The 115,343-nt window shown below is 37.8% G+C and carries 92 protein-coding genes and 2 pseudogenes (2 of these 94 cut by a window edge); 50 read left to right on the top strand and 44 right to left on the bottom strand.

The features are described 5' to 3' along the window. Together GQR56_RS03755 and GQR56_RS03760 are read right to left on the bottom strand one after the other, a co-directional pair. Positions 1-1,687 carry the 5' portion of a bifunctional TVP38/TMEM64 family protein/FAD-dependent oxidoreductase gene (locus GQR56_RS03755; protein ID WP_166109201.1) on the bottom strand. 467 nt of this gene lie to the left of the window's left edge, so the window shows 1,687 of its 2,154 coding nt (coding positions 1-1,687); the start codon lies at positions 1,685-1,687; the stop codon falls past the left edge of the window. A gap of 10 nt (positions 1,688-1,697) precedes the next feature. Beyond that, positions 1,698-4,055, bottom strand: a complete 2,358-nt coding sequence (locus tag GQR56_RS03760; protein ID WP_166109202.1) for a TonB-dependent receptor — start codon at positions 4,053-4,055, stop codon at positions 1,698-1,700. Between the two features lie 413 nt (positions 4,056-4,468). On the opposite strand from GQR56_RS03760, the gene GQR56_RS03765 reads away from it, so the two are divergent. Together GQR56_RS03765 and GQR56_RS03770 are read left to right on the top strand one after the other, a co-directional pair. Further along, positions 4,469-4,882: a hypothetical protein gene (locus tag GQR56_RS03765; protein ID WP_024610890.1), complete on the top strand. Its 414-nt coding sequence runs from the start codon at positions 4,469-4,471 to the stop codon at positions 4,880-4,882. A 287-nt stretch (positions 4,883-5,169) separates the two neighbouring features. Further along, positions 5,170-7,686, top strand: a complete 2,517-nt coding sequence (locus tag GQR56_RS03770) for a plasma-membrane proton-efflux P-type ATPase (RefSeq protein ID WP_166109203.1) — start codon at positions 5,170-5,172, stop codon at positions 7,684-7,686. 116 nt (positions 7,687-7,802) lie between these two features. On the opposite strand, the gene GQR56_RS03775 is transcribed toward GQR56_RS03770, so the two are convergent. Beyond that, a complete protein-coding gene (locus GQR56_RS03775; RefSeq protein WP_166109204.1) occupies positions 7,803-8,228 on the bottom strand; it encodes a hemerythrin domain-containing protein in 426 nt (141 codons plus the stop codon). A gap of 298 nt (positions 8,229-8,526) precedes the next feature. Between GQR56_RS03775 and GQR56_RS03780 the strand changes: the two genes are divergently transcribed. From GQR56_RS03780 to GQR56_RS03790, 3 genes are read left to right on the top strand one after another with little or no spacing between them, the layout of a single operon-like run. Continuing rightward, entirely contained in the window at positions 8,527-8,784 is a 258-nt protein-coding gene (locus GQR56_RS03780) for a hypothetical protein (RefSeq protein ID WP_206018080.1), read from the top strand. A 24-nt stretch (positions 8,785-8,808) separates the two neighbouring features. Continuing rightward, complete coding sequence (locus GQR56_RS03785; RefSeq protein WP_024610894.1) at positions 8,809-9,066, top strand: hypothetical protein; 258 nt, start codon at positions 8,809-8,811, stop codon at positions 9,064-9,066. 27 nt (positions 9,067-9,093) lie between these two features. Then, positions 9,094-9,312, top strand: coding sequence for a DUF6500 family protein (locus tag GQR56_RS03790; protein WP_166109205.1), 219 nt, complete (start codon positions 9,094-9,096; stop codon positions 9,310-9,312). 43 nt (positions 9,313-9,355) lie between these two features. Here the strand turns inward: GQR56_RS03790 and GQR56_RS03795 are convergent, their stop codons facing one another. Then, positions 9,356-11,011: an RluA family pseudouridine synthase gene (locus GQR56_RS03795; protein WP_166109206.1), complete on the bottom strand. Its 1,656-nt coding sequence runs from the start codon at positions 11,009-11,011 to the stop codon at positions 9,356-9,358. Between the two features lie 320 nt (positions 11,012-11,331). Here GQR56_RS03795 and poxB point away from each other — a divergent pair, with 320 nt between their 5' ends. The 3 genes from poxB (at position 11,332) to GQR56_RS03810 (ending at position 14,170) form a co-directional block, all read left to right on the top strand. After that, positions 11,332-13,056, top strand: a complete 1,725-nt coding sequence (poxB, locus tag GQR56_RS03800) for a ubiquinone-dependent pyruvate dehydrogenase (protein WP_166109207.1) — start codon at positions 11,332-11,334, stop codon at positions 13,054-13,056. A 213-nt stretch (positions 13,057-13,269) separates the two neighbouring features. Beyond that, positions 13,270-13,743 (top strand): hypothetical protein, encoded by a 474-nt coding sequence (locus GQR56_RS03805; protein ID WP_024610898.1) that lies wholly within the window; start codon positions 13,270-13,272, stop codon positions 13,741-13,743. A gap of 13 nt (positions 13,744-13,756) precedes the next feature. Beyond that, a complete protein-coding gene (locus GQR56_RS03810; RefSeq protein WP_253948849.1) occupies positions 13,757-14,170 on the top strand; it encodes a hypothetical protein in 414 nt (137 codons plus the stop codon). A 107-nt stretch (positions 14,171-14,277) separates the two neighbouring features. Here GQR56_RS03810 and GQR56_RS03815 read toward each other — a convergent pair whose 3' ends face one another. Further along, positions 14,278-15,504, bottom strand: a complete 1,227-nt coding sequence (locus tag GQR56_RS03815; protein WP_024610900.1) for a threonine/serine exporter family protein — start codon at positions 15,502-15,504, stop codon at positions 14,278-14,280. A 116-nt stretch (positions 15,505-15,620) separates the two neighbouring features. Further along, complete coding sequence (locus GQR56_RS03820) at positions 15,621-16,850, bottom strand: glycosyltransferase (RefSeq protein ID WP_166109208.1); 1,230 nt, start codon at positions 16,848-16,850, stop codon at positions 15,621-15,623. 201 nt (positions 16,851-17,051) lie between these two features. Between GQR56_RS03820 and GQR56_RS03825 the strand changes: the two genes are divergently transcribed. From GQR56_RS03825 to GQR56_RS03840, 4 genes are all read left to right on the top strand, one after another. Next, a complete protein-coding gene (locus GQR56_RS03825) occupies positions 17,052-19,508 on the top strand; it encodes a prolyl oligopeptidase family serine peptidase (protein ID WP_166109209.1) in 2,457 nt (818 codons plus the stop codon). Positions 19,509-19,571: 63 nt separating this feature from the next. Further along, entirely contained in the window at positions 19,572-19,790 is a 219-nt protein-coding gene (locus GQR56_RS03830; RefSeq protein WP_166109210.1) for a hypothetical protein, read from the top strand. A gap of 76 nt (positions 19,791-19,866) precedes the next feature. Then, the gene (locus GQR56_RS03835) at positions 19,867-20,484 is read left to right on the top strand and encodes a LysE family translocator (RefSeq protein ID WP_166109211.1); all 618 of its coding nucleotides are present in this window, start codon (positions 19,867-19,869) and stop codon (positions 20,482-20,484) included. 120 nt (positions 20,485-20,604) lie between these two features. Further along, positions 20,605-21,762 carry a hypothetical protein gene (locus tag GQR56_RS03840; RefSeq protein WP_166109212.1) on the top strand — a complete coding sequence of 386 codons (1,158 nt, stop codon included), beginning with the start codon at positions 20,605-20,607 and terminating at the stop codon, positions 21,760-21,762. 169 nt (positions 21,763-21,931) lie between these two features. Here GQR56_RS03840 and GQR56_RS03845 read toward each other — a convergent pair whose 3' ends face one another. The 6 genes from GQR56_RS03845 to GQR56_RS03870 form a co-directional block, all read right to left on the bottom strand. Further along, positions 21,932-23,155, bottom strand: a complete 1,224-nt coding sequence (locus GQR56_RS03845) for a VWA domain-containing protein (RefSeq protein WP_206018081.1) — start codon at positions 23,153-23,155, stop codon at positions 21,932-21,934. Beyond that, on the bottom strand, positions 23,152-25,485 hold the full coding sequence (locus GQR56_RS03850) for a DUF5682 family protein (protein WP_166109213.1): 2,334 nt from the start codon (positions 25,483-25,485) through the stop codon (positions 23,152-23,154). Before GQR56_RS03850 ends, GQR56_RS03845 begins: the two co-directional genes overlap by 4 nt. 9 nt (positions 25,486-25,494) lie before the next feature. After that, entirely contained in the window at positions 25,495-26,574 is a 1,080-nt protein-coding gene (locus GQR56_RS03855) for an AAA family ATPase (RefSeq protein WP_024610242.1), read from the bottom strand. A gap of 57 nt (positions 26,575-26,631) precedes the next feature. Continuing rightward, complete coding sequence (locus GQR56_RS03860) at positions 26,632-28,173, bottom strand: DUF5691 domain-containing protein (protein ID WP_166109214.1); 1,542 nt, start codon at positions 28,171-28,173, stop codon at positions 26,632-26,634. Beyond that, a complete protein-coding gene (locus tag GQR56_RS03865; RefSeq protein WP_166109215.1) occupies positions 28,164-29,597 on the bottom strand; it encodes an SWIM zinc finger family protein in 1,434 nt (477 codons plus the stop codon). Before GQR56_RS03865 ends, GQR56_RS03860 begins: the two co-directional genes overlap by 10 nt. Before the next feature lie 101 nt (positions 29,598-29,698). Further along, on the bottom strand, positions 29,699-30,211 hold the full coding sequence (locus GQR56_RS03870; protein ID WP_166109216.1) for a MarR family transcriptional regulator: 513 nt from the start codon (positions 30,209-30,211) through the stop codon (positions 29,699-29,701). Between the two features lie 165 nt (positions 30,212-30,376). On the opposite strand from GQR56_RS03870, the gene GQR56_RS03875 reads away from it, so the two are divergent. Next, positions 30,377-31,270: a haloalkane dehalogenase gene (locus GQR56_RS03875; RefSeq protein WP_166109217.1), complete on the top strand. Its 894-nt coding sequence runs from the start codon at positions 30,377-30,379 to the stop codon at positions 31,268-31,270. A 52-nt stretch (positions 31,271-31,322) separates the two neighbouring features. Here GQR56_RS03875 and GQR56_RS03880 read toward each other — a convergent pair whose 3' ends face one another. After that, on the bottom strand, positions 31,323-32,483 hold the full coding sequence (locus GQR56_RS03880; RefSeq protein ID WP_166109218.1) for a crosslink repair DNA glycosylase YcaQ family protein: 1,161 nt from the start codon (positions 32,481-32,483) through the stop codon (positions 31,323-31,325). 215 nt (positions 32,484-32,698) lie between these two features. Between GQR56_RS03880 and GQR56_RS03885 the strand changes: the two genes are divergently transcribed. After that, the gene (locus GQR56_RS03885; RefSeq protein ID WP_166109219.1) at positions 32,699-33,289 is read left to right on the top strand and encodes a 3'-5' exonuclease; all 591 of its coding nucleotides are present in this window, start codon (positions 32,699-32,701) and stop codon (positions 33,287-33,289) included. An 87-nt stretch (positions 33,290-33,376) separates the two neighbouring features. On the opposite strand, the gene GQR56_RS03890 is transcribed toward GQR56_RS03885, so the two are convergent. Then, positions 33,377-33,868 (bottom strand): hypothetical protein, encoded by a 492-nt coding sequence (locus GQR56_RS03890; protein WP_166109220.1) that lies wholly within the window; start codon positions 33,866-33,868, stop codon positions 33,377-33,379. 170 nt (positions 33,869-34,038) lie between these two features. Beyond that, positions 34,039-36,573: an excinuclease ABC subunit UvrA gene (gene uvrA / locus GQR56_RS03895; RefSeq protein ID WP_166109221.1), complete on the bottom strand. Its 2,535-nt coding sequence runs from the start codon at positions 36,571-36,573 to the stop codon at positions 34,039-34,041. A 365-nt stretch (positions 36,574-36,938) separates the two neighbouring features. Between uvrA and GQR56_RS03900 the strand changes: the two genes are divergently transcribed. The 4 genes from GQR56_RS03900 to GQR56_RS03915 all read left to right on the top strand — a co-directional run bounded on the left by GQR56_RS03900 (position 36,939) and on the right by GQR56_RS03915 (position 44,287). After that, on the top strand, positions 36,939-39,623 hold the full coding sequence (locus tag GQR56_RS03900) for a TonB-dependent receptor (RefSeq protein ID WP_166109222.1): 2,685 nt from the start codon (positions 36,939-36,941) through the stop codon (positions 39,621-39,623). Positions 39,624-39,736: 113 nt separating this feature from the next. Next, a complete protein-coding gene (locus GQR56_RS03905; RefSeq protein WP_166109223.1) occupies positions 39,737-42,301 on the top strand; it encodes a glycoside hydrolase family 3 N-terminal domain-containing protein in 2,565 nt (854 codons plus the stop codon). A 122-nt stretch (positions 42,302-42,423) separates the two neighbouring features. Then, on the top strand, positions 42,424-43,506 hold the full coding sequence (locus GQR56_RS03910; protein WP_166109224.1) for a histidine kinase: 1,083 nt from the start codon (positions 42,424-42,426) through the stop codon (positions 43,504-43,506). Beyond that, positions 43,481-44,287: a LytTR family DNA-binding domain-containing protein gene (locus GQR56_RS03915; protein ID WP_166109225.1), complete on the top strand. Its 807-nt coding sequence runs from the start codon at positions 43,481-43,483 to the stop codon at positions 44,285-44,287. The genes GQR56_RS03910 and GQR56_RS03915 overlap by 26 nt, the downstream gene beginning before the upstream one ends. 270 nt (positions 44,288-44,557) lie before the next feature. Here the strand turns inward: GQR56_RS03915 and GQR56_RS03920 are convergent, their stop codons facing one another. Next, a complete protein-coding gene (locus GQR56_RS03920) occupies positions 44,558-45,124 on the bottom strand; it encodes a hypothetical protein (RefSeq protein ID WP_166109226.1) in 567 nt (188 codons plus the stop codon). 346 nt (positions 45,125-45,470) lie between these two features. Continuing rightward, a complete protein-coding gene (locus GQR56_RS03925; protein ID WP_166109227.1) occupies positions 45,471-45,680 on the bottom strand; it encodes a hypothetical protein in 210 nt (69 codons plus the stop codon). A 299-nt stretch (positions 45,681-45,979) separates the two neighbouring features. Between GQR56_RS03925 and GQR56_RS21460 the strand changes: the two are divergent. From GQR56_RS21460 to GQR56_RS03960, 7 genes and pseudogenes are all read left to right on the top strand, one after another. Then, positions 45,980-46,111, top strand: a pseudogene (locus GQR56_RS21460) (transposase); the annotation flags it as partial. Between the two features lie 349 nt (positions 46,112-46,460). Further along, the gene (locus tag GQR56_RS03935) at positions 46,461-47,216 is read left to right on the top strand and encodes a hypothetical protein (protein ID WP_166109228.1); all 756 of its coding nucleotides are present in this window, start codon (positions 46,461-46,463) and stop codon (positions 47,214-47,216) included. 489 nt (positions 47,217-47,705) lie between these two features. Continuing rightward, positions 47,706-48,206 carry a hypothetical protein gene (locus GQR56_RS03940; protein WP_166109229.1) on the top strand — a complete coding sequence of 167 codons (501 nt, stop codon included), beginning with the start codon at positions 47,706-47,708 and terminating at the stop codon, positions 48,204-48,206. Between the two features lie 71 nt (positions 48,207-48,277). Continuing rightward, entirely contained in the window at positions 48,278-49,132 is an 855-nt protein-coding gene (locus GQR56_RS03945) for an immunity 49 family protein (RefSeq protein WP_166109230.1), read from the top strand. A gap of 251 nt (positions 49,133-49,383) precedes the next feature. Then, a complete protein-coding gene (locus tag GQR56_RS03950; RefSeq protein ID WP_166109231.1) occupies positions 49,384-50,235 on the top strand; it encodes an immunity 49 family protein in 852 nt (283 codons plus the stop codon). A gap of 324 nt (positions 50,236-50,559) precedes the next feature. After that, positions 50,560-51,036 (top strand): SMI1/KNR4 family protein, encoded by a 477-nt coding sequence (locus GQR56_RS21635; protein WP_166109232.1) that lies wholly within the window; start codon positions 50,560-50,562, stop codon positions 51,034-51,036. Positions 51,037-51,186: 150 nt separating this feature from the next. Further along, entirely contained in the window at positions 51,187-51,477 is a 291-nt protein-coding gene (locus GQR56_RS03960; protein ID WP_166109233.1) for a DUF2442 domain-containing protein, read from the top strand. Between the two features lie 63 nt (positions 51,478-51,540). Here GQR56_RS03960 and GQR56_RS03965 read toward each other — a convergent pair whose 3' ends face one another. Together GQR56_RS03965 and GQR56_RS03970 are read right to left on the bottom strand one after the other, a co-directional pair. Next, positions 51,541-53,118, bottom strand: a complete 1,578-nt coding sequence (locus tag GQR56_RS03965; RefSeq protein WP_166109234.1) for a sulfotransferase — start codon at positions 53,116-53,118, stop codon at positions 51,541-51,543. 95 nt (positions 53,119-53,213) lie between these two features. Next, complete coding sequence (locus GQR56_RS03970; protein ID WP_166109235.1) at positions 53,214-55,631, bottom strand: TonB-dependent receptor; 2,418 nt, start codon at positions 55,629-55,631, stop codon at positions 53,214-53,216. 479 nt (positions 55,632-56,110) lie between these two features. Between GQR56_RS03970 and GQR56_RS03975 the strand changes: the two genes are divergently transcribed. After that, a complete protein-coding gene (locus tag GQR56_RS03975; RefSeq protein ID WP_024610250.1) occupies positions 56,111-57,205 on the top strand; it encodes an NADH:flavin oxidoreductase/NADH oxidase in 1,095 nt (364 codons plus the stop codon). A 74-nt stretch (positions 57,206-57,279) separates the two neighbouring features. Then, complete coding sequence (locus GQR56_RS03980; RefSeq protein ID WP_166109236.1) at positions 57,280-58,476, top strand: MFS transporter; 1,197 nt, start codon at positions 57,280-57,282, stop codon at positions 58,474-58,476. A gap of 69 nt (positions 58,477-58,545) precedes the next feature. Here GQR56_RS03980 and GQR56_RS03985 read toward each other — a convergent pair whose 3' ends face one another. Continuing rightward, positions 58,546-59,412: a DMT family transporter gene (locus tag GQR56_RS03985; RefSeq protein WP_166109237.1), complete on the bottom strand. Its 867-nt coding sequence runs from the start codon at positions 59,410-59,412 to the stop codon at positions 58,546-58,548. Between the two features lie 424 nt (positions 59,413-59,836). Between GQR56_RS03985 and GQR56_RS03990 the strand changes: the two genes are divergently transcribed. Beyond that, positions 59,837-61,024 (top strand): iron-containing alcohol dehydrogenase, encoded by a 1,188-nt coding sequence (locus GQR56_RS03990; RefSeq protein WP_166109238.1) that lies wholly within the window; start codon positions 59,837-59,839, stop codon positions 61,022-61,024. A gap of 605 nt (positions 61,025-61,629) precedes the next feature. Here the strand turns inward: GQR56_RS03990 and GQR56_RS03995 are convergent. Further along, positions 61,630-62,370 (bottom strand): FadR/GntR family transcriptional regulator, encoded by a 741-nt coding sequence (locus tag GQR56_RS03995; protein ID WP_024612115.1) that lies wholly within the window; start codon positions 62,368-62,370, stop codon positions 61,630-61,632. Positions 62,371-63,060: 690 nt separating this feature from the next. On the opposite strand from GQR56_RS03995, the gene eda reads away from it, so the two are divergent. Continuing rightward, positions 63,061-63,678, top strand: a complete 618-nt coding sequence (gene eda / locus GQR56_RS04000; protein WP_024612114.1) for a bifunctional 4-hydroxy-2-oxoglutarate aldolase/2-dehydro-3-deoxy-phosphogluconate aldolase — start codon at positions 63,061-63,063, stop codon at positions 63,676-63,678. A gap of 81 nt (positions 63,679-63,759) precedes the next feature. Here the strand turns inward: eda and GQR56_RS04005 are convergent, their stop codons facing one another. Further along, complete coding sequence (locus GQR56_RS04005; protein WP_166109239.1) at positions 63,760-64,755, bottom strand: Gfo/Idh/MocA family oxidoreductase; 996 nt, start codon at positions 64,753-64,755, stop codon at positions 63,760-63,762. A gap of 28 nt (positions 64,756-64,783) precedes the next feature. Next, positions 64,784-65,791, bottom strand: coding sequence for an AraC family transcriptional regulator (locus tag GQR56_RS04010; RefSeq protein WP_024612112.1), 1,008 nt, complete (start codon positions 65,789-65,791; stop codon positions 64,784-64,786). Between the two features lie 215 nt (positions 65,792-66,006). Between GQR56_RS04010 and GQR56_RS04015 the strand changes: the two genes are divergently transcribed. Then, positions 66,007-67,611 carry a GMC family oxidoreductase N-terminal domain-containing protein gene (locus GQR56_RS04015; RefSeq protein ID WP_166109240.1) on the top strand — a complete coding sequence of 535 codons (1,605 nt, stop codon included), beginning with the start codon at positions 66,007-66,009 and terminating at the stop codon, positions 67,609-67,611. A 27-nt stretch (positions 67,612-67,638) separates the two neighbouring features. Here the strand turns inward: GQR56_RS04015 and GQR56_RS04020 are convergent, their stop codons facing one another. The 3 genes from GQR56_RS04020 to GQR56_RS04030 form a co-directional block, all read right to left on the bottom strand. Continuing rightward, positions 67,639-68,454: a class I SAM-dependent methyltransferase gene (locus GQR56_RS04020; RefSeq protein ID WP_024612110.1), complete on the bottom strand. Its 816-nt coding sequence runs from the start codon at positions 68,452-68,454 to the stop codon at positions 67,639-67,641. A 3-nt stretch (positions 68,455-68,457) separates the two neighbouring features. Next, complete coding sequence (locus GQR56_RS04025; RefSeq protein ID WP_024612109.1) at positions 68,458-68,859, bottom strand: hypothetical protein; 402 nt, start codon at positions 68,857-68,859, stop codon at positions 68,458-68,460. A 67-nt stretch (positions 68,860-68,926) separates the two neighbouring features. Continuing rightward, complete coding sequence (locus GQR56_RS04030; protein WP_166109241.1) at positions 68,927-69,346, bottom strand: DUF3429 domain-containing protein; 420 nt, start codon at positions 69,344-69,346, stop codon at positions 68,927-68,929. A gap of 281 nt (positions 69,347-69,627) precedes the next feature. Here GQR56_RS04030 and ahpC point away from each other — a divergent pair, with 281 nt between their 5' ends. Both ahpC and ahpF read left to right on the top strand, forming a co-directional pair. Further along, a complete protein-coding gene (gene ahpC / locus GQR56_RS04035; RefSeq protein WP_007581822.1) occupies positions 69,628-70,197 on the top strand; it encodes an alkyl hydroperoxide reductase subunit C in 570 nt (189 codons plus the stop codon). Positions 70,198-70,335: 138 nt separating this feature from the next. Continuing rightward, positions 70,336-71,919: an alkyl hydroperoxide reductase subunit F gene (gene ahpF, locus GQR56_RS04040; RefSeq protein WP_166109242.1), complete on the top strand. Its 1,584-nt coding sequence runs from the start codon at positions 70,336-70,338 to the stop codon at positions 71,917-71,919. Between the two features lie 145 nt (positions 71,920-72,064). On the opposite strand, the gene GQR56_RS04045 is transcribed toward ahpF, so the two are convergent. From GQR56_RS04045 to GQR56_RS04060, 4 genes are all read right to left on the bottom strand, one after another. Next, positions 72,065-72,307: a hypothetical protein gene (locus tag GQR56_RS04045; protein ID WP_024609593.1), complete on the bottom strand. Its 243-nt coding sequence runs from the start codon at positions 72,305-72,307 to the stop codon at positions 72,065-72,067. 47 nt (positions 72,308-72,354) lie between these two features. After that, the gene (locus tag GQR56_RS04050; RefSeq protein ID WP_166109243.1) at positions 72,355-74,382 is read right to left on the bottom strand and encodes an ATP-binding protein; all 2,028 of its coding nucleotides are present in this window, start codon (positions 74,380-74,382) and stop codon (positions 72,355-72,357) included. Between the two features lie 202 nt (positions 74,383-74,584). Beyond that, positions 74,585-74,806 carry a hypothetical protein gene (locus GQR56_RS04055; RefSeq protein WP_024609595.1) on the bottom strand — a complete coding sequence of 74 codons (222 nt, stop codon included), beginning with the start codon at positions 74,804-74,806 and terminating at the stop codon, positions 74,585-74,587. A gap of 9 nt (positions 74,807-74,815) precedes the next feature. Next, positions 74,816-75,586, bottom strand: coding sequence for an undecaprenyl-diphosphate phosphatase (locus GQR56_RS04060; RefSeq protein WP_166109244.1), 771 nt, complete (start codon positions 75,584-75,586; stop codon positions 74,816-74,818). 216 nt (positions 75,587-75,802) lie between these two features. Here GQR56_RS04060 and GQR56_RS04065 point away from each other — a divergent pair, with 216 nt between their 5' ends. The 3 genes from GQR56_RS04065 to GQR56_RS04075 are packed head-to-tail and all read left to right on the top strand — an operon-like array spanning position 75,803 to position 77,924. Further along, a complete protein-coding gene (locus GQR56_RS04065) occupies positions 75,803-76,090 on the top strand; it encodes a hypothetical protein (RefSeq protein WP_024609597.1) in 288 nt (95 codons plus the stop codon). Beyond that, a complete protein-coding gene (locus tag GQR56_RS04070; RefSeq protein ID WP_206018085.1) occupies positions 76,087-77,682 on the top strand; it encodes a PepSY-associated TM helix domain-containing protein in 1,596 nt (531 codons plus the stop codon). Before GQR56_RS04065 ends, GQR56_RS04070 begins: the two co-directional genes overlap by 4 nt. Next, positions 77,679-77,924 carry a hypothetical protein gene (locus GQR56_RS04075; protein ID WP_166109246.1) on the top strand — a complete coding sequence of 82 codons (246 nt, stop codon included), beginning with the start codon at positions 77,679-77,681 and terminating at the stop codon, positions 77,922-77,924. The genes GQR56_RS04070 and GQR56_RS04075 overlap by 4 nt, the downstream gene beginning before the upstream one ends. Positions 77,925-77,944: 20 nt before the next feature. Here the strand turns inward: GQR56_RS04075 and GQR56_RS04080 are convergent, their stop codons facing one another. After that, positions 77,945-78,778, bottom strand: a complete 834-nt coding sequence (locus GQR56_RS04080; RefSeq protein WP_166109247.1) for a patatin family protein — start codon at positions 78,776-78,778, stop codon at positions 77,945-77,947. A 298-nt stretch (positions 78,779-79,076) separates the two neighbouring features. Here GQR56_RS04080 and GQR56_RS04085 point away from each other — a divergent pair, with 298 nt between their 5' ends. Continuing rightward, positions 79,077-80,009, top strand: coding sequence for an SMP-30/gluconolactonase/LRE family protein (locus GQR56_RS04085; RefSeq protein WP_166109248.1), 933 nt, complete (start codon positions 79,077-79,079; stop codon positions 80,007-80,009). Positions 80,010-80,064: 55 nt separating this feature from the next. Here the strand turns inward: GQR56_RS04085 and GQR56_RS04090 are convergent, their stop codons facing one another. After that, entirely contained in the window at positions 80,065-81,519 is a 1,455-nt protein-coding gene (locus GQR56_RS04090) for a diguanylate cyclase (RefSeq protein ID WP_346775742.1), read from the bottom strand. A 226-nt stretch (positions 81,520-81,745) separates the two neighbouring features. Here GQR56_RS04090 and GQR56_RS04095 point away from each other — a divergent pair, with 226 nt between their 5' ends. Continuing rightward, complete coding sequence (locus tag GQR56_RS04095; RefSeq protein WP_024609603.1) at positions 81,746-82,642, top strand: cation diffusion facilitator family transporter; 897 nt, start codon at positions 81,746-81,748, stop codon at positions 82,640-82,642. Positions 82,643-82,707: 65 nt separating this feature from the next. Here the strand turns inward: GQR56_RS04095 and GQR56_RS04100 are convergent, their stop codons facing one another. Next, positions 82,708-87,228, bottom strand: coding sequence for an EAL domain-containing protein (locus tag GQR56_RS04100; protein WP_166109249.1), 4,521 nt, complete (start codon positions 87,226-87,228; stop codon positions 82,708-82,710). A 348-nt stretch (positions 87,229-87,576) separates the two neighbouring features. Between GQR56_RS04100 and GQR56_RS04105 the strand changes: the two genes are divergently transcribed. From GQR56_RS04105 to GQR56_RS04115, 3 genes are all read left to right on the top strand, one after another. Further along, positions 87,577-88,131 carry a hydrolase gene (locus GQR56_RS04105; protein WP_166109250.1) on the top strand — a complete coding sequence of 185 codons (555 nt, stop codon included), beginning with the start codon at positions 87,577-87,579 and terminating at the stop codon, positions 88,129-88,131. A 139-nt stretch (positions 88,132-88,270) separates the two neighbouring features. Continuing rightward, positions 88,271-89,737: a methyl-accepting chemotaxis protein gene (locus GQR56_RS04110; protein ID WP_166109251.1), complete on the top strand. Its 1,467-nt coding sequence runs from the start codon at positions 88,271-88,273 to the stop codon at positions 89,735-89,737. Then, positions 89,721-90,242: a DUF6436 domain-containing protein gene (locus GQR56_RS04115; protein ID WP_024609607.1), complete on the top strand. Its 522-nt coding sequence runs from the start codon at positions 89,721-89,723 to the stop codon at positions 90,240-90,242. The genes GQR56_RS04110 and GQR56_RS04115 overlap by 17 nt, the downstream gene beginning before the upstream one ends. Positions 90,243-90,895: 653 nt before the next feature. Here GQR56_RS04115 and GQR56_RS04120 read toward each other — a convergent pair. Together GQR56_RS04120 and GQR56_RS04125 are read right to left on the bottom strand one after the other, a co-directional pair. Next, the gene (locus GQR56_RS04120) at positions 90,896-92,023 is read right to left on the bottom strand and encodes a zinc-binding dehydrogenase (protein WP_166109252.1); all 1,128 of its coding nucleotides are present in this window, start codon (positions 92,021-92,023) and stop codon (positions 90,896-90,898) included. 83 nt (positions 92,024-92,106) lie between these two features. Beyond that, a complete protein-coding gene (locus GQR56_RS04125) occupies positions 92,107-92,784 on the bottom strand; it encodes a glutathione S-transferase family protein (RefSeq protein WP_166109253.1) in 678 nt (225 codons plus the stop codon). Between the two features lie 224 nt (positions 92,785-93,008). Between GQR56_RS04125 and GQR56_RS04130 the strand changes: the two genes are divergently transcribed. After that, positions 93,009-93,932 (top strand): LysR family transcriptional regulator, encoded by a 924-nt coding sequence (locus GQR56_RS04130; protein ID WP_166109254.1) that lies wholly within the window; start codon positions 93,009-93,011, stop codon positions 93,930-93,932. A 233-nt stretch (positions 93,933-94,165) separates the two neighbouring features. After that, positions 94,166-94,360 carry a (2Fe-2S)-binding protein gene (locus GQR56_RS04135; protein ID WP_002960627.1) on the top strand — a complete coding sequence of 65 codons (195 nt, stop codon included), beginning with the start codon at positions 94,166-94,168 and terminating at the stop codon, positions 94,358-94,360. A 63-nt stretch (positions 94,361-94,423) separates the two neighbouring features. Here the strand turns inward: GQR56_RS04135 and bfr (GQR56_RS04140) are convergent, their stop codons facing one another. The 5 genes from bfr (GQR56_RS04140) to GQR56_RS04160 all read right to left on the bottom strand — a co-directional run bounded on the left by bfr (GQR56_RS04140) (position 94,424) and on the right by GQR56_RS04160 (position 99,873). After that, on the bottom strand, positions 94,424-94,888 hold the full coding sequence (gene bfr, locus GQR56_RS04140) for a bacterioferritin (RefSeq protein WP_024609513.1): 465 nt from the start codon (positions 94,886-94,888) through the stop codon (positions 94,424-94,426). 14 nt (positions 94,889-94,902) lie between these two features. Further along, the gene (bfr, locus tag GQR56_RS04145; RefSeq protein ID WP_024609514.1) at positions 94,903-95,373 is read right to left on the bottom strand and encodes a bacterioferritin; all 471 of its coding nucleotides are present in this window, start codon (positions 95,371-95,373) and stop codon (positions 94,903-94,905) included. Positions 95,374-95,635: 262 nt separating this feature from the next. Beyond that, positions 95,636-97,771 (bottom strand): TonB-dependent receptor, encoded by a 2,136-nt coding sequence (locus tag GQR56_RS04150; RefSeq protein WP_166109255.1) that lies wholly within the window; start codon positions 97,769-97,771, stop codon positions 95,636-95,638. 72 nt (positions 97,772-97,843) lie between these two features. After that, the gene (locus GQR56_RS04155) at positions 97,844-98,914 is read right to left on the bottom strand and encodes a PepSY-associated TM helix domain-containing protein (RefSeq protein WP_166109256.1); all 1,071 of its coding nucleotides are present in this window, start codon (positions 98,912-98,914) and stop codon (positions 97,844-97,846) included. 98 nt (positions 98,915-99,012) lie between these two features. Then, positions 99,013-99,873: a cation diffusion facilitator family transporter gene (locus GQR56_RS04160; protein ID WP_166109257.1), complete on the bottom strand. Its 861-nt coding sequence runs from the start codon at positions 99,871-99,873 to the stop codon at positions 99,013-99,015. Between the two features lie 261 nt (positions 99,874-100,134). Between GQR56_RS04160 and GQR56_RS04165 the strand changes: the two genes are divergently transcribed. The 7 genes and pseudogenes from GQR56_RS04165 (at position 100,135) to GQR56_RS04195 (ending at position 109,438) form a co-directional block, all read left to right on the top strand. Continuing rightward, on the top strand, positions 100,135-104,898 hold the full coding sequence (locus GQR56_RS04165) for a PAS domain-containing protein (RefSeq protein ID WP_166109258.1): 4,764 nt from the start codon (positions 100,135-100,137) through the stop codon (positions 104,896-104,898). 10 nt (positions 104,899-104,908) lie between these two features. Next, positions 104,909-105,391: a GNAT family N-acetyltransferase gene (locus tag GQR56_RS04170; RefSeq protein WP_166109259.1), complete on the top strand. Its 483-nt coding sequence runs from the start codon at positions 104,909-104,911 to the stop codon at positions 105,389-105,391. Positions 105,392-105,467: 76 nt separating this feature from the next. Then, the gene (locus tag GQR56_RS04175) at positions 105,468-105,974 is read left to right on the top strand and encodes a hypothetical protein (protein WP_024610387.1); all 507 of its coding nucleotides are present in this window, start codon (positions 105,468-105,470) and stop codon (positions 105,972-105,974) included. Between the two features lie 12 nt (positions 105,975-105,986). Continuing rightward, entirely contained in the window at positions 105,987-106,598 is a 612-nt protein-coding gene (locus GQR56_RS04180; RefSeq protein ID WP_166109260.1) for a superoxide dismutase, read from the top strand. Positions 106,599-106,672: 74 nt separating this feature from the next. Beyond that, positions 106,673-108,024 (top strand): annotated as a pseudogene (locus GQR56_RS04185) (AlkA N-terminal domain-containing protein). Further along, positions 108,024-108,494 (top strand): methylated-DNA--[protein]-cysteine S-methyltransferase, encoded by a 471-nt coding sequence (locus tag GQR56_RS04190; RefSeq protein WP_024610384.1) that lies wholly within the window; start codon positions 108,024-108,026, stop codon positions 108,492-108,494. Before GQR56_RS04185 ends, GQR56_RS04190 begins: the two are co-directional and overlap by 1 nt. 359 nt (positions 108,495-108,853) lie before the next feature. Then, positions 108,854-109,438 carry a thymidine kinase gene (locus GQR56_RS04195; RefSeq protein ID WP_024610383.1) on the top strand — a complete coding sequence of 195 codons (585 nt, stop codon included), beginning with the start codon at positions 108,854-108,856 and terminating at the stop codon, positions 109,436-109,438. Here GQR56_RS04195 and ltaE read toward each other — a convergent pair. Continuing rightward, positions 109,421-110,425, bottom strand: coding sequence for a low-specificity L-threonine aldolase (ltaE, locus tag GQR56_RS04200; RefSeq protein ID WP_166109261.1), 1,005 nt, complete (start codon positions 110,423-110,425; stop codon positions 109,421-109,423). The two genes, GQR56_RS04195 and ltaE, sit on opposite strands and share 18 nt — an antisense overlap. 23 nt (positions 110,426-110,448) lie before the next feature. Further along, positions 110,449-111,381, bottom strand: coding sequence for a 23S rRNA (adenine(1618)-N(6))-methyltransferase RlmF (gene rlmF / locus GQR56_RS04205; protein ID WP_166109262.1), 933 nt, complete (start codon positions 111,379-111,381; stop codon positions 110,449-110,451). 128 nt (positions 111,382-111,509) lie between these two features. Between rlmF and GQR56_RS04210 the strand changes: the two genes are divergently transcribed. Beyond that, positions 111,510-112,418, top strand: coding sequence for an alpha/beta fold hydrolase (locus tag GQR56_RS04210; protein WP_166109263.1), 909 nt, complete (start codon positions 111,510-111,512; stop codon positions 112,416-112,418). Here GQR56_RS04210 and GQR56_RS04215 read toward each other — a convergent pair. Then, positions 112,415-113,848, bottom strand: a complete 1,434-nt coding sequence (locus GQR56_RS04215) for a sulfotransferase (protein ID WP_166109264.1) — start codon at positions 113,846-113,848, stop codon at positions 112,415-112,417. The two genes, GQR56_RS04210 and GQR56_RS04215, sit on opposite strands and share 4 nt — an antisense overlap. A 250-nt stretch (positions 113,849-114,098) precedes the next feature. Continuing rightward, positions 114,099-115,343: the final stretch of a TonB-dependent receptor gene (locus GQR56_RS04220; protein ID WP_166109265.1), read on the bottom strand. Its footprint extends 1,335 nt past the window's final position; 1,245 of the gene's 2,580 nt are visible here — the last part of the coding sequence; its start codon lies beyond the right edge, outside the window — the gene reads right to left on this strand; it ends in the stop codon at positions 114,099-114,101.

A 115,343-nucleotide genomic window follows, 5' to 3' on the forward strand; every position in this document is an offset into this window, starting at 1 on the left:
ACCAACCCTGATGAGCGGCCACATGTGTAAACTGGTATGGACCTACAATATCACCCGCTGCAAAAATATTTGGGTACAGTGTTTCTAGGTATTCGTTAGTTACTACAGTGCGGTTTGTTTCTATGCCTAGCTCTTCAAGACCGTAACCTTTAAGACGCGCACTTCGACCAACGGCACATAGTAGCTCATCGTATTCAATATCTATTTCTTTGTCGTTATGTTTAACAATAATGAATTTTTTACCATCGCGAGCTTCGCAACGTAATGCCTGATGCGATGTTAAAATATTAACGCCACTTTCGGTTAACGCTTCATGAGCAAAAGTAGACACTTCAAGATCTTCTTTGATCATGATGCGCTCCGCCATTTCAATTTGCGTAACACTTGAACCTAAACGTGCAAAGCTTTGTGCTAATTCGCTACCAATTGGACCGCCACCTAGTACTACAAGTTTTTTAGGTGCTTCATCAAGCTCTGCAAATTTATTCCACAATGTATCGCTTGTTACATAGCCTGTTTCTTCAATACCGGGTAGTGGCGGTACAAATGGGCGTGCGCCAGTTGCAATAACAATGGTGCGAGCGGTGAGTGTTTGCGTGCCGCCATCGTTAAGTTTAATTTCTACAGTCCACGGGTCTATTAATTTACCGTAACCTTTTACTACATCTACGCCTAAGTCTGTGTAACGCTCAACACTGTCGTGTGGTGCTACATCGGCAATAACTTTATGTACACGTGCCATTACTTTTTTGAACGAAAACTGTGGTGTTGCGTTTTCTAGACCGTAGTTTTCACCGTGGCGAATTTGCTCTGCAATTTTAGCGCTTTTAATAACTGCTTTACTTGGAACACAACCGTAGTTTAAACAGTCGCCGCCCATTTCGCCGGCTTCAATAAGGGTTACTTTTGCTTTAACCGCAGCGGCAATATAACTTGTTACCAAACCACCAGCGCCCGCGCCAATAACAATCATGTTACGGTCGAATTTTTTAGGCTTAGTATAATTTTTGTATACACGACGTTTTTTAAACACGTTTAAGATTCCTTTAGCAATAAATGGGAAGATTCCTAACAAAGCGAACGATAAAATTAAGTTGAACGATAAAATGCCCGATAAGCTATCAATTTGTGCCAGTTGCGTACCTGCATTAACAAATACAAATGTACCGGCTAGCATGCCTGCTTGGCTTACCCAGTAATAAGTCCATGACTTTATTGAGGTAACACCCATTAGTAGGTTTATTAAAAAGAACGGAAACACCGGCACTAAGCGAAGAGTAAATAAATAAAATCCACCTTCTTTTTCAACACCAGCGTCAATGGCGGCTAGGCGCTCAGGAAAGCGTTGCTTAATTGTATCGCGCAGTAAATAACGAGACACTAAAAAGGCGAGTGTTGCACCAATAGTCGATGCAAACGATGCAACTAATAAACCCTCTACCAAGCCAAATAATGCGCCTGCTGCAAGTGTTAAAATAGCCGCGCCTGGTAAAGATAAGGCAGTAACTATTACATAAAGTAAAAAGAACCCACCAATAACCAACAACGGAGATTGCTCTTTGTAATCGCTAAACTGATCCATTGATCCTTTTAAGCCATCAAGCGTTAGTAGTTGGTGCAAATTAAAGTGAAAGAACAAGCCTACGGCGCCTGCTGCAATCAATAATAGAAATATTTTTTTAATCATGTTCTCTCTCTTAAAAATTATGAGTAAGCGTAAGCTTGGCGTTAATTGGCAACTCAGGAAAAGCCAAAGTTGCACCAAAGTAACCGCCTTCAAATACTGGGCGCCAGTTTTTTTGATTCGTAACGTTGTTTACGTCTAATCGTAACTTGGTGCTAGGCGTAAAAGCATAGCTAGTATTTACGTTTAACGTGTATTGATCACGAATCTTTACTGTCGCCAAAAAGTCTAATGGGTAACTCTTTGTATATAGACCTGAAAAACCCGTTTGCCATTTCGAATTAATTGAATAATTTCCGTTAAAACTAAAAGATTGTTCCGGAATACCCTGAACACGCCTATCAGATGGCGCAAACGCCGTAAAACTAGGCGCACCAACACTGGTACCTTCAATAATATCTGGACGAGAATTATCAAATGCATCTGCTACTTGTGCTGAATCTTGACTGCTTGCAGAGTTATCGTAGCGAGCATCGATATAGCTGTAACCCGCGCTTAACCAATATGGGTAGGCGTCGTAAAATACTTGGCTTTCAAAACCGGAAGTACGAATGCCTGTGTTGCTACCATCGCGATTACGTAAACTACGACGTTGACTAAATAAAGCAGCATCTGCGTACCAATCACTGTCGGTTGGTGCGTATTTTAAACCAAACTCAACAAGGGTATTTTCAGTAGAAAAATTTTGTGCACTTATTGTATTGTCACTACTAAGCGCTGTACCACCGGCCATACTGTTTGATGTAGCTTCGTTATAGCTTGCAGTGCCGTAAGTAGTGTAGTCACCATTTAGTCGGTAGTTAAAACTGATTTGCCCAGAATGTAGTTTATCGTTAATGCTATCGCTGGCTGCAATTTGCCCTTGTGGTGCTATTGGGTCGTGTGCGTCTACGTCATAAAAGTCAATACGATAGCCAACGCTTGTGTGAAATTTGCTTGTCCAATCTGAATCTTGTTGAATGGCAAAGCCTGTTTGCCATGAGCGCGAATCGGTAGTGTCTGATAAATTAAAGTCGCCACTGCCGTCGTTATTAATATCGTATTGACCACCGGGTGATACAAACACACCTGGGCTAATTTCAATTAAACGCGCTTGTTGTGTGTCGGTTAAAGGAATGCGGCGGTTTGAAAGTGGGCCTGTCAAATCAATAGGTAAGTCGGCTTCTGTTGTAAATTGGCTATAGCCTAATACGCGGTTATAACGTACATCAAATGCAAAAATAGTTTGCTGATTACTATTCCAAAGATAAGTAAGCTCAGTACGGTTTTGTGCTGTATCGGCACCATCTATAATTTCAACAAAGCTATTTTGCGCAATTTCTTCACGTTGTAAGTGCTGAAAATACGTGATGTTTTTAATTGATGCGTTGTTGGAAAGCTCACGCTTATAAATACTGTGTATTAAATAAGTCGTCGCTTCGTTTTGATTATCAGGATCGGTAAGTACCGTGCTTCGGTCTATTTTTACTTGCCCAGTTGGCGAAATAATTGAACCAGCGGCTGGTACTGTGCTGCCATTTGCTTGTACGCCTTGCCCTGTAATATAAAGCCCGTCATCTATTAGTGCTTGAGTAGGGCGGTTAATACCGGCGTTATCGGTAAACTCAACTTGATACAACTCAAAGTTAATATCCCAGCTGCTTTTGTCATCAGGTAATACACGTAACGATGCAAATAAGCTGTCGCTCTTTGTGCCTGAAAAGTCGTAGTAACTGCCGTTATCAATGTGCTCAGCACTGACTCTAAAGCCTACTTTGTCTTTTACAATAGGTGCGCTGTAATCTACTAAAACACTGTATTGGTCCCATCGACCCGCAGATACTGTTGCTTTGCCTTTACTTTCATCAGTAGACGCTTTTTTAGAATGTAAGTTTACAAAACCACCATTTCGCTGGCTTGAGCCAAATAATACCGGTGGTGCGCCTTTTACCACATCTATTTGTTCTATAGAGTTGAACGATAACGGCACCCCAAAGCCATTATTACCTGCTTGACGACGTGTACCATCTTGAAAAAGCTCACCTAATTGCCCACGAATAGTTGGTAAGCTTGGTGCACCAAAACCACTCGCTGAGTAAGTATTAGGGCTTACTGCTAATACATCTTGTAATGTCGTAATGTTAAGTTGTTCTATTAATTCGCTTGAGATTGGTGTTACCGAACGCGCTATATCTTGCAGTGCTAAGTTGTCGCCAAAAGGTCCATCAACTGTAGCGTCTTTAACAGAAAGTCCTTGAGATCTAATAACTTGACCAGCCACCTCAATGCGCTCTATTGAATCATTTGTCTTTGTTGATTCTTCTGCTGCAAAAGCACTAAGTGGGGTATTTAATATGGTGGCTAAAGCTAAAGCCAAGTATGCGTGTTTCAAGCGTTTTCTCTCTATAATTATATGTTGATGGCGATAAAGACCGAAAGGCGTAAAAATAACTTTCAGTCAAACCTCAATTCTTTTTGTTTTTTAGAACATAACAAAATTAGTGTTTTTTAAGGTTAGTAACTTAGTATTATAGTTTTACTGGTTAGCTAAAAAAATCGATAAATTGTATTACATTGAACATAAACATTTGCTTTTAATGAGTTTTTTAATTGTAGACTACTTTTTAGTTCTTACCATTTTATATAGAGCAGCCTGCTTACTGAATTTATAAAACTAAAGTGTGCGGCGTTATAATTATTAGAATTTAACTTTTATTAAAAAAATTAATTTTTTTTGAAATAAAAACGAATTTATACGGTCTTCGTCTATTCAGGTTTATTTATATATTTTTTAAAGGAAGTTTTATGACAAATTCAATGAGTTCAGATGTACAAAATCGTTTGCAGTGGTCTCTTTTATCGCTTCGCTTAGGTGTTTTTATCGTAATGGCTATGTGGACGTTCGATAAATTCGTAAACCCAGGTCATAGTGCGCGTATTTTTGAACATTTTTACGGTATTAGTGGCTCATCTGATATTGTTGCTTATGTTATTGGTGCTCTTCAACTTGTTTTAGTATTGGCATTTTTAGCGGGTATTAAAAAACGTATTACTTACGGTATCATTTTTGTAATGCATGGTTTATCTACGCTTTCGTCTTACAACCAATACATTGATGGTTTTAATAACTTATTATTCTTCACTGCATGGCCAATGTGGGCTGCGTGTTTTGCACTTTACTTGTTACGTGACCAAGACGTAAAATTTACTGTAAAGTAATAAAAAAATAGCTATATCCATAAGGTTATAGCTAAAAGTACATTGGGCTGAGTTACTTACTACTTCAGCCCAATGTATAGCCTTTAAGTACTTCTTTTAATAATCCACCCTCTTTATCATCTTCTAAAAATAATCCTTTTTATATTATTTCACCCTTAATATTGCGTTAGATCAAAGTTAATACATTTGTAAGAACAATATCGACAGCTTTAGTTTATGTTAGCTATACGGTTAGTAGGTTTTAATTACCTCAAGTTATTCAACTCAATGTTGTATAGAAGGCTCGTATGGAAAAGGTCAAAATTTCGTCAGCGCATCAGTCATCAAATCGTTCAGTAAACAAGTCTTCACATAATCAAAATTGCGATGAATGGAGCAAGCTCGATTTAGCACAATTACAAGCAAAGCTAAAAACATCATCCGACGGGTTAAGCCAAACTGATGCCACACAAAGATTGGCACAATATGGACCTAACGAACTAGTTGAAGAAAAAACAAACCTACTACTCAAATTTTTATCTTACTTTTGGGGGCCAATACCGTGGATGATCGAGGCTGCTATTATTTTATCGGCGCTTGCTAAGCACTGGGCTGATTTTTTTATTATTCTTGTATTATTGCTGTCCAACGTATTGGTTGGCTTTTGGGAAGAGCATCAAGCGGGTAATGCAATTGCTGCATTAAAAGCAAAATTAGCTAACAAAGCACGCGTTCGCCGTGATACTCAATGGCAAAATTTAAATGCCAGCGAACTTGTACCAGGTGATGTTATTAGAATGCGGATGGGCGATATAGTGCCTGCAGATGCGCGTTTGCTAAATGGTGATCCAGTAGAAGTCGATCAATCATCACTTACGGGTGAGTCGTTACCGGTTGTAAAGTCGGCGGGTGAAACTGTTTATTCGGGCTCTATTATTCGCCAAGGTGAAATAGAAGCAATAGTTTACGCAACCGGCGCTAATACCTTTTTTGGTAAAACAGCACAGTTAGTGCAAGGGGAGCGAACCGCAAGTCATTTTCAGCGTGCAGTGCTTAAAATTGGTAATTATTTAATAATGCTTGCTGCGGCTTTAGTGCTGCTTATAGTTATTGTTGCTTTGTTTCGCGATGATCCAATGATTACCACATTGCAGTTTGCACTCGTATTAACCGTTGCGGCAATACCAGTCGCCATGCCAACAGTGCTATCAGTTACTATGGCTGTAGGCGCTCGTTTATTGGCTAAAAAGCAAGTGGTTGTAACACGTTTAGCTGCAATTGAAGAGCTAGCGGGTGTTGATATTCTTTGTTCCGATAAAACCGGCACATTGACACAAAACCTATTAACATTAGGTGACCCGTTTTATATCGAAAACTCAATAAATAAAGGCTCTGCTGAGCAAGTTATATTGTACGCGGCATTAGCATCTCGCTCAGAAAATAACGATCCGATTGACTTAGCAGTATTACAAAGTGTAAAAGCTGAGCAGCATCTAGATTCTTATCATATAGAGCATTTTCAGCCATTTGATCCTGTGAGCAAACGTACTGAAGCATTAATTAAAAATGCTGATGGCAAAACGTTTAAAGTGACCAAAGGTGCACCGCAGGTTATTTTAGCTTTGTCGGCTAATATTGAGACAGTTAAAACTGCAGTTGAGGTATCGATAGATGAATTTGCAGCACGTGGGTTTCGCTCGTTAGCGGTTGCTAAAACAGACGAGCAAGGTAAATGGCAATTTATAGGCGTATTGCCGCTTTTTGATCCACCCCGTGAAGAAGCAATACAAACCATTGCCGATGCAAAAGAAATGGGTATGAGCGTTAAAATGGTCACGGGCGATCAAGTGGCCATTGCGCGCGAAACTGCAAGTAAACTGGGTTTAGGGACAAACATTCTTGATGCTAGTGGATTTGGTGCAACTGAGCATCACCAAACAACGCAGTTAGATGACTCTATTGAGAGTGCTGACGGATTCGCACAAGTATTTCCTGAGCATAAATACCATATTATTGATGTGCTTCAGCATAGAGGGCACATTGTTGGTATGACAGGAGATGGCGTAAATGACGCGCCAGCACTTAAAAAAGCTGACTGTGGTATTGCTGTATCGGGTGCTACAGATGCAGCGCGTTCAGCAGCATCAATTGTGTTAATGACCGATGGCTTATCGGTCATTATTGATGCAGTTAAAGAAAGCCGAAAAATATTTCAACGCATGAACAGTTACGCTATTTACAGGGTTGCTGAAACACTGCGCGTACTACTTTTTATGACAATGGCGATATTAATTTTTAACTTTTATCCGTTAACCGCAGTCATGATTGTAATGCTTGCTTTACTTAACGATGCCGCCATTTTGTCTATTGCATACGACAATGTGCATTATCAAAATAAGCCCGAAACATGGAATATGCGGCTCGTTTTGGGTATTGCATCTGTGCTGGGAATTGTAGGGCCAATTGCAGCCTTTGGTTTATTTTACTTGGGCGATAAAGTATTTGAACTCGACCGCCCTCATCTTCAAACATTAATGTACTTATTACTTTCTGTAGCAGGGCATTTGACTATATTTTTAGCGCGTACCCGAGGTCCATTTTGGTCTATTAAACCGTCTGCTATATTAATGGTCGCCGTATTTGGCACGCAAGTTATAGCAACACTTATTGCTGTTTATGGTGTGTTTATGACCCCACTAGGATGGGGATGGGCACTTGCTGTGTGGGCATATGCTTTGGTGTGGTTTTTTATTAACGATGGTTTAAAGCTAGTGGCGTATCGAATTTTTGATCCGACAGAAGCACCATTGCTAGAGAAGAGTTAACGCATAGGCTTAAAAATGGTTATAAGCCAAGTGGCTTATAACCAATAGTACACAAGGGAGTGTATATAAGGTGGTTCAATTATTTGTGAATAGGGGTACTCACAAATACAAAATATTTAGTGCATTGCATCGTTATATTGCTTTGCTAAACTTTGTTTTTGCCCCTCGGTTAGTGCTTTTCCTGCCAATTGAAATACTTCGTGTTCTTCTTCACTTAAATGATGATGTACCAAGTGATGTAATTTTTTAGCGGTTACTAACCAAGCCGATGAGCTCATTTTTGTGTCTTCAAGTTGCTCAATTAATTCATCAATTTCGTGATGTTCAGCAACGCTGTGGCGTGCTTTTACGTGAGTTAAATCATCAAACATAAGTGGGTTGTAAAAGTAACGTTCTTCAAACTTTGCGTGTTGTTCTAATTCAGTTTTTAGCTCATCCATTATAGTATGGCGTTTGTCTGTTTCACCGTGGGTTTGAATAAGTGCATCAACTAATTCTCGTTGCTTATCATGATCGTGACGTAGCGCTTCAAAAATGTTCATAATTAATCCTTTTACTTACTATTGATTGCTTATTGAATTGTAAGCAAGTGCAATGCCACAGGTTAATCTTTTGAAATTATTAGGTTTATATTTATATTTTTGTTTTTTTATAGCACTAATCTGTAAATTTTACAGAGAGGTTAATGCAATTATTTCAAAGAGTAAAACAGCACAAAAGTATAAATATTGAGTAAGTTTACTTCTACAGATACTTACAAAATTTGGATAGGAAAGCCTATTATTACGGTGCTAAAATAAAATTTAAAGATAGGAAAATATTTTAAGTTTAAGGATAAACATGAAAAACTTTATTACTGTTTTTTCACTATGTTTTGTATTAAGTGCTTGTAGTTCGCCAACACATACTGATTCGGATGAGTGCATAGAAGAAGCTAATTCGACCGATAACAATGGTGCTCAAACAAGTACCGAAGTTTATAATCAATGTATGAGCGCTAAAATCGAAACAAATCATAAAAATGACATTTTTACAGATGCAGTTGGTTTATTCTTTTTTGAAGTTTTTGTTATTGCGATTGAAATGGCAACAAACTAACATTTACGTTTAGGTAGGGTAAATATGAAACAGCTTTTTACTACGTTTTTATTATGCTTGCTACTAAGTGCTTGTGCATCGCCTGACTATGCAGGGTCTTCAAAATGTATGCAGCAAGCTGATACTGCATATGAGGTTGAAGCACACACGGTAGAACAATTAAAAAATGAGTGCAAAGCTATGCAAGTAAATGCTAAAAACAAAAAAATAGAAAACCATGGCATAGTAGACAGAAGTATTTTAGAGTTTCTGACTAGTTTTTTAAATGGCGTGTTTAATTAGTGAAGAATAAAACTAAACAAGGTATTTATGCGTGAATCGTTAAGAACAAAAATAATCACAGTGTGCGATAAAAAAATAGCAAGCAAAGGCGAAAATGTTGGACTTTCTTTTTATGCTTTTTTTGCTAATAAAAATGACGACTCTGAGCTACTTATGGAAGCGGCTACATGGTGGATACAAACTCATAAGTTAGATCACTTTGAAAAAGCGCATAAAATTAAACAGATGATTTTAGATGGGCTTTAACTAACTACCTTGCAGCCACCAAAGATTAATACGCTCCTAGTATCTAAAAATCAGCAGCTACTTCAAACTCTAATCGTTTTTGCGTTATTGGGTGAGTAAACGCTAAATACTCAGCGTGTAAATGTAATCGGTCGGCTTTTTTTCCGTAATGAGTATCGCCAACAATAGGCATATTTAAACCTAAACTGTGGGCGCAATGTACTCTTAATTGGTGGGTTCGACCTGTTTTAGGGTACAACTGCAATCGGGTTGTATTGTTTTTACGCGCTAAAACATGCCATGTTGTAAGCGATGGCTTACCATTTTTGTAACACACCATTTGACGTGGTTTATCATCAAAGTCGAGCACTAATGGTAAGTCTACCGTTCCGCTATTTTCAATTACATTTCCTGCGACCAATGCAACATAACGTTTTTCAATAACGCGCTCTATAAACTGCTTTTGCAGGGCTTTATGCGCTCGTTTATTAAGTGCGATCATCAATAATCCAGATGTCGACATATCTAATCTATGCACAATTAAGGGACCAGAGGCTTCTGGAAATTGCGTTTTAATACGCATATAAACAGAGTCTTCAATATTAACGCCAGGCACAGATAAAAACTCGGCTGGTTTATTTACCACAAGTAAATCGTCATCTTTATAAACAATACTTAGATCTTTACCCTGAGCTGGGTTGATAAGTAGCGGGTTATCTTCAACATCTAAACCCTTTAGCATGTGCCCAAGTATTGGTTGGCATTTACTATAACAAGAAGGGTAGTAGTTTTTATGCTGCCTAATTGCTGATTTTGGCGCAGCTCCCCACCAAAATTCAGCCATAGCAAGTGGCTTTAAGTCATGTTTATAGGCGTATTGTAATAATTTAGGCGCTGCACAATCGCCAGCCCCCGAAGGAGGAGTGTGCTCAGGTAATGCTGCAAATATGGCATTTAAGTCTGTAGTTTCACCATTTGCATTTAAAAATTTGTACTGCGCAAACAACTTTTTTTGTAAGCTTTTAGAAAGCGTTTTACGGCGCTTTTTTAAATGAGCAATTTCATCAGAAATATTGATGTGTGTTTGCTGCAGTGACTCGATTATATTTTGCCAATAGGCTTTAAGTGCCAGCAGTTGCTTTTTTTCTACGATACTTTGCCCTGCAAGCTTATTTTTTAACTGCTCAAAATCACTTTCGCTAAGCTCTAATTCGCCTTCGGTACGTTGTATTTTTCGTTGCTGGCGACCGGCTTGCATTACTGCCTGTTGGGCTAATAGTGCTTGCTGGTAACTCTGTGTTGCATCATCAAGTTTGCTATTAACTTCATGCAGTTGTTCACTATTTTCTAACTGCTCAATTTGAGCATTAATATCGTTAATTATTTTACTTTGAGCCAAATAGCTATCGTCTTGCAGCTGCATGCTAGAAACAGGCGGCACAAAGCTAATATTACCTTTATCACCTTCAATTTGCCCCGAATAAGCACTTAAAAAGCCTAATTGTTGCTTAGCATTTTGCACCACTAAAACCCCAAACATTTTACCTGCATTTTCTGCTTTTAAATGCGTTAACGTTTCAAGTTGTTGCTGTAATTGTTTTGTGGCTGCTACAGCTAAAGGTTGCGGCTCGTAATAAAAAGGGAAAGTAAACTTTTCAGGAAGCGCGAGAGAATCAATATTTTGAGAAAATAATGTAAAGCACAAAGCAGAATTTGACATAGAAGTAAGAGAAAAGCATTCAGTAAAATAATTGAGCGCATAATAACATATTCATAGTTAAGCCACTAAAAATCTCGCACCCGCATATTCATAAACACTTTAAAGCGGACATTCATGTTTTATGTATCAGTATGGGGGGCAGCAAACCTAGGAGTATTGTTTGTTAGTAAAGTCTCAGTAGTAATATATCTATCATTATTAAAATATCTAAGCTTGTCGATTCTCAATAATTGAGCGCATTTCGAAACGATGACTTATCTGATAGATCAGAGGCAAAAAATCAATTTACAGAATAACTTAATATTTAGGAGTTCTATATTATGAGTCAAAGTATCGCAAGTTTTATTACTAAAACCCTTGAACAAGCGGGCGTAAAGCGCATTTGGGGAGTAACTGGCGATTCACTTAACGGCATTAGTGAAAGCCTGCGAAAAATGGGAACAATTGAATGGCTAGGCACACGTCATGAAGAAGTGGCAGCATTTGCAGCTGGTGGCGAAGCACATTTATCAGGCGAGCTTGCGGTGTGTGCGGGTTCTTGCGGCCCAGGTAATCTTCATTTAATTAACGGTCTATTTGATTGTCAGCGCAATAACGTACCGGTATTAGCTATTGCCGCACATATTCCTTCATCTGAAATTGGCAGCAGCTATTTTCAAGAAACCCATCCGCAAGAATTATTTAAAGAATGCAGTGTGTATTGTGAAATGGTTTCGAGCCCTGAGCAAATGCCGTACCTGCTAGAAACCGCAATGCGACAAGCAATATTAAACAAAGGCGTGAGTGTACTAGTGCTACCTGGCGACATTGCATTAAAAGATATGCCTAAAGCTATCAAACCAAAATGGAACGTGCCAAAACCAGCAACTTATACACCTGCTTTATCTGATATTGAAGCAATGGCGACTCATCTTAATAAAAGCAAAAAAGTAACCTTATTGTGTGGTGCTGGTTGTAAGGATGCCCACGATGAAATTGTTGCGCTAGCCGAAAAATTACAAGCACCGATAGTGCATGCTATGCGTGGTAAAGAATTTATTGAGTACGATAATCCTTACGATGTTGGTATGACCGGATTTATTGGTTTTGCGTCGGGCTATCATGCAATGCAAGAAGCCGATACGTTACTTATGATTGGTACTAGTTTTCCTTATCGTGCTTTTTATCCTGAAAATACCACCATATTGCAAATTGATAATCAGCCAGCGTCACTCGGGCGACACGTGCAAATTGATTGTGGCGTACTAGGAGACACAAAAAACTCAGTGACCACACTGCTTGAGCATATTAAAGGTGAGCGGACAAGTTCGCACTTACAAAAATGTGTTAAAAACTACAAAGAGTCTCGAAAAGATCTTGATGAACTTGCCAGCGGCAAAACCTCGCAAAATTTAATTCACCCGCAATACCTAACGCGTTTACTAAACGAGCAAGCGGCTGACGATGCTGTTTTTACTTGCGATGTCGGTACGCCAACAGTGTGGGCTGCGCGTTATTTATCAATGAATGGTAAGCGCCGGTTAATTGGATCGTTTAACCATGGCTCTATGGCAAATGCCATGTCGCAGGCAATGGGGGTTCAATCTGTAGATAGAGATCGTCAAGTCATTGCAATGTGTGGCGATGGTGGTTTTTCGATGTTAATGGGCGATTTAATCTCGCTTAAACAGCTTAATTTACCAATAAAGATTGTTGTTTATAATAATCGCTCACTCAGTTTTGTGGCTATGGAAATGAAAGCCAGTGGGTTTTTATCAAGCGATACCGATTTAGAAAACCCAAGTTTTGCTAAAATTGCAGAAGCCTGTGGCTTAAAAGGGATTCATGTGGACGACCCTGAAAAACTGCCATCGGCAATGAACGAGATGATGAACCACTCAGGACCTGTTGTTTTAGAAGTCGATACCGCAAAACAAGAGCTTTCAATGCCACCGCAAATCAAATTAGAGCAAGCAAAAGGCTTTAGCGTTTACATGATGAAAGCGCTGATAAATGGCAAAGGAAACGAAATTGTAGAGCTTGCCAAAACTAACTGGTCACGCTAGTTAAGTTACTTCCCTATTGAGTATTTTGGCTCAATAGGGAAGTGCCATAGTAATAATCCTCACAGTCATCCTCGACCATTAATAAGCGATGGTTGCTTGTAAGTAATTGAACCAAAATAGAAAATCATATATGGTTTATCGTTAACTAAATCAACATGCACACAACAGTGTTTTAAGGGCTTCTTCTACAAAGAGGAGGTGGAGTAATAAATAATGAAATGGAAATCGGTTTTACTGTCACTGGTTGTTTTGTGGCTTGTTCAGGCTCAGCAAAGCAGTTTACGAACCAGTGAATACGCAAATATAGTTTCTGATTTGGATGAGGTTAGTGTGCTTGGCGAATGTGAAATTTCTACCGAAATCACAAGAGAGTGGCCATTGTCTTGGGCCGTCAGCAGCGCTGAAATTACCGTTAAAAACAAAAAGCATTTACTGGCAACAACAACGAGTAAATTTAATAAACCAGATCGTAAACTTCTTAGCACAGGCAAAACCCAATATCACTTTACGTGGACTGAAACCAAAAATAACTCTGTATTTGCATCATACATGGACGTAGAGATAGAACCGACAGGTAAAGTTGCAGACCTTATAATAGGCAATTGCTCTGATTATCCCGAAGGCCCAGAATTAATAGGGTATTTAGAACGTTGTAATAGTATTGTAGAGTCCACTACGTGTTTGTAAAAGTAGGTATAGAGTGTTGATTAAAATTGAAGACTTTTCTTTAGCATGGCGCTGGATTAGCGCATCCCATGGCGATTTTTCTAAAGATACACTAAATAAACTCAATCCATTGAGCGAAGATCAAGCAAGAGCATTAATTGCTACTACACCTATTAACTTTCCGGTTGGAGCAAAAAGGTTTGACTCCACACAAGGGAATGAATTAACACGCCAATGGTTAAAGGGCTTAGTAAATGATTCGCAAACAGTAACAATTTGCTGGGATCAAGAAACAGCGCTTACATTACCTTGGCTAGTTTTTTGTAGTCACTGGGATGATTTTTGCTATTCATCAAGTGATGACATAAATCTGTATTTTGAAAGCGGTGAACTTTTTTTACGTTGGAATCACTATGAGGTTTTTGAGTTTGACTCAAGTGCAATGTAATGAGCTAAAACACTTAGCATTGGCATCAATTGCTACGTGGTAGTTGTTGTTAGTTTAACGCTTCACTCGCTTTACTCAATCAAAGTAAAGCGAGTGCTCAGTATAATTTACAAACTCTTTTTAGGCGGTAGGGCTACGTTTGCAAATATTAGCCCTGCAACAAGCGACATAAATATTAAAAACGTTTGTTGACCTATATGCTCTGCATATACAAAGTCTTGACCTTCAATAAGTGAATTTAAGCCAATATACGTTTTGCTTCCTGGTACTAATACAATCAAGCCTTGCATGGCAACAATAGAGGCCGGCGCATTAGCAACACGGTTAAACAAGTTACTAAATATACCCACCGATAAAGCACCTACAAACGTACCTAACGTGTAATCAAGGTACATAGCCGAGCCAATACTGGTGCCATACGCTATAAAGCCTGATGCGATAGACCAAACAGCATGCTTAAGTTTGGTTCTAAAAATAACGATTAAGCTGCTACAAAGTAAAAATATAGCCAGCCATGCGGTCCACTTTGGTAATGGCTCCGGTTGTACAAAATCGGCTTGCCCAAAGAGTGCAAAGCCAATACCTATACCAATAAAACCACCAAAATACAGTTTAAATAGCAGCATGAACGAGTCCATTACTCGCGCAGTACCCGACACTAAATGCCGCGCTGCCAGCTCTGCTAAACCAAGCGCAAGTGCTAAACCAGGTATAAACACAATAATGGCCGAAAGTACCACTAAGCGTATATTTATCTCAGGTGTTATATACACACTTACTGCACACGCAAGTATTGCTGATATTATTGCCACTAATGGCTCAAGCATATGAGCTACGCGTTTTGAGCGCCCAGACCAAAGTACAAATAAATAAACAACGAGAGTAAGCATTGATGACCAAATTACGTCAATCCAGCTTGTGCCCATTAACATGGCAAACGCACCACCAGAGGTTGCAAATGCAACACCCGTTGTTAGTTTGTTATACGGGTTTGGCATTACAAAAATAGCGTCTAGCTGGGCGTCGACCTCTTGTAAGGTTAATTTGTCGTCGAGCATTTGATTTACAAGGTCGTCGGTATCGGCAAGCGAGCCTAAATCGTGATCGCCAGGGTCTACACGTGCTACGTGGGTGTACTCGTCTTCGTGACCATCGGTCCAAATAACAAACGTTACAGAGGTTGGCGACATAACAAACGACGATTTAAGTCCTAAGTAAGTAGCCACTTCCATTAGATGAGCTTCCAGGCGGTAAGCGGGCGTACCATACTTGTGAAGCATTTTGCCTAATTTAACGATAAATTTGCGTTTTTCTGTAAAAGTTGCAGTTTTCAAATCTTTTTGGACCAAATATTGCGATAACTAAGCTAAAAATATAAGCAATACAGCTAAAATTGCCCACGTTTGATGGGCGCGATTTTAAACACTAATTGGTGTGTGTCTAGTCATTTTTAATCTAATTTTTTATTTTTTTCGGCTATCCATTGCGACATGTATTGAGTGCTGCGCATTGTATGATGTTTAAGCATTTGGCCGGTGAAGTTTTTTTCGCGATGAGCGTTTAAATCGTTACTTATTGAATCGACTTTTTTAATTAACGCAGCGCTTAATTGCGCTTTATCGTACAGCGTATTAAGTAGTGTGTTGCCATTATGCTGCGCTTGTTCAAATTCACTTTGGCTGTTGTACATTTCAATGGCTGCATTGGCAAAGTCGTCAGCGGTGTTAGCTATTTTACCCGACCATGGTAAATCGTTATGCATGCCCTCTGCACCAATATTAGTAGTAACGCTGGGTGTTTGCATAATCATGGCTTCTAGTAATTTGCCTTTTATACCCGCACCAAAACGCAGTGGTGCTAAACATACTCGAGCGCTTTGCATTACATCAAACGCGTTATCGGCCCAGCCTTTTATTAAAAAACCGGTTTTAGGGTTATTAAGTGCCGTGGCCTTTGGTGGTGGGTAAGAGCCGTAAATATGTAGCTCTGCTTTTGGTAGTTGCTTGCGAATAAGTGGCCATATTTTTTGTAAGTAAAGTACAGCATCCCAATTTGGCGCATGCCTAAAGTTACCTATGGTCATAAAGTGCTGGCGCTGCTCAAACGTTTTTATGCTTGCAGGTAATGTACTTAAATCAACCATAAAGGGTAGGTGGTGCAATAAGCTTGGCTCTATTTTAAATACGCTATTTAGTAGGCTCATTTCATAACTTGAAATAATTAAGCTTAGGTCGCAGCGTAAAATAGCGGCAATTTCGCGTTTTGCTATATCTGAGTGTAAATCGCTGGTTGTAAATTCGCGCTCAGCTTTTAGTGCCGTGTGTCGAGCGTTACGCAAGCATTGTAAATCTTCAGTGTCTAAAATTTTAATCGCATTTGGGCAATGCTTATCAACACGCCAGCCAAATTGTTCTTCCATCATAAAACGGTCAAACATTACTATATCTGGATTATAGCTTTTAACGTATTCGTCAAAACTGTCACAGTTTAGCGCAATGCTTTGGCTGGTTATGCCGTAGTCGTCAAGGTTTACCATGTGGTCGGTGCGCTGCGCGGGCGTTGCAAATTCAACGTCCCAGTTTTGCGCTTTAAATGCATTTAATAACGACATCATGTGCGTACCCGCAGCAGACGAATTTGGTTCTGGCCATACGTAGCCAATTACCAGCACTTTTTTCATTGGCTAGAATCTCTAATTTTTGATAAATACTAACTCGTATTGTAACGAGTCAAACAACAAGTAAACAGCTGTGTAGTGTAATTTAAATTAGATTACTAAGTCATCTTTTACTCCACTTAAAGCAAGCTTAATACTTTATGAATAAAGCAAAACGTGTTTATATACAGCTATAATAGTAAAAAATAACAAAAGGATAAAAACATGAGCGCTTTTAGGCTGTTAGTTGCCCTTATTTGTTGTGTTGCATTAGTACCAACAAGTTATGCCGAGCAGGGGTACCAAACTCCATCACCCGAACTTGCCGCTTTGGTTGACGCAAAGTTAGCACCCACTAGCTACTTATCAAGCGATGGTCAATGGCTTGCGTTATTTGAACGCAAACGGGTAGTAACCCTTGATGAACTTGCAAAAGAAGAACTTAAACTAGCTGGGATTAAGCTTAATCCTGCTAATTTTTCGCGCTCCCGTGTAAATGCAAAATACAGTGCAGTAGAATTAAAGCATGTTCAAAGCGGGACAGTTATTCATATAAATAACGTACCAAAAGGGATTATTCGCTCACCTCAATGGTCATCTAATAGTAAGTATTTAGCCTTTGTAGTTGAACAGGCAGACCAAGCAAATTTATGGTTGTACAGCGTTGAAACAAAGCAAGCAAAAGCACTTTCTAGTTCTGCGTTAAATTCGGTATTAACCGCAACGCCTTACGAATGGCTGCCAGATAGCAGTGCAATAGTTGCAAATTTAGCGGTTAATATTGGTAAGCCAAGGCTTACAAATGATAGTCAAAATATTGTGCCTGTTATTCAACAAAGTACTGGCGAAAAAGCCCCAGCACGTACTTACCAAAACTTATTAACCAGCCCGTTTGATGAAGCGCAATTTAAGTTTTACGGGCAGGGTCAACTTGCTTACATAACGCTCGATGGTAATACACAAGCAATTGGCAGTTCAGCTTTATTTAAATCGTTTTCGGTTTCTCCTGATTCTACCAATATTTTAGTGGCAGGCATTAACGAGCCATTTTCGTATCAAGTACCTTACAGCCGTTTTGCAAGCACATGGCAAATATGGGGCATGCGCGGCTATGCATTAGCAGAGCTGGCAAAACAGCCACTTGCCGATAACATCCCACAAGGTTACGACAGTGTTCGCACTGGCCGCCGCAATTTTGAATGGCGAGCAGATCAAGGTGCAGAAGTTATTTGGGCGCAGGCACAAGATGGCGGCGACATGAAAACCGACGTTGAGCATCATGATTATATTTACAGCCTACGAGCTCCGTTTAAACGTGAGCCTAAATTATTTGCCAAAGTAGAACGCCGATACTCTGGTATTGAATGGGGCAACGAAAATGTTGCAATGCTTACAGACTGGCGTTTTAGCGATCGTCAAGTTCGTACCTATATAGTACAACCTCGTAATGCCGACAAAAACCGCGTTTTGTTCTCAGAGCGTAGTTATAACGATGCTTATAAAAATCCAGGTAATGCAATTTACGAACGCAACGATTTAGGCGCGAACGTAATTAAAATTGTAGGCGGGCGTTATATTTACCTGCGCGGCAATGGCGCTTCAGAGCAAGGTAATGTGCCTTTTTTAGATAGGTACGATGTTAAAACAAATAGCAGTAAACGTTTATGGCAATCAAAAGCCCCTTATTATGAGCGAGTACGCGCTCTGCTTGACGACGAAGGTGAGCGATTTATTACTATTCGTGAATCTAAAACTGAGCAACCTAACTTTTTTATACGTAATTTAGATAACGACATGCTAACGCAGTTAACGACATTTGAGCACCCGTATCCTGCATTTAAAGGTGTTACTAAAGAACAACTACGTTATAAGCGCGACGACGGTGTTGAGCTATCGGGCACGCTTTATTTACCACCAGGGTACGATAAAACACAAGGTCCGTTACCTGTGCTTATGTGGGCTTACCCACTTGAATACAAAGATAAAGCCGTAGCATCGCAAGTACGCGAATCGCCTTATGCATTCACTTATATTGGATACTGGGGGCCAATGCCTTACCTTGCCAAAGGCATTGCCGTATTTGACGATCCTAAAATGCCAATAGTGGGTATTGATGGTAGCGAGCCTAACGATAACTTTAGAAAGCAGTTAGTATCAAGCGCGCAAGCCGCAGTTGATGTTTTAGTTAAAAAAGGCATTGCTGATAAAGATAAAATAGCGATAGCAGGGCACTCATACGGTGCATTTATGGTTGCTAATTTACTGGCTCACACTGATTTGTTTAAAACGGGTATTGCCCGTAGCGGCGCGTATAACCGCACATTAACGCCGTTTGGTTTTCAAGGAGAAGAGCGTGATTTTTGGCAAGCACAAAGTGTGTACGCTAATATGTCGCCGTTTTTCCACGCTGAAAAAATTAACGAGCCAATGCTAATGATTCACGGTCAAGAGGATCCTAACTCTGGAACATTCCCAATGCAAAGTGAGCGCATGTACGCAGCGCTTAAAGGTTTAGGTAAAGATGCTCGCTTAGTCATGCTTCCTTATGAGGCACATGGTTACCGTGCGCGTAAAAGCTTATTGCATGTATTGTGGGAACAAGAGCAGTGGCTTGATAAATACTTGCTAAATGACTCAACTAAAGAGCCAGAGCAAGTGCCAGAGTCAATACCGAGTGAATAGTAAAGTACGTGTTTATGTTGTGAGGGCAAGAAGACCCACCCTTAATCTCACGGAACATTCCCAATGCAAAGTGAGCGTATGTACACAGCCCTAAAGGGGTTAGGTAAAGACGCTCGCTTAGTCATGCTTCCTTATGAAGCACATGGTTACCGTGCGCGTAAAAGCTTATTGCATGTGTTGTGGGAACAAGCGCAGTGGTTAGATAAATACTTGCTAAATGACTCAACTAAAGTATCAGAGCCAGAGCCAATGCCAGTGCCTGAGCTCACCAAAGGCCAGTAGTAAAATAGGTATTTAAAAACGTGGCTATTTAGCCGCGTTTTTTTATTTTTAGTTAATTTAACATAAGAGCATATTAATGATTGATGCAGCAGCACTTGCGGTTTTTATTCCCACCTTCTTTTTTGTGTCGATAACACCAGGTATGTGCATGACTCTCGCCATGACACTCGGTATGAGCATCGGCGTACGCCGCACATTATGGATGATGATAGGTGAATTGTTAGGTGTAGCTGCAGTAGCCGTTGCAGCGGTGCTTGGGGTTGCAAGCATCATGCTAAATTACCCAGATGCGTTCGCTATTCTAAAGTGGGTAGGCGGTGCGTACTTAATTTATATTGGTTTTAATATGTGGCGAGCCAAAGGTAAAATGTCGATTGATACCTCAAAACCAAATGACGTGAGTAGGCAGTCATTATTTACGCAAGGTTTTGTAACCGCAATTGCAAACCCTAAAGGCTGGGCGTTTATGATCTCATTACTGCCGCCGTTTATAAGTGTTGAGTACGCTCTAGCACCGCAGCTTTTAGTATTGCTTGGTGTAATAATGGTCAGCGAATTTGTATGCATGTTAGCTTACGCAACAGGTGGTAAAAGCCTACGTTTATTTTTAGCCCGTGGCGATAATATTAAATGGATGAACCGTATAGCAGGAAGCTTAATGGCCGCTGTAGGCGTATGGTTAGCACTTGGGTGATATGGTTTGTATTGCAATAACCCATTCTTTGCATAACAAATATCAAAACTGAAAAGTAATTCTATCTATATATTAATATAGAATAATATTTATTAAAATACGTACGGAAGCAGTAATAATATGAACAGCTTGATTTATAAAGTAATTACTATCTTCTTCTTATTGATGTTTACAACGCTCTCTTTTGCATCGGAGGAGCCTGTTGATAATACAAAACAAGAAACAGTATTAAGCACAATAAATACGCTTTATGATCTTGGCTACATAACAGCAGACAACGCAAAAAAAGCAAAAATAGAATTGTTAGCTGAACCTAACACGGCTTTTGAAGATGAGAAAGCGATAGATGAAAAAGCTACCAATCAGGAGGGTTACTTTACTGCTATAAACATTCTTAAATCACTTGCGGTTATTGCATTGTTGATTGTTTTTCATAGGGTGATTTATGAAATTGTTTGTTTAATAATCGCTATTCCGGCAATAATTCTTCAATCTATTTTACTCTTTTCAGGGTACTTGTTGATAAGCCAAGCTGAATCTATATGGGCATTACAGGCATATTATGTAAGTATTATTGGCGTAGTTATTCACATTGGTACGTTTTATTGGTTTATATTTATCTACGAAGATGCGCTAGAAGCAATTGCTCGAAAGCTAACCTTTAATAGAATTTCAGACATTGATATTATTTTTTATGCTGGTGTATTTTGCTACACCGCTTATTTTACTATTGTTCTGCAAAGCCCTGTTTTAGGAATATTTGCAGTGAGTACATTTATTTTAATTTTTGGCGAAAATTTTTGTAGGCTTATTGGCGTTGAAGAAGAAAACAGAAACAATGTCCTGCTTATTACAACGGGGGGGGTTGTATTAAGCTATTCAGTGCTAAAAGTAATGCAAGTAGATATACCTTGGTTAAGCTATTTTTCAATGGGAATTGAATATGCTGCAACGGGGGTTTTAGCTTTTGGCTTATTTGTTTATAGTCGGTTTAATATTAAAATTATTGATAACGATAATAAGGTGCGTCAAAGATGCGCCGTAGTTGCTTTTGTTATTATAGAAATACTGAGTTTAATTGCTTTACTCACTTTTAATCTGCCAGTGATACCTGCCATTATAAACACTGTATTTTTTCTCTATGTGATTATGACGGTTGTAGATTTAGTTGGTAATAAACACGGTATGTTAGCAATTGTGTTAGTTGCTATTATTTTGTATGCGGTTGCGGTTTTAATTGAGTCGTCTCCTCAATTATTTATACAAAATATTTTTTAAATATTTATTATTTAGCTACTATTAAATTCAAATTATTATCATCATTGTATATCGAGCAAAATTACATTTAAATAAATAATGAATGATTTTGCTCGATAGCTCGCTTTATTACTTTTTAGATTAAGCCCCTGAACTCTGGTTAAGAGATCAGGGGCTTAATTTAGAAGGCTTACTCTAACGGGCGAATTGCTTTTATGTCTTGATCTGCTGCCCATAACATAATGTCTTCTCGCTTTAAGGCTGTTGCCATTAAGTCTGGAAACTGTTCTGGGGTGCATGCAAATACGGGGCTGCCAAGCGTTGCAAATTCAGCTGCCATTTGCGCGTCGTAAGCGGGTCTGCCATCGTCACTTAAGGCGAGTAGAGTAATGACGTTTACACCTTGTTTTACTAGCTGAGCAACACGTTGTTTTAACTGAACTTCATCGCCACCTTCATATAAATCAGAAATAAGTAACAGGTGCGTTTTAGTTGGCTGTTCTATTTGTTTTTCGCAATAAGCAATCGCTTGGTTAATATCGGTGCCACCACCTAATTGAATCCCAAATAAAACGCTAACAGGGTCAGTTAAATCTTCTGTTAAATCAACAACGCTGGTATCAAAGCATATCAGCTTGGTTTTTACTGCGGGAATAGACGCCATTACGGCTGCAAAAATTGAGCTATACACGACCGAAGTTGCCATAGAGCCAGATTGATCAACACACAGTACTACTTCATCAAGATCGGCTAAACGGCGTTGCTGACGCATAAAACCAATTAACTTTTCAGGCACTATGGTTTTATATTCAGGTTGATAATGGCGCAGATTTGCATGAATGGTTCTAGGCCAATCAATATCATTAAAGCGAGGTTTAAAGCTTCGTTTAGATTTATTTAAAGCCCCTCTAATTGCTTCAGATGTTTTTTGCTCTAGTTTGTCCATTAACTCTTTGACGACTTTTTCTATAACTTGTCGTGCGGTTTCGATTGTTTTTTCAGGCATAATTGAGCGTAAACTGATTAAGTCAGCTATTAAATGTACGTCAGCCTCAATAGCACTTAAAAACTCAGGCTCCATTAGCATTTCTTTTAAGCCGAGCCTTTCAAAGGCATCTTTTTGAACGACTTGCACGACTGGGGTCGGAAAAAACTCACGAATATCGCCTAACCACTTCGATACTTTAGGTGCTGAACGGCTGAGACTTCCTCGCCCTTGTTTGTTTGAGTTGTCAGAGCCATAAAGCGCTGAAAGTGCACCCGATAAACGTTCATCGCGATTAGATAACGGCGGTTGTTGTTCGTCGTTTACACCTAAAGCAAGCTGCCAACGGCGTGACTTTTCGCTTAATGTTGTCGCCATTGGTTCGTTATTTTCGTTCAGCTCTTGGGTTAAAGTCGTTTTATCATTCATATTAACCAATCCTTATCACGCTGTGCGAGTTTCGCTAATTGTGATAACTGTTGTTGCCATAACGCATAATGGGTTGTATCGGTATTGTGTGTTATTTCAGAGGTTGATTTACTGCTAAACAGGGTATCAAATAAACGTTTTCGCTCCATTGAATCAAGGTTTGAAAATACGCGTCTAAATAGCGGTAAAAATTCAATAAAGGTGGTTTCTTCCAGATGTAACAACCAGTTATTAATGGCATCAAGCAGCACCGAATCATATAAAAGCTGGTCTACTGCATCAGTAAAAAAACCATCAAAAAAGAGCGCAGCTTGAGCTGGCGGTAAAGCGGGCGACAGCATTTTATTAAGCATTAAGCTGAGCTGCTCACTGTTTAATCTTTCTGCTTGATAAAGTAGCCTTGCACATAAACCGATAAGTAAAAAATTTGATTGGCTTGAATGCGTTATCTCTTCAATACTTTGCCACCATTTTGCTAAGGTGTCGGTGTTATTTAAATGCAATACCAAGGCTCTATGAGCTGCATGAATGTTTTGACGATACTGTTGTGTTTCTTCGTCATTTAAATTTCTACATGCGTAGGGAAGTGCAAGTGCTGCTTGAATCGTTAGGCGTTCAATTAATTCATCAATTTTACCCAAAGCAAGTGTACGAGCTGTGCCATAACGGCTTATATCAATAAGAGGTGAAATACTGGTCAGTAAATCATGGCAGTCACTTACTTGACCCGCTCGCGCGGTAAGTTGCGTTAAGCCAAAGTCTGTTGCATTGTTTAAATTGGCACTTAAGCAGCTGTTTACTAATGTTGCGAGCTTGCCGAGGTGTTGCTCTTTAGCTAATGCTGCAATTACTTTGTTGTTTGCGGCTTGCTCTATGGTGCTTCCGTAAACTAAGTGTTCAACGAGTTTAATAGCGTATTCGGGTTGCCATATTAAACGCCATTTTTCTCTAAATGTTCCTCGACTACTTCCTGCGTCTAATTGCTCGCCCCACGGTACATCTAGTAATTGTAATCGGTGAAGTAAAACCGATTTGTTTTGTCCTATGTCACTGCGTAAATCGAGCGAATGCTCTTTTTCGAGTGCTTCGGGTTTTAGCCTGTATTTTTTTTGTAGTTTTTGAAGATCTTCTAATAATGGCACAAGGTCGATGTCGTCGGGTATTTCACCTACTTGTTGACCCAATAATACGGTTTTATTTATTTGTTGCCACAATGCGTACTCGCCAAAGCACATACAGCTAATAACCGCGTCGGTTATTTCTTCAAAGCTTGGCTGTGGTCTGTCTCGTACTGCGGCTAAACTTAGGCTAAGACGCTGTGCTTCGATAATAGATGCGGTTGAAATAATAGCGCCTTGCTCGCGTAAAGTATTGGCAATAAACACAAGCCAAGGAGCAATATGATCGTCTTGATTACGGTGTTGCCATAAATGTTGATACCACATAGGCGCCGACACGCCTGCGCCATAACCCGCTTGGGTAGCTAAACGCGACGATGTCCAAGGGATCCAAGTTGATTTATATTTACTTGCGGCTAGTTTTTTTGGAAGTGTTTTAATTAAAGCACGATCATCTTTTGTGGTGTGTTTACCTTTTAGTGCAGGGACATGCCATGCACCGCATATTACGGCGATTGGTCCATCACACTCTTTTGCTACTTTTGCTATTTCTAAACGCATAAAAGCTTCACGCAGGCGGTCTTGCTCTAATGCCGGAGAGTCATCTGCAATAGGTTGGCGAAGGGCGGTCATTGCGTGTTCTACTTGCTCAAAAATGGCTAAGCTGTCATCACGGCTTTGTTCTATAAGATCGTTCCACCAGCCCTCTGCGTCTTCATAACCGGCAATATTTGCTAGTGCGCCAATAGGGTCGTGTAACAACGCTGCTAACTGAGGGTCTGAGGTTTCTAGTTCATTAGATGATGTATTTTGCTCATTTTCATTTGTAATTTCATCATCACAATTACTGTCGTTGTCATTATTAGCATCTTGCTCTATTTGCATTTGCGCTAAACGCACTGAAATAGGTAAGTCAATAAACTCAACCGGTTTTTGTTGATTAGCTGCCCACAAACAAGCTTGGTATTCAGGTGAATACTCAGCAAAAGGATAAAAAATACTGTTGCTTGCGTGCTCAACTGCATAGTTTAATAATGCAATGGGGGGCTTCATTTGCGGGTGGGCTAATAAAGGCAGTAGTTCATTGCAATCAGCTGGTCCTTCAATTAATACGTGCTGTGGTTGTAGCTGCTCAAGCGCGGCTAATAAGCGCTTACTCGAGCCAGGACCATGATGTCGTATACCAAAGTAGTGAATATCAGAGTGTGCCATTAGTTAACCTTATAACACCTGATTTAAATGATGGTAGTAGTCTTCAAACCCTTTGCGTTTTTTAAGCACCGTTTCAAGGTATTCTTCTAATACAGCACGGTCTTGAACAGGGTCTTTAACAATAGCGCCAAGCAGGTTTTGACTTATTTCAGCTGCACCTAGGTCGCCTTTATTAAACCAATTTGCTTGGCTCAACCCACCAACCATAACCGATATAGCCTCTGCTGTTGAAAGGTTGCCCGTGGTTGTTTTAAGTGTAAGCTTACCGTCTAGGGTTTCTCCGCCGCGTAGTTCTCTAAAAATAGCGACTACTTTTTCTATTTCATCAGCTGTGTTTTTAGGCACTGGTAAATCTAACGATTTACCCATTTCTATTACGCGTTTATTAATTATTTCAACTTCTTGTTCTGCAGAATCAGGCAGAGGTAATACAACCACGTTAAAGCGACGTTTAAGAGCTGATGAAAGCTCGTTTACGCCTTTATCACGGTTATTGGCTGTGGCAATAATATTAAAGCCTCTTTGTGCAAAAATAGAATCGTTTAGCTCTGGAATAGGCAGCATTTTTTCAGACAATACGGTAATTAAAGTGTCTTGTACGTCAGAACCCATACGCGTTAGCTCTTCAAAGCGACATAAATTACCGCTTTGCATTGCACGAAACAACGGCGTTGCAACTAATGCTTCTTTACTTGGTCCGTGTGCGAGTAGTTGTGCGTAATTCCAACCGTAACGAATTTGGTTCTCGTCTGTGCCGGCGGTACATTGTATTACTTGTGTACTGCATCCGCATATTGCAGCGCTTAAATGCTCAGATACCCACGACTTAGCTGTACCTGGTACACCTAATAATAATAAAGCACGGTCTGTAGCAAGTGTCGCAACGGCTGTTTCTATAATGCGACGGTTACCAATATATTTAGCCGAAATTTCAACACCAGAAGGTGTTTTACCACCCATTAAATAGGTTACCACTGCTTGAGGAGATAAAGCCCAGTTGTAAGGTTTGCTACCAGTGTCTTCTGCTTTTAAAGCATCTAACTCTACTTGGTACGTTTGCTCAACGGGTAAACGAAGTATATCGCTCATTATAATGTCCTTGAATTTTATGTGTACGAGCCCAGCATTTCCTTAGGCGACTAATTTTTATAATATAAAAGTTATATTTGTGTAGGTGTTTTCTAGCGCTATATTGAGATTAAGAGAATCCAGCGCTGGGTCGTTGGGTAATACACCTAGAGTAATAAAGTAATCATACGCTTGCTGCGCTAAAGACGGCGGTAAAAACAGACCTAGTTTAAGTAGCTCAGGGCGGATGTGATATTGTTCAATATAATGACCTTTACTTATATCTTGTTTAATATCATCTGTTAGCTCTTTCCACGCGATAGATTGGCTTAATTGCAGCCAAGTTAAGTGAGTTAAAGGTTGATCTGCTAATAATGACCAATAAGTAAACCCTAAATTTAACACTTCTTTTTCTAAAATGTAGTTTAGTACTTCCGATGCACCTTGTACCGAAAAACGAGATTCTATACCGTGTAATACAGCACTGAAAAAACGGTCATAACGAAGTTCTTTGCAGCACTTTTCAAAAAAGCGTTCCAATATATATTGAGGTAAAGAGTCAAAAGCATTACGAATAAAGCTAATGTTGTCTTGTTCTCTGTGCTCGGTAAAACGCCAGTTTTTACACAGTTCTATTAATGAAATCCCCAGCGCTTCTGCTAAGTCAGGTAAAGCAACGTCGTTAATTAATTCGGTGCGCATAGCTTGTTGTTTTATGCTGTTAAGTGTTGCAGGCAAAATAACCGTCATTTTTTTGGGTAAAAGCTGCGTTTTTACAACAAGCCATTGGGCTAGCTCTTGCGCTAGTTGCTCATTTTTTTCATCTTTAATGAAGATGTCTAACCGAGATAAAAATCGCGTAGCGAGTTGTACTACTTTTTTAGACTTATTTTTAAGGCAAATTTCTAAAATAGGTATGTCTTGCGACGTTAAATTAACTTTTAAAATTTTATAGAGCTTGTAACGTGCCTCAGAAGGAGCAGCTTGAGCTAATTGATGAATATATTGCCCCGCAACTTGGGGTTTAATGTCGCGCAGCCGTGTAAGTGAAGACTCAATTTGCGCTGCAGAAAGCTCAGCAAAGTTAACTTTATCAAACTGTAAATCTCGTATTAAATGCCATTGGGTTAGTTGATTATTAGCCCAGTACTGCCAAGTAAAATAACAACCAGGAATGTTTTTAGTGTTTTCTGTCGGCATCCAATCACTTGGATGAGCGCAAACTTCGTAGTTAGCTAACAGGTTTAACAATTGTAAAATACTGTGTGAGTTATTTTTACACTCAGCCATAACCCGATTAAATAAAGGGCGAAGTGATTGTCCAATGCTTGCAAAAGCAAGCTCAGGAATATCTTGTGTGGGCTCTAAATCATCACTGGGTGACAAATAATGAGTCACTAACTGTTGCTGTTGCGTTAAAATTAACGCATATAAATTTAGTTTAGTAGGGTCGTGTTCTAATGGCGTTAATACTGAATGCCACTGCTTGGGTAAGTCTGCTACGTTAATTTGGTTATTACCAATAAGCCATTTTTTTTCTAGATTTTGAGCCGTATTTAAAGCGTTGTTAAGCTCTATAGCTACTTCGTTTTTGTTATCGGTTGTTGATATTACAGACATGTAATGACTCCCCAATGCTCGGTTTTTGCACTAATTAGCTCAGCAAATTGCCCATTGAGCAATACAAACACACTGCTAAGTTGGCTACCTAAAATAATGGGGTTTATTGCGTTATTAATTAACGGTAAACACTGCGTTTTATCTTTATTGTGCCACCAGTATTGCCCTGTATTATCTTCACTAATACGACCGGCTTGCGCTATGTAAGGCACGTCATCAATCCAAGGCATTTTGGCATGTATTGCAAGAAAGTGTTCTCGCCAATGGGTATTATTAGTTGGTTGACTCACGGGCGTGTCGGTAATGTATTTATGTTCGCCTAAAATTGCGCGTAAAGGAGATCGGCTAGGGTAAAAAATAACACTTCCTTCAATCTGCATACCAATAACACTTGTTGTTTTATTTTTGCCACTTTTAACCGTGGAGTAATCAAGCAATAAAGCAAATGTAGGAGCAGCGCTTAACGATGACGAACTATCAGCGACTAAAAGCAGCCAGCGCATTGATACTTGAAGCCCATTACGAAGCATTTCTGACTTTTCGCCAATAATTTGCCAAGTACCATTTTTCACAATTGGTTTAGGCATATCAGAGGTGGGTGCTAGTAATTGCTCACGATTTTCGCTGCTTGCAACACTTCTAAATGTATCTATATCGTCAGGGTTTGCTAGCCACGCTTCGCTAAGCAGTATCAATTTCGCAAATTCTTGCAATACAAAATTTGGCTGTTGTTGAATAGGAAACACGCTTATTTTAGCCGGAAGCTCGTCAATGCGGGCAGCTAAGTTAACCGCTTTTGCATCAACTAAACGCGCCGCAATTTTTCGGCACTTTGTGGTATCTTCTTTTAAAAAGTGAACAATACCGTGGCTTAATTGATCGTTTACCCATTGCTGAAATTCTATTAAACCTTGTTTAATAGAATCTTGCGTTTTAGCCCTATTTTGAGATGCACGCTTTGCTTTATCAGCTTCTCGTTTTGCTATTTCTTCAGGCGTGAGTGTTTGTTCTGTAGGTGTGCTTTGAGTATTAAGCTTATTGGCCGGTTTATTACTATCGTCAGTCGATGTTGTTTTTTCGCCTGTATTAGTACGTTTACGTCTGCCAAGCCAATCGTTTACCCATTCGGGTGGATCTGTTTTAGTAAAGTTACTAGGCACATCAGAAAACAACCAAAATAAAGCCAATACATGTTTACAAGGAAACTTACGCGAAGGGCAAGTACATTTATAGCCGTTATCAGCAACATCAGCCATTGTATAATAAGGTTTAGAGCCCGAACCTTGGCACTCACCCCAAATAGTATTAACGTTTTCGGATTGACTCAATACCGGCCATTTTGCAGGATTAAGTAACTTTTTTGCTGCGTTGATTGAAGGCTGATCTGGAGCAAGAGCTTGCACAAGCGATTCGGATACTTCCATGTTATAACGCCTACTTATTTTACGTTGTAAAAATAAATTTTATCGTGTCATTTTATCTGTAATTATCATAAATACAATAAGATAATTGTTATCGTATGTAGTCATTTAATCGCTTTTTCTACTGGGCAGCCTTGTTTTCTGCATACACCTTCATTGCATAATTTACATATTTTTCGCGCTTCTATTTGCTCGCTTGTTAAAGTGCCGAGCGCTATTTCTATTAAACTTAAAAAGCTTTGTTTTTGCTCAGTATTAAAGTTGCTAAGTATTTTAGACGTCGCTGTTTCTCGGTTGCTTAGTATTAGCTCAACCCGTTTACTTCCTTTATCGGTTGTACGTAAAACAACAGATCGGGCGTCTTTTAATGACTTTTGTCTTTTTACAAGTTCTTCTTTTTCAAGCGTATTTATTAGCCTAACTGCACCCGAGTGGGTTAAACCTAACACCTTGCTTAGCACATCAATGGTTTCGTTTGGGTGGTTATAAATAGTAACTAATGCTGCTTCGTGGCTCAGGCTTCGCCCGCCTAGCTCGGCAATCTGCTTTTCAATGTCATTTGAAACCGAAGTAGCAAAAGTGCCAATTAGGTTTGATAAGTATTTTTCATTTTTCATAAATCAATTATATGTGATTCGATCATATAAACATAGTGACAAGTTTAACGCTCTCGCTTATTGTGTGACTCAGTCATGTATATGATTCAAATTAGTTGTCTTGTGCTTAACGTATATTGAATAAGTTACCGCACACAATCCAATAAAATAAAGCGAAGAGATTAAATGAAAAATGATTTAGAAACATTACGTTACACCAAAAAATTTAAAACGGTATTAGATAAAAAAATGGCGTACGTAGACGAGGGGCAAGGTGATCCTATTGTATTTTTACACGGCAATCCTACATCTAGTTACCTTTGGCGAAACGTTATGCCTTATCTAGAAAGTAAAGGACGCTTAATTGCAATAGATATGATTGGGATGGGGGATTCGCAAAAGTTAGATAATACGACAGACAGTAGTTACTCTTTAGCTGAAAACAGTAAGTACACATTCGCACTTTTAGAGGCGTTGGGTGTAAATAAAAACGTAACTTTAGTGCTACACGATTGGGGTTCTGGTGTTGGTTTTAATTGGGCTAATACACATCGTGATGCTGTAAAAGCCATTGCGTTTATGGAAGCAATTGTTACTGACTTCCCTACATGGGATGACTTTCCTAAAGATTTGCACGGCCCCATTGGCACTATGCGCTCAGCTGAGGGCGATAAAATGGTGCTTAATGATAACTTTTTTATTGAAACAATATTACCGGCGACTATTTCGCGCAAATTAACGCAAGCAGAGCATGATGAATACCGCAGACCGTATTTAAATGCAGGGGAAGACCGCCGTGCAATTTTAGCAGGACCTCGCCAATTACCAATAGCAGGGGAGCCTGCCGATACCGTGGCTTTAGTTAAAAGCTATGCGAATTTTTTAGCTAATTCACATGACATACCAAAGTTATTTATTAATGCTGAACCGGGTGCTTTTTTAGTTGGTTACGCAAGAGACTTTGTGCGCACATGGCCAAATTTAACTGAGGTAACCGTGAGCGGTATTCACTATGTACAAGAAGATTCGCCACACGAAATAGGTAAAGCTATTTCAGATTGGCTACCCGTAACAAATTAAAAAAGATTACACATAAACAAGTGCTTAAAAGTAAGGTGTTAGCAACGGCTAATTAGTGTGTGTTATCCGACACTTTATGTATAACGTAACTTGTACATTTGTTGAATATTGAAAAAGCATGAAGCTCTTTATCAAGGGCTTCAAAAAAGGCGTCTTTATTTTTTAATTTAGGCTCTAAATGTAAGTGGTTTACGTTTAGTGTTTTACTCAATTTATCAACTTTACAATCGGCGCGAGCAACCAAGTTGCCATCCCATAAAATAGGTAAGCAAAAATAGCCGTGTATGCGTTTAGCTTCTGGTACATAACACTCTAATAAGTAATCAAACTCGAAAATTGCGCTAGCTCTTTGTCGTTGTATGAGTAAATTATCGAACGGGGAAATAATTTTAGCCTGCTTTTTATTAAGCCGATCATTAAGTAAGTTTAAAGCGCTACTGCTGGTAAAGTAAGGCATGTTGTTAATGAGTATGGGCTCTATTATTTTCGATTCTAATAATTCATTAAGCGTTTGTTTTATTAGTGCTTTACTATTTTTTAGTAAATAGGTTATTTGATTTAACGTGCCAAATCCATGCGCTTTTAAATAATTTAATATCAAAAATTGTCCGTATTCGCTATCAGTTGGGATTGCAGTGTTTATATTGCTTGGTAATACGTGCGATGTTAGGTCGTACACTTTATGAAAGTTTTTACGCTCAGTAATCATTAAATCACCCTGCATAAACAAAACTTCTAACGCTTGCTTCGTAGGTTTTGCTCCCCAGCCATTACTTTTAATATTTTGCGATGCAAAGTCTTTAGCCATTAATGGGCCTTCGCTCTTTATTCGGGTAATAACATGGTTCATCATTTTTTCATCTTTTTTAAACCAATGTGTTTGCTCGCCATTTTTTAATGCCGCTTTGCGTGGGAGGGTAAATCGGTAGTTTTGCATGGGTAAATAGGCCGCCGCATGCGACCAGTATTCAAACACCTGCTTATTTGCTACAAGATGGTCTAAATGATCGATGTTGTAATCTGCGTGTCGACTAAAAAGAGTATGATGATGAGCACGCTGTACAACAGAAATAGTATCTATTTGCACATAGCCAACGTTATTAAACACCGCTAATGTTTTAGCTAATGCAGTACCAGCTTTGGGGGTTTTTGAAAGCAAGCCTTGGGAAAGTAACGCAAGCTTTTTAGCGTGGGATAAGGAGAGTGATTTCATCGGTATTTTATTAATAACATAAGCAAAAAAACAAAATACCATATAAACAAGGTGAATATGATAACCTTTTTATCAAAGGCTGACTTTTAAATAAACGAGCTAAAAACAGTAATGTAAACATGAAAATGGTGTTATGGGCTTAAATTTGAGTGTTGGCTGCTAACTAATTAATGGCAAATTAAAACGAGGCTCCAGCTGTTTTAAAAGGACGAAAAATGGAAAGGTTAACAAAAGAGCAGATTCAATTTTTACCGATGTACGACGGTTTAAGCCTCGATAACATAATTGTAGTAACGCAAGCATCAGATGCGATAAGCGCGATAGAAGAGCTAAAAAAGCATGCAGTTTTAGGGTTTGATACAGAAAGTAAGCCTTGTTTTAAAAAGGGTGAAGTAAGTGACGGGCCTCACCTAATTCAATTGTCTACAAAAACAAAAACGTATTTATTTCCGACTAAATTTTTTGAAAACTTTACCGAAATTGAAAATATATTGTCTGATCTAACAATCAAAAAAGTGGGCTTTGGACTAAAAGAAGACAAAAAACTTATTTTTAGAAAATTTGGAATTAGCTTAGAAAATACAGTCGAATTATCCTCTAAGGTTATGCACTTTGCGCAGGTAACACAGCGCGTTGGTGCACGAGCGGCTGTGGCAATGTTTTTTAATCAGCGTTTATCTAAAGGTGCACAGCGTTCAAACTGGTCTGTTTTTCCTTTAAAAGATCACCAAAAAATGTACGCCGCAAATGACGCTCACTCAGCATTACTAATCGAACTTGAAATAGAAAAACACAACAATAATTAGGTAGCGGCTTTAGTATAAGGCATGTGCCATATGACCTTTAAAGTAATCAAAGGCTATATGGCACGAACTATATTTATAGCTTTAATTTTATAGGTCTGGGTTATATTTGCTTTTAATTTCATCCACGGTCATTCTTTTAGCTACGTTTTTAAAGCTCAGTGGTGAATTATTACAGTTAAATTCTAATGTAAAATCAGCTTCCATTTCATAAAGGCTATCTAGCGCAATTAATGGCTCACTAATAAACCATTTTTGTGACTCTATAGTAACCACGTCGGAGAATGATTTTTGAAATTTACGAACTCCCAGTTTTTTTGTTTCAATAGTCATTGGTTCATTAGACGCATTGATAAAATAAACCTCTGACACCCAATCACCAATACCACTCTCATAAAGCGTTTGTAAATCATCAGAAAATGGTCCGTCGTGCTTAAAACCCTTAGGTACTCTTTCAGGACCTAACGTAATAACAAGTCTGGTTATTAATCCAAATTCAGGATTAAAATCTTCAAATTCATAATACGTACTATATTGTACATCTTCAGGTTCGTTAGATTTAGAGTCGAGATTTTTATTCATTAGGTTACCAACTTTATAAAAAGTATTTTTAAATATAAATAGCGTGTGCTACATAATTGGGTAAAACATATCAAAATCAAAGGCTCTCAACAACATTAGTTTAATGCAATAAAATGCGGTGCAGAGAAGCGATTTTCATAATTTTTATTAAGCTTATACCCACGCCCTAGTTATAAATAAGGCGCGGTTTGGCTTATTTTTGATTGAGCTACGTGTTCGGGTTTGCCTTGCGCTACTATTAACCCGCCTTCATTGCCCGCACCAGGTCCTATGTCAATAATCCAATCACTATTACTGGCTACTTGCATATCGTGCTCAACCATAATAACCGTGTTGCCGGCATCAACGAGTCCATTTAATTGCACCATTAACATAGCCACATCTTTAGGGTGCAGGCCGGTCGTTGGCTCATCTAAAATATAGAGGGTATCGCCGCGTTGTGTGCGCTGTAACTCAGTGGCAAGTTTAATGCGCTGCGCTTCACCGCCCGAGAGTTCTGTAGCTGGTTGCCCCAAACGTAAGTAACCAAGGCCCACTTGAAGCAGCGCATTTAGCGCGCGTAAAATAGCGGGTTCATCGGCAAAAAATGTATGCGCCGACTCAACTGTTAAATTAAGTACATCGGCAATGGTTTTATCTTTGTAAGTAACTTCGAGTGTTTTTTCGTTATAGCGCTTGGCGCTACACACTGGGCAAGGCGAATACACACTGGGTAAAAATAAAAGCTCTACGCTTACAAAACCAACGCCTTCGCAGTTTTCGCAACGACCTTTTTTTACGTTAAACGAAAAACGACCTGCATCATACTTACGTGCTTTTGCCTCGCTTGTGTTGGCAAACAGTTTTCGTACATGATCGAATAACCCCGTGTAAGTTGCTAGGTTAGAGCGGGGAGTACGACCAATGGCTTTTTGATCAACCGTAATAAGGCGCTTTATATGCTCAATGCCTTGAGTAATTTGCCCCTCGGTTGTTATATCGAGCTCTTGGTCGAGCAGTTCGGCTTCATCTGTTGGTACTTGTGGCTGCGATTTTTGCCCAAGTGCATCGTATACCAGCTCAACTAAAGCTTGGCTTACTAAACTCGATTTACCAGAGCCAGACACGCCCGTAACGCTTGTAATAACGCCTAGCGGAAATTCTACATCGAGTTTTTGTAAATTATTTCGCTCAATACCGGTAAGCTTTAACCATGCTTTTGCGCTGCGTTGTTGTTTGTTACTTTGGCTTAAAAGCTTTTCATCATTTTTAAAAAGGTATTGACTAGTGTGCGAACTGGTCACTTTTTGCAAACCTTCAACAGGGCCGCTATAAACAATATTACCGCCATGCGTACCAGCATTTGGACCTACATCAACCACCCAATCGGCGTGGCGAATAACACTTACGTCGTGCTCAACCACAAATACCGAGTTACCCGCTGCTATTAACTCATCTAAAGCGGCTAACAACGCTTGTGTATCTGCTGGGTGTAAACCCGCCGAAGGTTCATCTAAAACATAAACCACCCCAAACAGCTTAGAGCGAATTTGCGTAGCCAGTCTAAGACGCTGTAATTCACCAGGCGATAAAGAAGGAGTGGTTCGCTCAAGCGATAAATACCCTAAGCCAAGTTTGGTAAGCGCTTCAACCCGTTTAAGAATGTCGCTGGCTATACGCTTTGCAACAATGGTTTTTTCTGGGTTAGCAGCGTTACTTTTAGGCTTTTTATTAGCAGCAATACTAAGTGTTTGAGCCAGATCACTTAACGTTAGCTGCGAGATTTCGCCAATATCAAGCCCAGCAAATTTAACCGACAGCGACTCTTTTTTCAGCTTTTTACCATTGCACTGTGGGCATGGTGATATTTGCATATACTGCGACACACGCTTTTTAGTACGCGGGCTTTGAGTGCTTGCAAACGATTGTAAAACAAAACGTTTAGCGCTCGAAAACGTACCCATGTAACTTGGGCTTTCTTCATTTTTAATAGCCGCTTGTGTTTGCTTAAGCGTGTACTCGGGAAATACCGGTACCGTAGGCGTATCGTCGGTAAATAAAATCCAATCGCGTGTTTTTTTAGGCAGAGTATTCCAAGGTTTATCAATATCATAACCTAACGAGGTAAGTATACGGCTCAGGTTTTTACCTTGCCATGCTGGTGGCCACGCAGCGATTGCGCGTTCTCTAATTGATTTAGTGGGATCGGGCACTAACAGTTTTTCGGTCACGTTAAATACACGGCCAATTCCATGGCATTCTGGGCATGCACCTTGTGGCGTATTAGGCGAAAATGCATCAGCATAGAGTATACCTTGGCCTTTTGGGTATTCACCCGCGCGCGAGTACAACATACGCAGCGCGTTAGAAATAGTCGTTACGCTGCCCACAGATGAGCGTACCGACGGCACACCGCGTTGTTGCTGCAGTGCAACCGCAGGTGGTAACCCTTCAATTGAGTCTACATCGGGCTCGCCTACTTGGTCTATTAATCTGCGCGCATAAGGCGATACTGAATCGAGATAACGATGTTGCGATTCGGCAAATAATGTACCAAAAGCTAGCGATGATTTACCCGAACCCGATATGCCGGTAAAAACAACGAGTGAATTACGGGGGAGATCTACATCCACATCTTTTAAGTTATGAACACGCGCGCCTCTTACTTGAATGCTGTTATTAGGATTTGATAAATCCATTGTTGAGTTTTTATGTGTGGTTGCCATACGTTTTAACTCCTATTTAATCGCGCTTTCACTTTAAATTTGCTTTGAACTACTTACTTACTCTTATCAGTCTTTATTGCTTCTAAAGTAACGCAGACACACTGAATGAGCGCTTATTCGGAGCACTGATTAAAACAGCTTAATTGTGTGTTTACATAATGGTATTAAATTCGAATATAATTTAACTAAATTTTGTTTAAAAAGAGGGAACTGACAGCGAATTTACTCGGGTTGTATTATAAGCGCATCGCTTCACCGCATTAGGGTAGTCAACAGGTGTAACAGATTTGTAAACTGTTAACAGGTGATAAACTAAGTTGTTTTACTCACTGCTGACAACCCACACAAATTGAAAGGTGATACACGTGCAAAAAATAAATACAATAACTCTGGCAATAGCGCTCGCTTGCTCGTTGCCCAGTATTGCTCAAGAGTCTTTAACAGATCAAAGTGATAACACAGCACTTAAAAATAACGACACCGCGCTGGAAGTAATTTCGGTAACGGCCACTAAACGTAAAACAAGACTAATGGAAACGCCCGTCGCTATTACTGCGTTAACGTCAGCGCAGTTAAAACAAAGTGGTGTTAACAATATAAAAGATATAGCTAACTTAGTACCAGGGCTTGATATATCTACCGCAACAGACCAGTCAGCACCGGTTATATCTATGCGAGGTGTGCGCTCTACTAATATTACGGAGCTGGGCGATCCTGCTGTTGGTGTACATTTAGATGGTGTTTATTCGCCAAGAATGCAAGGCGCGTTAGCGTTAATGTATGATATTGACCGTGTAGAAGCACTGCGTGGTCCGCAAGGAACGTTGTTTGGTCGAAACTCAACCGTAGGTAGTATCAATGTTATTTCGGCAAAGCCTGACTTTACTGATGATTATGGCAGTGTAACGCTTGAGGCTGGTAAATATAATTCACGTAGTGTGGAAGGTTTTTATAATTTTTCGGTCAGTGATGATTTTGCTGTGCGTGTTTCTGCTAAAAGCTTAAAACGTGATTCTTACTTAGAGGGCTATTACGATCCTAATCAGTATGACACCCGCCGATTAAGCGATGATGTACTTAATGCTGACGTTATATCGCAAGATTCATATCAAAATATAGGTAGCACACTTACTCAACGAGAAAACTGGTGGATAGATGTAGCAGGTACCGACCCAGAATCGCAGCAAGTGCGCGCATTAACAAAAGCAGATGAATCAGATTTTTATAATAGTGCTAACGAGTATTCTTTTAGAGTTAGTACGTTATGGTCGCCTTTAGATGGTAATTTTTCTAACCATACGGTATTTCAAAAATACGTTAACGACAGCGGCAATAATGTAGATTTAGTTAACTGCGATAAGTTACGAGGTCGTTCTGCTGAGCTGGGTGGCGACTGTTCAAACTTTTTACCGTCAGACAACACTTACCAAGCTGTAGTAAATGTACCTGGTGAGCTTAAGTTAGATATAACGTATATACGTAATACACTTAACTACGCCCTAACCGACGACCTTGATTTAGTGTGGCTGGTGGGCTTTGAAGATATGGAACGTTCTTCTGCGCAAGATAGCGAAGCAGGTTTAGATGTGTGGGATGGCGCTACTTACTTTTTAGATGGTACTGGCGCTAAATCTTATTCTACCGAACTGCAATTGCAATCATCGGATATGTCTGATCTTACGTGGATTGTAGGCGTTAACTATTTTCACGAAAAAACAACAACGCTCGGTTATTACGATAACCCAATGGACGATAAAGTATTTTGGGATCAGCCAGATAGATCGACCGATGCATTCGCATTTTTTGCTCAAGCCACGTATAAAATAACCCCAAAACTGCACGCTACATTAGGCTACCGTTTTAGTGACGAAACAAAAGAAGATAAAGGTGGTCGCTCTTATCGTTGTTCAAATGCAGATGGCTGCGCGCCAGGCTGGTTTAACCGTACAGATTTAAATAACTTGCCGGCAGATTACTTTGAAGATCCTGCTATTTATGCATCATTTTTTGAAAATGACAACAAAGGCAGTTGGACCCATCACGATTTTAGAGTGGGTTTAGATTACGACCTAAGCGTTGACACAATGCTTTATACCTATTTAGCAAGTGGCTTTAAAGCTGGCGGTATTGGCGATGTGTTTGAAGTAGTAAACGACAGAACCTCTGAGGTTAACCGATTTGAAACCCAGTTTGATCCAGAAGAAGTATTAACATGGGAAATTGGCGCTAAGTCGAGCTTTTTAGATAACTCATTAAACTTGCAAGCTGCGTTTTTCTATACTGATTATACCGACATGCAATATGCATCTGTTGGTTCTATTGGTAATGTTGAGCGCCTTTCGGCAATTGAAGGTGACGATGGCAGACCTGTTTTAGATGGCTCGGGTAATCCGGTATTAGATTATATAAATCAGCCTGTTATTGCGTACTACACGCAAAATGTACCTGGTTCAACAATTAAAGGTATTGAACTTGAGTTTGATTGGAAGCCATACCCAAGCGGTCGTATTACGGGTTATGTAACCTGGACCGAGGCTAAAGTAACAGACGACTGGTTTACTAAATGGGATTACGACTCTGAGTATTTATTTGATATTTCTTATGAAGACTCGCTAGACCCTGAAAACCCATTACTACAAACTAATTTAAAAGGTAATAACTTGGCGATGACGCCTAAATTTACCGCCAATTTAAGCTACACCCATAGTGTTAATTTAGGTGAATACGGGTTTGTACATGGCTGGTTTAATGTAAGTTGGAAAGACAAATCATACTCAACAGTGTGGAATGTTGATAAGCACTTAGATGATATGGAATTTGCTGTATCTGACGAAGCAACCCGTTACATAGATGACTCGCGCGATAGCTTTGCAATGTTTAATGCTTCTTTAAAATATGAGCCGCAAAGCCAAAAATGGTTTGCAGAAGCATTTATAAATAATGCCAGCGACGAAACAGTACAACACTGGAATAATACCTCTAAAGGGTTTGCTAAAGGCAGTTTTGGTATGCCTAGGTATTATGGTGCAAGAGTTGGCTTTAACTTTTAAAAAGCATTAATAAAAACACACCGTGTTTATGGTAAATAATTTTAGCGTGAGCTTTATAAGTAATATAAATCAAGTTATTAAAGATTAAGTAATAAAAATTTAAGGATTCTTACATGCTTACTATTAAGCGTCGTTTTTTGCAGCATACACCTGCGGCTTTGCTAAGTGCTTTTACTTTAAGCTTTAGCGTAATGGCAACCGAGCCAGTAGATTGGCCAATGGTTAATACAAAATTAAAATCTGATCCAGCGGTTGAGCGCCAAATTGATAAATTAATGGCTACTATGAGTATTGAGCAAAAAGTAGCGCAGTTAATTCAGCCCGAAATTGCCTACTTTGACGCAGAAAAAATGCGTAAGTATGGCTTTGGGTCGTACTTAAATGGCGGTAATACGGCACCATATGGTAATAAAACTGCCGATCCTAAAACATGGTTACGTTTTGCTGATGAAATGTATTTAGCCTCAATTGATAGCTCGCAAGACCAAAGCACAATTCCTACTATTTGGGGTACCGATGCAATGCACGGTCACAGCAATGTGTATGGTGCTACGTTGTTTCCTCATAATATTGGTTTAGGCGCCGCTAACGACGCTCAACTAATAAAAAAAATAGGTAAAGCAACAGCAAGAGAAGTGTCGGTAACGGGTATTGAATGGAGTTTTGCGCCCACCGTTGCTGTAGTAAGAGACGACAGATGGGGACGTACTTACGAAAGCTACTCAGAAGACCCAGATATAGTACAACGCTACGCTGGTGCAATGGTATCGGGATTACAAGGTGATATAAATGACGACTTTTTAAAGGGTTATCATCGTATTGCTACCGCTAAACACTTTGTTGGTGATGGCGGGACCGAAAACGGCATAGATCGCGGTAATACTGTAATCGACGAAGAGACACTGAGAGATATTCATGCGGCGGGTTATTTTTCGGCGATTGAATCGGGTGTGCAATCAGTTATGGCTTCGTTTAATAGCTGGAACTCAGAGCGAGTTCATGGCAGTAAATACTTATTAACCACCGTGCTTAAGCAAAAAATGGGGTTTGATGGATTTGTAGTAAGTGATTGGAACGCACATAAGTTTGTAAAAGGGTGCGACCTTGAACAATGCGCCGGTGCATTTAATGCCGGTGTAGATGTCATGATGGTACCTGAGCATTATGAGGCGTTTTATCACAATACAGTTAAACAAGTTAAGCAAGGCGATATTAAAATTGCAAGAATAGATGACGCCGTTAGACGTTTTTTACGTGCAAAAGTACGTTGGGGATTATTTGCAAAGGGTAAGCCATCGAGCCGTGAAGAGTCTAAAAATGCAAGCTGGTTAAATGCACCAGAGCATAAAGCGTTAGCGCGCGAGGCTGTACGAAAGTCGTTAGTGTTACTGAAAAATAATAAACTAAAAAACAACCAATCAAAAAACAGTCAAAATGTGTTACCAATATCACCGCGTAGCAAAATATTAGTGACAGGTAATGGCGCGCATAATATTGCCAAACAAGCGGGTGGTTGGAGCGTATCGTGGCAAGGAACCGACAACACCAATGCCGACTTTCCAAATGCAGTATCTATTTATGATGGCTTAAAAGAGCAAGTACTTGGTGCTGGTGGCGAGATTGAATTATCGAAAAATGCACAATTTAAGGAAAAGCCTGATGTAGCAATAGTCGTGTTTGGCGAAGAACCTTACGCCGAGTGGTTTGGCGATATACAAGGGCTTGAATATCAGCGCGATGATAAAAAAGATCTCGCTTTATTAAAGTCGCTACAAGCGCAAAATATTCCGGTAGTGAGTGTATTTATAAGTGGTCGTCCGCTTTGGGTAAACAAAGAGCTAAATGCGTCGGATGCATTTGTAGCCGCATGGTTGCCAGGCTCTGAAGGGCAAGGTGTTGCTGACGTTTTACTTTTAGATAAAAACGACGCGGTTCAATACGACTTTACAGGTAAATTAAGCTTTTCTTGGCCCAAATTTGACGACCAATTTATTCTTAATAAAGGCGATAAAAACTACGACTCTTTATTTGCTTATGGTTATGGACTTAGTTATAAAGCGCCTAAAAATGTAAAGATACTATCAGAAAAAACCAGCCCAAAAATGAATGTAAATGACAGCCAAGGCACCCCATTTTTTGTTAGAAACCTAGCGTCTAACGTTCGCTGGGCGCTATCAGACAAAACTCAAACCAACATGATGACTAAAAGCTCATCAGCCATGAGCGCCGACGGCAAAAGTATTTCTATGCAATCAGTTAACTTAGCTTATCAAGAAGATGGCAGGCAGTTTGTTTGGAATAATAAAGAGGGAGCTGGCAAGGTCAGTTTGCGTTTTGAACAAGCAACGGGTGAGTTTGAAAACCTAGATAAGCAATTCATACAATTTGATATACGTGTTGACGATACACCAATTGAGGGAGGAGTTTTGAGCGTAATGTGTGATAAACAAACATGCTCTACTCAAACAAATATAGCCACACAACTTACTCAATTAAAAAGTATAGGTTGGAAAACAGTTGCAGTACAATTAGGTTGTAATAAAGCGCAATCAACGTTGAGTGAAATTACTGATATACTTAGCATTAGTGCTCAGCAGCCGCTTAATTTGGCAATTGCTAATGTTGCGCTAGTTAAAGCAACAAAAAGCAATAGCATTATTTTAAATTGCAGTAATTAATATGTATTGATTGCCGTTTATACTCATTTATTGTTAAACGTAGGGCTGTTAGTGTTTGCTAAACAGCCCTTATATTTAGGTTGATTGGTATAATATGCGACTTTTATTTAGTTAGGATAAATGTGAAATTAGAATCTCGGCGTCATTTGTTTTGGGTTTTTCAGCTAAGCGGCTGGGGTATTTATGCACTTTTAACCGAAATAATGATAAAGCTCCCTAGTAACGAACCATGGCAAATTCATATCCCACATTTATTACTCGATACCTTATGCGGGTTTTTAATAACGATAGGGCTGCGGAAATGTTACTTACTTGCTAAAACAAAATCGGCAAATATAAGTATTACACTTCATGTATCAGCGCTGTTAATAGCAAGTATAGTGTGGACCGTCTTTAAATGGACAGCTTTACAGTGGTTTTATGGCAATTGGTGGTCTGCTATGAGCTGGTTTGACTTTGGCACATGGAGCACAGCATCTTTAACTATGTTGGCGACTTGGACTGGCGCCTATTTTGGTATTAAATCTTACCTAGATAACCAAGCGCAAAAGCAAAAAGCTGCTGCGGCGCTTAATTTAGCAAACGAAGCCCAGCTTAAAATGCTGCGGTATCAGCTAAATCCCCATTTTATGTTTAACAGCATTAATGCCATTTGTACGTTAATCCTGAAAAAAGATAATATGCATGCAGTTGATATGCTTGAGAAACTCTGCGATTTACTGCGCTATAGTTTATATACCGATCCACTAGCTAAAATAACAGTGCACGAAGAAGTGCAAATATTAAATACCTATCTAGATATTGAGCAATGTCGTTTTGGCAATAAGCTCAATGTAAATATTATAACTGAGCCGCAATGCAGTGACTTTTTAATTCCATCAATGCTTGTACAACCACTGGTTGAAAATGCGTTAAAGCATGGAATGGATCAAGCGCAAAATATAACTATAACGGTTAAAATAGAACAGCAAAATAATAACTTAGTTATTTTGGTTTCAGATACAGGTAAAGGCTTTAATAAACATAGCCACTCTCAAAGAGGCATAGGCTTAAAAAATTGTGAGCAACGGTTAAGCTTAATTTACCCTCAAAATAATCAATTTAAAACGGGTAATAGCGAGCAAGGCGGTGCATGGGTATATATGACAATACCGCTACAGCGTACACAGGAGCAAAAGTATGCAGTTAACAACACTGATAGTTGATGACGAGTTTAGTGCCATTGAAGGGTTGATGATAAGGCTTGAAAAATTTCCTCAAATTAACGTTATTGGTCACGCATGCAGTGTAGACGAGGCTGTGGGTATTATTGATAAAACTCAGCCAAATCTTATTTTTTTAGATATAGAAATGCCCAGTAAATCGGGGTTTGAACTTGTTAAATATTTTACAGGCGATTATTGCCCAGCCATTATTTTTGTTACTGCATTTCATCAACATGCAGTACAAGCTTTTGAAGTAAAAGCGGTAGATTACTTACTCAAGCCGGTTAAATTACAACGGCTAGGGGAGGCAATCGAACGTGCCTTAGAGCGTATAAACAGTGTATTTAACAAACAACAACTGCTTGAAATGCGTGAAAGCTACTTAAACGCGCAGCAGCCACAACTACCCACGGCTACAAAAGTAGAAAAATTAGCAGAGGCTAACAATTTAATTATTCAAGATGGGCGTAACCCGATACAGCTTGTACCCTACGATGATATTTTATGTATTGACGCTGCCGGCGATTATATGTGCGTACACACCGAGCAAGAAACATTTGTAATGCGAGCCCGCATGAAAAGCCTAGAAAAAGACACACTTCCACCTCACTTTATTCGTATACATAAGTCAGCAATCGTAAACTTAAAACACATAAAACGCTTAGAGCCACTACGAAATAGCGAGTACAACGCTATTTTAAAAAACGATAAATTAATGAAAGTAAGCCGTACCTACAGCAAAGAACTAAAAAGTCGGTTACTCAATATCAGCGGCTGCTAATTGTATTTATAAGTAATAAAACGTAAATAGTTATGCGTTATATATTAGCCAAAGCGCCTAGTTAAAATGTGTAGTTGAAGGGCTGTATTGAGCGATGTGCAGTCAATTGGGGTTAGTTGTCATTAGCTGATAGGTTGTTTAGAGTAAAAGATGAAAAGTCCATACAGCGCCTAAATTGAATCGACATGCTGCCTTTTAGGCTCCTTTGGTTTTTACTATAATATTTAGGCGAATTACGGGTGTAAGGAAGCGTAACTAATGCTTTTTGGGTTATGTAAAAAGGCTTAATAAATCACTATTAAAAGTAATTCCACTTAAGTTATTTTCTTTTACAAGAGTTTTAAATGCTGCATTACAATAAATAGACCTACCACCTTGCGAACTTGATTTGAATACTAGAGATTTAAGACCATTTTCAAAGCCATCAAGGTAAGCTGTTTCGGTTAATGAGTCGTCTTCTTCTTCAAAAATCAGTGGATTGAATAAAAACAGCTCTTTTTCACAATCAAGCGGTACAAACTCTCCACAACCCTGTAAATGATTACCTATAGCCATGTACGCTTTTTTATTAAGTACTAAGTAGCTTGATAATAAATTTATGTCATAGTTTTGTTTTACAGCCCCTTTTTCAACTTTACAGCTGAAACCTTCTTTCAACACGTCCAGTATCTTAGTTTTGCCTCGGGGGATATCATCCATCGCTATTTTTACGGCAGCATCAAAGCTCAGCTCTGTTTTTTTTGCTATTTGTTTGGCTATTGATACGGTTGTAAGGTCAATTATATCGTATGCTTTCATTGACTTATGTATTTTATAGATAATTAAATCCCTTTCCATCATTTATCCTTTTTTTCAAAAACTTTTGCCGACAACAATTTAACATTTAAAGATGTTCAAGACCAATATTGATAATTGGCGGGGTTAGCAATGCCTGCTTATGGCACTTTGGTGAAGTTCGACTAAAGCGAATAGCGGATGGTTAAGAATCGCGATGTATGAAGTTAAGATTTGATCTCTTCGGTTCTTAGTGCCGGGGGGTTAAAGCTCCCTTTGGAGCTTTTTTAGTACATAATTCTATTTAGATTTGGTTTTATTAGTTCTCTTAACCTCTAATAATACTTTTGAAATAGCTTGATGAGCCTTGGTAAAGCTTTTTCTAGGATCTTCTTAATTCGTTAAGGGTTTATTCATCGCCATAATCCTCTTCAAAATCTACTATCATTTTACCCGACTTGTCAGTTTTACCCGATACTAATCCTTTAGGTTCTGGTATTTCATTTTTATCTAACTCTAAAACTAATTTTTTCAAGCCAGCTTTTGCACGTTCTTCTTTTGATAAGGATTTAAGTTTTTTATTGTGAGCAGCATCAAAATTTTCAATGTTATCGGTCATTATGCAACCCTCCTAATGCAGCTATTACTTTTTTGATCATATTTGAAGCCCTTACTTTCATAATAATCCCTAACATCGTTGTTTATAGGGTTCATTATTTTAACGTGATTAGCACCTAACAAAGTCGCATAAGCATATAGTGCAAGATATGATAAGTCTAAATGTGACTCATTAGTTTCGGGTGACTTCTCTATATAATCTAAGTCCAGTTGTATTGTATGAAGGCCTTTCCATCGCAAAACTTATTAATATATTATTAAAATTGCAGCACCAAATTGCAGTGACACCCACCCTTAATACTAGAAAGAGTAAATATATCTCCAGAAAACGGGTTAAAGCTTACAACCCAATTTACACGCGTATTTCATGGCGCAGTAGGTAGACCTGCCTCACAAGCAAGTTACTGTGAAAATTTAAGCAGAAAGAGGTGAGCGAACATCAGTAACTGCGAAAAGCTACCCGCATAAAACTTAAACGACTCAGTAAAAAGTTAATACTGCATCACGCAGTTATTACCATGCGTGTAATTTAGATTTAACAGTGATAATGGCTTATTTAATGGGGCAGTTTAGCTTATATAATTAAAGTGGCTGTCTAGTTTAGTTCGTCTTTTTCGCTTAATAAGGCTTTTCAATGTGCGCAAATGGTACGCTGCGGAACTTCGCCTGAGGGCGAACATTGATTAAATGAAAGTGAAATCAATAGCATGTAATTCAGTAATATACGTTAAAATTATTGCTTTAGCATGTATCGATTAAATTTCAATAAGGAAAAGGTAAGATGAATGGAGGATTTTTTGTTTATATCTACAAAGATAAAAAACAGAATATACAATATGTAGGCTATGGAAAAAATTCAAAACGTGCAATATCACATCAAGCTAAAACGCATAATAAATCACTAGAAGAGCTGATTGAAAGTGGTGGTTATAGTGTTCATATTGCAGGACCTTTTGATGATGAAGTAACAGCGCGAACCGTGGAAGCCGCACTTATTTCTGCTATTGATCCATTTTGTAATAAAAAGCAGGAGAAAAAAGAATGGCGCTTCAGACCGATAGGAGTAAAGCCCGAACTAACATTTCGACTTGCTGAGGCACCATTACAACTTTCAGATTTGTTAATTGATAATAAAAAGATTTTGTTTGTTAGAATATCAAATATTAACTTTTCGGACAGGGTTGGTTACGATATTAGTACACCACCTAAAGACTCAGCAATAGTAGCAAGGGTTAAAAAATATTGGCAATTAAATAAGTATATTCCTCAATGGGCAGAAAACCCAAGTGAAAGCCCTTCGCTTCTAGTAGGGGTTATAGGCTCCCCAGGTTCACAAATAATAATCTCTTCTATGGAAATTGATATTAATAAATGGGATGACCTTGATGTCCATAAAGGTGGATTAGTAGAAGTACCTTTGAAAAATGCGCGGGAGTTGGATATGCATGATCTTAGGGGGCGTAAAATTGATAAATCAGTTGGCTTGAAATTTGGAGGAATCAGATCTAAATTTTTTCGAATTTTCCCGGAAAGCTAGTATGGTCGCGTCTTGTCTGTTACCTCTTTTTGTTTGAATTCCCGCTATGCTCTTGAATAAAAGGGATTAAATATTGGCTTCAGACATTGTAACCCCTGACCGTCTGCAAATAGCATATATGCGACTGTTAGATTTGATCTGAGTGAGAGATCAAGTTAAAGCTTTGGACTGTCATAATTTTTATTCGTAGCCAGAGACTATGTTATCAAAGCCAATGGGATCAAATCTTGACTTCATACATCTACTTTCATTATGTTGAATTTAGAAAAAACAAAATAAATAACAAAGACACCGACTTTAAATAGTGGGTGTTAATTTACTACAAACACATTGTACTTAAACAACATAACACTAAAGAAAAGGACACTTCGATGCCAGCAATTAAATTAATCCAATCTGTAGGGATTGGCGGCGTAAATAAGCCAGGCGATGTAAACGCAGTACAAACTGCTCTAAGTTCACTTCTTTTTCTTTCACTTTGAGCACAAAATGATTAAAAACACACTGTTACTCGCTTTAACTATTATACCGCTCACTGCCTGTGCGAATATTGAAGTAAATGACATAGCGCCCACATATAACTTAAAAAACAATACCAGAGGGTTATTTATAGACCCAGTAACATCCGACAGTTTGGAGCAGGTTAATACGCTATTGAATAAACAATGGTATTTTACAAAAGTACTTACTCTTGATGGTAAGCCTGATATGGATGTGAATAGCTGTAAAACATTGCTTAAGGCAGCTAATGAAAACTACAAAACAACAAATTATCAGGCTGAATCTATATTAAAGGACTTTAAAAAAACGTGTTCGACCTGGCGTGATATGGGGCAGTTAACGCCTTCAAATAAAAGCTTTTTAAGCTCATTTAAACACAGTTTAGCATTACCAAAACAAATGCCGCCTGAGCTCGCTTTAATTATTTCGAATGATGATGAGCGCCGCTTAGCAAAAGCGGGTAGCTGGGAAGAAATGAGCTACATTTAAAAAGCAGGTGAATCTTTAAAAGTAAAAGCTGAACTAAGTTCATTTAAAAACGACAAATGGGTACCAGACCAATGATAGAACGACACTATAAAGAAACGCATATGGAATTAGTCATTAAAGATATTAATAGATTTGAAAAGCGAATACCAAGAAAGATAAATACTATTAAAAATAAAAATAGTGGTGAAGTTCTTGGTAGCTCTATTCAAGACACATTAGCTGCCTTTGCAGATTCAGTACTTGCACAGCTTGACCACTCAAGGCAATTACGCTATCTCACGCTGCTTAAAGAGTTTGGTACAGCAAATTTTGAGTTTGTTATGCGTGTTGATGAAAAGTTTCCCGTTACTATTGATAGTGAAACCTTTGAATTGACGGGAGCACGTAAAACTGACTTTATAGATACCGGTCATTGGGAAAAGGCATTTTACAGCGCAGTCATTTTACGTGATCGCTCAGCAATTCACTCTTTGAGAGAAGTTGATGAAATAGTTTTTTTAAATGCGAACCTCAAGTGTAATACTTTTGATTTGGCATTGGTTAATGTTATGCAAAACTTATTTACTGGCGGTGTAGATATGGGGGACCTGCTAGAAAAAGCATTACTAGCCGACGATCCGGATAACGACCGCCTACCTTATTCTTACCATATTTTATTACCTTTAATTGCAGTATATCGCTGTATTTTTACCCCTGATGCCGAGGAAGAATTTAATAGCGAAATGCGTGATGCATTAGAAAAACATAAAGCTTTTTGGAAAAAAGATAGCAACGAAAAGCAAGGTTGGATTTCTTTGCCTTTAATTGCAGCAGCAGCGTTTGCTTACGACCGAAACGGTTACAAATTAGATTTTGAAACTGATTACATCCCTCATTGGCTAGTGACGGGTGAATTCTTACCTGAAATAGCTAATAAAGATAAATAACAGATAAAGATAAATAACCAAGACACGTGTTTTAAAAACCATAAAAGAGAGAAAAATAGCCAATGTATTTAAACAGCAAGAAGTAGGGAAAAAACTACTAAGAGCAAAAGAGAATGAGGCAGAAGACGGAAGTAACCTTCAATATTGGCATGCAAGCACCGAGTTAAACCCTGACTCGAGTATTAAAAACGATACAAACACGATGAAGCGATTTAAAAACAGAAAAAAAGCCATTAAAGAAGGAGAATCTAATGATAAACATAGAGCGTGAGTATAAACCTTTAAGCATAAAAAGAAATAGTGACCGGTTTGAAGATGATTATAATTACTCGACTAAAGCTTTACCTAATAATAGAGATAATTTAATAAGTTTTTTTGGCAATGCACTCCAAATCTGCCAGTGGTGGTCGTATGATTTAACCGAAGAAAACAAGCATAAATCCATAAAAGCATTAAAGCTTGCTGCAAAAGCAGGTGAAGCTATTTTTAGGTTAGGTCGAGAGCCTGAAAAAGAGCAGCGCGTCGTGATTGACGATATATTAGACGCTACTTATAATGGTTTGGGTCTATTAGAAAATGGGCGATTACATGCGATGCGCTGGCAAGAAGCCTTTTTTGCTGCCGCAATCGTACGTGACTATGACGCGATGGACAGCCTGATTGAATTTCCGGTGTCATTAATGCGAAAGTGTTCTTCTAAAAGTCCTGAAGCAGAGTATTTATTAACCGAGTTAATACAGTGTATTCATCGTCGAGAATCAGGACCAAAGAGTATAGAAACCCTTACTAAATTGATGGATGAGGTGATTGAAGGCGGTAAAAAAGAACCGTGGGTTGCATACGGTACTGGCGCAAAATCAGATTTTATTATTTCCTTTACTACAAAGTCAGAAGCAACTCCAAGTGAGGCATTAGCAAGTGCACTAACTGAAAATTGGAAGTATTGTGAGCGCCACCGTGATTTAGAGGGGTATGAACAACCTACTTTTTACATGCCAATTAATTTGCTCGGTTTAGCATGTATGGCAAAAGACCTTGGTAAAGAAATAAACGTGCAATCAGACTTTATTCCGCAGTTTTATATTGATGGCGATTATTTATAAAAACAGCGTTACGCTTTTCATTTTAAAAGTAACATGTGAGCTTAAAGGTCTTTAAGCATAAAATATAATTAGAGTGCTGCCCAGTTTAGTCGTTAAAAATGATATAGATAAGATTCTATGGAAGAGTTTATAAAAAAACAATGGTTTTAGCATATGCTTATTTTTTTTGTGATCCTAGTGTATTTTATCCAATATTTGATGATGAAAATGCAGATAAAGGTTTAATTAATTTACTATTGAGTACAATGACCTTGGGCGTTAAGAGCTAAAAATAGGAATTTTACAATGCTTAAAAAACAACCATCAATGGATATTCGAAAGCGGGTGGATGAGTATAGACAAGGTGAACACCAAGGTTTGATTCCAACGCCAGAGCATGAGAATTCGATTTGGGACACAGACTACATTCCCGAACGATATGCAAGCATCGAAAAAGCGTTAATCGAATTGCAAGCTCGTCGATTAGGCATAACTATTCCGCACGCTTTAATGGAGCAGCTATTAATCCAAAATGGCGGTGAGCTGGATGAATGCGTACAAGAACTTTTTAATAATGCCACAACCAACTGGACTAATGCGACTGTTGATGGGATTGAAACCATTGATTCTTGGGAGCATGGTGAGGAGTCTGATTGGTTTAGAAGCGTTAATATTTTGGATAAAAAACTATTGATTATTATTGCATCACATTCTGAGTCGCAGTTGTGTCTCGATTATCGCAAAGTTGGACCTGGCGGTGTGCCGAGCGTTGTTTATATTGATGTGAGTATGACGCCGACTGAGGTTTTAATTATTACTTGACTCAGTTGACGATTTTATCCGTTCTATTGTGGCAGCTCGCTAAGGCGAAGCTATAAAAAATTGATTAACGTTGGTTATCAATTTTTTATGCTTTTAAATAGCTAATCTAATTAATGAAATTTATAATTAAACCAATAATATAGGGTAATAATGACTTCGTTAGATTCAATGGTAATTACACATTTTGAAATTGTTAAAGATTACATAATTGCAATTACGTTTGCTGATAAAAAAATTCAAGTAATAAACTTTGAACCCGTAATAGGCGTTGGTTGGATGCAAAGTTTAAAAAAGCGTGAATACTTTAATCAGGTATTTTTAAACGATGTCGGGAACTTGGAGTGGCCTGAAGGGCAAGATTTTAACCCAGAAGCTTTATATGATTGGGAGAATTTTGAACAGGCGTATATTGACGATATGACTAATCAAGTAGCTAATTAAACCGCTTTAAATGACCTTTAACCTACTTGGATTAAAATAATTAGTAGCGTTTTATATATCGACTTACAAAATACCCTCATCAATAAATAATGCTTCCATTTCATCAGTATGGGGCTTAAACGCTTTCCAGCGTCCAATGGCTTTATTATTAAGTGGCTGGCGTACTTGCACCTTGCTTGCGGTAGAAACCGGTGCGGTGTTTAAGTGAAAGCTTATACACTGCTCTTGCCATTCGAGGTTACAAAAGCTCACTAAGTCTTTTATTTGCTGCTCGGGCTTTGCTACCAATTCTTCGTATTTTACTAATTTTATATTGCTGTGCAGGGCGCTAAAGTGCTGCATTAGCTTGTAAAAGCGGCTGTAAAACTTGGCTGTGTCGAGTAAATCGAGCGAGTAGGCGTAGTACGGGTTATTAATGGTAAATAATTGGCGATAGTTGCCAATACAGGTGTCCATTGGGTCGCGTAGCATACAAATTATTTTGGCGTTTGGCAGTGCTTTGGTTATTAAGTCGATATAAAAAAAGTTAAACGGGAGCTTATCAATAAAGTGTTTATGGCTGCCCGTTATTACACGCGTTGCGTTTAAATAGGTGCTGCCAAGCTGATTAAAATCAAGCTCGTAGGCTTTACTGAGTGTTTGAGTGTCGAGCACATGGCGTGTTTGTGTTTGACTGAGCTTTTTAACACTTAAGCCAAAGTCTTGTAATTCACCTGCTGACTGCACGTCACTGTGGCTCGATAAAATACGTTCAACTAATGTGGTGCCAGAGCGGGGCATGCCTAATACAAAAATAGGTTCTGCCGTTGGGTTACCTTGTACTCGCGCTTGTGTGTGCTGTTCACTTAAGCGTTTAATATGTTCAAATAACGCAGTTGAGCTTTTATGATCAAACGGTTGTATCGCTCGTTTTGCCGCTTTACCTTGTTCTAATGCGTTAAAAGCCTCTGAAAACTCACCTAAGTCTTGGTATTCTTTTGCTAAAGCATGGCCAATATGTAGTTTTGCATCGGGGTGTGTTACTTGCTCAAATACATTTTTTAAGCGTTTTATATGGCTGTTTTGTGCGGTTGCTCTAGTTAAGTCGCTTAGTGCAAAATGACTTTGATGATGAAGTGGGCTAAGCGCTATGGCATGTTCGAACGCATCTTGTGCTTTATCAAATAATCCTAAAAACTTAGCGCTTACACCGTAGTTATAATAAAACTGGGGCTGGGCTTTGTTAGCTGCTTTAGCCAGTTTAATAGCGCATTCAAAATAGTTAATTGCGTGTTCGTGCAAGCCTGCTTGAGTAAGGGCTACGCCTAGGGTGTCGGCATCAAGCGGTTTTTGTATTTGTTGAATGGGTATAGTTAAGGCAGTGTTTTTTGCTTTTTTTAACTCGCCAGTAAGCGCATAGCACTTTGCAAGTTGCGCGGTGTATTCAATGCTTTTACCAAGCGTTAGGGCTTTTTCGATGAGCTTAATTGCTTTATGTATTTGCCCAACAGTTAAATTAACCATCGCTAGCAAAAAATACCCATCAGCAAAGTCGGGCTTTTGTGTTACTAACTCAACTAAGGCTTTATGGGCTTGTTCTATTTTACCTTGGTTTAAAGAGTGGATAGCGCTTTGATGAAGTTGCTTTAAATTTGGCTGCATAGTTTTTGGTAATTATTATTGTTTAGTTACGCGTTAATAAAGTAAAAAGGCTCAAATAAATTTGAGCCTAAAACATTGCTTAAAAGTCGCTTAAATTATATTTCAAATTTATAGTTAAATTTAACACCTACCGTAAGTGGGCGGTTAATATAATAGCCGTAGTTACGTTGTATTTCGGCGCCATTAGCTGAGATTATGTCCTCATCTGAACGACGAACTGAGGTAACTGCGTATTTGTTGAATAGGTTATCAACATATAAGGTAGTTGACCATGCATCGGCTGTTAATTTAGCTGATATATTACTTAAACTGTAACCAGGTAGTGCTTCGCCGTTATCACGAAGACCCACTGTTGAAAGCACGTCGCTTTGCGCGGTTAGACCGTAGTTAATATCAAGCGTTTTATCATTTAGCACTTCTGTTTGATAGTTTACACCCATTGAAAATTGGTTTTCAGGAGAACCTGGTAAACGGTCGCCGTCTTCTGCGCCATCGGTACCGTCGGCATTAAACAAAAATGGTGCATCTGATGTTAGCTCTGCTTTTGTATAAGCGTAGGTTGCATACACTGAAAACGAGTCAGATAAAATTGCACGAGTTGATATTTCTATCCCTTTTGCATTAGCACTGCCGGCGTTTGAAAGGTATGGCAATTGCCCAACTTCGGTTGCACCTGTTATTTGTGCATCATCCCAATCTATATTAAATAACGCGGCGTTAAAGTGTAGTTGGCTTCTAAACCACGTGCTTTTAAAGCCTAGCTCGTAGTTTGTAGTGGTATCGGCATCAAATAACAATTCGTCAGGTTGACCACAGCCAGTTTGTTGATCCGCAGGTAGTGGATCAGGGCAAGACACTAACCCATTTGAACCACCAATTCTAAAACCTTCGCTTACCGTTACATAGCCCATTACTGAATCAGTGAACTGATACTTAGCATTAAATTTAAATAAGTTACCGTTATCGCTGGCTTCATCTTTTTCAAATGCAACAGTGATTTCATCAGGACCCGCGCCACCATACAATGTATTTGCTAGTGGGAAGTCAAAAGCCGCTTGCGATTCTACATCGTATTCGTAAAAACGCGCGCCAATTGTGATATCTAACTTATCAGTAACTTGGTAGCCAACTTCACCAAATAGTGCAGACTCAGTGACGGTGCTTTTTGTAAGCTCTAAGTATTCTAATGAGTCTGGTCTTAGTTGTTCGCCACCAAAGTTGTCTATGGCAAATTGATCAAAGCCAGGCGTAAACTCTCTGCTTGATGCTTCGGTTTCTGTTTTGTTGTAAAAGCCACCCACAATCCAGTTCAAATCGCTGTCGCCTTGCGACACTAAGCGGATTTCTTGGGTGAAGGTATCTTCTTCGTCAATTTCACGGGTAAATGTTGAAAACGAAGGAAACTCTTCATAGCCGTAATCAAGACGAATAAGTAAGTCTGTTTGGTCGCGTTGGCCGTCGGCATCAAAGCTCGAAATACCGGTTGCCGATACGAGTTCTGCAAAGCCTAGGTCGGCTTTTAGCTCAAGGCTTAGTAATTGATCTTCTTTTTCGCGAGGCTCTTCAAAACGATAAGCTGATTCGTATTTGCCTATTACGTCGCTTAAACCGTTGTTTGCATTAAGGCTGTTGTAATGAACGATTGAGCGACCTTCGCTGTCTTGGTTTTGGTAAAAGTAGTTAAGCGTACCTTCAAACGATTCATTTGGTTTATAGCGTACAGAAATACGACCTGTTGTGGTGGTTTCGCCGTTGGCATCTTTTACATTTTTAAGGTTGTTGTTAACCGCTGAGCTATCGCTCCAATCTGGATCTGGTAACGATACGCCAGGTTCGCGTACTACGTAGCCGTAATCGATAAAACCTGGGTCTTCATATACGTTTAAGCTGGCGCGCACTGCAAGTTTGTCTTCAATTAGTGGAAGGTTAAATATAAAGCCACCTTCGCCGCCTACAGAATCACTTTCTTTGGTTTGAAATAGGTCGCCGTAAACTTCAAGCGATGTAAAATCAAGCTCAGGCTGCTTTAGCATATAACGAATTGCGCCACCTAGAGTACCTGCGCCATATAGTGTGCCTTGCGGACCAATTAATACTTCAACACGCTCAATATCTACAAGGCGCATATCTACCGAAACCGGAATTTCGTTTATATAAGTAGAGACCGTGCCGCCATCTGATGATGGTCCAGAAGAGTTTGTATTTAAACCACGAACAATAATAGGTGAACCAGAGCGACCACCTTGATCGGTAATTGTTAAACCAGGTACCCAGCGTGCTATGTCGGCAAGTTCGCTAATGTTTTGATCTTTCATTATATCAGCGTCAAGTGCGGTGATATTTAATGGTGCATTTTGCACTGAGCCGCTGCGTCTTGTTGCTGTAACTTCAATTACTTCGAGTGATTTGTTTTTAGCGGCAACTTCTTCTTGAGCAAGTGCAACATTTGGTAATAAAAATGCGCTAGAAACGACGCTCGAAATAGCCAAGGTTAACAAGCTTGGTTTAAACATAAAAATTGATCCCCAGATTCAAAAATTTAACATCAGTTAATTAAGTAAAGTAGTTTATCAGGGAGTGAAGTAGCTTGGAATATCTAAATTGAATTTTAATTCACTTTTAAAGAATAAATATGGATTTAATTTGGCTTTGCTATTTTATTAATAGGTAACATAAGCAATGAGTTAGTTTAATTAGGTACAAATTAGTTAAAAATTACAGTCTTAATTAAAAGTTAATAGTCATGCATTTTTAAATGATGGCTTTGTTCTGCGTTTGTTAAACAAGTTATTACATAAAAATTGATAGCTCATAATGTCATTACTTATACTTTTATCAGCACTATTAAAGTGTATTTTGATCCCCATTTAGAGTGTTAAGTCGATATTATAAGCGACAGTATAAGTTATTGAGTGAGCGTGTTTGATTGCCGCTTCGTATTCTCTTTTTTATTTTGTCCGTGCCGTTGCGCACGTGTTTTTAAGGATTAACAATGAGCCAACTATTTTCACCTTTATCGCTTGGGCAACTAACGTTAGATAACCGTATTATTATTGCGCCAATGTGCCAATATTCAGCCAACAACGGCGCTGCTAGCGATTGGCATACAATACACTTAGGTCAATTGAGTTTAAGCGGAGCCGGTTTACTTATTTTAGAAGCGACGGCAGTAAACCCAGAAGGGCGAATTAGCTATGGTGATTTAGGGCTTTGGAATAACGAAACTCAACAAGCTTTAGGCAAAAGCTTAAAAGCAGTTAGACAGTACAGTCCTATGCCTATTGGTATTCAATTAGCACATGCTGGTCGTAAAGCCTCTACGGGTAAACCATGGGAAGATACTGGCGCTATTGCACCCGATGAGGTTAACGGTTGGCAAACAGTGGCACCTTCTGCAATTGCTTACGACGATACCAGCCCAGTACCAAAAGCAATGTGCCAAGACGACATAAATTCGTTAATTAAAGATTTTGTTAGTGCAGCTAAACGCGCTGATGAACTGGGTCTTGATTTAATTGAGCTACATGGTGCTCACGGCTACTTGTTACACCAATTTTTGTCGCCTCTTTCAAATAAACGTGACGATAATTATGGTGGCAGCCTAGAAAATAGAATGCGCTTATTACTGGAAGTGTTTAAAGCTGTAAGAGCTGTATTCCCTAGTGAAAAAGCGGTGGGGGTACGTATTTCGGCAACCGATTGGGTTGAAGGTGGTTGGGATTTAGAACAATCGATAGAATTATCTAAAGCTCTTGATTTATTAGGGTGTGATTTTATTCATGTAAGCACCGCAGGTTTGAGCCCAAAACAAGATATACCGGTGGCTAAGAATTTTCAGGTGCCATTTGCAACGGCTATAAAAGAGGTTGTTAAAATGCCTGTTATAGCAGTGGGTTTAATAACTGAGGCGCAACAAGCCGAAGATATTATTAGTGAGCAGCAAGCTGATGGTGTAGCGCTTGCGCGTGGTATTTTATATAACCCGCATTGGCCGTGGCATGCAGCAGCAGAGTTGGGTGCTAAAGTTACTGCACCAAAACAATATTTACGTTCAAGCCCACATGGGCAGCCATCGCCAATAAAATAAAACATAGTTTTTTGTAAAAACCCAATCTGCGTTTGCAGGTTGGGTTTTATTATTTTTGTAAAGTAGAGATAATCATGAATCAGATAGGCGTTTCACCGCAACCACTCAGCAATACACTCGTTACTATTATTGCTTTATGTTGCGGTCTTATTGTTGCCAATATTTACTATGCTCAACCAATTATTGAATTACTTGCTCCTGAGGTGGGATTAAGCCTACACAGTGCTAGTTTTATAGTGTCGCTTACGCAAATAGGTTATGCCTTGGGGCTATTTTTTTTAGTGCCACTGGCTGACTTAGTCGAAAATAAAAAATTAATGCTGATCACGTTAGTTGTGTCGTTTTTAAGTTTAATTGGCACTGCTTTAGCTGATACACCTAATGTAATGCTTATTTTGTGCTTAATGATAGGTATTAGCTCTGTTTCTGTTCAAGTGCTTATTCCACTTGCCGCGCATTTATCGTCTGATGAAAAGCGCGGACAAGTACTTGGCAATATTATGGCGGGTTTGTTGTTAGGTATTTTGCTTGCAAGGCCTGTATCGAGTTTAATTGCCGATCATTTTGGTTGGCGTGCAGTATTTTATTTTGCAGCAGGGTGTATGGTATTTATTGCCAGCGTAATTTACTTTGCAATTCCAAGCCGGCAGCCTACGCATAAAACCACGTATTTTAAGCTTTTAAAATCGTTAAAACAGTTAATGATAAGCCAACCCGTCTTACGCCAACGATCACTTTTTCAAGCGTTAATGTTTGCATCGTTTAGCTTGTTTTGGACCAGTGTACCGGTTGTGCTTTCACGCGAGTACGGTTTATCGCAATCAGAAATAGCATTGTTTGCTTTAGTGGGAGCCGCCGGTGCTATAGCTGCGCCTATTGTAGGGCGCTTGGCTGATAAGGGATATACGCATCAGGTGTCTTTATTAGCAAAAATAATTGCGGTGCTGTGCTTTTTACCAAGCTTATTTGAGCTGCCGCACGGTATTATTGTGTTGGCGTTAACGGGTGTGTTTATTGATTTTGCAGTTCAAGCAAATATGGTGTTGGGTCAACGCGCAGTATATGCATTAGAACCTCAAAGCCGTGCACGTTTAAACGCTATTTATATGACGAGCATATTTGTTGGGGGCGCAGTAGGCTCTTTAATTGCAAGCCCACTTTACGAAGCTGGAGGCTGGAATAGCATTGCTTTAGTTGCTGCAGGTATGCCGCTTATTTCATTGATTGGTTATTTGGTAACCAATAAAAAACAAAGCAGAGCGGCTAGTTAAAAACTATCGCTGAGAATATAATAAAGTCACTACGCGATAGGGTGACTTTATTTATTTTGACTGCTTTTTTTAATCAAGCGCCTGTTTTTTAGAATTAGAAAATGAACTTCCTACAGATGCTATAATCACCAGTAAAATAGCTAACCACTGCCATAAAGTAAGCAACTCACCTAAAATAATAAACCCAGCGAGGGATGCAATAGCAGGCTCCATGCTCATCATTATACTAAATCCTTGTGAGGGCATATTACGCAGAGCGACCATTTCAAGTGTGTAGGGCAATGCGCTTGATAAAATGGCAATGCCGATACCCAATGGAATTATTTCCCAGGTAAACGCTGCACCTTGTATAATTCCGCCATAAGGCACTAGTACAATAGCTGCAACTGTCATACCTAGCGCAACAGTTACTCCGCCGGAGCCTTGTACGCCCGTTTTTTTCCCAAATAATATATAACCTGCCCAACATGCACCCGCACCAAGAGCGAGTATTACACCAACTGGATCGAGGCTGTCTTGCCCACTCATATCGGGTAATAAAAGCAAAATACCAGTAATGGCGCATGCAACCCAAAATAGGTCGCGTTTGCGACGCGATGATAATAATGCAACAGCAAGAGGACCCGTAAATTCAAGCGCTACAGCAATACCTAGCGGAATTCGTTCTATTGCGTAATAAAATAAAATATTCATACCACCAAGGCTTAAACCGTACACGATAATAGGGAGGCGGCTGCCTTTTGCGGGTAAGTGTTTCCAAGGTCTAAATACCAAGCAAAGTATTAGTGCCGAAAAGCCTAACCTTAAGGCAGTTGTTCCTTCTGGTCCTACAATAGGAAAAAGCTGTTTAGCAATTGATGCGCCAGATTGAATGGTCATCATAGCGAGTAGTACACATATAACGGCTAATAAAAATTCTTTAGAAGGTGATTGCATGTTTATCCTTGGTTACAACCGATTATTTTTGCATGGTACATTCTTTTATTGATGTGCGTAAGTTTATTCTAAGAGCATTTTTATGGGTAACTTTACTTATTTTAAATAAGGAAAACCAAGTGCTTATAACTACTTTACCGGCTGTATTAGAGCAATAGACTTACCTTGTTAAAATCAATAATTGTTCGGCTCATTAGTCGTATTAAAAAGTCATTCAGCTTAAGTTTTGGTAATGCCTTTCTCTTTGATTGGTTGACAGATTGGTTTGTGTTAACTATTATTTGGTCTGCTTTGTTTGTTTACCAATATTTTTATGGGTTGTACTGTTGGTGGCATATTAAATATTAAGTGGTGAGTAAATTGGTTATACCAGTAACTTGTTTTACTAAAAAAATAAAACGTAATACAAGTAAGGTAAACGAATATGACACCTTTTAATTGGTGCTTTCCCACTAAATTAATCTTTGGGCAAGGTAGGGTTTGCGAAGTCGGTACTATTGCAGCCCAATATGGTAAAAAAGTAATGATAGCTACTTATACCCCAGGCTCAGCTCTTGATCCCGTGATTAATAAGGTAAAAAGTGTATTACTTGCTGCGGGTTTAGACGTTACTGTATTTGCTGGAATTGAGCCTAACCCTCGTACCCAAGCCATTGATAAAGCAGTTGAAATTTTTAATGCCGAAAAATGCGATCTAATAATAGCACTTGGTGGTGGTAGCATTATTGATGCTTCTAAGTACATTGCTGCAACTGCATTTTCTGGTGGTAAATCATGGGATTATGTTACATGTAATGATCATGTTGGACGTAAATATACAGGCGCTTTTCCTATAATTGCTATTCCAACGGTTTCAGCTTCAGGTTCTGAAGTTAATGCGTCTGGGGTAATTAAAAACACAGAAACTAAAGAAAAAACGCTTTCTTATTCGCCGTACTATTTACCAAAAGTAGCTATTGTTGACCCAGAGATTTTAGCTTCTGTGCCACTGCGATTAACTCAAGATAGCTGCATTGATATTTTTTCGCATTTAGTAGAGCTCTACCTTTGTGATGAGGATGAGTCTGAATTTTCCGACCGTACAACGGAAGGAATGATTTTATGCGTTAAGGATAACTTTGAAAAAGTTCTTGATGATTTAGGTGATGCTAAAGTACGTGGAGAGTTGGCTCTTTGTTCTGTATATAGCCGCTCAAATTTTAAAGCACGAGAGCATTTAGATTGTATGTCGATGCATGCGATTCAAATGCCATTAAGCACTCATTACGATTTACCGCATGGTCGTGGCATGGTTATTATTATTCCTGCGTATTTGGAATATTTAGCAGACGTACTGCCGCATCGGTGGGCTAAACTAGCACGGCGTTGTTTTGGTGTAACCGAAACTGACGATGCTAAAGCCGCTAAAATGCTTTCAACCGAAGTTGTTAAGTGGTTTAAGAGTACTAATTCGTTTTTAACATTGGGAGATGTAAGCATTCCTGATGAGAAGTTTAAAAAAATGGCGCAAGACGCTGTTCGTATACACTCAGTTAATAGGGCTACAAGCCACAAAGGCGCGCACTCAATTAGCGCAGCAGATGTGTTGGCTATATATAAACTTTGTAAGTAATAAAAATTTATTGAAAATCTAATTTAAAAAAAGCTTCTTGCACACACTGCAATCGCTAAAGCGTCCTCTCACATAGATTCTTTAGCATCCACTGCAGTGAGAGGAAACCAAATCCCCGTATGGGGATTTTTTTATGCCTGATGAAAATCATTAAGCTTATATTTCATTCAACCTGAACCTGATTAAGGTATTCGCCAAGGTATTCAACTGCAAGGATATTGATGCTTTATCTAGACAATGGTTTTAGTGGCAATAGGTTAATTGGCATGCCAATAGCTGGACTGTTGCTGGTAAATGCACCGCAGTTAGGTGGTTAGTGTGGGAAATAGCTGCTTGAGATAGATTTATCTTGAAATTAAGTTACTGGGTTACTCATTTTAAGGGAGTGTACTAATTACATTAAAACTGCGCGTAAATGCATTTGGCGTGTTTTAAAATATTAGCCTTTGAACTGTTCGAATGTACCATTAAAATTGCTTAGGTTAGCTTGTAGAGATTAATAATAGGTATATGAGGGTTTATTGTAGAGCGTTAATAACGCTGATAAGTATAAACGTGAATACTAAATTAAAACTAGCCAGCACAGGGCTGACTAGTTTTAGAGATTAATGAGCGCTTTTAACTAGACCGTCAAGTGAATAAAGACCGCGTTTTTCGCTATTTTTTCTTTTTATTTCTTCAAGTGCACGTGCTTCAACAGCATCAAATAACGCATTTATTAATCTATTAAAATGCTGGTGCATTGCTGAGCGTGCAGCATTGGCGTCGTGTTTTTGTAATGCATTATAAATAGCGGTGTGCTCATCCATTACACAATCGTCATTATTTTTACATACGCTGTTATAGTCAGCCACAATTTGCGAATTGGTTAAACGTAAATCCCACAAGTTAGCAACAGCAAACTCGAGTGCTCTGTTGCGCGTTGCGCGAGCTATTATTTCATGAAATTCACGATCAGCTTGTTCTACATACAGACCTTCTTGCATTGCTACTAATGTTTTATGTAGCTTAGCTAGTTCTTCTTCTGTAATGCTTTGCGCTGCTAAGGCTGCAATTTCACCCTCAATTAACGCGCGAGCTTGAGTTAACTCAAACGCACTGATCTCTTGAGACTTTATTGGCGCGTCGTGTTTTTCAACAACGTAAACGCCAGAGCCTGTTTTTACTTCAACACGGCCGCGCACTTCTAATGCGATAATAGCTTCTCTAATCGTAGGGCGACTTACGTCAAACATTTCTGCTAGCTCTCTTTCTGGGGGTAAACGACTCCCAGCAGAAAACTCACCTTGGTTTATTAAAGACTCAACTTTATCAACTATGCGCCAAAATAAGCGACGATTTCCCATATTTTACCTTCATTACCTTAAGGACCATTGGCGCTAAGTCCTATAAAACCTAGAGCATAGACCAAATGTTAAGACGAAAGGTTACCGTAAAGTTAACCACAATGTCAAAAATCAAAAACGATGTTATTACCAAAAACTACAACATATTATTGGTAATTTTATCATATATTACCAATTTTAGTTGAAAATAAATTAATTGGTAATCTTGATTGGTAAATTTTCATGTGCTATTTTTGCTAACTAAATAGAGTTAGCTTATTAATTTTAATATGCCGATGGTAAGGTTTAACTGGCTAAAGGTTGTTTTGATAAAAATTATAAAAACAATATTTGAGTGACTATACGTATAAAATTTATTTATAACTCAAATAATTTAATGAACAACAAACCAATAAATTATTACATAAAGAGCATAATAAACGCACAAAATGCATTTTATATCTGCCTTTTACGTCAGTACGGCTTATTAATACCAAGTATTAAGTAAAGGTAGTGTACCAATATAACTTTTACAAAACACGGTGATTTCTGCAAAAAGCGTTGTTAGCAAAGCTTGTTAAAACGTGAGTATCACAAAAAAAATATGACAGATGTAATTAATTTCACATCTAGAGCGACCAAAGTGACTATAAAGCACTAAGGCGCATTAACTGATAGGCACGTATTTTACGTGACTTAAAGAGGTAGGTTATGTTGTTTTCTGAGTATATGAATGGTCAAAAACTATTACCGATCATCCAAACGGATTGCCCAAGGACGGGAGTTTCTATTACCCAAGCTATGCATGCTGCAGGAATAGATTTAGTAGAAGTAGTGTTACGTCACGAAAGCTCTCTTGAAGTGCTTGAAGCAATCAAATCGGCTATGCCAAATTTAAAAGTAGGTGCGGGTACAATTATTGACACGCCTATTTTAAAAGATGCGCTAAATGCTGGTGCAGATTACATTGTAACACCTGCTGTAACCCCTAAATTACTTGATGCACTAGTACAAAGTGGTGTGCCGGTATTACCGGGTGTTTCTAATACGTCAGATATTGCATTAGCTTATCAAGCTGGCTTTAGAGAAATGAAATTATTTCCGGCAAACCTTGCTGGTGGTATTAACTTTTTAAATGGCGTTAAAAGCGTATTTAGAGAATGCCAATTTTGCCCTACTGGCGGTATAAACGGTGCTAACTTTAATGACTTTTTAGCGCTTAAAAATGTATTTGCTGTTGGCGGTACGTGGGTTGTAGATGCAAAACACGTTGAAGACAAAAACTGGCAAGCAATTACAGATGCTTGTAAGCCTGTGTTGTCGCTTTAAAGTTAAATTAGACTTCCCATGGGCGTTGATTGTCGTTGGTTAACGCCCATCTTAAATTTAGCTATTAAGGCAACTTATACCTTAAATTTGTTTCTCATTTGGATAAATAACCCCTAATTGCGCTCGTGCTTCGTCAAGCACATTCATAACATTTAGTGAAAGTTGATGTGTATTAACATCTGATTCAAACTGATTTTGACTCGCTAATTTCATAAAATGCTCAACTTCAAATTTCATAAAGTGCTCATCAAACGCGATAGATGCTAATTCACGCTCTCCATTATTTGCAATAAACTCTACTTTTCTAAGTTGTGATACAGCTTCGATACGAATACGACCAAGTTCACCTTGTATCTCGGTTATATTATCGCCTTGCGATATTTTAGAGTAACTAATAACCGCTTGTTTATCAGCGTAGTTTAGTAATACATCACCTGCGCCATCTACACCTGTATCAAGTAATACACCGCTTGCACTTACATTATTGGGGACTCCCCACAGTGCTATTAATAAATAAAGCGGGTAAATGCCTAAATCGACTAGCGCGCCGTTAGCAAACTCAGGTAAAAAAGTATTTGGGCGTTCACCATTTTTGTATTTATCGTAGCGAGACGAATACTGACTGTATTGCCCAATATATTTACGCGGTGTGCCTATTTTAATCATTGCTTGTTGTAATAGTGCAAAGTTTGGCAGGTGGGTAGTCATCATCGCTTCCATATATAAGCGTTGATGCTTTTTAGCTGTAGCAATGATGGTTGTCAGTTCTTTAGAATTTGCTGCTGATGGTTTTTCGCCAAGTACATGTTTACCAGCTTGCAAACACATTACGGCGTATTGTTTATGCAAGCTATTAGGGGCGGCTATGTATACGGCATCAACATTATGATCCTGACATACTTGCTCTATTGAGGTGAAGATTTTTGCTTGTACATTTTGTGGGTGCTTGGCTAAAAATGCTTTTGCGCTTGATTGTGCACGTGAACACACTCCATATAAGTTAAAACCATCTAATGTATTTGCAGCGGCTAATAAAGTGTCGCTAATAAAATTGGTGCCAACAATAACAAAGTTCATACCCACTCCTTAGAAAATAAAAGAGCGTTTATTCTATCATTTTTTTAGTTCTATATGCTCTAGGAGAGCAACCAAACCAGCGTTTAACATTAGCACTTAGGGTTGCTTGCTCTTGATACCCTAAAAGCTCTGATATGGTTGATAGAGTATATTGGTTTTGCGCTAAATAATGCGCAGCTAAAGCACGGCGTGTGGCATCTTTGAGTTTTACAAAACTTGTATTATGTTTAGCAAGCTCCCGGTGTAAAGTACGCGGATGCATGCCAAGCGCAGCTGAAATAGTTTGGTTACTACATTGATAAATAGGGAGCATGGGTCTTATTAACGCACTGACTTGATTAGGTAATTGTTGTGCGTGCTCTGCATTTTTTGCTAAAAAGCTTAGCGCTGCCTGCACTTTGCTTTGCTGTGTATGCTCAAGCTTAAGTGCTAAATCACTTTTTGTAATTACAATACCGGCGCTATTGCGATGCTCTATCACTTTACAGCCAAAATAAGCGCTATAAGCACGTGTATTAGTACTTAATTTTTGGGGTAAAAATACTTTAATTGGTTTACAGCGATTATTACTCAGCTTTTTAATAATAGCTAACGCTAAACCAATGGTTAGTTCAAACGCTTGGTTAATATTAGGTAAGGGTTTTAGGTTAATTTCGAATGATAAAAATAAGCTTTTTTCATCCTCTAAAGGATGAGACGTTAAGCTCAGTGCCGGACTGTGTAAATGTAAGTATTTAACAACCCAGCTAAGTGCATCACCTAAATTAGTTCCGCTTTTTGCTGCTATTGCAACGTGCCCTAAAATATCAAAACTTTGCCTACTGGCAAGCTTAATACCAAAACTAGAGCAATTGAATTTACAAGCGCAGTACTCTAATAGTTCAGCGTAATAACGATAAGGTAAATATTGGTTTTCGAGGTTTTTAAAATCAACGTTAATATTACAGCTTTGCAGAGTTGTATGCGGATCTCCGCCTAATTCTAAAATTAGCGTATCTATACCCTGCAATGCCGTAGCTCTAATCAAACTGCTCATAGTTAACCTTAAGTATTGCTAAAAGTGCTAAAAAATATCGAAAAATCACTGAAAAAAGCACTGCCAATTTATTAAAAATTAATAGTGCTAGCTAGTTAAATAATTAACCAGTTTAATACATTTACTGCAAGCCATGTCTAGAAATATCAAGTTTTACTGGCTTTTAAAATGCATTATTGCGGCTAAAGCGGTTTGAATTTTACTTAGGGTACACCATGAGCATCACAACATTTGACTACATTGTAATTGGCGCAGGCAGTGCCGGTTGCGTAATTGCCTCGCGGTTATCTGAGGACAAAAATGTAAGTGTGTGTTTAATTGAAGCTGGCGGTAGTGATAACAGCGCGTTTGTACAAATGCCTGCGGGTATTGCAGCGAGTGTGCCTTATGGCATTAATAGCTGGCATTACAATACCGTACCGCAAAAAGCACTTAATAATCGTTGTGGATTTGTACCTAGAGGCAAAGTGTTGGGTGGGTCGAGCTCTACCAATGCAATGGTTTATATAAGAGGAAATAAATACGATTACGACCAATGGGCTTTTAATGGTAATACGGGGTGGGATTTTGATAGTTTATTGCCTTATTTTATTAAAGCCGAAAACAATAAAACGTTTATACGTAACGAACTGCACGGTGCAAAAGGTCCATTACATGTACAAGATTTAAATAATCCAAGCCATGTAAACCAGTATTTTTTAAATGCCTGCGCCGAGCAAGGCGTTAATATTAGCGACGATATAAATGGCAAAGAGCAAAGCGGTGCACGTTTATCGCAGGTAACTCAGCATAATGGTGAGCGCTGTAGTGCGGCAAAAGCGTATTTAACACCGCATTTAAACCGATTAAATTTAACTATATTAACGAATAGCCACGTTAATAAAATAAATATAAAAAACCACACCGCAAAAGGAGTACAAATAGAGCGTAATAACCTGGTTGTTGATTTGATTGCAAAAAAAGAGGTCATACTTAGCGCCGGTGCTATTAATTCGCCACAAATATTAATGCTTTCAGGCATTGGACCTAGGGAACACTTAAAAGCGCATAATATTGAAATTGCCGTACCGCTTGAAGGCGTGGGTGCTAATTTACAAGATCACTTAACAGTAGTGCCATTATTTAAAGCTAAATACAATAAGGGTACATTTGGAATGAGCCCATTAGGTATAGGGCATATTTTAAAAGGGTGTGTAGATTGGTTTAGTAAACGACAAGGGCGTTTAACCAGTAATTTTGCAGAGTCGCATGCATTTATAAAGCTATTTGAAAGCTCACCTGCGCCCGATGTACAACTAGAGTTTGTTATTGGGTTAGTTGACGATCATAGCCGTAAACTTCATTACGGACATGGTTGCAGTATTCATAGCAGTATTATGAGACCTAAAAGTAGAGGCACTATAACTTTAGCCGATAGCGATCCACGCAGCGCGCCACTTATTGACCCTAATTATTTAAGTCACCCTGATGATTTAAAGGTAATGTTATTGGGGCTTAAAAAAACACTCGCTATTATGCAAAGCAAAGCTTTTGATAATATACGTGGAAAAATGGTTTACCCGCTTGATATAAATAACGATGATCAGCTTATCGCCTTTATTCGCCAAACTGCAGATACTGAATACCATCCGGTTGGTACATGTAAAATGGGGCAAGACTCAATGGCAGTGGTAGATAGCAGCTTACGAGTACATGCAATGAGTAATTTGCGCGTGGTTGATGCGTCTATTATGCCAAATATTATAACCGGTAATACTAATGCACCGGTTATTGCTATTGCTGAAAAAGCAGCTGATTTAATTAAACGCGAAAACGTATAATTAAATCAACTGTAGTAGGGCTATTAATTAGCTATAAAACTCATTTAACCATTGTTGCCAATCGCTCTCAAGATGCAACATTTGCTGATGCTTTTTAGCGTTTAAATGTTTAGTTTCGTCCTCGCTTGCCATGTATGGACCAACGCGGCAAAGCGAGCAATGATTAGGTGTTAAGTAAGCAGGCTTTGTGAGCTGTGGGCTTAATTCACTAGTGTGTGTATCAATATTTTTAGGGCTAAATACGTAGGTTATACCGCTGGTATCTTTTACGTGCTTATCTCGGTCAACATTACGAATTTTATAGCCTTCAAAGTGGCTAATATCAAATTGCATTTGTCCACAATATTCAATGTTTAGGCGATCGTTTAAACTGCCTTCTATATTCCACTCACGATACGGTTTAACATCTTTAGAGGTGATGTAACATAGCATTGGACCACCAGGGTCTAGTGCAAACTCATTAGCGTATTTAATAAATTGATGTAGCAAGGCGCGGTTAAGTACATTCATACTGTTTTGGCGTGTATTGCTTTCAAACGCTTCGCGCCCTACAAAAGCAGGAATTAACGGAAACTGAAAAATCACCACATCAAAGCTATTTAAATACCCTTTTAAGCCTTGCCAACACGCCGTATTTGTAACATCAAAGCTATTAAGTACGTGAACGTTACGCGCCTTTAGGTTGTTTAGCGCGTTGTTTTGGTATTTTTGCTCAATGGTAGTTGCGTCGTCGTAGGTAGAAGCAACTAGCGTTTGTGGGTTTACATGGTTACGGATGGCATTTGAAAACGATAAGTCGCCATCGCCCACCGTAAGGATCCGCCATTTATTATTTAAATACATAATTTACTTTATATTTTTACTTTCTGTCGAACTAACATTGTCACTATTAGTTTGTGCTTTTGCTGCTATTAAACGGTGAAACGCGAGTCTGGTTTTTAATCCTTCAATCGCGATTTGCTTAATAATAAGATTAAAAGTAATTAAAATGGCAAATGCAATATGGATAGGACCATGGGTAAACCCTGCATTAGTGTCGTAAAGTGTTAAACCGAATAATAAAAATAGCACGACTAAAAAGATTTCAAGTAATTGGCTTGAATAAAAACTTAAACGACCTTCGCTTTTATGGTCTTTTTTAATGCGTATAGCACAAAAAAATGGGATCACTTTGATTTTAAATGCAGCGTTTTTTTCTACGTAGTTTTCGCCAAGTTCATCAAGTTGTTGGCGTAGTTGGTCAATCATGGTGTGTCCTCAAATAGCAGTGCGCGGATATTACCTTATTACCGCGCAATGTTTAAGTTTACAACCACTATTTAGGGTAAATACTCATACCAATAGTAAGGATATGACAAACAAACACAACGGAGGTAAGTACAACACGCATTTTTTGATAATCTTTGTGGTAGCTTTGCCACTGAGGTGTGGTTTTTTCAAAAATAAGTACTAGCCAAAAACTGGCGCCTAACCATGCAAGTGTCCACTCGGTAGGTATAAACGATAAAAATGGAATAGGAATAACAGGCAATACAGCTTTAATTGCATTGCTATAGCTTTGCTCGCCCGCACGCCATAAATTACCCGCCATAAAAGCCAATATAGCAATACTGTAAAAAGTAAAAAACTCTAAGTTAAGGCTATTACTGCCAAACATGAGTGGCCAACCTACACACCCTAAAAAAGGGATTAAGCCCAAGTAACCTAGTTGTATGTGGTTAACAAATTTTTCCATTACGGTGTGCCTTATATTTAATGACTTATTTGAAGCGCGGCTATTGTAGCAGTATTGGGATTAGCGATCTTAATAATTCGCCAACTTTACAATCCTAAGAATGGTTACGGTAAAAGGTGTTATAAAGTTCAATCCAAAAAACCGATTGTTTTAATCTAAACAATCAATTTTATTTAATTCCTCATTAGCCGTATTGTACTAATCAAGCCAACGCGACAGGCCACTTTAATTGGCAGCGTTGATTACTTTATAAATACTTTAAATATAAATGAGGAAATACCATGAGCACTTCTTTAATTAATACAAAATTACAACCATTTAATGCAACCGCTTACCACAACGGTGACTTTGTAGAATTGTCTGAAAAAGATGTTCTAGGTAAATGGTCAATCTTCTTCTTTTACCCAGCAGATTTTACATTTGTATGTCCTACTGAACTTGGCGATGTTGCAGATTATTACGCACAACTTCAAGAAATGGGCGTAGAAGTTTACTCAGTATCTACTGACACTCACTTCACTCATAAAGCATGGCATGACACGTCAGACACTATTGGTAAAATTACTTACCCAATGATTGGTGACCCAACTGGCCGTATTACACGCAGCTTCGGTGTAATGATTGAAGAAGAAGGCTTAGCACTTCGCGGTACATTTGTAATGAACCCAGAAGGCGAAATTAAAATTATTGAAACTCACGATTTAGGTATTGGCCGTAGTGCTAAAGAACTAGTTCGTAAAGTTCAAGCTGCACAGTACATTGCAACTCATGACGGTGAAGTTTGCCCTGCATCTTGGCAGCCAGGTGAAGACACACTTGCACCTTCACTTGACCTAGTTGGTAAAATTTAATTTTAATTAAACCAACGTTATAAATTAAGGCAGGAAACTGCCTTATCCTTTGCCATCAATATTTACTCTGAGATTTAGCACATACATTGATGGCATGGGGTTACTGCTGTTTTATTTATCCATTAAAGGGCTTAAGCCATGTTAGACAACAACATTAAAAATCAATTAAAAAGCCATTTTGAATCGCTTAAACATTCAGTTGAGCTGCTTATCGCCTTGGACGACAGCAAAAAATCAACAGAAGTAGAAAGTCTCGCAAACGATTTAGCATCGTTGAGCGACAAAATTACAGTAATAAACAACCCAGACACAAGCGCACGCCGCCCGTCTATGGTTGTACATTCGCCTTTAAATAATACCCACATTACGTTTGCGGGTGTACCAATGGGGCACGAATTTACAAGTTTAGTGTTAGCACTTTTACATACAGGCGGTCACGCAAGTAAAGCAAAAAGTGAAGACATTGAACAAATACAATCGCTTACTCAAGAGCTTAACTTTGAAGTATATATAAGTTTAAGTTGCCAAACATGTCCGCAAGTAGTGCAAGCACTCAATACGATGGCAGCGACAAACAGCAATATTAAAGCCACGATGATTGATGGCGCATTATTTCAAGCAGAAGTAGAAGAGCGAAACATTTTAGCGGTACCGGCTGTATATTTAAATGGAGAACCATTTAGCCAAGGTGCACTAAGCCTTACTGACATACTTAATAAAGTAGATAGTAAAGGTGCAGAGCGACAAGCTGCATCGCTAAGCAAAAAAGACAAGTTTGATGTGCTCGTGATTGGCGGCGGGCCAGCAGGTGCATCGGCCGCTATTTATTCAGCACGAAAAGGTTTAAATACCGGTATTGTTGCCGACCGATTTGGCGGACAAGTTGCTGACACACTTGCCATAGAAAATTTTATATCAATTAAAGCAACAGAAGGTCCAAAATTAGTTGCTCAGCTTGAAGAACACGTTAAAGAATACGATGTAGATGTAATGCATAATCAGCGCGCAGCAGGGCTTACTAGCGGTAGTAACGGTTACGAAATTACGCTTGAAAATGGCGCAGTGTTAACTGCTAAATCGTTAGTACTTGCAACCGGTGCGCGTTGGCGCGAAATGAATGTACCTGGCGAGCAAGATTACCGAGGTCATGGAGTTGCATATTGCCCACATTGTGATGGCCCTTTATTTAAAGGTAAACCTGTTGCAGTCATTGGTGGCGGTAACTCAGGTATAGAAGCTGCTATAGATTTAGCAAACATTGTTGAGCATGTAACCGTGCTTGAGTTTGCCGATACACTTCGCGCTGATGAAGTCCTTGTTCGCAAAGCAAATAGCTTAAAAAATATTACTATTATTAAAAGTGCTCAAACAACAGAAGTGCTTGGTGATGGTAAAAAAGTAACCGGTTTAAGCTATACAGACCGTGTTTCAGGTGAGAGTAAACAACTCACCCTTGCAGGTATATTTGTACAAATAGGCTTAATTCCAAATACTGAGTGGTTAAAAAACAGCGACCTTGAACTTAGCAAATTTGGCGAAATATTAATTGATGCTAAAGGTGCTACTTCGTTACCTGGTGTGTACGGGGCGGGGGATGCAACCAACACTCCATTTAAGCAAATTATTATTGCAATGGGCAGTGGTGCTACAGCAAGTTTAGGCGCATTTGATTATTTAATTCGTCACAGCGATGAAACAGAACAAGATCAGAACGCGGCTTAACATTATTTAATAAAAAATTTAATAGAAATCTCTCTTGATATAACAGCGTTCACCCATCGCTGTTTGTTCACCCAAGCCGCCCTTCTCCAAAGGCGGCTTTTTTATGTCTGTTTTAAATAAGTACGAATATTTAAGAGTGTTTAAACTAATCATACCCGCCACCAGAATCACTACCACCGTAATCATTATCGTTATGTGATGCGCTACTATCTGTATGATTTGACGAACCACGATTTGATTTAGCAGTCGTTGTACTAAAGCTCGTTAATAGTAAAAAACCAGATACAGCAATAATTATAATCAATGATTGCCACTCTTGAGTTGAGAAACCTTTAAATAGCGCTATTGCTAATACGGTAAGTAAAACAATTCTAAATATACTTTTCATTGTTATTCTCTACACAATTTTATTGTTTTTTAGTTTTTAAATTTAAGTTAATTAGTTTCAATTTTTAACAGTTTTACGGCGGATGCAATTGCCATTTCTAATGAGTGCATTTTAAAGGGTTTAGATATAAACATATCCATACCAGCTTGCTTACATGCAAGCTTGTCTTGCGATGAGGTATTTGCTGTTAATGCAACTATGTAAGTAGCCTCTACTGTGCATATATTTTGTGAGCGCAGTTGTTTGGTTGCCTCAAAGCCATCCAATATTGGCATAATACAATCCATAAAAATAAGATCGTAATGCTTTTGTTTGCATTTAAATATGGCGTCTTGTCCATCTATAGCAAAGTCTGGCTTTATATTGAGTTTACTTAACGATGCATCAAGAACTAATCTATTTATATCGTTGTCATCAACCACTAAAACAGAAAGCTTACAGGCATTAATATTTATTTTTGATAACGGATTTAATTCAACTGTTGTCTCATTTCCAAGCTCGATAGGGATACGCAACGAGAAAGTAGTGCCTTGATTAACAATACTATTTACTTTTATTTTGCCACCCATGTACTCAACAAGCTCTTTAACTATTGCAAGCCCAAGCCCTGTGCCACCTTTGCTGTTTTTAGCATCGACTTCCTGAGTAAAAGGAGAAAATAAAGATTTAAGAAAGCTACTCGTCATTCCTTTACCTGTATCGCTTATATCAATGTTTAGCGTTTGTTTATTTTTTGCCTTAGTTATAGATGTATGCAGCTTTACCGAACCACGCTCGGTAAATTTTAACGCATTACTTAATAGATTGGAGGTAATTTGGCTGAGCCGAGCGTTGTCACAGTAAACCCAACAATTATCATTAATTTCATTGTTAATTATCAACTCTACATTGCCGTTTTTAAATAAAGGTGTGTATAACGAGCCGAGATCAGTAAAAATTGTTTTTAGCAAAAAGTTGGTTGGCTCTAGCGTTAACTCGCCATGGTTTATTTTTGAAAAATCCAACACTTCATTAATTATACTAAGGAGTATATCGGCGCTACGCAGGGCTATTTTTATTTTTTCGGATCTTTTTTCTTCGCTATGTTCATCTATAAGTGTGGTTAGCATTCCGGTAATGCCATTTAGAGGTGTTCTTAGCTCATGACTTATTTTAGCAAGCAGCATACTTCGATCCTCTAGCAAGCGTTCTGCTTCAATTTTTTTATTTTGCAGTTCTTCTCTTAGTATTACTGACTCGGTTACATCTTGAAATGTGCCAAATAGGCGCACGCATTTATCCTCGTTAAACTCTGCCTCACCAAACGCAGACACCCATAAGGTATCTTTATTTGCTGTTACAAGCTCAAGCTCTAAATGCCATTTCTCACCATTTTTTATAGCTGACTCGACAGCCGCGGCAATGCTTTTTCTGGATTTCCCTTCTTTGTAAAACTCGATGGTAGAGTCAAAGTCTGGCGTAAAAGAGTCATCTACTTGATGAATACGTTTAGTTTGCTTACTCCATGATACCTTTCGCTTAATTAAATCAACTTCCCAGGTGCCTATGTTAGCTACCTTTTCTAATTTAATAAGTGTTTTACTGTTTTCTATTAATTGAGTTTTAGTAATTGCTCGAGCAAACTCTGAACCTAACCATTGTGCAAATAGTTCAATGTAATCGTAGGCTTCATCGGTAAATACGGGGGATTTATTAGCTGAAGAAAAGTTAACGGTACCAAATATATCGGACCCAATTTTTATAGGTGCACCAATATATGATTCAAGCTGAAAATTAATATAACAAGGATGGTTTGCAATCGTGCTTTGCGAGGCGTTATGAAATGCAAGCGCTGAATTTGCCTCAAGTGTGTGTACACAATAGGTTCCATCTAAATCAAACGTTGTACCTGTAGGTAATGAGTTATCAGGGGTAATTACGTAGAGTACGGTGTACAAATTATTTTCAACTTTACTAATAATAGCTAAATCAAGGTTAAAAACCTCAAGCCCAAACGCCAAAAGGTTTTGAGTTTTGTTCTCAAAGTTTAGGTTTTGGTTAGATACAATATCGTGAAAGCGTCTTAGAAAATTCAATTGAAAACATCCTGTTATTTTTGGAATTTATTTAATAATTTATAGATTTTATAAAATGCTATATGGCTAAAATAACCTTGGTTTTAGTTGGTTCTAATCCGAATTGCTTATCAGTTATAATAGTTATTAGATTTTAGTTAATCAAATTGACAATAAATTAAATACACTGTGAATAAGGCTTTATTCACAGTGTATTTTTAACTTAGTACGTTGAGTTTGGTGTGTACTCTGGGTTTATGTCGCCACCCACTTCGTCGGGATCTACATCGTTTATAAGTAGGGTTTCGCGAACGGCTTCTATGTGATCAAGTACGATTTGGTAACGCTCTCCGTATTCGTATTTAGTTACTTCAATAGCTTGAGGCATGTAAGTAAATGCAATTTTAAGGGCGTGGAGTGCTTCTTCGTTTATTTTTTCGCTCATAATATTCTCTTATGTGTAGGCTATGGTTAATAAAATAACACCAAATATGATTCGATAAAATCCAAAACTTACAAAAGTGAAATTTTCTAAAAAGCGTATAAATAATTTGATTGTAAAATATGCAACTATAAATGCAGTGGCAAACCCAACGGCAAGAGCGGTTAGATCATCAAAAGTAAATAATTGATAATGTTTTAGTAAATCGTAACTAGAGGCTGCAGCAAGTACAGGTAAGCCAAGTAAAAACGAAAACTCTGCACTGGCTTTACGATTTAAACCACACAGCATAGCACCAACAATAGAGCTTCCTGCGCGACTAGTACCTGGAATAAGCGCACATACTTGTGCTACGCCAATCCAAAGAGCTTGTTTGTAAGTAACTTGCGTTACATCAGTTGTGGTGCAGTTAGGCTCTTTATAACTTTTCTCTAGTAGTAAAAAAATTACTCCACCGACAATAAACATTATGCCTACTACGGGCACACTAAAGAGTGTTTTTATTACATCGCTAAATATAAAGCCAATAATGCCTAAGGGAATAAATGCAATGGCGACTTTAAACCACAAGTTTAAATATTTAGGGCTGAATTTGTCTTTGTAATTGGCAAGTACTGCCAATATAGCTGCTAGTTGAATAATAACTTCGAATGCAAGATTTGCGTCGGTTGACTCTATCCCCAACCATTTTGATACGACAATTAAATGCCCAGTTGAAGAAATGGGTAAAAACTCAGTTATACCTTCGATAATACCTAAAATAATTGCGTTAATAATGTCCACGCTCAATATGTTCCTAAATAAAAATGTACGCAGGGTGCGTACTTAAAGCCAAAAGTGTCGCGTAGGATAAAAGTTTATAGGCAATATCAAAAGCGCTTTTACAACTAAAATTTATTTAATGAATTGCATTAATACACAAACAAACAATATAATAACAATAGTTATCATTTGTATGTACGGTTTTGTGTATGTACTCGCTAGTTTTATGGATAAATAATGAATAATAAAAAAACGTTTAACGCAACGCGTAGACGGCACTTTTTGGCATGTGTGCTTGCACTTATTACTGCCGTTATAATAATTCCTGGAATGACTACTTACTTACCATTTGGAATGAATGAGCAAATTTTATTGCCGATTTTATTGTTTCCAATAATTTGGACTGCGTTATTTATTTATGCTTATTTAGCGCAAAAGGTGTGGCAACCTTTTGTCGTTATGCTTTTTTTGTGTGCTTCACACGGATTAATGAGTTTTTGGGCGTTAACGCAGGGGCAAGGATGAAATCGATTACTTTAAAAAAGCTATTTTTATTACATAGCTGGGTTGGCATAGTTACTGCCGTATTATTATTTATTATCGCATTTAGCGGTGCATTGGCTGTGTTGTCGCGACCTGAATTAAAAATTTGGGCAAACCCTGAATTACAAACAAGCCAATACGTACCAAGTACTCAAGTTAGCCGACTCGTGAACGAATACTATAAACAAGTACCAAGCGAATTTGGCGAGAATATTCATGTGTATATGCCAAGTGGGCATAATTTTTACTTATTAACACTGGTGTATGAATCTCATCATGGCGATGAAAATTATAGCGAGGAGGTTGCAAAGGTATTTCAGTTTCATCCAGACACTTTAGCGTTAGTAGATACATATTACGGGCCGAGCAAAGCATTTTATGCTGGTAAAAAAACCGATGCACCTACTTATATTGGTGAATTTCATGCTGATTTACACTTAGGACGACCAATAGGTTTAATACTTACTGGATTTTTAGGTTTAACGTTACTCGTTAGTGCAGTGACTGGCTTGTTTATTCATCGTAAATTGATAAAAGAATTATTCACTTTTAGGCGTGGTAAAGGGCTTGATATAGCAATAAGTGATGCTCATAAAGTAATTGGTATTTGGGGAAGCGTATTTAATGTCGTTATTGGTTTTACAGGTGCATTTTTAGGACTAGCAACCATTATTTTATTACCAGCGGCTGCATTTGTAAGCTTTGGTGGGGATCAAGATAAGTTAATAGAGACTTTTACTGCAATTCCTGAAACTGTGGTTAGTCACGTTAAGCAACCTACAAAAATAAACACTATTTTAGAAAATGCCCACAGTCGTTACCCCGATGCAATAGTTAGAGATGTAACCATAATGGCGCATAATGATGCAAACGCGCAGGTATATATACGTTTGTTAGGTGGTGAGGCTGTCGCATCTCAGTTATTGCATTATCAAGGAAATGGTAAATTTGTACAGTCGATGAGTAGTTTTGGTGATATTTCAGGTATATCGATAAAAGTAATAGAGCTGATGTTTCCGCTGCACTTTGGTAATTTTTCGGGTGTTTTTGTTAAATTACTATGGGTATTACTCGGATTTAGTACGGCACTATTGCCTATATCGGGAATGATGATGTGGCTAGCGAAACGTACTCGTGGCAGTAACCCCACTTTAACATTGAGTGCTTATGCTCGTTGGAACCGTTTTATAATTGGTAGTTGTGGTGGCTTAGTGTTGGCAAGCTTTGTATTATTTCCAGTGCAAGTAATACTAAATTACAGTGTAAGTGGTGCTGCACAAAATGCTTATTTTGGACCGATATTCTTTTATAGTTGGTTAGGGTGGTTACTTATTGGATTACTTCCTATGCATTATAAAAACTACTTTAAACTAACACTTTTACTTTGTGGCTTGGTGCTTAGTGCTGTATTACCGTTAAATATTTTATTTGGTCACAGTAATATTATTAATTTTAATAGTGGGCTAGTCGCAGTTGTCGATGCCAGCTTTATGCTGGTGGGTATAGTATGTATTTGGTGTGCTTTAAAAATAAAAACGTCAACAAAACCATATTTAGAGGCGCAAGTTCCATGAATGAATTATTGATACTGACAGCTTTGGTGAGTTTATTATTAATGATGCTGAACCTGCGTAAAAATACAATAACACGACCAATTAAAGCATTGTTTTGCACTATATTATTTATAATATCAGTAATGTGCTTTACAGGTGTTTATGGTTTTATTGGTGGCGTAATTTGTACAATCGCAGGTGCAATGGTTGCAGGGCTACTAACTGCAATAATTGCCGGTAAAGCCCCTCAGTTATTAGATTAGATTCATTTTATAATAGGGTGTTAGCCTAAATATGTTTTAGCGGCTTTAATACCCATATTATAACCACTATTAAGTATTTCAAATTTTTTAGTGGTGCGTCCAACTTTAAAGTTACTAGGTGGTGCAATAATATTAATTTTGCAGTCATTAGGCGGATTCATAATGAAGTCGATGCTTTTATTATAAAAATCAGCTCTGCCTAATGTTGTTTGTATTAGCCCTGGGTAGTCTTTATATATTTTTTTAGTAAGCCAAGGTGCTTTACTTGGCTTTTTACGATACCCCAAACACTGAGATAAAATAACGGTTATTTCGCGTGCACCCATTTCATATGCTTTTATTACAGGGATTGAGTTGGCTACACCGCCGTCGGTCATTGCTATATCGTTAATTATTGGGTTGTCTCTGTATGCAATTGGAATTGCGCATGAAGCTTTTAGTTGATGGACCATATCGTTACTGGTGGCTTTTAAGTATTGTGCTTCACCTGATTTTATAGCAGTCGCTACAATGTAAAACTCATGAGGGATTTGCTCAAATACTTCGGTATGCAGACGCACTTCGCGGATTGTTTCTTGCCATAGCCAGTCTAAATCAAATAAGTGACCCCCTTTAATAAAGCGTGCTAAATTAATAAACTCAGGACGACAAGAATAATCGGTAATTACCTTGTAGTTACGCATAGGTTGTTTGCATAAAAATGCTGCGATATTGGTTGCACCAGCCGATACGCCAAAGTAGCGCTCGAATGGTTGATAGTTTTGCTTTAAAAACTGATCAAGTACACCTGCAGCAAATATACCGCGCATAGCACCACCTTCAACTACAAGCGTATTTTTTGTGTTATTAATCATAATCGTAACTCCTTTTTATTCATTATTTATGGTATCAATTAACCGCCAAAAGAGCGAGAGAAGGTATGTGCGCATAAATATAAAGTAAGTTCAGGGCTAAAATTATTTATAAAATTAATGCCGTAATAAAGAGTAATTTAGCCAAGTAAGCATGAGAGGGGAACTCGATAGGTTTTTATATATATACTTAAAAACACTGCATATATCAGTATTTATACAGCTTATAGCGTCGCACAGCTTAATGTTTTCTGATAAGGTTTAGATCTTCAAGTTTTTGTTAATAAACAGAATAATAATTATGCTAGATTTTAGAGTAACAGTATTTAATAGCACGCAAAATCGATTGGGAGAGAGCCCTCTTTGGCATCCTCTGCTTAATACGTTATTTTGGGTAGATATTGATAAAAAAACTCTGTTTAGCAAAAAAGTAGATAACACTCCAAAAAAAACTTTAAACACAATATCTACCGAGATTAAAAATATTGAGTCGCAAACTCTCCCTATTATTAATCAAGTAACGATGCCGGATACAGTGACTGCTATTGCTTGGTTAAATGCCGACTATTTAGTACTTGGCACAAATACGGGTATTTATCGTTACCATATAATTAGTAATACGCGAGAGCTAATAATAGCTATAGAGAACGATCAGCCAAATACTCGTTCAAATGACGGACGTGCCGATCCTTGGGGAGGTTTTTGGTTAAGCACCATGCACGTAAATGCTGAAAAAGGGCAGGGTAAAATTTATCGTTACTATAAACAGCTAATTGAATGCGTAGTAACAGAGTTAACAATTCCGAATGGGTTATGTTTTGATAAACCTCGCTTGCGTGCCTACTACTGTGATTCGCTAACAAGTTGTATTTATATGTTGAGCCTTGATGCGCAAACTGGAGCGCCAAACAGTGCTGCACATGAGTTTTATCGCTTTGACAATACAGATATTGACCCTGATGGTTGCGTTGTCGATAGTGAAGGTAATTTATGGTTAGCAGTATGGGGAATGGGTTGTGTTATATGTTTGTCGCCAGAAGCGAACATAATAGAAACTCTGGATATTGCAGCAATAAAACCAACATGTACGGCATTTGGCGGTGAAAATGCACAATTGCTATTTGTTACCTCGGCTTACGATAGCGTCGACAATTTAACTTGTGATGTACAGGGCACGGTATTGCAAATTTCAGGTATAAAAAGCGGGCAGTTTGAGCCGCCAGTTGTACTTTAATCTAAATATTGCCACTCAATAGTAGTTGTAAACAGTAAAGCCGATTTATGAATGTTTATTTTTGGTTACTTATTACAAATTCAGATACTTTATTTCGACCCGTTTCTTTAGCTATATATAACGCTTTGTCGGCATTATGAATAATGCTCTCTGGGGTCGTTGTTTTATCAGGTATTAAAGTATAAAACCCTATGCTAAGTGTTACGTGTTTAGCTACGTTTGAATAATTATGGTTTATTGCTAGCATGGCAATTTCTTTTTGAATAAGCGCAGTAAACACTTTGCAATTTGTACTATTGGTTGCAGGCAATATAATAGCAAATTCTTCACCGCCATAACGCGCGGCTAAATCGCCTTGTCGCTTACATAAATTGTGCAGTGAACTTGCAACTCGTTTTAAAGTTTCATCGCCTCGCTGATGCCCGTAATTGTCGTTATAAAGCTTGAAAAAATCGATATCGCATATAATCAAACAAATTGATTGTTTGTGGCGTGCGCAACGTTTAATTTCATTTTTGAGCGTTTCATCAAACCGGCGACGATTAGCAATATTTGTTAATCCATCAGTGTTTGCCAACTCGTTAAGCTTTTGATTGGCATTAATTAGTTGTCGTTGAGTCTGCTCAAGTTCTTCTTTGTAGTTAATGTTTTTAAATGCATTTGCGATCATTTCGCCAACGAGCTTTAAGCGAATTAGGTCAACATCACTCCAATCTCGTTGTTTTTTAACGCAATCGCAGCCAATAAAGCCGACTATTTCTTTGTCATACCTTAATCCAATACAAAGCACTGATTTGATTTTTTGTAATTCAAACTCATCTTTTTCAGCTTTAGCTTGTTGCGGTAATTCGCTTGTATCACTGGCTTTAAAAATATGTGTAACGTTCATAACATCAAAAAAATAGGGGAGTTCGCTATCTGGCACATTTTGTAATCGATCAATAAAAGGCGTTACCCCTTCGTTGACCCATTCATGTGTATTAGACATGCTTTTTCGATCGTTACTAAATTTAAATAAATAGCTGCGATCTGCATGGCAAACATTGCCAATAGCTTTTAAGGCATAATCAATCTGATTGTTTATATTATCGTTTTGTATATCTATTAATTCGGTTGAAATTTTAGAAATAATATTATCAAAGTGATTCTGTTCATCAATATGCGTATGAATATGCTCAAAAGTAATTAACGAAAGAGTGTGACTGAGATTAGCTAGTTTAGCGTTTAGTCGTAATTTGTCTTTTTTGATATTTAAGATTATGTGGTTATCTGTATGCGGATTTATGTAACGATCGAAAAGCGCATCAATAGAAAATCGCTTTTTACTTTGAGGGCTCATAAACGTTATATTAACTTGAGCACGGTTACATAATTTTTCTTCATCTATATGAAAGAGCTTTTGAGCCGATTTATTAGCATAATAAGAATTAGTACTATTATCATGTAGTAAAATTGCAAGAGGGAAGACAGATAAAGTATCTCGCATCTTATTTATTGAATATACCCCCACTCATCTCTCCATATTTATATATCTAGTTATTATGTAAAGTATTTTTACACTATGATTTTTTATACCTGTTTAATTACTTTTAGTACAGTATTATCCATTTAACGAATTTTTTAGTGCGTTTATTTAGTCTACGTATTATAATTGATACTGTATATCATTACTCTTTTCTCAATAAGCCTTTCTAAAGGCTTATTTGCATTTTTAGTATAGGTAATTCAAGCATTTCATGACAGAAATCACTACACACCAGGCTTCTCGCCGTCGGCTATTAATTGCTTTGGCGATCACGTGTTCGTTCATGTTTATTCAAGTCATTGGCGCATATTATTCAAATTCACTCGCGGTACTAGCCGATGCAGGGCATTTGTTTGTTCATAATAGTTCGCTTTTTATAGCTTTAATAGCTTCAAGCTTAGCGATCCACTTTGCTAAAACCTACAACGATGGGCATCAACGGGCAGAGCTGATTGGTGGACTCATCAATGGCTTTTTATATTTAGCAATTAGCTTAGTCATTTTATACGAAGGTGGCGAGCGCTTTATCCATCATCATGAGGGACATGAACTCGCTATAAATAGCTTTTTAATGTCGACTATTGCTGGTATTGGCTTTTTGTTTCATGGTGCAGCCGCTTGGGTTTTATACAAAGGACGTAAAGCGAGCATTAATATTTATGCAGTATTTTTACATTCGTTTTTTGATTTAATTTCAACGGTTTCGACCTTTGTTGCTGGCATACTTATTTACTTTACTGGTTGGGATATCATTGATATTTTATCGAGTATGCTAATCGCATCTTTTGTATTGTTTACAGGCGTTAAAGTTATTATTAGCTGTATAAAAGGGTTGCGATTAAATAAAGCAAAACTTCCTAAAGTAACTGACCTAGAATACGAAATAACCCATATAGAGCATGTTCATAACGTGCACAATGTCACTGTTACGCGTAAGTACAAAGATATTGTTGTAGGTGCTCACGTTGTGCTTAAACAACACTGTACGATTGAAAAACATGATGAAGCATGTCGCTTAAAAGTAGAGCAACTGTTATCTGAAAAATTTAATGTTAAAAACAGTGTATTACAAATAGAAAGCCACGAAGAACATCAGCATATTCACTAACTATCTAAGTTCAATAATTATAGCTCATAGGCTTTTTAAATAAGCGTATGAGCTATTTTTAATACTTAAATTAAGTCGATAATCTTTATAAAACAATCACTCGCGCGTAAATCTTTAGCGCTCATAGGTCTAGCAAAATAATAGCCTTGCTGTATATGACAACCCATACTCGTTAAAAATGTCATTTGTTTACGTGTTTCGACTCCTTCGGCAATACAAGACAACTCTAAATTTTCAGCTAATGAATATATTGTTTTAATAATCGATTCGTCGCCTTTTTCAATCCCGATACTGCTTACAAAGCTTTGGTCAATTTTAATTACATTAATAGGAAACTGGCTCAAGTACGTAAGCGAGGAGTAACCTGTTCCAAAATCGTCAAGTAGTAGCTTAAATCCTATTTTTTTCAGTTTCTGTAACTGTTTTTCTGCTTTAACTTTATCTTCTAGTAAGGTGTTTTCTGTTATCTCGAGACGAAGTTGTATTGGGCTTATTTGCTGATCACTAATAATAGACAGCAAGCGCTCTGCTATATTTCCTTTTAAAATATGCTTTGGTGATAAATTTAAAGAAATATAAAACAAAGGGTTGTTACTTAAAATTGGAGCCAATTCAATCAGCGCGCGTTTTAATGCTTGCTCAGTAAGTGACTCTATTAGCCCTGTTTCTTCGGCAATAGGAATAAAATTAGCAGGAGAGACAAGCTGCCCTTTATTTTTCCAACGCATAAGTAACTCAACGCCATTAATTGTTCTTGCTTGTACGTCGATAATTGGTTGGTAATTATTAAAAATAAGATTGTCTTTGGCTGCGTCTTTTAAATCGTTTTCAAGAAGTAACTTTTGTTTTATTTTTTCATTCATTTTTTCGCTGAAAAACTTAAACCCATTCCTACCATTTTGTTTTGCATGCATCATTGCTACATCAGCGTTTCTTATTAGAGTATCGGTTGAATTAGCATCAAAAGGGTACAGTGCTACACCAATACTTGCCGATATATTGATAGAAAAGTCCTCTATAACAACTTTATTAGCAAATTCATTACTTATACCTTTAACCATTTGGTTTAAAGAGTGTATTGACTCTATATTTTGAATAAGTACTAAAAACTCATCACCGCTTTGTCTCCCCAAAGTGGCATTGCTATTAAGGGTTTTATTTACACGCTGAGTTATGTTGAATAGTAGTTTGTCGCCAATGGCATGCCCAAATGAATCATTAACGGGTTTAAACTTGTCTAAATCTATGAATAAAACAGCACACTGAGTATTATTTTTTTGAGCTTCCTTAATCGCGTTTTCAATTTTTTGATACATTAAACTACGATTAGGCAAGTGCGTTAAAGGATCGTAATTTGCTAAATAACGAAGTTCATCTTCGGCGCGTTTTTGCTCGGTTAAGTCAGATATAACAACCACATAGTAACTTACTTGATTGTTTTCTTTAGCAACCGCAGTAACACTTAAGTGAATAGGATGATTTTTATTTTTTGTTGTATTTATATATGTATCTGTTCGCCAATTTTGTTTTGGTTTTAACGATTTTAGTTTAGCAGTAAACTCTTTACACTTTGCTTTACCCATTGCATTAATAAACAGTTTAGGGCTAAGTTTGGTTGTATCTTTTGAGTTTGAAAATGTATCAATAAAACTATTATTAGCTGAAAAAGGCATTAATCGATCGTCTAAAATAAGTAGCCAATCGTTTATTTGACTAAATGCCTCACCTAAAATACTCGCCTGTTGCTCGTTTGCACGTTGATCGGTAATGTTTGTATATATACCAGACACATACATAGGCTCTGCTGACGATGTTTTATATATAACCTGCCCGGTATCTTGGTACCATAACCAATGTCCTGCTTTGTGGCGTAAACGATAAGTGGCTTGCCAATGTTGCTGTGGCTTATTTTGCGTTATATAAGTAACCCACTGGCTTTCGAATCGTCTGCGATCATCTGGGTGTATTATCTCTAAAAAGTCCGTTAACGGTATTCTATCTGGTAAATCAGGATAGCCTAACTCACTACCTCGTTGCGTGTTTACCGAGCCATCTTTAAAGCTATAGTCCCAAATACCACTTCTATTATTACTTAGTGCTAACTTAGTTTGCTTTTGTGAGTTTGCCGTTGCCCTATGGGCTTTTCCAATCTCAATTTGTCGACTTCTATATTGCCAAAAAATAAGCAGTAAAATAACAATGATACACAATGTATAAAAAATATAGGCTATTGGTGATTGCCAAGTTGCATAAGCAACATGAAATTGCAGTGCATTAGATTTGTTATAAGTAGTGCCATTTAAATTGTGTGACGACACGTTAAGTTTATAATCGCCAGGAGGGAGTTTAGTAAAGAAGATTTTATTTGATTTTAAATTTTCATAATTTAATGAGGTTGGTCCAATTAAAGAAACATCGTAACGTGTTTTATCTATGTTCTGAAAGTCAAAGTTAGAAAAACTGATTTCTAAACCAATATCATCATGTTTAATTTCCAAAGGTATTAGTGAGTATTGAGAAGGGTGATAACTAACTTTTCGTGATAGGAGAGTTACATCTGTTATTTTAGTTTGCAGTGGTTCACTATCAGCAGGTTGCTCTATAAAATCAGCAGCATTAAATGAAAGCGCGCCATAACCGCTGCCAAATACGAGGTTGTTGTTATTTAATTTTCTAGCAGCAACAACATTAAATTGACTCACCGAGAGCCCATCTTTAATAGTGTAAGCCGTAAGTGCTTGTGTATCTACATTGAGGCGGTAAAGCCCATTTTTACTACTAATCCATAAAAAGGAATATTCATCGAGTAATAAGGAGTAAATAGACTCTGTTTTTAAGCCATCTCGCATGCTCAAATGGTATTTTCTTTTATAATTTTTAGCATCTACACCAACTAAGCCTTCTTTCGTTGTTGCAAGCCATAAAATATTGTTTTTATCTATAATCCAATCGTCAACAGTATGATAATTTTTTCCTTGTACGTTTTGTGCTGTATATATTGTTGTTAGGGTTTGTGTTGACTCTTTATATCTATATAAATGAGTTGAAGTGCCTATTAGTAATTCGTCTGGATGAGTGCTTAGCGGTTTATGAAAGGTATACGCGGTTAAAGGGTTTACTTGATCTTTAAGCCCTTCGATAACAGTTGTTTTTTCTGTTTTTTCTGTTTTTGCATTAAAAATAAAAAAGTTATCATCGGTAAAGTAAGCAAAAATATCATCGCCTATTTGTGCAAGTCCATAATAATTACGAGGCATCCCTTGTTTTTCATCTTGATGCTTTTTAGGGATTATTTTTCCTGTTGTTTTATCAAATAATACCAAGTCATACATGCGCACTAGCCACAAAAATTTTGACTCAGAAGTTAAGTGAGCAGGAATAATATTAAATATAGCAAAATGACCATACTCTGCTTTTTTATCGTCTGATTTAAGGTAGGTTTTAGATTTTTTTGAATTATTTAATATATGGGTAATGCCATCATCAGTTCCAAACCAAATTGAGTTATCGTTATCTTGGTAAATAGTATTAATAACGTTGTTACCGTCCAACATTATTTTATTAAATCGCCTAGTTTGAATTGCCCATGTAAACACGCCTTGAGTACGCGATGCCAGCCAAAACATGCCCGTTTTATCTACCATTAAACTGTTTATGTTATCTTCGGTGATATTAAATTTACTGCTACTAAAATTTAAAATAAGCTCGGTGCTGCCAGTATCCCGATAATATTGAAAAAGCCCTTGTTCTGTTGCTATAAATTCGCCATAGGGTGTGTTTTTATAATCTGAAATATTATAGCTAGAGATAAGTGTAGATACGTTAGATGTGTCTAAAAGGCGATAATTATCAAACCCTATAGCGTACATACCTTCAACTGTACCTACTAACAAACCAAATTGAGAATCTATTGCTAAAAACTTTATATTATTACTGTCGGCGGTATCGAGGGTAGTTTGATGCAGGTTTATTTTAGCAATACCAACACTGTCTAATTGTTTAACATATAAGCCATCACTTGTTCCTATATACAAACTATTTTTATATATATTTAAAGCGCGAATAAAATTAGTCTCCTCTAACATGCTAACTTCAAGAGTGAGAGTATTATCGCTTGGGTTGAATATGTAAACTTGATTACGTATTGCAAAATAAAATACGTCTTCTTTTTGTGCCATTGCTGAAATTGAAGAATATATACTTGATTCTGTAGGAGGTTTTCCGGAATAAATTTTAGTGGTAGCTAGAGTGGTTGGGTTAATTAAATAAGCCCCCGAGAGCTCTGTTGAAACAATTATGTGCCCATCATTAGTTTCAAATAAAGTAGCAACACTGTATTCATCTAAGCCTAAACCACCATCAAAGCTTTTTACATGGTAGCCATCAAATCTATTTAAACCTTGCGCGGTGGCTATCCAAACATAACCTAAATCATCTTGTAATGACTTGGTTACATAGCTATGAGATAAACCTTCCTCGGTTGAAATTCGTTGCAATTGCTGAGCATTATCTTGGGTTGCAGAAGCATTCCCTGTACAAATAATTGCAAAAGTAATGATAGAGAAAAATAACTTGCTAAAGCTCACTAACAGACGCACCTTATTAGAATTGTTGTACCTGAATAAATACTGAATATAGCATAACTTTTTATATTAAATATACTTACTTAATATAGAGTTGCAACAGTAGATTGAGTTTTAAGTCGTATGTTTGTTTTTAGCTAAAATTAAGTCAGTACTACATAGTTATAACGCACTTAACAATAATAGCTGTACACAGAGATAATGCATGTATTGAGTTGGTTATGTACTTTACGTTTCTTATGGATGAAAAGTTAAAGCTTTGTTCAACTTTAATATTTAAATGTAGGTGCGCATTATATTAATTTTGGGTTAATCTGTATAAATAATAACTTAAAGTACAAGTGAAGCTATATGAATATTGTACGTAATGTAGATGCTACAAAAAGTGTATTGTTGATTATTGATTTACAGGAAAAATTAGCCCCTGCAATTGGTGGCTTTTCTGATATTTTAACCAACACACTAAAATTATCGCAGGCAAGTGTTATTCATAGTGTACCTGTTTTAATTTCTGAGCAATATAAAAAAGGCTTAGGTGGTACGCTCCAACAAATAAGAGATGGTTTACCGCAGGCTAGTTACTTTGATAAAACACATTTTAGCGCATGTGCTGAGCCTGACTTTTTAGAGTTATTAAAGCGTTATGAACGTCCTCAAATTGTAGTTGTTGGAACGGAGGCACATGTTTGTGTGCTACAAACATGTTTGGATTTATTACAAAGTGGTTTTGATGTTTTTGTCGTTGCTGACGCTGTTGGATCACGTAACAAAAAGCATGAGCAGATTGCTATCGAACAATTAAGACAAGCTGGTGCCGTAATTTCATGTGCGGAAACGGTTATTTTTCAGTGGACTAAAAAAGCAGCAACGCCTACATTTAAGAAAGTACTCACTATTATTAAATAAGTTACTTATATGTTGGCAATAAGATAAATATTTATAAAATGTACCATTTATTATTTTAACTTATGAACTATTTTTCATTTTTTACGTATCATGCTCGTCAGCTTGTTAAAAAGTAATATAAACAAAATTTAAGGTTTTTATGTCTAGTGTCAGTCGGTTATTTACAATTATATTTAGTCTTTTATTTGTCGAGTCTATTGCTATAGGCTTGTATTTTGACACGTTATTACAAGCTTTTATGATAGGTTTACCACTATCATTATTACCGATATGGCTCTTAAACACGCAACAAAATAGCTCTATAACTCCTCATGTAGTTGCTGCTGCGATAATGATGTTCTCTTTTTTACATATACAACAAACCTTTGGATTAATTGAAGTACATTTTGAAATATTCATTTTAATGCCAATGTTAATCGTATTTGTGCAGTGGCGTGTATTTATTACTGCGATTTTGTTTGTGGCAGTACATCATTTATCATTTTATTACTTGCAGACACAAAACACCGGCTTTTATGTGTTTGACCCAGATAGACTTGCTTTTACAACTGTGCTTATTCACGCTGGTTATGCAATAGTGGAAGTGGTTGTTGTAGCTTACATAGCAATAACGCTAAAACAAGAACGCAGCGCAGGGCTATCACTTAGTTATGCTACAGAACAAATAATGCAAGACCCAGAACATATAAAGCTCTCATTACGAGCAGATGATACACAAAGCGAAGCAGTAAATGGTTTTAATACATTACTCGATTATTTAAGTAATGTAATTAAGCAAGTGCAAACCCAATCAGCGTCTTTGCAAACAAACTCACAAGAATTAATTCAGGTACATGACCAATTAGCAGATGGCGCTCAACAGCGCACGCAGCAAACAGACGAAATTGCTAATTCAGGCGCTCAAGTTGCTAATGGTTTCAAACTTGTAGAAGAAGAAAGTGAAGTTTTAAAGCATCAAGTTGATAATATTACCCAAGCAGCAAGCGGTGTTTTAAATGATGTATTACAAACCGACAGTAAAAGTAGAGAATTACTAACACTTTTAAATCATACGGAAGAGCAAATTAACCACTTAGTTGCGGCTGGAGATGTTATTTCGGGGTTACTTAATGAAATATCAGGTATCGCAGAGCAAACAAACCTCCTTGCGCTTAATGCAGCAATAGAAGCCGCTAGGGCGGGGGAGCATGGTAGAGGCTTTGCAGTTGTTGCATCTGAAGTACGATCGCTTGCTAATAATAGTAAAGCGACCACAGATAAAATTGGGCTTACGCTAAAAGATCTAGTTAATAACAGTAAAACGTCAACACAGTCTATGAGTCAATGTGTCGATTTTGTTGTTGATTTAACAGCAATAAGTACTGCAATGAAAGAAAATATATCTGCGATGAGTGAGCAAATTAAAGCCGTGTCAGTGAGTACTGATTCAGTGGCTCAAGTTGTTGCAGAGCAGGCTATAAATACTGCACAAATAGCACAAGGGACTGATTTTATGCGACAAAATCAGCACGAAGATACAAAAGTAGTGCAGCAACTTACCGCTAAAGTGCAACTAATTGATGTGAGTATTGATGTGCTAGAGCAAAGTATTGCTAAGTTCAAATAGCCCTCATTTTTTAAAGCTGATCATTTTTCTGTGGTTGGCTTTTGTTGTATCTGGGCTTGTGTACTTTCAGGCTGGGCAGTTAAAAGCTTTTGATGGTAACCAAATGCTATTACAAAAGAGCTGGTTCGCTGATTTTAAAAAGCAATTAGCATGGGATGATGGCAATGCTGCCTCACTTGTATTGGTTATGGAACCAAGTTGCGGTTGTGCAAAGCAAGCAAAAAACCACATATCATCACTAAAAAAGTTTGCTAAAAATAATGGGATTAACATTGTACAGTTACCTTTTTCGCAAAATTTAAAACACGTTATACCAGCTACACCGGCTGCGGTAATTATCGATAAAAATGGGAAGTTTGTTTATGCAGGCCCTTTATCTGAAGGTTTAGCGTGCTCACAAGGCAGTGGTTTTGTTGAAACAGTAATTACAAACTTAGCCGCAGGTTTTAATTCGGAATTATTAATTGCTGATACAAAAGGGTGTTATTGCGTAAGTGATGTATAAAAAACAAGAAGAACTACTGAGCATTTGAGGTTAAATTTGTTCAAATTAGGGCGGCTTAGTTGCCGATAATACTTGCTACAACATCACAAAGTTACCATACACATGGGTGATATTGTGTTGATAAACTTACTCATTAGTTTAATACAGTTGTATTTTTAGCAGGCTACTCCCCTAAGAGACGGGCATCATTTCACAAATTGTGTACTCGGTAAATATTCAATATGGTATTTGGTTTTACAACGTTGGGGTTGTTTTGAGCGTGTGTGATTAGGGTCTTTTGACCTTTTAGGGTTAGAATTTATTCTAAACAATAATCATTGTTTTAACACCAAGCGAGGGTTGATATGGTGAGCTTTTTGTTAGCTGTTAGTATTTAACACTAATCTGCATAAGTATTTTAATAATTGAACGAATTAAATCCCTCCAGATCGCTGTAAAATTTTCATTTAGAGCAACTCAATATAAGGTTCCCCTCTACTATAGAGCAATTTTCTTATTGTGAAATAGACCCTATATCTAAGCAGGTTGGCATAATAATAGAACTTGAAATACTGTTTTTTATTATGAAAAAGTAAATAAGCAGACACTATAATTAGTATCTGCTTTGAATATTTAAAACCGGTTAGCTAATAAATAACAATCGAAATGTTTAATTAAGCCTGAGGCTTAATTAAGTATTTTTCACCTGTAGCTTGCTTAGAATAAGCTTCTATCGACTGTAATTGTAATACCTCTGCTAACGACACTTCGTGTGTATATTTGCTTGCAAATGTTGTGGTAATTTCATTTGCTATACGTTTACGCATAGCCATCACAGTGTCCGTTCCTAATTTACCTAATGCATTAAATAATAAGAACCCATTTACGGCCCAAGTAAAACCAAAGTTACGATTTAGTGTAATAGGTCCACGGTCTAATGCACCATAAATATATACTTGTTTAAAAGTATCAGAACCATAAATTGTATGCTCTTTCATATCACGCGCTGCTGCAACTTCCATACAGTTAAGAATGTCACTAGTTAATTGACCACCGCCAATAGGGTCAAACGCAATAGTTGCACCTGTTTCGATAATTGCTTGCGTTAAATCAGCAAGGAAAGTTTCACTACTTGAGTTAACAATATACTTTGCACCCATATTGCGTAATAAAGTTTCTTGTTCTGTTCTACGTACAATGTTAATCAAATCAACGCCATCGGCAATACAAATACGGTTTAGCATTTGGCCAAGATTAGATGCAGCCGCTGCATGAATAATCGCTTTATGACCTTCAGCGCGCATAGTTTCAACCATTGCTAAAGCCGTAAGCGGATTAACAAAAGACGATGCGCCTTCTTTAGCCGTAGTACCTTCTTTTAGCTCTAAGCAACTTTGTACATTGGCACATATAAATTGACGATAAGTTCCGCCACCAATCACTGCAACAGTTTTACCCATTAAGGCTTGTGCTGATGGCGACGAGCCTGCTGCTACAACAGTACCAGCACCTTCATTTCCAACTGGTGTTGCTTTACCAACACGCGTTTTAAGTGATTGCATAAACTCAGCTGGAACATCAGCAGTAATTATAGGGTTTTGATCGTTACCAGACTGTACAGCGGTAGACATATCAGCAGCACTGAATAAAACCCCTAAATCAGATGGGTTTAGTGGAGCCGCTTCAATACGAATAACAACTTCATCGGCACCAGGTTGTGGTATTTCGATGTTTTTTAAAGCAAGTGTTAGTTTATTATCTTCGCTAATTGTTGAAGTAAGTTGGATGTTTTTATCGCTCATTTGGTTAAACTCCTGCAAGTGATTAAATTAATTGAGCCAATAACTTTATTGCATTGGCTATTGTTTTGTTAGGTCAACACGCCTTAGTTAGCATTTGCCGCTTGAATCTGTATTTTTACTTTTTGAAGAAATTCAGGCATATTTGCTAGGCGATCAGCCTCTACTTTTTTAGCGAGAGCAGTTTGGCTCATAGAATCATTCCACTCTTTCATTCCTGGTATTTCTGCAAGTACGTCCCAATCAAGTTGGCTTGCACCAAATGCGCTAACGATGGTATTAACGTAATAAACGTAAATGTCAGCCATTGAAAATTGCTCACCTGCAATCCAAGGTGAAAACTTACATAAGCTACTTAATGCAATAACGCCACGATTTAATACTTGTCGTACTTCGGCTTTCAGCGATTCGGGAACTTCAGTGCCTGAAAACACAAAAGGTATTAATCGTCTGCTTGGCAGTTCAAAATAAAGCTCAGCTATTTTCATTATTTGACGAACAACAGCACGTTCACCTGCATTTTCTGGATATAGCGCAGTGGCGGGATAAGTTTCTTCAATAAAGTCACAAATTACACTCGACTCTGAAAGATTAAGACCTTCAGACGTAGTGATAGCAGGGACTTTACCTACTGGGCTGATTGCTAGTAATTCTTCACTACCACCGTAAATTAGGTTTTCTTTAAATGGCAGTTCTTTATATAAAAGTACATGTTTCACTAGGTTGTAATAGTTACTAGCGGCAAAACCGTGCAAAGTAATCATAAATCAGTTTCCTATCATTTACGTAAAGGCTATTTTTAATTGCAACAAAAGTGCAAATTAAAGTCCCTGTATTTAATACGCTGCAACAAGTCTGGGTTGCAATTTTTATGCTAAATACATTATTACCTGTTTTAATTTGATTATATATAGGGGAAAATACCAATCACTTTTGTTTTTAAAACAATAATAAGAGCTGTCAAAAACTTATTTAATGGAGAAGTTAGTTGGATCAACTACGGGCAATACGGTATTTCAGTAAAGTAGTCGAAACGGGTAGTTTTACTAAAGCTGCGAGTGTATTCAATGTGCCGCCATCATCATTATCTAGGCGAGTTGCTGATTTAGAAAAAAGTTTAGGGGCAACGTTACTAAAGCGTTCAACACGAATCGTTAAACTGACCGAAGTAGGGCAGATTTATTATAACGACATGCAGCAAATATTAAATCAGCTAGAGCAAAGTAATGAAACAGTTCGTAGTTACCAAACAACGCCAATGGGGCGTTTGCGCATAAGTTCGATGGTGGGTTTTGGCGAAAAAATATTACTTCCTTTGTTGGATGAATTTAGCCTGTTATATCCAGAAATTACATTAGATGTCAGTTTAAGTGATGAACTATCAACACTTGGACGTGACGATGTGGATATTGCTATTCGCGGAGGGTATGCTCCAAACGAGCGCGTGCTTGCAATAAGGTTAATGGATAATGGGTTTATTCCTGTCGCTTCACTCAGCTATTTAGAAAAATATGGCATGCCTTCTAATGCGATGGAATTAAAACAGCACAATGGTCTTTATTTTAAAGCACCATCGGGACCAACCCCTTGGTTATGCAATATTAAGGGGCAGTGGCATGATGTTTCCGGACCCGCTGTCGCTATTTCAAATAACGGACCATGGCTTGCAAAAAAAGCTTGTAACGGTGAAGGTATTTTAATGTCTACTCGATGGGCGTTAGCTTCATATCTAGAATCGGGTAAGTTGCAAGAGCTTAAATTTGAACATGAGCTCGCTATAACTCAACACTCTAATATGGCAGTTTATTTGTTATATCAAAAACAGCGCTACTTAGTGCCAAAAGTAAAAGCAGCCGTAGACTTTTTAGTGCAAAGAATAAAAGTAGAAAATGAAATTAAGAAAAGCGAATAAAGGTAAGCGACACGTGAATCAACTTTGGTTTGTATTCGCAAACATCTAAGCTATCTTTAATAAACAAACACCATTGATGAATATTATTTAGCTTCAATTAGTCGCAAAATCTCAGTTTGTGTGACTCGAATCAAAAATTTAAAATGATATATGTTAGCTAATAAAATAATTGATAACTATTTTCGTTTAGATTACTATGTACATACTAAATGTAATGAGAGTGGTTTGTATTCATGTATATTTGTCTATGTCATGGTGTGACCGATAAAAAAATTGAGCAAACAATTGACGATGGTGCAACAACCATGCGTGAATTAACTAAAGAGCTTAAAGTGGGCAGCCAATGCGGTAAGTGTTGTGGTTGTACTAAAAAGATCCTTAATCGCAGACTTATTCAAATTGCAGATGTAACGGATCAAGTTGCTTAATTACATTTTAAAAATTTAAACATAAAAAAAGCAGCCTTGGCTGCTTTTTTATGTTTGTTACTTTTACAGTTGAGACTGTAAGTAGTTTTCAATCCCCGTATTTTTTATGAGCAATTGTTGGGTTTCTAGCCAATCAATCTGCTCTTCTTGTTCATTTAAAATATGATCAAGTGCTTCACGAGTAATGTAATCTTTTTTGCTTTCAGCAAGTTTAACTGCACTACGTAACTCATCAATAGTATCGAGTTCAAAACCCATATTGGCAGCAATCATTTCTTCGCTATTTTCACCAATACGTAATCGACCTAAGTCTTGAAGATTTGGTAACCCTTCTAAAAACAAAATACGTTCGATTAAGCGATCAGCATTTTTCATTTTTTGAATTGATACTTTGTAATCTGCTTTATCTAGCTGAGTAAAGCCAAAATCTTTAAACATACGTGCATGTAAAAAATATTGGTTAATACCTACAAGTTCGTTAGCAAGTATTTTGTTAAGCGCCGCAATTACGTCTTTATCGCCTTTCATATTATATGCTCCTACTAAGCCATTTGTGCTTGATGATAATTTCCAGAACCAATTTTATCAATTAAGCCAAGTTGTTGTTCTAACCAGTAAACATGGTCTTCTTCGGTATCAAATAATAGTTTTTCTAAAATGGTACGAGACTGATAATCTTGTTGCTCTTCACATATTGCGATTACGTCTTTAACACAGGCAACTACTTCTAGCTCAAGTGTTAAATCGTTTTGCATCATACTTTTTACATCGTTACCGATGATTAAATCACGACGTTTAGTCATGTTTGGCACACCTTCTAAAAACAAGATGCGTTTAATAAGCCAATCGGCGTGATCTTTTTCTTCTTCCATTTCGTGGTTAAGGCGCTCGTATAGCTTATTTAAACCCCAGTCGTCATACATGCGCGAGTGTATAAAATACTGATCGATTGCCGCTAATTCGTTAGCTAACAATGTATTAAAAGCATCGATTACTTTTTGATTACCTTTCATGATAAACCACCTTAACAATTTCAATTGTGCACAGTGTATTATAATTAGCTTGTATTGCAAGTTTTTCTATAAAAATCATTGCGTTACTATTGATTTTGATTCTTATTTAAGTTTGCGTTATTGCTTGGTTTGTGAACAATTTTGTATTTGTATTAGCATCTAAAAACTAATCGTGATCTATAGGATAAAAATGAGGATTATTTATGGGGAGTGTTAAAAATACAGGCATGTAGAGCACGCCTGTATTTTACGTATTTATTCGTTAAAATTGATATTTAGCACCTAAAGTAGCCGTTGTGCCTAATCCTTTAATGTTATATCCACCGTAGGTGTAAGCCTGTGCGCGGGCAGGGTAGTAATCGCTATTGAACAGGTTTTCTATACCAAAATATCCACTCCATTGTGCGTTAACATTGTATTGGCCACTTAAATTAAACATGTTGTAGCTACTAACTGGACCTTGATCCCCTATGTACTGACCTTGTTCATTTTTATCAAAACGTTTTCTGTCGCCTACATATAAAAAACTCATCGCAAGTGATAGCTTATCATTTGTTTGCCACGTTAAATTAGCAGTGGCTTTAGGTGGACTAATTTGAGCAGCCCCTAAGTACTCATCAGCTTCAGTGTTTTTACCTTCAACATAGCTATAAGTTGCGCTTAGTTTAAGATCTTGCGTAATAGTGTAGTTAACTAACCCTTCGTAACCCCATATTTCTTGTGGTGCGCGTACAGGTTCGTAAACACCCGTTATTTCATTATATTCACTACTTGTACCTAGCTCTGAAGTACTTCTGTAAAGTGCAAATTCAAAACGCACGTTTTCAAACTGTGAAGTAAAACCAACTTCGTAATTATCAATTATAGAAGCTTGTGTTTGAATTAGCGCAATATCCTCAACGGTTGCTGCGCGAAGTAATCGACCTATATCAGAAATGTCAGAGCCCTGTGAATAACTAAAAAATGGGCTAAATGCATCTGTTAAATTGTATTTAATACCAGCGTTATACGTAGTTGCATCGTAATCAATAGTGTCTCCACGTACACTTAATGGCACTGAACATTGAGTGGGAGTACTACAAAGTTTTAGTGTTTGATAGTCACTCACGCTTAAATCAATGCTTTCGTTTCTTACACCGACTTTTAAAATAATATCATCGTTTATTACCCACTTTGTTTGTAAAAAGCCAGCAACACTTTGCATGTCCATCTCTGGTACCCATATACGACCATCGACTAAAGGTTGCGATGTTTTATCGTTTAGGGCATCAATTCCATAAATTAAAGTCGCGGTTACGTTTTCAAAATCAAACTGGCTATTAAATGTGGCTCTTGCGCCTTGTTTGTCTGATTTAATAACGGATTGACCCCCAGTGTAACCTTCATCAAGGTTAGCTAAAGCGGTGGAGTAGAAGAACACATTTTCTATATTTTGCTTATATAAGTCGAGTGTCATTTGTGTGTTTTCAAACAATGCGTAATCAACATATTTTAAAGTTATATTTTCGTTGCCTTCAGGTCCTTGCGGTTTACCTTGTTTTTGAAGCGCTGTTGGGACGTGTGTAGCGTATGTTTTTTCACCTATATTGACATTCCCAGTTACATCACCTAAATCAGTTTTTTGCTGTGACCTATAAAAATTATAGCTAAACTGTAGTTGCTTTTCATCATCAAAATCATAAGTTAGTTTGCTAAAATAGTTTTGAGTTTCTGAGTCTGATAAACCATATTGCAAGCCTAAAATATCGCCTTGCGAATCGCGTTGTACGCCATTTTCTTCATAGCTTGCTGTTAACAGGTAGCTTAGTTTGCTGAGCTTACCGTTTACTGCTGCCGATATTCTACCGCCCCCAGTCTCTGCTAATTTAACTGTACTAAAGCGACTTGAAATACTTATTTCACCTTCAGGCTTTCCATCACTGCGTGCTTGTTTAGTTATATAGTTAATAATACCGCCCGAAGCACCATTACCATAAATTGAGGTAGCACCTTTTATTACTTCAATGCGTGCTATTGCGCTGGCGTCTAACGTTTTTACACCTAAAGCTCCATTGCGAAGAGGGGTTGATTGCGGTACACCATCAATCATTATTAAAGGAGCTCGGCCGCGAAGTGTTTGCCCCGAATTGCTTGAACTACCTGTATCTGGTGCAAGCCCAGGAACCATTTGCGCTAGTAAGCTCCCCAGTTCTGAACTTACTTTTAAATGCTGTTGTATTTGTTGCTGATTAATAACGGTAATAGAGGCGGGTACTTCATCAATGCTCTCTGATATACGACTACCAGATACAATGACATGTTCTAACTGATCAGAAGTGTATTCATTTTTATTCTTTTCATCTGCTAGCGTGTTAGTACTCATTGCAACAGCAATAAGGCAAAGCGAAGTTTTTAACATGGAAAGTCTTAGTTGATAATAATTTACGTAATGGTAATTATTATCAACTAGCGAATCAAGTGTTAATGAGATTTATTTCCATTTATGTCGTTTTAACCAAAAATACACACCGCTTACAATAAAAAACGCTAATGAAAGTGCTATTAACAACCATAAAAATTGCACTACAGGCCCTGCAAAATCACCTATGTGAAATTTATACTTAAAGTTCCATGCTTGCGTTGTAAAATTAGTTTTACTGGCATCAAATGAGTTTAATACTTTACCAGTAAACGGATCTGTCCAAATCCAACTATAAGCATGGTTTTCGCCAGGGTTTTGCATTCTCAGTGCAATTGCATCGTCATCTTTTTTAGGTAAATAAACTCTATATAGCTTGCCATCAGGGAATATATTTTCAGCATTTTTAATTGCTTCGTTATAGTTTAAAGCAGCTTGAGAGGGGTTTATTACTTTTGGTGCTTTAGGTCTTTGTTCTACTTTGTTAAATGTTACAAATTCTAATACAGACTGAGTTTGTGTTTTCCAATTAAATGCCATACCAGTAAACGCGATAAGTACGAGGGGTATAAAAAAATATACACCAAGCACTGTATGCAATTGGTACATCAATACTCTAAATTTAGCTTTTGGTTTTATAGCTAAACGTTTAATTCTGTTTTTAGGTTTTACCCATAAATAAAAGCCGAAGAATACATTTATTAAAAGTAGTAATGCACACACTGACATCCAGTTTTTAAAGGTTTTATTACCGTCACTATCTTCAAATAAAAGCCAACGATGCAATCCCATCGCAAACCCATAAATAGTATCGGTAGAATCGTAGGTACTTAATACAGCCCCAGAGTAGGGATTAACGCTGGCATAGTTTTTATCAGCTAATCTAAATTGCCAAGCCATATTAGCGTTTTGCTCAGGCATAAAAAAAGTGATTTTTTGCTTAGTTTGATCTTGTACACTTTGTATAAGCTCATCGTAATGCATTGAAGTAGCTTGCGGTATTACTTGCCATTTTTCAGGTTCTATTAAGTGCTGAATGTCTTTTGCGTAAATCATAACAGCACCCGTTAAGCTCACTATTAATAAAAATAGTCCGCTAATAAGGGCAAGGCCTAAGTGAATTCTTCTTAACCAGAGTTTCAACAACAATATCTCAACGATGCGTTTAATGTCTTTTATTGTAAATGATAATACGAGCTGTTTTCAATTAAATAATTCAGTTGTTAAATATATGACCAAAATCATATTTTTTGATTTTCGATTATGCAGTTTTCAATATTAAAATAGTCGTGTAAATAATGCTTAATAGCTTCTAAATCTATTTGGTTTTGCGTGTTAATAACTAATTCACAGTAGGTGGTTTTATCGTCTAGTTGCCATGCTTTAATACTAGCGACGTTTTGTATCTGGAATTTTTTAATTAGTGCTTTAGTTACAGCTGCATTATCAAAATGTGAGGGAGCGGCTTGCATTAAAATTTTACAGCTCTCCTTGAGAAGTAATACGCCGTGATAAATAACATAAACAGAAATTAAAATTGTCGCTATTAAATCAACTATATACCACTGATATAAAATGATTAAGGTACCCGCTACAATTACAACAATAGACGCCATTGCATCAGATACATTATGAATAAATGCAGCTCTTATATTCATACTGTGATTTGCGCCAGCTCTGTACGTTAAAAACGCTGTTACTAAATCGACTACTAGCGCTATTGCTGCAACCCAAACAACAATCCAACCATTAATTGGCTGGGGATTAAAATAGCTCGAAATAGATTCGAAAACTAAATACACACCAATTATTATTAATGTACTGCTATTAAAAAGAGTAGCGAGTATTTCGGCTCGTTTATAACCAAAATGATGGGTGTTGTTGGCAGGTTTATTGCCAATCTTGCGTGCTACTAAAGCAATAAATATTGCAGCCGCATCGCTTAAGTTATGCAGGGCGTCGGCTATTAACGACAGGCTCCCCGAAAACACACCGCCAATAACTTGCGCTACTGTAAGCAAAACGTTTATAACAACAGCAACAGTAAGTTGTTTATTACTTTGATTTTCATCTACATGACTGTGCGAGTGATCGTGGCCCATAATGCTCTCAAAAAAACATTTTATAATAATATATGCTTATATCATGACAAGTTTACAACCGCTATAAGCACAATGTTGTGTATGAATTAATACAAGATAAAAATGGTTATAAACGTCTATTATTTGTAATCCTAAATGATAGACGTTTATGCGCTAAATATCGATTTTTTAAGGAGTTTACAGTTCAAAACTTGCGTCTTTACATATTTAATGCATTAATATAAGCAATATAAAATAACTAAAAGTTGCTGGAAATTAAGCATGGATAAAGGTTTGAACTTTGGTGAGTTAACAGGTAAAGGACAATCTGTTCGAAGTAAATTAATTATAACCTTTATAATCATTGCGTTAGGACCATTGTGTTTGCTTACTTGGTTTAGTTTTCAGCATGTAAATAACACCCTTAAACAAAATGCAAATAGCGAACTTAATGAGTTAAGTAATATAGGTAAGCAATTTGCCAATATTTGGTTTTCAGATCATGTTAAAGACCTTTATTTACTTAAATCACGGTTAGGAAACAACCCCACTAAAAAACAAAACTTAATTAACGAGTTTACTAAACAGTATGACTTTGTAAATCATGTTGAGTTTATCGATACTTCATCTGCTGAAATTACGCCTAATGTTTCATTTTTTAATCAACCCATACAAAGTGATTTTATAAAAATATACGCTGAAAAAAACAATATTCAGCAAACACTTTTTCGCTCTATTGTAATGAATGGACGAGAGCACCACGTAGTTTCATTACCGATATTAGATTCAAACAAGCAGTTGCAGGCAATATTACTCGCTGATGTAAATTTGCAAGGGTTACTAAATAATCTAAGTCAAATACATGCCGCCAGTACCAACATTACGTTTTATGTAATGCATAATAATAAAATTGAAAAGCAAGCAACTACAACAGCGTTAAAGCCTCAGTTTTTTTCTCAAAATAGCTCTCCTTCAAAGCAAGTATTTACATATAAAAATAAGAGTGAAAATACATTTTATGGCTACATTAGCGATTTAGACTTTTTGAGTGAGCAAGGTTGGCAGTTACTTGTTTCAAAACCAACTAAAGTTGCCCTTCAGGGGAGTGATTATTATAAGCAGCTTGCTATTTTAACAAATGCAGGCGCTTTGTTACTTATTTTATGCTCGTCTTGGTGGTTTGGTCGCAGGTTGTCTCGTCCTTTAATTCGGTTAACCAAAATTGTTGAAAATATTACAAAAGGACAAGATGTTAAAGTTCCAATATTAAAAGACAGTACTGAATTTAATCAGCTATCAATTGATCTTCACAAGCTAGTAAAAGCGAAGGAAGAGCAAAAAAGTATTTTACAAAAACAACGTTCTGCTCTTCAAATAGCGTTAAAACAATTAGCAGAACAAAAAGCTGCACTAGATGAGCATGCCATTGTTGCTGTAACTGATTTAAAAGGCACTATTACTTTTGTAAATAAAAAGTTTTGTGAAGTAAGCGGCTATAAAGAACATCAGCTATTAGGCCAAAATCATCGACTTCTCAATTCAGGTACGCACCCTAAAGCGTTTTTTAAAGAGATGTATAAAACGCTGCAAAAAGGCGAAATTTGGAATGGACAAATATGTAATAAAGCCAAGCATGGCGGTTTTTATTGGGTAGATACAACCATAGCGCCATTTTTAGATGATGAAGGTAAACCACAAAGTTATATTGCAATACGTACAGATATGACCGCATTAAAATTGCAAGAACTTGAACTAGAACAACATAAAACACAGCTTCAGTTGGTGATAGACAGTACAGCTGTCGGTATTTGGGATTGGTACATAGATACCAGCAGAATAACCTTTAATAACCGCTGGGCTGAAATAATTGGTTACAAGCTGAGTGATATAGAACCTTGCACAATTGAGACTTGGTATAAGTACGCTAATCCGGAAGATCTAATCGAATCCGACTTAAAATTAAAAGAACACTTTGCAGGAAAAACAGATTACTACGTTAGCGAAACACGTATGAAACACAAACTCGGTCATTGGGTTTGGGTGCTTGATACTGCAAAAGTAGTTGAGTGGAACAATGATGGTTCGCCAAAGCGAATGATTGGCACGCATTTAGATATTACAAATCAAAAAAATACTGAATTTGAATTACAAAGTAGTAGTGATCGGTTTGCATCATTGGTTGCAAATATTCCAGGTATTATTTATCGATGTACGTTTGATGATACATGGACCATGCTTTACATGAGTGAGCAAACTACAGAAATTACCGGCTATACACCGGATGAATTAATTAATAATAAAGATTTGAGCTTTTTTAGTTTAATGCATGAAGATGATAATGCTGAAGTTGAAAAAGAGATCCGTAAATGTATTGCTGCTAAAAAGCCTTGGTCGGTGGAATATAAAATAAAAATAAGCGACGGTACATACCATTGGATGAATGAGAAAGGTCGAGCTATTTATGATGCCATGGGTAATGTTTTATATTTAGATGGATTTATATTAGATATAACAGAGCGCTATAACACTCAATCAGAAATAAGCCGTCAGCAAAGTTTACTAGAGTCGATGAGTAAACAGGGTCGAATAGGCGCATGGGAAATCGATTTAGAAGCACAAACACTTTATTGGTCAGATGAAGTAAAAGTGATTCATGAATTGCCTGTCGATCATGAGCCAGATCTCGCAACCGCAATTGATTTTTACAAGTCAGGAGAGCATCGAGATAAAATATCTCAACTTTTTGAAAAAGCAGTTTCTTTAGGGGAAAGTTGGAGTATTGAGCTTATTATTTTAACCCATAAAGGAGCAGAGCGCTGGGTTAAGTCTATGGGGCAAGCTGAATTTAAAAATGGCAAATGCATACGTGTGTTTGGTTCATTTCAAAATATTGATGCACATAAGCGACTTGAGTTAGAAAGTGAAAAAGCAAATAGATACAATAAAAACCTTGCTCAGCTAACAATTGCACCAGAGGTACAAAATAGCAATGTTGAACAAGTTAAAAAGCTAATTGTTAAATCAATGTGTGACGTATTAGAAGTAGAGCGTGCAACGCTATGGATATTTAACGATACCTGTAATGCTATGACCTGCCATAGTTTGTATATTAAAGACCAAGGGTTTGTTGAATCTGACGCAGTATTAAATGTTATCGATTATCCTGATTATTTTCATGCTCTTCGCAAACAAAACTTAACGGCAATTAACGATGTGAATAACCATCCTGCTACGGTTGAGTTTATCAATGATTACATAGAACCATTAAATATAAAGTCTATGCTTGACGCGGTTATTTCTATCGGAAGCAGTGAGCTGGGCGTTTTGTGCGCCGAAAAAGTAGGTGAGAATCACAATTGGACACAAAGCGAAGAGACCTATTTACGCTCATTAGCAACACTAGTGGGTAGCACGCTTGTATCACAACGTCGTAAAGAAATTGCCGAAGAGCTTAAAGTTGCGCTAATAAAAGCTGAAGATGCTGCAATAGTTAAAAGCCAGTTTTTAGCCACAATGAGCCATGAAATTAGAACACCAATGAATGGTGTATTGGGTATGTTAGAACTTATTCAGTTAGAGCCGTTACCAAAACCTATAGAAACCAAAGTTGGTATTGCTAAAAGTAGTGCGCATTCATTATTAGGTGTTATTAATGATATTTTAGATTTTTCGAAGGCTGAAGCAGGTAAAATTGAGCTCGAAAATATTAATTTTAATGCACAAGATTTAATTGGCGAAATTGCCGCAGCGCAAGCAATTACTGCACAAGGAAAAGGCATTGAAATTATTCTTGATTTAGTTCATCTCGAACCTGCACAACTATGTGGCGATCCTGGTCGAATTAGGCAAGTTCTTACAAATTTATTAAGTAATGCGGTTAAATTTACAAATGAAGGTGAAGTCGTTATTAGTGCTCAAGTAGATAAAGTAGAGCAAGGCTTAGCATTTAAAATAAAAGTAAAAGATTCTGGTATCGGGATCAATGATAAAAAACAACAGCAACTATTTACGCCTTTTTCGCAGGGTGATGCTTCAACAACCCGTGAGTATGGCGGTACAGGGCTTGGTTTAGCTATATGTAAGCAATTATGCGAGCTGATGAGTGGCTCTATTTCTCTTACAAGCGAAGCTGGTAAAGGAAGCGAATTTACGGCGACCATATTGGTAACTCAAGGCGATCAAAAAGAGCGTTATATTCAAAAGATCGATATAAAAGGTTTATCAGTATTAGTTGTTGATGACAACGAAACAAATCGTATTGTTATATCTCAACAGTTAGAAAATTGGGGCGCAGAGGTAGCGCTTGCCAGCGATGCTTACAAAGCATTGGCAATGTGTGAAAAACGCATTACTAATAAACAAGGAATGTATGATATTGCAGTACTTGATATGCAAATGCCTGGTATGGATGGCATTATGCTTTGCAAAGAACTAAAAGCACATAGTGATTATAAAAATATGCCGCTGGTAATGATGACCAGTATAGCGGGAATGGAAGGGGCTCAGCGTTATTCAGATGCAGGATTTCAGGCTTATTTTCCTAAGCCAGTAACAACTGCTGATATGATTTCTGCACTTTCTGTTATTACTAATAATAAACACAATGATGTATTGCCATTGGTAACTTCTGGCTATATTTCGTCTTTGCGAAAAGAAAAACCAGCAGAAACAGCACATATATTACTAGTTGAAGATAATCTTATTAACCAACAAGTGTCTACCCTAATGCTTAAAAAGCTAAACTGCGACATTACACTTGCAGAAAACGGTCAGCGAGCAGTCGATATTTTAGGTGAACACGAGCGTGGTTATTTCAAAATTGTATTAATGGATTGCCAAATGCCAGTAATGGATGGTTTTGATGCAACAACCGCTATTAGAAATGGTGATGCCGGTGATAAGCATAAAGATATTAAAATAATTGCGTTAACAGCTAATGCTATGGAATCGGATAAACAACGCTGTTTTGATGCAGGAATGGATGACTACTTAAGTAAACCAATTCAACTAGATACTTTAAAAGATAAATTAGATCAGTACATTTAGGGAAAATTAAATGAGCAAAGTAATTGAAATTCGTGATGCAAAGCCAAGTGATGCAAAAACAATTTTGCATTTTATCAACGAACTGGCAATTTACGAAAAAGAACCAGATGCAGTTAAAACTAGCGAGCAAGCTATTTTAGATACATTATTTTGTGAAGGTGCAACTGCGCATAGTATTTTGTGCTTAGATGGTGATGAGGCAATTGGTTTTGCTGTTTATTTTTATAACTACTCTACTTGGCTCGGAAAAAATGGTCTGTACTTAGAAGACTTATATGTGAGCCCTGATAGCCGTGGTAAAGGGGCTGGCAAAGCAATAATGAAGCATTTAGCTAATACAGCACTAAAAAACAATTGCGGTCGATTTGAGTGGGTTGTACTTGATTGGAATAAACCCGCAATTGATTTTTACGATAGCATTGGTGCTAAGCCACAAACAGAGTGGATTATTTATAGATTAACAGGACAAGAGTTAATAGATTTCGCTAAATAGATAATGAAAATCATTTGCATTTGCGTTTGTTGGTGTGTAAGTTAATAGCACATTAGATAAACGCGCAGATGATTTTATGATCTCAGGTCAAAAACAAACCCACCCAGATTTACTTTATCTTGAGCAAGCATTAAGTCCTTGGCAATCAAATATAATGCAGGGCAATTACGCTTTTGAGCAGGGCGCTTTACTTGAAGCGCGTGATAAATATTTTTTAGCTAAAACTCTCGCAAATCGTTTATTACAACAGTTTTTATGTGCCCAAATAAATAACAATGTTATTTACGCTATAGAACATTGCTTACCAGCACTGGTTGTTGCATCTCATAATTTAGCCGATACCTATATTGCAATGCAACAGCCCGAAAATGCCTGTAAATGGTTATGTGAAGCGCATTTGTCGTTATCTCCGCTTATTAATCATACTCATTATGAAGTTCAAAAAGCGAGTAGGCATCATTACCTCAAAACATCTGCTGAACTTGTCGCATTTGCACGCCGGTATCCTTCTTTTCCAGAACTGATTGAGCAAGTTAATTTTTGTTTAAGCTCAAACACACCTTCAAACAAACAATTGCACTAAAAAGGACTATTTATGACGTTTACTTTACCTAAACTAGATTATGAATACGATGCACTAGAACCTCATATTGATAGTAAAACAATGCATATTCATCATACTTTGCATCATCAAACGTATATTAATAAAGCCAATGCAGCTTTAGCTGACACGGTGTATGCAAACGAAAATGCTGAAGAGTTACTTAAGGGAATAAATGAGCTACCAAGTAATTTGCAAAAAGCAGTGCAAGAACATGCAGGTGGGCATTTTAATCACAGTTTATTTTGGCAGGTTATGAGCCCGCAAGGTGGTGGAGAACCAAGTGGTATTCTTGGCGACGTTATAAATGAGGAGTTGGGTGGTTTTAGTGAATTTAAAGATAAATTTACTACAGCGGCTTTAAGTCAATTTGGCAGTGGTTGGGCGTGGCTTTGTGTAACGCCAAATAAAAAATTGGTTGTAGAAAACAGCGCAAATCAAGATTGCCCATTAATGCAAGGTAATACACCTATTTTGGGGCTCGATGTATGGGAACATGCTTATTATTTGAAGTATCAAAATAAACGCCCTGAATATATTGCTGCTTTTTATAATGTAATTAATTGGACTGAAGTTGAAAAACGCTACCTAGCTGCGGTAAGTTGAGTTCCGAATATGGCTAGTAATGTGAGTTTATTTGTATAAGCTAGGCTTTATTAGGTTAACTTATAGAGCCGTTTATGGACACTTCACATTGGCAAAAAGCACGTCAGAGTCGCGATCCTCGCTTTGACGGGCTTTTTTACGTAGCGGTAAAAAGTACCGGCATTTATTGCAGGCCTATTTGCCCAGCAGCAACGGCTCACGAAAAAACGTTGCTTATTATCAATTTGCTCATAACGCGGCGCAAGATGGCTTTAGACCTTGCATTCGTTGCCGGCCCGATAGTGCCCCAGGCAGTGCAGCATGGCAGGGGACAAAAACTACTGCACTTAGAGCAAAACAGTTAATAGATCAAAATGATGAACACGACTGCGAAAATTTAGCTTCAAGATTAGGTATAAGCAGCCGTTACTTAAGGCGTTTATTTAAGCAGTTTTTTGGCGTGTCGATCACGCAATACAGGTTATTCAATCAATGTCATTTTGCAAAAAAGCTACTACAAGAAACAAACTTACCCCTTACCGAAATAGCGTTTGCAGCTGGCTTTAAAAGCATTCGGCGTTTTAATGATGCATTTTTACAGCAGTTAAATATAGCACCCTCAAAAATACGTAATAGTGATAAAACACCAACTTCTACAATCACACTAATTTTGCCATTTAGACCCCCTTATAATTGGGCTGCCTTGCAAGGATTTTTAGCTAAGCGACTTATTAAGCCCATGGAGTGGATAAGTGATACAAGTTACGGGCGCACGTTTTCAGACAAAAACTGCAAGGGTTATTTTAATGCAAAATTTATAAGAGATAAAAATCATTTTAGTGTTGAGATAAGCATAAGTAATACGCTTTACTTACAGCCTATTATTAATAATATACGGCGCGTGCTTGATTTAGATGCAGACATTAATTTAATTGAAACGCACATTAAACATAATATAAATGGTGCTTTTAATGTAACAGAAGGTTTAAGGTTACCTGGTATTTGGTCAAGTTTTGAAGCAGGAATTAGAGCCGTGCTGGGTCAGCAAGTCAGTGTTACAGCCGCTCATAATTTAGTTACCAAACTTGTAGATGTGCTTGGTGAGCAGCATGATAACGCTATTTATTTTCCGGAGGCAGAGATAGTTGCTAATAGTGATTTTGGTTTTTTTAAAATGCCACAAGCACGTAAAAATGCACTGCATAACCTTGCTCAATATTGTAGTTTAAATCCTAATACAGATGATTTAGACGAATGGCTAAGCTTAAAAGGAATTGGTCCTTGGACCGTAAATTACGCTAAACTGCGAGGCCAAAGTCAGCCAGATATTTTACTAGATGGTGACTTAGGGATTAAAAAAGCACAGGCGGCTGCCACTCCTTTTGATGCAGTTAACTGTGCACCTTTTCGCTCTTATTTAACGTTTCAACTTTGGCAGCAATTGTAATGATAATTCAAACAAAAATACCAAGCCCAATAGACGATATAATTATTCAGGCTAGTGACATAGGCGTAAGTTACGTTGGATTTTATCCACCAACCGAGCATACAAATACTCCTTTCAGTAAGGTTACTAACAAAGCAATACTTATCTGTGCTGCGCAATTAAACGAGTATTTTAATAAAGAACGAACCACTTTTAACGTACCACTTGATACCAAAGGTACGCCATTTCAACAAAGTGTGTGGGAAGCATTGCTAACGGTGCCTTTTGGTCAATCTCAAACATATGGTTATATTGCTAATGCTTTAAATAACCCAAAAGCAGTAAGAGCAGTCGGTGCTGCTAACGGTAAAAACCCGATTAGCATAATTGTACCGTGCCATAGAATCATTGGTGCAAATGCAAAGTTAACGGGTTATGCGGGTGGACTTGATAGAAAACGTTGGTTATTGGAGCACGAAGGATTAATGTAAATTCATCACTCGCCACTAAAGAGTGTGACCTTTGTGGATTGAAATTTGTTCAATCTAGGGGCGATTTAATCACGACGCAAGGTTTGTAATCTAGTGGGCTTGATAACTGCTTCTGGGTTACTCTACGGCCTTAGAACCATGTAGGAATAAGTAAAAACCGAGCAAAGCTTCCGCGTCCTGCTTATGCCCCTTATCTAGATTAATGTATAAAACAAAGAATCAATCGTCCTAGGAATAACCCAAAGTTCAACGCGCCTTAGTGTTTAATAAATAAATATTATTGGCAAATTAACTATGCAAATTGGTATTAATTTAATATTAGGGTAGCATTAGCGCACTTTTTATTAAATGGCACCCCAATGGCTCAATTATACTTTTACTACTCTGCAATGAATGCGGGTAAATCAACTACGTTATTACAATCAGCATTTAATTATAAAGAACGTGGAATGGAACCTGTTATCCTTACCGCAGCCATTGATGACAGACAAGGCGTGGGTAAAGTATCGTCTCGTATAGGCTTACAAGCTGACGCGCACGTATTTGATGCTAGTAAAGATGTTTTTGATCTTATTCAATCGCTTAACAGTGATAAAAAACGCCATTGCGTGTTAGTTGATGAATGCCAATTTTTATCAAAAGAACAAGTAATGCAATTAACCGACGTGGTTGATGAATTAGGTATACCGGTATTATGTTATGGCTTGCGTAACGACTTTAGAGGCGAGTTATTTGTAGGATCGCAATACTTACTTGCATGGGCTGATAAGTTAGTTGAGCTTAAAACGGTATGCCATTGTGGTCGTAAAGCTAACCACGTACTGCGTACAGATGAAAACGGTGAAGCAATAGCCGATGGTAACCAAGTAGAAATTGGCGGCAATGACCGATATGTTTCGGTATGCCGCAAACATTATAAAGCCGCTTTAAATATGGGCCGATAAAGCATTTATAAATGTATCAATATTTTCGCGCGTAATATCTAAATGCGTTACTAGCCTGAGTTGTTTACTTGGGCTAAATAATATTCCTTGGCCTTTAAGTGCTTCAGCAATCCCTTCTATGTTTATGCTACTTTCAAAAGTTGCGTAAACCATATTAGTTGTATTACTCATATCAACAGTAAAACCACTTAGCGCACTTAATTTTTGAGCAAGATATCGCGCATTTGCATGATCATCACTTAAGCGATTTATATTATGCTCAAGTGCGTACTGCCCAGCAGCTGCAAGCATTCCAGCTTGACGCATACCGCCGCCAAGTACTTTTCTCCAGCGTCTTGCTTTATCAATAAGGGTTTGTGAGCCTAATAATAAAGAGCCAACGGGTGCACCTAAGCCTTTAGATAAACAAATAGAAACTGAATCAAAGTATTTTGTAATGTCAGTTATATCAACCTTTAACTCAGCGGCAGCATTAAATGCACGTGCGCCATCTAAGTGCAGTGCTAAATTATGTGTATTAACAAAATTGCGTGCTTGGGCTAAGTATTCAAGAGGGAGTACTTTGCCGCCAATCGTATTTTCTAAACTAAGCAATCGGGTTTTAGCAAAATGGCAATCGTCTGGTTTTATCGCTGCAGCTATTTTACTGAAGGGGATGCTACCGTCTGCTTCATTTTCGATAGGTTGTGGTTGAACAGAGCCTAAAACGGCTGCGCCGCCACCCTCAAACTTATAGTTATGGGCATTTTGGCCACAAATGTATTCGTCACCTCGTTCACAATGCGCCATTAACGCAAGTAAGTTCGCTTGTGTACCTGAGCTGCAATAAAGTGCGGCTTCAAAATTAAAACGCTCACACGCATAAGCTTCTAGCTGGTTAACGCTTTCATCATCGCCATATACATCGTCACCAACAGGTGCGTTGTGCATAATATCGCGCATTTTTTTAGAGGGTTTTGTTACTGTATCAGATCGAAAATCTATCATGATTGCCTTATCCTTTTTATAACTTAAGCCAGCTCGCTACAAATTTGTTCGCGAGTGTCTTTATCAAAATAGCTCCATGCAATAAAGCGGCTAATTTTTTGACCTTGTGCCATATCAACTATTTTATATTGTGCTATTGGGTGAGCTTTTAATACCTCTTCTAGTGCTGCAATGTTATCTTTTTTAGACACCAAAGAAGTAAACCACATAACTTGCTCAGCAAAGTTTTCGCTTTCTTTAATCATATTAGAGATAAATTTAACTTCACCGCCATCACACCATAACTCATTATTATGACCGCCAAAATTAAGGGCATTACTAGGGGCTTTGCCTAAGTTTTTCCACTTTCGTTCGCTGCCTTTAGATGCTTCTTCAGCGCTTGCATGAAACGGAGGGTTGCATAAAGTTAAATGATATAACTCTTTTTGATTTACAACGCCGTTAAAAATAGATGCAGCATTTTTTTGGTGTTTTAAGGTTATTTTTAAACCATTAAATTGCGCAATTTGTTTCGCTATTTTTATTGATGCAGCATCAATATCGGTACCCGTAAAATGCCATTTATATTCATGCATTCCTGTAAGCGGATATACTAAGTTAGCGCCTGTGCCTATATCCAATACTTTAATTTGCTTACCAAGAGGAATATTTTGTTGATTATCGTCGCTCAACAAATCTGCTAAATAGTGTATGTAATCTACTCTTCCAGGAATTGGAGGGCATAAGTTGTGCTCAGGAATATCCCAAAAGTCCACATTGTAATGCGCTTTTAAAAGAGCCTGATTGAGTGTTTTTACAGCCTTGTTATCGCTAAAATCAATGCTTTGCGTTCCCGCAGGGGTTGTAATCATAAAAGGCAGCAGAGCAGGGTGTTCTGTTGTTAGTAGATTGAAATCGTAACCATTTTTATGCTGGTTTCTTGGGTGTAACTTTGAGCGTGTAGTATTTTCTTTCATGGTTTCATTTTAACAACAGATACAATGGCGTAAGTGTAACAAATGCGGGTGGGTAAAGTGCAGACATTTCCTTTGGTATATCTAAAATTACTGGTAGGATGAGTTTGTAATAATAAAAAGGAATCACCGTGGGCATTTCTCAGCAGTCAATAATAATTGATTTAAATCCTCAGCAAACTCTTCATTTACGCCGTATAGCTGATGATAATAAACAAGGTCCTGTTGTTTTTTTTATGCATGGGGCGATTGAAAACGGTAAAATTTTTTATACCCACAGCAATAAAGGGTTAGCGCCTTTTTTAGCTGAACACGGTTATCGTTGTTACGTTGCTGACTTACGCGGCCGAGGTGATAGCAAACCTGTTATTTCAAGTGAATCACAATATGGACAAACCGAATCTATTTTAGAAGATATTCCCGCTTTTATTAATCAAATAGAATTACTCGAAGGTAAAAAGCCTGACTATTGGGTAGCGCATTCGTGGGGCGGTGTACTTATGAACAGCGCGTTTGCTCGGTTCCCTCATTATATTAACGATGTAAAAGCGTGTGCATATTTTGGTACCAAGCGTTCATTGTTTAATAATCATCCTAAAAAGTTAGTGCAAGCCAATTTGATTTGGTATTTTATGGCGCCTTTACTTGCTAAAAAACACGGTTATTTACCCGCAAAACGTTTAAAGTGGGGGAGTGATAATGAAACCAAAAAATCGCATTTTCAAAGTATGCAGTGGGCTAAAAAAAGTCCATGGGTAGACTCAGATGACGGCTTTAATTATGCACAAGCACTCAAAAACATGCATTTACCACCTACGTTACATATAGCCGCAGTAAAAGATAAAGCGTTAGCGCAACCAATCGATATACAAAAATTTATGGATGAATCAGGACCCGGAATACAACAAATGCGAATTTATGGTCGTAAACACGGGCATAGTTTTGATTACGATCATATTAATATGCTTACCCATCCAAGTGCGCGGGATGATCAATTTAAAGATTTACTTAATTGGTTTAACGACCATCCTACCATTTAGCTTTCATCAAATAATTTTAGTAAAGGCGTTTTATAGCGCTCCCATTTTACAATAGCGGTGTTGTTTATTGGTTTGCGAATAGCGTGTTTACTTAATGTATTTACGGGGGCGTTACGTTTATAAAATGCTAATGAGCTTTCTTCAAAGTTACAGCCTAAAAATTGCAGGAGTGATGTAAGTTGCTCTACTGGGTTCGTTACTAATTCTTCGTAGTTTATGTTGTAAATAGACAGTGCTGGTATTGTTTGCCAGTGAATCATGAGCTTTTCATATAAAGCATGATATTGCTTAAATTCAACAAGTGAGCAAAAGTAAGGTTCGTTTTCAGCAAAGTAATTACTAAAAACAGAAAACGCTGTAGCGTTAAAGTCGCGGGTCAAATTTATAAACTTCGCATTCGGAAATAATATATGTATAAGCCCAATAGACTGATAGTTACTGGGTAGTTTATTAATAATAAACGGTTTAATAGGCGTAGCGGTTTTTAACGTGGTTATGTAAATTTCGCGGGCTTGAACAACGAGTTCATGTGTTAAATGGTTTAAGCATTGTGGATACGCAAAGCCCGTTTTTTGCTCTAAAAAAGCAGCCACATTGTTACTTATACTTGTGCTTTCACCTATGCTGCTAAATTGACTGTGATTAGCGAGCATTTGTTCAAGTAATGTAGAACCACTTCGAGGCATACCAATTATAAAAACAGGGGTTACATTACCTGTAAATTGTTTGTCGGCAGAGCTAATAAGTATATTGCTATTACATTTAATTATTTCATCGTAAAAAATAGCTAAATCATCGGTATTAAAGTCACTCAGCTTTCTTTGTAGCTTATTTGCTAATACAAAATAGTTAAATGCTTGATCAGTATCCTCAAGCGCATCATAACTCTTTGCTAAAGCGTAATAACACACCATTTTTAATCGTAGATTATTTGTTTGAGTTAAAAAGTGGTGCAAGTTACTTACGTAGTTATGTTCTTTATTAAAACGCCCTAATTGAACTAATTCAAATAAAATGTAAGCCGTAACGGGGTAAAGCCCCATGCTCAGCGCATGTGCAAATGTAGTGTGTGCTTTGTTTAAATCGCCGTATGTTAAATAATGCTGCGCTAAGTAGTAGTGAGGCTCGGGGTTATTAATGGCTAGGCTTTTTGCATACTCAAGTACAGTAAGTGCGTCTTTAGGGGAGTTTACGCCGTTAAACGCATCAGCTAATGCATGCAATGGCTCAAGCATTTTAGGTAATCGTTCGCATGCTTTTTGCAGTAAATAAACAGCAGCATCAAAGCGCTCTAGCCTTAGTGCAATTCTACCTAAACCAAATAGTGCATCGCCATTTTCAGGGCTACTTTTTAGTAGTGTTTTATAATGAAACTCTGCTTCTTTGAGTTTGTTTTGGTCAAGTAGTTGGTTGGCTTTAGTGAGTAACATATTTATACCAATTTTATTAAAAAAATAATCATTCTATCGCATTAAATAGCGTACTCACTGCGTTAAAAGTTATTCATATAGAGCAACTATATATCATAGTTTCCGCCTTGTTATTACGCTATTTTCTGAGCGCTATAATAGAACACTTATTCAATGCAATTGGTATTGTACATTATTGTTTTTTATTAACTATAAAACTAAAAAGGCGAAATGTCTTTAACATTTCGCCTTGGGGTATCATGAAAAAAGTTTAAAAAGTATACGTTGCTTTAGCGTAGTAAAAACCACCATTAATACCAAACGGAGATGTTTCGTAGAATTGTCCACCCCAGTTATTGTTTGGCACACCAGCAGTATCTGCAAAATCAAGTTTTTCTGCATCTTGGTCAAATATGTTTTGAGCACCAACTGAGAAGCTAACTGATTCGTTTAAGAAGTACGTAACCTCTGCATCAACTGTTACAGCAGCATCTGCTGTTTTAGCGGTTGCATCGTAGTCAACGTGAACACCTTGGTATTCACCGTAGTAGTTTAAGCGAGTAAATGCCGAAATATCTTCCCACTGTTGAGACAGTGTAAAAGTAGCACGGTGATTAGGTAAATCTTCTTCTAAGCGCTTAACTTTAAATGCACCTGTAATTTCACTAAATTGAGTAACTTCAGTGTCATTCCAGTTATATGCAAGGCTAAATGTTGAGCTTCCGCCCATTAGTTCAGCTGTATAGTTTGCAACTAAATCAATACCTTGTGTTGTTGTATCAAAGTCGTTAGTGAAAAAGCTTACCTGTGCAAGACCCTGTACATTAGGTACTCCTGCAGCAGTAAGGGTATCTTTATCAGCTTGGCTTAAGTTAATTTTATCTGATTGGCTAATACGGTCATCTACTTGAATATTGTAGTAATCAAGTGTTAAGAATAACTCGCCGATTGTGTATACAGCACCGAGTGTAAAGCTTTGTGATTCTTCAGGTTCAAGCTCTGTACCACCTAACTGAATTGCAATTGGGTTAGTTGGCGGAAGCAGTGCCGAATCTTGTAGTACGCCGCTGTCTAGGCTTGTTTGTACGTTACTTACATTAGCTTGACCAACTGTAGGAGCACGGAAACCGCTGCTTACAGAGCCACGAATATTTAAATCTTCTGTTAAATGGTATTGCGCCATTACTTTGTAGTTAGTTGTGGTACCAAAGCTATCGTAGTCTTCAAAACGAAGTGCTAAGCCAACTAAAAAGTCTTCAGTAAACGGGGCTTCAATGTCTACGTAAGCGGCATAGTTACGACGAGAAAACTCACCTGCTTGTGATGGTTTAAATCCAGGAAAACCATTTGAGCCAATACCAAAGCCTTGATCAGTTAGTGGGCCCGCTGTGTAAGACTCCTCGTCTCCTGCGGTAATAGTAAAGGTTTCTTCGTGCCACTCTAAGCCACCGGCTACATTTACATCATACGCTAAACCAAAATCAATGCCTTTTGAAAGGTCTAAATTAAAGTTTTT

It is taken from the genome of Pseudoalteromonas sp. Z9A5 (assembly GCF_011378875.1).
Classification (GTDB): domain Bacteria; phylum Pseudomonadota; class Gammaproteobacteria; order Enterobacterales; family Alteromonadaceae; genus Pseudoalteromonas.

Bases quoted from the DNA above. Each gene is read 5' to 3' on its own strand.
- GQR56_RS03765 (WP_024610890.1), top strand. From the start codon at position 4,469: ATGACAAATTCAATGAGTTCAGATGTACAAAATCGTTTGCAGTGGTCT.
- GQR56_RS03770 (WP_166109203.1), top strand. From the start codon at position 5,170: ATGGAAAAGGTCAAAATTTCGTCAGCGCATCAGTCATCAAATCGTTCA.
- GQR56_RS03775 (WP_166109204.1), bottom strand. From the start codon at position 8,228: ATGAACATTTTTGAAGCGCTACGTCACGATCATGATAAGCAACGAGAA.
- GQR56_RS03780 (WP_206018080.1), top strand. From the start codon at position 8,527: ATGAAAAACTTTATTACTGTTTTTTCACTATGTTTTGTATTAAGTGCT.
- GQR56_RS03785 (WP_024610894.1), top strand. From the start codon at position 8,809: ATGAAACAGCTTTTTACTACGTTTTTATTATGCTTGCTACTAAGTGCT.
- GQR56_RS03790 (WP_166109205.1), top strand. From the start codon at position 9,094: ATGCGTGAATCGTTAAGAACAAAAATAATCACAGTGTGCGATAAAAAA.
- GQR56_RS03795 (WP_166109206.1), bottom strand. From the start codon at position 11,011: ATGTCAAATTCTGCTTTGTGCTTTACATTATTTTCTCAAAATATTGAT.
- poxB (WP_166109207.1), top strand. From the start codon at position 11,332: ATGAGTCAAAGTATCGCAAGTTTTATTACTAAAACCCTTGAACAAGCG.
- GQR56_RS03805 (WP_024610898.1), top strand. From the start codon at position 13,270: ATGAAATGGAAATCGGTTTTACTGTCACTGGTTGTTTTGTGGCTTGTT.
- GQR56_RS03820 (WP_166109208.1), bottom strand. From the start codon at position 16,850: ATGAAAAAAGTGCTGGTAATTGGCTACGTATGGCCAGAACCAAATTCG.
- GQR56_RS03825 (WP_166109209.1), top strand. From the start codon at position 17,052: ATGAGCGCTTTTAGGCTGTTAGTTGCCCTTATTTGTTGTGTTGCATTA.
- GQR56_RS03830 (WP_166109210.1), top strand. From the start codon at position 19,572: ATGCAAAGTGAGCGTATGTACACAGCCCTAAAGGGGTTAGGTAAAGAC.
- GQR56_RS03835 (WP_166109211.1), top strand. From the start codon at position 19,867: ATGATTGATGCAGCAGCACTTGCGGTTTTTATTCCCACCTTCTTTTTT.
- GQR56_RS03840 (WP_166109212.1), top strand. From the start codon at position 20,605: ATGAACAGCTTGATTTATAAAGTAATTACTATCTTCTTCTTATTGATG.
- GQR56_RS03845 (WP_206018081.1), bottom strand. From the start codon at position 23,155: ATGAATGATAAAACGACTTTAACCCAAGAGCTGAACGAAAATAACGAA.
- GQR56_RS03850 (WP_166109213.1), bottom strand. From the start codon at position 25,485: ATGGCACACTCTGATATTCACTACTTTGGTATACGACATCATGGTCCT.
- GQR56_RS03855 (WP_024610242.1), bottom strand. From the start codon at position 26,574: ATGAGCGATATACTTCGTTTACCCGTTGAGCAAACGTACCAAGTAGAG.
- GQR56_RS03860 (WP_166109214.1), bottom strand. From the start codon at position 28,173: ATGTCTGTAATATCAACAACCGATAACAAAAACGAAGTAGCTATAGAG.
- GQR56_RS03865 (WP_166109215.1), bottom strand. From the start codon at position 29,597: ATGGAAGTATCCGAATCGCTTGTGCAAGCTCTTGCTCCAGATCAGCCT.
- GQR56_RS03870 (WP_166109216.1), bottom strand. From the start codon at position 30,211: ATGAAAAATGAAAAATACTTATCAAACCTAATTGGCACTTTTGCTACT.
- GQR56_RS03875 (WP_166109217.1), top strand. From the start codon at position 30,377: ATGAAAAATGATTTAGAAACATTACGTTACACCAAAAAATTTAAAACG.
- GQR56_RS03880 (WP_166109218.1), bottom strand. From the start codon at position 32,483: ATGAAATCACTCTCCTTATCCCACGCTAAAAAGCTTGCGTTACTTTCC.
- GQR56_RS03885 (WP_166109219.1), top strand. From the start codon at position 32,699: ATGGAAAGGTTAACAAAAGAGCAGATTCAATTTTTACCGATGTACGAC.
- GQR56_RS03890 (WP_166109220.1), bottom strand. From the start codon at position 33,868: ATGAATAAAAATCTCGACTCTAAATCTAACGAACCTGAAGATGTACAA.
- uvrA (WP_166109221.1), bottom strand. From the start codon at position 36,573: ATGGCAACCACACATAAAAACTCAACAATGGATTTATCAAATCCTAAT.
- GQR56_RS03905 (WP_166109223.1), top strand. From the start codon at position 39,737: ATGCTTACTATTAAGCGTCGTTTTTTGCAGCATACACCTGCGGCTTTG.
- GQR56_RS03915 (WP_166109225.1), top strand. From the start codon at position 43,481: ATGCAGTTAACAACACTGATAGTTGATGACGAGTTTAGTGCCATTGAA.
- GQR56_RS03920 (WP_166109226.1), bottom strand. From the start codon at position 45,124: ATGGAAAGGGATTTAATTATCTATAAAATACATAAGTCAATGAAAGCA.
- GQR56_RS03925 (WP_166109227.1), bottom strand. From the start codon at position 45,680: ATGACCGATAACATTGAAAATTTTGATGCTGCTCACAATAAAAAACTT.
- GQR56_RS03935 (WP_166109228.1), top strand. From the start codon at position 46,461: ATGAATGGAGGATTTTTTGTTTATATCTACAAAGATAAAAAACAGAAT.
- GQR56_RS03940 (WP_166109229.1), top strand. From the start codon at position 47,706: ATGATTAAAAACACACTGTTACTCGCTTTAACTATTATACCGCTCACT.
- GQR56_RS03945 (WP_166109230.1), top strand. From the start codon at position 48,278: ATGATAGAACGACACTATAAAGAAACGCATATGGAATTAGTCATTAAA.
- GQR56_RS03950 (WP_166109231.1), top strand. From the start codon at position 49,384: ATGATAAACATAGAGCGTGAGTATAAACCTTTAAGCATAAAAAGAAAT.
- GQR56_RS03960 (WP_166109233.1), top strand. From the start codon at position 51,187: ATGACTTCGTTAGATTCAATGGTAATTACACATTTTGAAATTGTTAAA.
- GQR56_RS03965 (WP_166109234.1), bottom strand. From the start codon at position 53,118: ATGCAGCCAAATTTAAAGCAACTTCATCAAAGCGCTATCCACTCTTTA.
- GQR56_RS03970 (WP_166109235.1), bottom strand. From the start codon at position 55,631: ATGTTTAAACCAAGCTTGTTAACCTTGGCTATTTCGAGCGTCGTTTCT.
- GQR56_RS03975 (WP_024610250.1), top strand. From the start codon at position 56,111: ATGAGCCAACTATTTTCACCTTTATCGCTTGGGCAACTAACGTTAGAT.
- GQR56_RS03980 (WP_166109236.1), top strand. From the start codon at position 57,280: ATGAATCAGATAGGCGTTTCACCGCAACCACTCAGCAATACACTCGTT.
- GQR56_RS03985 (WP_166109237.1), bottom strand. From the start codon at position 59,412: ATGCAATCACCTTCTAAAGAATTTTTATTAGCCGTTATATGTGTACTA.
- GQR56_RS03990 (WP_166109238.1), top strand. From the start codon at position 59,837: ATGACACCTTTTAATTGGTGCTTTCCCACTAAATTAATCTTTGGGCAA.
- GQR56_RS03995 (WP_024612115.1), bottom strand. From the start codon at position 62,370: ATGGGAAATCGTCGCTTATTTTGGCGCATAGTTGATAAAGTTGAGTCT.
- eda (WP_024612114.1), top strand. From the start codon at position 63,061: ATGTTGTTTTCTGAGTATATGAATGGTCAAAAACTATTACCGATCATC.
- GQR56_RS04005 (WP_166109239.1), bottom strand. From the start codon at position 64,755: ATGAACTTTGTTATTGTTGGCACCAATTTTATTAGCGACACTTTATTA.
- GQR56_RS04010 (WP_024612112.1), bottom strand. From the start codon at position 65,791: ATGAGCAGTTTGATTAGAGCTACGGCATTGCAGGGTATAGATACGCTA.
- GQR56_RS04015 (WP_166109240.1), top strand. From the start codon at position 66,007: ATGAGCATCACAACATTTGACTACATTGTAATTGGCGCAGGCAGTGCC.
- GQR56_RS04020 (WP_024612110.1), bottom strand. From the start codon at position 68,454: ATGTATTTAAATAATAAATGGCGGATCCTTACGGTGGGCGATGGCGAC.
- GQR56_RS04025 (WP_024612109.1), bottom strand. From the start codon at position 68,859: ATGATTGACCAACTACGCCAACAACTTGATGAACTTGGCGAAAACTAC.
- GQR56_RS04030 (WP_166109241.1), bottom strand. From the start codon at position 69,346: ATGGAAAAATTTGTTAACCACATACAACTAGGTTACTTGGGCTTAATC.
- ahpC (WP_007581822.1), top strand. From the start codon at position 69,628: ATGAGCACTTCTTTAATTAATACAAAATTACAACCATTTAATGCAACC.
- ahpF (WP_166109242.1), top strand. From the start codon at position 70,336: ATGTTAGACAACAACATTAAAAATCAATTAAAAAGCCATTTTGAATCG.
- GQR56_RS04045 (WP_024609593.1), bottom strand. From the start codon at position 72,307: ATGAAAAGTATATTTAGAATTGTTTTACTTACCGTATTAGCAATAGCG.
- GQR56_RS04055 (WP_024609595.1), bottom strand. From the start codon at position 74,806: ATGAGCGAAAAAATAAACGAAGAAGCACTCCACGCCCTTAAAATTGCA.
- GQR56_RS04065 (WP_024609597.1), top strand. From the start codon at position 75,803: ATGAATAATAAAAAAACGTTTAACGCAACGCGTAGACGGCACTTTTTG.
- GQR56_RS04070 (WP_206018085.1), top strand. From the start codon at position 76,087: ATGAAATCGATTACTTTAAAAAAGCTATTTTTATTACATAGCTGGGTT.
- GQR56_RS04075 (WP_166109246.1), top strand. From the start codon at position 77,679: ATGAATGAATTATTGATACTGACAGCTTTGGTGAGTTTATTATTAATG.
- GQR56_RS04080 (WP_166109247.1), bottom strand. From the start codon at position 78,778: ATGATTAATAACACAAAAAATACGCTTGTAGTTGAAGGTGGTGCTATG.
- GQR56_RS04085 (WP_166109248.1), top strand. From the start codon at position 79,077: ATGCTAGATTTTAGAGTAACAGTATTTAATAGCACGCAAAATCGATTG.
- GQR56_RS04095 (WP_024609603.1), top strand. From the start codon at position 81,746: ATGACAGAAATCACTACACACCAGGCTTCTCGCCGTCGGCTATTAATT.
- GQR56_RS04105 (WP_166109250.1), top strand. From the start codon at position 87,577: ATGAATATTGTACGTAATGTAGATGCTACAAAAAGTGTATTGTTGATT.
- GQR56_RS04110 (WP_166109251.1), top strand. From the start codon at position 88,271: ATGTCTAGTGTCAGTCGGTTATTTACAATTATATTTAGTCTTTTATTT.
- GQR56_RS04120 (WP_166109252.1), bottom strand. From the start codon at position 92,023: ATGAGCGATAAAAACATCCAACTTACTTCAACAATTAGCGAAGATAAT.
- GQR56_RS04125 (WP_166109253.1), bottom strand. From the start codon at position 92,784: ATGATTACTTTGCACGGTTTTGCCGCTAGTAACTATTACAACCTAGTG.
- GQR56_RS04135 (WP_002960627.1), top strand. From the start codon at position 94,166: ATGTATATTTGTCTATGTCATGGTGTGACCGATAAAAAAATTGAGCAA.
- bfr (WP_024609513.1), bottom strand. From the start codon at position 94,888: ATGAAAGGCGATAAAGACGTAATTGCGGCGCTTAACAAAATACTTGCT.
- bfr (WP_024609514.1), bottom strand. From the start codon at position 95,373: ATGAAAGGTAATCAAAAAGTAATCGATGCTTTTAATACATTGTTAGCT.
- GQR56_RS04150 (WP_166109255.1), bottom strand. From the start codon at position 97,771: ATGTTAAAAACTTCGCTTTGCCTTATTGCTGTTGCAATGAGTACTAAC.
- GQR56_RS04160 (WP_166109257.1), bottom strand. From the start codon at position 99,873: ATGGGCCACGATCACTCGCACAGTCATGTAGATGAAAATCAAAGTAAT.
- GQR56_RS04165 (WP_166109258.1), top strand. From the start codon at position 100,135: ATGGATAAAGGTTTGAACTTTGGTGAGTTAACAGGTAAAGGACAATCT.
- GQR56_RS04170 (WP_166109259.1), top strand. From the start codon at position 104,909: ATGAGCAAAGTAATTGAAATTCGTGATGCAAAGCCAAGTGATGCAAAA.
- GQR56_RS04175 (WP_024610387.1), top strand. From the start codon at position 105,468: ATGATCTCAGGTCAAAAACAAACCCACCCAGATTTACTTTATCTTGAG.
- GQR56_RS04180 (WP_166109260.1), top strand. From the start codon at position 105,987: ATGACGTTTACTTTACCTAAACTAGATTATGAATACGATGCACTAGAA.
- GQR56_RS04190 (WP_024610384.1), top strand. From the start codon at position 108,024: ATGATAATTCAAACAAAAATACCAAGCCCAATAGACGATATAATTATT.
- GQR56_RS04195 (WP_024610383.1), top strand. From the start codon at position 108,854: ATGGCTCAATTATACTTTTACTACTCTGCAATGAATGCGGGTAAATCA.
- ltaE (WP_166109261.1), bottom strand. From the start codon at position 110,425: ATGATAGATTTTCGATCTGATACAGTAACAAAACCCTCTAAAAAAATG.
- rlmF (WP_166109262.1), bottom strand. From the start codon at position 111,381: ATGAAAGAAAATACTACACGCTCAAAGTTACACCCAAGAAACCAGCAT.
- GQR56_RS04215 (WP_166109264.1), bottom strand. From the start codon at position 113,848: ATGTTACTCACTAAAGCCAACCAACTACTTGACCAAAACAAACTCAAA.